Here is a 115,343-nt window from a genome sequence, read left to right on the forward strand (position 1 = left end):
AAAAATACAAATTAATTAAGAATTTGTTAACAAATAATTTGGATATATAAATTAAAGTGTGCACTTTTGTTGTAATGAAAAAATTTAATTTGATATGAAGAAACTAACAACAAGCGTTTTAGCTGTAGTTTTGACTGCTTCATTTGCTTTGGTAAATGCACAGACAAGAGATACAATTAAAACACAGGATATCGAAGGCGTCGTAGTTACGGCTTTAGGTATTAAAAGAGAGAAAAAATCACTGGGTTACTCTTCTCAGGAGGTTAAAGCAGACGCTTTAACAGAAGGAACAACCAACACAGGAAACATTGCTTCTCAACTTTCCGGGAAAGTTGCAGGTCTTAATGTTACTACAACCAGTAACTTTGGGGGTTCTGCCAACTTGGTAATTAGAGGGGTTAAGTCTGTAGACGGTGCTGCTCCTTTGGTGGTAATTGACGGGTCGCCTGTTAACAACACCTCTTCACTCTACGGTAATACAGATTACGGTAACGCGCTTTCTGACATCAACCAGGAAGATATCGCTTCAATCAACGTCTTGAAAGGTGCGGCAGCATCTGCTCTTTACGGTGAAAGAGGTTTGAATGGTGTAATTTTGATTACTACCAAAAACGGTAGAGGAAATGATGACGGATCTTGGGGTGTAACCTGGTCAACAGGTGTTCAAGCAGGATTTGTTGATAAAAGCACCTTTGCTGAATACCAAGACAAATACGGCGCTGGATACGATCCTAGCTTCTATACCGAAAATCCTGCACCAGACGGAAATTTCTATGCAAACTTTGCAGAAGATGCTTCTTGGGGACCAAGATTCAACCCGAATCAGTTGGTTTACCAATGGGAATCTTTGGATCCGACTTCACCAACATATGGTAAAGCGACTCCTTGGGTAGCTGGTAAAAACGCTCCAATCGAATTTTTCGAAACACCTTTCACTTTCTCGAATACTGTTTCATTGCAAAAAGGCAATCAAAACTCAAACATCTTGTTTTCTTATGATAACATGACGCAAAGTGGAATAATGCCGAACTCTAAACTTTCCAAAAACACCTTCTCTTTAAAAGCAAATTACGATTTTACAGAAAAGCTTCACGCATCATTCTACACAACATTAACTTTACAAGACACAAAAGGTAGAGCAATCGGAGCGTACAGTGACAATATTATGTCTGGTTTCAGACAATGGTGGCAAACCAACGTAGATGTATTATCGCTAAGAGATGCTTATTTCAGAAACATTGCGAATCCGGTAGAAGCTAACAATTACGGTAACGTAACCTGGAACCCTTACGACTCCAGCAATACGCGACCAATTTTCTGGAACAACCCTTACTTCCAGGCGTATGAGAATGCACCTAGAGACCAAAGAAACAGAAACTTTAATGTTGCGAGCATAACCTATGATTTTACTAAGGATATCAGTGTAATGGGTAGAGTTTCTTATGACAGAAGTGATCTGCGCGTTGAGCAAAAAATGGCAGTTGGTACGCTTGCAAGTGGTTTTGGTGCTTCTGGTAACGATGTTGCATCAGGATACGCAAGAAGAGATGTTCGTCGAAACGAAACCAACTACGATTTGATCGGTAACTATAAATTTGATATTACAGATAATGTAAATGTTAGCGGTATCGTCGGTGGAACTATAAGAAGAAACTACAATAGCAGCCTTTACGCTTCTACAGAAGGAGGTTTGGTAATCAGAAATATCTATAGCCTTGGTAACAGTGCTGCACCTACGTTAGCACCTTCTGAAAGTGAAGTAACTTGGCAAACGAATTCGGGATATGCTTCAGCATCTTTCGATTTCTACAAAATCTTCTATTTAGATGGAACTTACCGTGTTGACCAGAGTTCAACGCTTCCGGGAGGAAACAACGTTTATGGTTACGGTTCTGTCACCGGTGCTTTGATCTTATCAGAATTGATAAAACCAAGCTGGATGAACTTCTGGAAATTAAGAGCAAACTATGCTGAAGTTGGTGGAACAGCAGATCCATATCAGTTAGCATACTACTATGCTCCAGCAGGATTCTTTGGTGATGTAGGTCTTTCCGGAACTCAAACAAGACAGCCAAACGCTGACTTGAAACCACAAAGAGCAAAAGAATTCGAGGTGGGTACTGAAGGTAGCTTCTTCAAAAACAGATTCACTTTTGATTTGGCATACTACAAAACAAAAACCATTAACCAGATCCTTCCTACTCTTCCAATTTCATCAGCGTCTGGGTTAAGCTCAGCTTCTGTAAATGCTGGACAGATTGACAACTGGGGTTATGAAGTTGCTTTAGGACTTGTTCCAATTAAAACTTCAAACTTTACCTGGAATATGGACATCAACTGGTCACAAAACAGAAACAAAGTTGTTGAACTTCTTCATAATGAAGTTTCTGATGTATCCAACGTATTACTTCAAGGATACCAAGGTGGTGTTTCACTTAACGCAAGAGAAGGTGAAGCTTGGGGTACTTTAGTAGGTAGTGATTATGTTTTCTTAAATGGTCAGCCAGTAGTTAATGCTACAACTGGTTATTACTTAAGAGAAAACAACAAGATTATTGGTAATGCAACACCAGACTGGATTGGTGGTGTAAGAAACAGCTTTGATTACAAAGGACTTTCTGTAAGTTTCTTGATCGATGTTAGACAAGGTGGTGATGTATTTTCTACCGATATGTATTACGGTTTGGCAACAGGTTTGTATCCTGAATCTGCCGTAGGTGATATCAGAGAAAAAGGAATTGTTTGGCCAGGTGTAAATCCAGATGGTAGCCCGAATACAACCAATACACGTAACCCTTCAGCATTTGGATCATTGGACGGGTATGCTAGAATGCCTGCAAGCCGTTTCGTATATGATGGTTCATATGTTAAACTAAGAGAAGCTGCTATTGGGTATACCCTTCCAAAAACCATTTTGGCTGGGACTTGGGTGAGAGACGCTAAAGTATCTTTAGTAGGTAGAAACTTATGGATTATCCACAAAAACTTGCCTTATGCAGACCCTGAAAACATGGTCGGCGGTGGCCTAAGTTCATACGGATGGTCAATCGGTTCTCTACCAACAACAAGAGATATCGGATTAAATGTTACTTTAAAATTCTAAGATTACAACAATGAAAAAAATACTTAATAAACTTATCATAGGTGCGTTGGCTGCAATCAGCCTTACGTCGTGCCAGAGAGATTTGCTTTCATTAAATGAAAACGTGAAAGCTCCCTCTGTATTGCCTTCTGAGACATTATTGGCAATGGGGCAAGAAAGGTTTTTCTACTCTACATTTACGGGTAGCGTAAACTTTAATAACTATCGTTTCTTCGTTCAACAGTGGACCGAAACCACCTATACAGACGAAACAAACTACGACTTGGTTACCCGTAACCAACCTCGTAACCACTGGAACAGAATGTATGTGAACTCATTGAACAATTATGAGCAAGCTAAAAAGAACCTTCCGGCCGAAGCTGCTCTTTCTGAAGCAGAAAGAACAAATAAGATGGCTACTTTGGAAATCTCACAAATTATAGTTTGGGAAAACTTGGTAGACACTTACGGTAACGTACCATATTTTGATGCGCTAGCAGCAGCAGAGGGTAATTTTGCGCCAAAATATGATGATGCAAAAGCAATTTATGCTGATCTTTTGAAAAGAATTGATGCCGTTGTTGCACAAATTGATGAAGGTGCAAATGGATACGGAAGTGGTGACTTAGTTTATGGTGGAGATATGACAAAATGGAAACATGTTGCAAACTCTGTAAAACTAAGAATGGCTCTTAACTTAGCTGACGTAGATCCTGCGACTTCAAAATCTGCTGCAGAAGCAGCGGTAGCTTCAGGTGTAATTGCTTCAGCAGATGAGTCTTATACTCTGGACTTCGCTGGTGGAACTTATAATAACCCAGTTTATGACGATTTAGTTGCTTCAGGTAGAAATGACTTTGTTCCAACAGAACTGGTTATTAACATGATGAACGCTAAAAATGATCCAAGAAGAGAAGTTTGGTTTACTACTGTTGACGGTAAATATGTTGGAGGTATATTTGGAGAATTAAATCCATTTAATGGTAAATCTCACATGAGTGATTTCTGGTTAGCGCCTGATGCACCAGCACCATACTTAAGCTACGAAGAAGTATTGTTTATGAAAGCTGAAGCAGCTGCAAGAGGATACAACGTAGGCGGAACTGCTGCTGAAATGTACAACAAAGCTGTACTAACTTCAATGGCCTTGAACGAGGTAAGCACTGCTGATGCTGCAGCTTATTTAGCTGCTCATCCATACGATGCTGCAAACTGGAAAAAATCAATTGGGGAAGAAGCTTACATTGCTTTATTCAACCAGCCTTTCGGTGCTTGGTTATTCTCAAGAAGATTAGATTATCCTAAGTTTGAAAACCCTAAAAACAATAAACTTGAAGGGGTACCGGTAAGAATGCCTTACTCTGATCAGGAATATGTGTTGAACAAAACAAATGTAACTGCTGCTGCGACCGCAATAGGTGGTGACAAAGCAACTACAAAACTGTTCTGGGACAAATTCTAAGGTTTAACCTTCAGTAATTAATTCAGCCACTCCTCGGAGTGGCTTTTTTATTTCTGTATATTTGTATATCAAAAATCTACCATGAACATTAAAGATATTATTCAGGACAAATTAAAAGAAATTATCGCCACGGTTTTTCAAATAGATGGTCTAAACATAACCGATACAGTCACCCTGGAGGTACAGCAAAATAAAACCGACTTCGAAGGAGATTTCACTATCGTAACTTTTCCGCTCGTCAAATTTTTAAAGAAAAGCCCCGACTACATCGCGATGGAACTCGGCGACGCTTTTATGACGCAGTCAGATTTTGTTGAAAGTTATCACGTCGTAAAGGGCTTCCTGAACTTAAAAGTCAAAAACAAATTTTTCCTCAACAATTTCCAGCACACCAAAGAAACTTTTGACCAGATTGAAAGCCGCAACGCGACGGTAATGGTCGAATTTTCCTCGCCAAATACCAACAAACCTTTACACCTCGGCCATATCCGAAATAATCTTTTGGGCTACTCTGTTTCCAAAATTTTAAAACAGGACGGCTATAACGTCATCAAAACTCAGATCATCAACGACCGCGGAATCCATATCTGCAAATCAATGCTCGCCTGGCAAAAATCCGGCGCTAAGGAAACTCCGGAAAATACCGGCTTAAAAGGCGATAAATTGGTGGGAAACTATTATGTCGCTTTTGACCAAAACTACAAAAAGCAAATCGCCGAACTCGTTGCTGAAGGAACCGACGAAAACACCGCTAAAAAACAGGCACCTGTCATGCTCGAAGCACAGAAAATGCTTCTCGACTGGGAAAAAGGCGACGAAACTGTGCGCAACCTTTGGTCTGAAATGAACTCTTGGGTGTACGCCGGCTTCGCCGAAACTTACAAACGTTTGGGTGTGGATTTCGACCAAATCCAGTACGAAAGCAACACCTATCTTTTAGGTAAAGATCTTATTCAGCACGGCTTGGTTACGGGTGTTCTCTACCAAAAAGAAGACGGCTCCGTTTGGTGTGACCTTTCCGATGAAGGTCTGGACCACAAACTGCTCTTGCGCGGCGACGGAACTTCCGTGTATATGACCCAAGATTTGGGTACAGCAGTTCAGCGTTTTCAGGAGAACGATATTCAGAAACTCATCTACACCGTTGGGAACGAGCAGGATTACCACTTCGATGTGCTCTTCAAAATTCTGAAAAAATTAGGCTATTCTTGGGCAGAAAATCTCTACCATCTTTCTTATGGAATGGTAGAACTTCCGGAAGGCAAAATGAAATCGCGCGAAGGAACCGTCGTTGATGCCGACGATTTGATGCAGGAAATGTGCATCACAGCAAAAGAAAAAGCACAGGAACTAGGTAAACTCGAAAATCTATCCGACGAAGAAAAAGAAAAATCTTACGAAACCGTCGGAATTGGCGCACTAAAATATTTCATGCTGAAAGTAGATCCGAAAAAGAAAATGCTTTTCAATCCGGCAGAAAGTATCGATTTTGCTGGGAATACAGGCCCGTTCATCCAGTACACGTACGCGCGAATCCAGTCGTTGCTCGCGAAAGCCAACTACCAGCCAACCACGCTTTCCGAGTACGAACTCACAAGTTCAGAAAAAGATTTGGTAATGCATCTTTCCAACTTTAGAGACACCGTTTCGCGCGCTGCAGAAACACTTTCGCCCGCGCTCGTGGCCAACTATATCTACGACGTCGTAAAATCCTACAACTCCTTCTACCAGAACAATCCGATCCTGAGTCAGGACGATGAAAATACCAAAAGTTTCCGTCTTGAACTGTCAGATTTAACCGGAAAAACCATCAAAAAAGGGCTTGAATTATTAGGAATCGGCACCGTAAACCGCATGTAAATTTTTTGGGCGTGCCCCGATTACCAGCGCATTGGCAGCCGCATCGGGTCGGTCTCCGGCTGCAATCTTTTTTTACGGCGCTTACGCGTCGTAAAAAAAGGATTTCCGCCTCCGCCCTCACGCGTTTGGTCGCTACGTCAAAACCATTTCAAAATATGAAAATCGATTTTTCTCAAAACTCCTGGCAAAAACTCACGCCGGAAACCGATTTTGAAAAAAAAGTGCTCGCTTTTATCAGCGAGTGGTTTTCAGCATCCGAAACGGTAAAAGTTCAGACTTCGGGTTCCACAGGCACACCGAAAATTTTCGATATTGAGAAAGAAAAAATGCGCTATTCCGCGAAAATGACCGGCGACATTTTAGGACTTCAAAAAGGCGATTCGGCACTACTCTGTCTTCCGGTAGAATACATTTCGGGAAAGATGATGGTTGTTCGCGCACTTGAAAGAAACTTGATTTTAACCGTAAAAACACCATCCGCCGCGCCGCTGGAAGATGTGAGCGAAGAAATTGACTTCTGTGCGCTGTCGCCACTTCAGGTAGAAAATTCCCTGCAAAAACTGCATTTTTTTCAAAATATTATTATTGGCGGTGCCGCGGTTTCTGAAACTTTGAAAAATAAAATTCACAGCGCTTTAAAATTCAGCGAAGGCCATATAATACCGAAAATTTTCGAAACGTACGGCATGTCGGAGACTTTATCTCACATCGCGCTCAAAGAAATTTTCCCCGTTCCGGAGGCATTTTTTTCTGTTTTGCCTGGCGTGGAAATATCTACCGATGACAGAAACTGTCTCCAGATTTTCGCGCCCAATTTAAATTCGGAACTGCTTACAACGAACGATTTAGTTGAGATAAAAAACGAAAACCAGTTTCGTTTTTTAGGCAGAATAGATCACGTCATCAATTCCGGTGGATTGAAAATTTATCCGGAAGAATTGGAAGCATTGGTGAAAAAAATCCTGCCTCAGGAGCTTGTTTTTCTCGGAATTCCGGACGAAACTTTAGGCCAAAAATTGGTTTTGGTTATTGAAGGTGAAATTACCGAAACGCAAAAATCGGCGTTAAATACTCTGAATTTTCCGACGAAAAATCACAAGCCCAAAGAAGTTATTTTCCTCCAAGAATTTCCGCGCATCCCGAACGGAAAAATCGACCGCCAAAAGTTGCTTCAAACCGTTTCCAAAAAATAAGCCGCTAAAACGGCATTTTTTTTCGTTTTACAATATTCTTTATCTTTGTTTCCATGAGAGATTTCACCAAAGAACTGACGTATAAAACCTCGCGCAGCAGCGGCGCGGGCGGACAAAACGTGAACAAGGTGGAAACTTCCGTCACCGTCATGTGGAATGTTGCCGCCAGCGATTTTTTTTCAATTGAAGCGAAAGAAATGATTTCTGAAAAACTGAAAAATCGTATCAATTCAGACGGAATTTTGCAGCTCACCGTTTCGGAAAGCCGCACGCAGTTGCAGAACAAAAAAATCGCGACGGAAAGGATTTTAGAGCTGGTGAAAAAATCGCTTTTCATTCCGAAAGCGCGGAAAGCTACAAAACCTTCGAAATCCAAAATTGAAAAACGCCTGAAAGCGAAGAAGGAACTTTCCGCAAAAAAGGAAAACCGGCGATTCCGGGGAGAATAATTTTTGGAAAAATTTGCTGTTTTAAGGGTGAATTTTTGGTTTTTAGCTCCCGCAGATTTTGATAATTTCGCAGATGTAAAAAATTAGCTGCTGAAAGGGCATTTTTTTTAATTCGCGTGGATTTTCCTGATTTTCGCAGATGTAAAAAAATTGACTGCTAAAACGTATTTTTTTGCGTTTTGCTTTTAAAAGAAGAAACCAAAGCTCCCCTAGCCCCGATTGCAGTGGCATCCCCCGGCGAGGTTGCAACCGAAGCCGGGGATAAAACGGAAAGCGGGTTGTAATCTTCGGACGGAGCGAAAACCGTCTTGCTCCTAAAAGAATTCTTTTTAATTATTATCTTTGCTAAAACGAAAAAATTATGAGTAAGCCGATTACGGAATTTATAGAAAAATATTATCTGCATTTTAATGCCGCCGCTTTGGTAGACGCTTCCAAAGGTTATGTGGCGCACCTGAAAGACGGCGGAAAAATGATGATTACCCTCGCCGGCGCGATGTCTACTGCGGAAATCGGGAAAATTCTGGCCGAAATGATCCGTCAGGATAAAGTGGATATTATTTCGTGTACGGGCGCGAATCTGGAGGAAGATTTGATGAACCTCGTGGCGCATTCGCATTACGAAAGAGTGCCGCATTACCGCGACCTGACTGCGCAGGACGAATGGAATTTGCTGGAAAAAGGGTTAAACCGTGTGACTGATACTTGTATTCCGGAAGAGGAAGCATTCCGACGTTTGCAGAAACATATTGTGGAAATTTGGAAAGATGCAGAAGCAAAAGGCGAGCGTTATTTCCCGCATGAATATATGTATAAAATGCTTTTATCAGGCGTTTTGGAGCAATATTATGAAATCCCGAAAGAGAATTCCTGGATGTTGGCCGCGGCGGAGAAAAACCTGCCGATTGTAGTGCCAGGCTGGGAAGATTCTACCATGGGAAATATTTTCTCCAGCTATTGTATTAAAGGTGAACTAAAGCCTTCGACCATGAAATCGGGGATTGAATATATGATGTATTTGGCTGATTGGTATCCGAAAAATTCGGGTGGAAAAGGCGTTGGTTTCTTCCAGGTTGGCGGTGGAATCGCGGGTGATTTCCCAATCTGCGTAGTTCCGATGCTGTATCAGGATATGGAAATGACCGACATACCTTTCTGGTCGTATTTCTGCCAGATCTCTGATTCTACAACGTCTTACGGTTCGTACTCCGGTGCGGTGCCGAACGAAAAAATTACTTGGGGAAAACTGGATATCACGACACCGAAATTTATCGTTGAAAGTGACGCCACGATTTGTGCGCCGCTGATGTTCTCTTATATTTTGGAAAACTCGTAAAGTTAGAAGCTAGATATTAGAAGCTAGAAGTTAGATATCTAAAATCGTCTCAGAAATGGGGCGGTTTTTTTTACGCAAAATATTTCTGATAATTTCTAACTTTAAACTATGAATGATTTATTCAACAAGCAGGTTTTTGAAATCATTAACCTTATTCCGAAAGGTCGTGTGACAAGTTACGGCGCGATTGCAAAAGCGGTGGGTTATCCGAATCACGCGCGGCATGTAGGAAATGCGCTGCGAAATTACGACGATGATTTTCCGGCGCACCGCGTGTGTAATGCTTCGGGAAGAATTACTGCGAGCTGTAAACGCGATTTTATAGGAAAGCTAAAAGCAGAAAATATCGAGGTAAAAGAAGGAAAAATCCAGAATTTTAAAAATGTGTTTTGGAATCCGCTGGAGGAATTATAACTACGAATGCAGAAATAAAAAAACCTCGTAAAAGTTTGAAACTCGTACGAGGTTATATCAGTAAAGTTCTTTTCGCTTTACTTGGCTCTTTTCAATTACTTACTCAACTGCTGATAACTTCTTTGAATAAAATCTGTCAAATCTTTTCCTTTCAAGAGATTCTGAGAAAGTTTCGCCAAATCTAAAGCATATTTAATTTTGGTATTTTTCTCTTCAGCATTTTCATTTTTCAGAATTTCCGACGCCAGTTCGCTGTTCGAATTCACCACCAAATTATACATTTCCGGGAAACCGCCCATGCCGAACATTCCACCGCCGCCGGTCGCCTGCATATCTTTCATACGGCGCATAAATTCCGGCTGTGTGATCATAAACGGCGCTTCGGTGCTTTCTAAATCCTCGATTTGAACGGAAAATTTAGTGTCGTTCACTGCTTCTTCAATATTTTTCTTCAAAGATTCTTTTTCCTCTTCATTCAATTTAGAAATCGCAGAATCTTCTTTTTTAATTAAATTATTCAGGTGATCAGCATCAACACGAGCAAAGGAAATTTTTTCCTTCGAAGTTTCTAATTTCTGAATCAAATGCGGAACTATTGGTGAATCAAGTAACAAAACTTCATAACCTTTGTCATTCGCAGCCTGTACATAACTGTGCTGATCGTGTTCGTTTGTCGCGTAAAGCAGCACCAAATTTCCGTCTTTGTCAGTCTGCATCGGCTTCAGTTTTTCCTCAAGTTCAGACCATAAATAATATTTTCCGTCGGTGGTTGGATACAGTGCAAACTTGTCCGATTTATCAAAGAACTTATCTTCGGAAATCATTCCGTATTCGATGACGATTTTGATGTCATTCCATTTTTTCTCGTAATCTTCACGGTTTTCATTGAATAATGAAACCATTTTGTCCGCCACTTTTTTGGTGATATAAGACGATATTTTTTTCACCGCGCCGTCCGCCTGAAGATATGAACGGGAAACGTTCAGCGGAATGTCCGGCGAATCGATGACACCGCGCAGCAACATAAGGAAATCCGGCACAATTCCTTTTACCTCATCGGTCACGTAAACCTGATTTTGGTACAGCTGAATTTTATCTTTTTCAATGTTTAAACCGTTGGTCAGTTTCGGGAAATACAAAATTCCGGTTAAATTGAACGGATAATCCACGTTCAAATGAATATTGAACAAAGGCTCTTCAAACTGCATCGGATACAGCTCGTGGTAGAACTGCTTGTAATCCGCATCGGTCAGCTCACTTGGCGCTTTTGTCCACGCCGGAGTCGGATTATTAATGATATTGTCTACTTCCACCGTTTCCGCTTTTGCGTCTTCGGCAGCATCTTCAGGCAATGGTAAAGATTCCGTTTTGGTGCCGAATTTAATCGGAACCGGCATAAATTTATTGTATTTCAAAAGCAGCTCGCGAATTCTGGATTCTTCCAAAAACTCCGTAGAATCTTCAGCGATGTGCAGGATAATATCCGTTCCACGCTTGGTTTTGTCGGCTTCTTCCAAAGTATAAACCGGACTTCCGTCGCAAATCCAACGCACAGCAGGTTCGTCTTTGTAAGATTTTGTAACGATTTCCACTTTTTCCGCCACCATAAACGCAGAGTAAAATCCAAGTCCAAAATGACCGATAATTCCGGAATCTTTCGAAGTATCTTTATATTTTTCCAAGAATTCTTCAGCGCCTGAAAATGCAATTTGGTTGATGTATTTTTCAACTTCAGCACCCGTCATCCCGATTCCTTGGTCAGAAATCGTAAGCGTTTTCGCGTCTTTATCGATCGCAACTTCAATTTTCGGTGTACCGTAGTCGGTTTTTATTTCACCGATGCTGGTCAGGTGTTTCAGCTTCAAAGTCGCGTCTGTCGCGTTAGAAATCAGCTCACGCAAAAATATTTCGTGGTCGCTGTAGAGAAACTTTTTGATTAAGGGGAAAATATTTTCCACCGAGACATTAATATTTCCTTGTGTCATTTTAAGTGATTTTTATGTTATGCGAGGGAAATCTCAAATAGAACACCAATCTGCAGAAAGTGACATTTTGTCAAGAATTTGGGCAATTCCCTTGGCCGGCACCTGCGGCGCCGGCCAAGGGGACCGGGCTATTCACTGCAACTCCTCCCCGCGCGGCGGGTCCGGGGTTTCCGTTGCTATCCCTATTGCGGCTTGCGTGCTAATTTTCCTTTTTGTTTAGAATTTTTTAGCCGCTATTTCACCCAAATTTTTCGATTTCCATTTTCAACAAATTCAAAAAAAACACTGAATTAACCAATAAAATTTTGCTGCTATTTAACCAAAGTTCAGCTTAAGCAAAACCGTAAAAAAAAGGTAAAATAACCGGCAGATTTTAGCTGCTATTTAACCGAAAATTGTGTTTAAGCAAAAAACAAAAAAAACACCCATTTAACGCCGAATTTTTTCATTCAAAAAATTAAAACATCCGGGTGAAAAACAAAAAAAACGGCAAAAAATGCCGTTTTTTTTATTATTAAAATAGTTGGGATTAAGCTTCTTTTTTGTTTTTAATCTCTTCGCGGATTTTTCCTTCAAGCTCATCAGACAAATCCGGATTGTCTTTCAACATATCACGAACCGCATCGCGACCTTGACCCAGTTTCGTGTCCGCATAGCTGAACCAGGAACCGCTTTTTTTCACAATTCCCATATCTACGGCAGCGTCCAGGATTTCACCAGTTTTCGAAATGCCTTCACCGTACATGATGTCGAATTCTGCCATTTTGAAAGGTGGAGCTACTTTATTTTTCACAATCTTCACTTTCACGCGGCTTCCTACGGCCTCATCACCTGTTTTAATCGGCGCGCTGGCTTTTCTTATATCAATCCTTACCGAAGCGTAAAACTTCAGCGCATTTCCGCCCGTTGTCGTTTCCGGGTTTCCGAACATCACCCCGATTTTTTCTCTCAGCTGGTTGATGAAAATCACGGTACATTTGGTTTTAGAAATGGTTCCGGTTAATTTTCTCAATGCCTGTGACATCAATCTCGCGTGAAGTCCCATTTTGGAATCTCCCATTTCACCTTCAATTTCTGCTTTTGGCGTTAAAGCCGCCACAGAGTCAATCACCACGATATCCACAGCACCGGAACGGATTAAATTATCAGCGATTTCCAAAGCCTGTTCACCGTTGTCTGGTTGAGAAATAATAAGATCATCTAGGTTAATTCCGAGTTTTCTCGCATAACTTCTGTCGAAAGCGTGCTCTGCATCGATAAAAGCAGCAATTCCGCCCAATTTTTGCGCTTCAGCAATAGCGTGTAAAGTCAAAGTCGTTTTTCCGGATGATTCCGGTCCATAAATTTCGATGACGCGGCCGCGCGGATAACCGCCAACGCCCAAAGCCAAATCTACCCCAAGCGACCCCGATGGAATCACCTCGATATCGGTGTCCACAGATGCGTCACCCAAAGTCATTACGGTACCTTTACCGTAAGTTTTATCTAATTTATCAAGCACTAAAGCCAGTGCTTTTTTCTTATCGTCAATACTGCTCATTTGTAAATTTATTTTGTCAAAAATACGGAATTTTCACGTGAAATAAAACTAAAAAAAGGCATAATTTCGGGTTTTAAAAAATAATTTTGAAAATAATTTTTTAATTAAAAATATTTGTTTTAGATTTGCACCACCAAAATAATGACAGACCCATGGTGTAACGGTAGCACTTCGGTTTTTGGTACCGCCAGTTGGGGTTCGAATCCCTGTGGGTCTACAAATTTTTGCAAAACGCTTTGAATTGTCAAAGCGTTTTTTTTGCTTAAATAGTAGAAGTTTTAAGATTACAAAAGTCCAAAAAAACCATAAAAGAACCCGATATTTTTAGATACCGGGTTTTGTTTTTAATTGGATTTTTTTGCTTTAATCATCGCTTCCATCATATCCCACATTTCCTGCGGAATTTCGTCCAGCATATTGAACTCGCCGGCGCCTTGCAGCCATTCTCCACCATCGATGGTTACGACTTCGCCGTTCATGTACGCGGAGTAGTCTGAAACCAGATAAGCGGCTAAATTGGCCAGTTCCTGATGTTCACCCACTCTGCGCAGTGGGACTTTTTTCCGCATATCGAATTTTTCTGCCAAATCTCCCGGTAATAATCTTTCCCACGCACCTTTTGTTGGAAACGGTCCGGGCGCAATCGCATTGAAACGGATTTGGTATTTCGCCCACTCGACCGCTAAACTTCGCGTCATTGCCAAAACACCGGCTTTTGCACAGGCAGACGGTACAACGTACGCAGAACCCGTCCAGGCGTAAGTGGTAACAATATTCAGCACGGTGCCCGGAATTTTATTTTCAATCCAGTATTTACCGACCGAAAGTGTGCAGTTTTTCGTGCCTTTCAAAACGATATCCAAAACCGAATCGAATGCCGAATGCGTTAATCTTTCTGTTGGTGCAATAAAATTTCCTGCTGCATTATTGAGCAAAATATCGATCTGTCCAAACTCTTTTATCGCAGCGTCTTTCATAGCTTCCACTTCATCCCAGTTTCTTACGTCGCACTGTACGCACAGCACTTTTCCGCTGGTTTCTTCCTCGAGCTCTTTGGCAGTATTCTGCAGTTTTTCCAGATTGCGTGAGGTAATCACGACTTTAGCGCCAAGCTGCAGAAAATATTTGGTCATCGCTTTGCCAAGTCCGCTTCCGCCGCCCGTAACGATTGCGACTTTATCTTTGAGAGCATCTTCTTTGAGCATCGGTTGTGTATAGAGATTCATGGTGTATGGTTTTTGTAAATTTAGTGGAAATATCCTGTAGAAAGTTACGAACAATTATGCGGGGAATAAAAATTGGGCGCTAAAAGCGGTAATTTTTGGATTTTTTATAGAAGTGAAGATTTGGATTTGAAAAAGAGTTTTTAAATAAACGGTCACCGCGCCCCGACTTGAACGGAGCTCTTTTTGCGGAGCGCAGCGGAGCAAAAAAGCGGGAGTGGAAGGCGGAGATGGCGCCCAAAAAAACAATAACTCCATCGTTGAGAAATAGTCCAGATACAGCAAGATTGCTTCGTTCCTCGCAAGACACAAAAAAACTGCTCCAAAGCTGGAGCAGTTTCTATAGAAAATTGAAAAAATTTGCCGTTCTAGTAGCCAAAAAGTTCTTCGAGAGAAATCTTTTTAACCTCACCAAGTTTCTGCATATCTTTCATCGGAATGTTTTTCTCGGATGCAACAATTGCGTAAGTGTAAGGTTTTCCGGAGAAATTCGCCTGGTGGAAATTCTTCAGATCCTTCATCGAAATATTGTCCACCGCGGTGTAAATATTTTTTCTTGGATCATCGGTCAAACCTAAATCTTTCGCTGCCAAATAATTATAGATGATGTTATCCTGAGTAATTCGCTCGGTCTGGATGTCTTTTTTCACCTGTGTTTTGGCAAGATTTAAGTTTTCACCTAAATCCGGCATTGTGGTTAAAAGCTCAGTCATCGCCGTGGTAGCATCGTTGAATTTGTCTGCCTGGCTGCCGACATAGCTCATCAGATAATATTGATCTGTCTTTTTCTGCGGCTGCACGTAAACTCCGTAAGTGCTGTACGCCAAAGCTTTACTCTCGCGAATCGTCTGGAAAACGATGGAACCCATGCCACCACCGAAATAGTTGTTGAAAACTTTTACAAGCGTATTTTTAGCCGGGTCGTAGCTTTCGGTGTTTCGGATCCAGCGCGTTTCTGCCTGTACCATGTCGTAATCTGCAAAAAGAACCTGGTTTTTGCTTTGCGGAACCTGTTTGAAAACTTTTGCAGGCGCAGCAACAGCAAATTTTGCCGGCACCGGGTGCACATTTTTCAGTTTGCTTTCCACTTCTTTTATTGAAATCGGACCGTAATAAATAACGGTCTGCTCGTAATTGTTCAGGTTTTTGATTCGGTCCACCAATTCTGCCGCGGTGGTTGATTGCAATTCTGCATTGCTCATTACGTTGTTGAATTTATTATTCGCCCCGTACATTGCATAGCTCGTAAGTCCCTGTAAAATTGCGCCTTTGTTGGCTTTTACGTCTTTTCGGGATTTTGCCATTCTTTCTTTCAGGCCTTTTAAAGCAGCGTCGTCTGCCTTTACATTTAGAACTAAATCTTCGTATAGTTTTACTGCTTTATCGAAATTTTCCTGTAACCCTTCGATGGAAACCGTGGTGTATTCTTCGCCAGTGGAAACATTGAAGCTGCTCGCGATTTTATAAAACGCTTTCGAAATTTCTTCAGCAGACATTTTATCAGTTCCTAAAAATTGCAAATACTGCGAAGCCAAAGGCTGTTTCAAATCATTTAAAGAACCGATTTTGTAACGGTATCTTAAACGGAAAATCTGGTTGTCTTTGTTCGGAACATAAAGAATTTCAGCTTTTCCTAAATTCGATTTCTGGATATCTTTTTTATAATCAAGGAAAACCGGCGCTGATGGAGTGTTCGGCATATTTCCCACCATTCTTACAAACGGAGACTGTTTGTCGGCATTGGTTTCTACCGGTGTAATCTGTGGTTTTTCAATTTTTGTTGATTTTACAGATTCTCCTTTTCTTTTTAAAATCGCAACGTAGTTGTCACCAAGATATTTATTCGCAAATGAAACGATATCAGCTTTGGTGATTTTGGACAAATCATTAACATACGCCACCTGATCTCTCCAGTTCAGTTCGGAAGTAAACGCGTCCATCAAAGCGCCGGCGCGGTTGTCATATTTTTCTGATTCGTAAATCTTCGATTTTTTGATGTTGTTGATGATTGAAGTAATGAGATCATCATCGAAATTTCCTTTTTTAAGATTATCAATTTCACCTAAAACCAAAGTTTTCACCTCGTCCAGACTTTGTCCGTTTGTAGGTGCAGCGCTTAGGAAAAGCACTCCATAATCGATCAAGGTGAAAGTAGACGCAGAAGCGCGAAGTAATTTTTGTTTTTTAACCAAATTAAGGTCTAACAGTCCGGCTTTTCCGTTGGTAAGAATCTGGCCGACAAGATCTGCAATTAAAACATCTTTGTCTTTATTTCCCGGAAGTCTGTAGCCAATTGTTAAATTTTCGGCGTCCGGACCGGTAATTTCTTTGATGATCGGTGCGGTAATCGGTTTTTCCGGTGCAAAAGTATATTTTTCCACAGGTTTCATTTTCATCTGCGAAAACGATTTGTCGATTTTTGCAATCACTTCATCCGGATTGAAATCTCCCGAAAGAATTACGCCCATATTATTGGGAACATAATAATTATTGAAATATTTTCGGATTTCGACCAACGATGGATTTTTTAAATGTTCCACCGTTCCGATGGTTGTTTGCTGACCGTAGTTATGATTTTTGAATAACTGCGCGAAAAGCTCTTCGAAAACTTTGCTTCCGTCGCTATCCAAACTTCTGTTTTTTTCTTCGTAAACGGCTTCAAGCTCCGTGTGGAAAATCCTTAAAACCGGATTTCTAAATCTTTCGCCCTGTACAGCCAAATATTTATCTAATGATGAGCTCGGTACATCGTCGGTATAAACCGTTTGTTCAAAGCTTGTAAAAGCATTCGTTCCCTGCGCTCCCATCGAAGCCATCATTTTGTCATATTCGTTTGCGATTGCAAATTTGCTCGCAACACCAGAAACTGAATCGATTTTTTTGTAAATCGCTTTTCTTTGTGCAGCATCGCTGGTTTTGTTGTACTGTTCATACAATGCATCGATTTTGTCAAGCTCCACCTTTTCTTTAGACCAGTCCAGCGAACCGTATTTATCGGTTCCCTTGAAAAGCATGTGCTCCAAGTAGTGCGCAAGACCCGTGTTCGTGCGCGGGTCGGTCTTGCTTCCTGCTTTTATAGCCACATAAGCCTGAACTCTTGGATCGGTTTTTGTGGGGCTTAGAACGACGGTTAAGCCGTTTTTCAGCGTGTAGAAGCGGGCATTCATGGGATCGTTAGAGACATACTTGTAGGTATATCCGTTCCCGGTCGCTTCTTTCCATTCAAACTGTTTCTGCGCAAACGTCAGTACAGCAATGAACAAAGCGGTAAGTGTGAAAGAAAGTTTTTTAAACATAGATTATATTTTATAAAGAATTAGACGAATTTATTTTCGAAATGTTTCACCGTAGACAATTATTTTTAAAGATTTCTGTCGAAGAGCAATCTTTCACCATGCTTTTCTTCGGAAATTTGGCCGTTTTCGAAGGCTAAAAATCCATTTACGAAAGTATGCGTGATTTTTGAATGAAAAGTTGTTCCTTCCAGCGGGCTCCAGCCACATTTGTACAGAATGTTTTCTTTAGAAACTGTGTAACTGTCATTTAAATCCACCAAAACCAGATCAGCTTTATAACCTTCACGGATGAAACCGCGCTTTTCAATTTCAAAAAGAATGGCCGGATTGTGACACATTTTTTCCACCAGCTTTTCGAGGGAAATTTTGCCGTTTTTAAAATTTTCCAGCATGATGTTTAAAGAATGCTGCACAAGCGGACCGCCCGACGGCGCTTTCGTATACACATTCTTCTTTTCTTCCCAGGAGTGTGGCGCGTGATCGGTTGCGATGACATCAATTCGGTCATCAAGCAGCGCTTCCCAAAGTCCGGCGCGGTCTTCGGCGGTTTTTACGGCGGGATTCCATTTAATTAAAGTTCCCTTTTCCGCATAATCTTCGTTGGTAAAAGTTAGGTGATGCACACAAACTTCGGCAGTAATTTTTTTCTCTTTTAAAGGAATATCGTTCCGGAAAAGTTCGGTTTCTTTCGCTGTTGAAATATGGAATAAATGCAGTCGTGCACCGGTTTTTTTTGCTAATTCCACCGCTTTTGATGAGGAAATATAGCAGGCTTCTTCGCTTCTGATAAGATGATGAAATTCCATCGGAATATCATCACCAAATTTTTCCTGGTAAAAGGCGGTATTTTTCCGAATTGTCGCTTCATCTTCGCAATGCGCCGCGATCAGCATTTTCGTTTTCGAGAAAATCTCCTCTAAAGTTTCCGGATTATCCACGAGCATATTTCCCGTGGAAGAACCCAAAAATAATTTTATGCCAGCCACATTTCGCGGATTTGTTTTCAGAACTTCTTCCAGATTGTCATTTGTTCCGCCCATCATAAATGAATAATTGGCGAAAGATTTTTTAGCCGCTATTTCGTACTTTTTTTCCAAAAGTTCTTGTGTTACAGCATTAGGCACTGTGTTCGGCTGTTCCATAAAACTCGTGATTCCACCTGCGATAGCCGCGCGCGATTCACTTTCAATGTCGCCTTTCCAGGTTAAACCCGGTTCGCGAAAATGCACCTGATCATCAATAATTCCGGGTAAAAGATATTTTCCCGCAGCGTCGATGATTTGATCGACATTTTCTGCAGAAATATTTTTTTCAATTTTTGAAATTAAATCGTTTTCAATAAGCAAATCGCTTTCGAAAATCTGGTTTTCATTAACAATTGTGGCGTTTTTCAGGAGAATTTTCATTAGGGAAAAATGGTAAAAATTTGCTGTTTTAGCGGCATATTTTTCAGCGCGCCTTTTCACAAATTTAATATTTAAAAACCAATAAAACCCGAAATTGAAACCGTTTCATCTCTGCACAAATTATTTATCTTTGCGCAAATTGAATTTGTTTTGAAAAAACTTCTGAACGAAACCATCATTTACGGGATCGGCGCCATTTTACCACGGATCATTATTTTCCTGCTGAATCCGCTGTACATCAACCAAATCAATAAAGATGAGTTTGCACAGTTTACCAATCTTTATGCAATTATTTCTTTTGTGAACATCGTTCTGACTTTCGGTTTTGAAACTGCTTATTTCCGTTTTTCCTCCGAAGGCGAAAATAAATCGAAGACCTTCAACACTTCGTTCTGGTTTTTAGCCGCTATTTCGGCATTTTTTCTCCTAATTTGTTTGCTGTTCAACCAACCGATTGCTGATGTTTTGGGCTACAGCGAAAATCCGGAATACATCCGATGGTTCGGCTGGATTGCTTTTTTTGATACTTTGTGCGTGATTCCGTTCGCGTGGCTGCGTTACCACAACAAACCAATTGCATATTCGATGATCCGCGTTGTGCAGTCATTAATTCAAACGGTGATCGTAATTGCGCTTTTCCTTTATATTCCCTTTGAAATTTCGCGAAAATTCGGCATGAATGAAAAAGTTTCGTTTCCGTTTTACAGCAATCTTTTGGGGAGTTTTGCCGGTGTAATTCTGCTTCTACCGATTATTTTTAAGGTTAAATTCGAGTTCGCAAAAGATTTATTTGTCCGGATGATTAAATATTCCTGGCCGATTATGGTTGCAGGTTTTGCTTTTATGATTAATGAAAATTTCGACAAGGCCATCCAGTATTTTTTCATTGATGAAGGTGATGCCGGTGCGTACGGCGGTTGTTACAAGCTTGCGGTCTTGATGACTTTGTTTGTAACAGCGTACCGAATGGGGATTGAACCGTTTTTCTTTAAACAAATGCAGAATGAAAACGCAAAACTTACCTACGCGAAAGTCACCGAATATTTTACCTTTTTCGCCTCGGTTGTCGCTATGGGAATTATCGCAAATATTTCCTGGTTAAAGACGCTTTTTATTCCAAATCAATCGTACTGGACAGCGATTGACATCATTCCGATTATCGTAATCGCCAATCTTTTCTTCGGAATCTATTACAACCTTTCAACGTGGTATAAAGTTACAGACCGTACTAAAATGGGAACGGTAATTTCCTGGACCGGCGGAATTATCACCATTGTTTTAAACCTTGTCTTACTAAAAAAATACGGCTTTATGGTTTCCGCGTGGACAACTTTGGCAGCGTATTTCGTCATGATGGTGATGTCTTATTTTCTGGGTCAGAAATATTATCCGATTCCGTACAGAATTAAAAAAATAAGTTTGTGCCTGGTTTTGCTCGTAGTTTTCAGTTTCATTTCGTATCAGGTTTTTGACGCGAATTTCTGGATCGGAAATTTATTTTTCCTTACGTTTGCGGGCATCATCCTTTATTTCGAAAAAGATTTTGTACTGAAAAAATTGAATAAAAAAGCTTAAAATGAAAATAAAAATCATCAATAAATCCAAAAATCCTTTACCGAAATATCAAACCGAACTATCGGCAGGAATGGATATCTCAGCAAATTTAACGGAAAACATTACCTTAAAACCGCTTGAAAGAAAATTAATTCCAACCGGATTATTTCTGGAACTTCCCGAAGGTTTTGAAGCACAAATCCGACCACGCAGCGGCCTTGCTATAAAGAACGGAATCACCGTGCTGAATGCGCCCGGTACGATTGATGCTGATTATCGGGGCGAAATTGGGGTTATTTTAGTAAATTTGTCCGCTGAAGATTTTACCGTAAATAGTGGCGACCGCATTGCACAAATGATTATCGCGAAATACGAAACCGCAGAATGGCAGAATGCTGATGCTCTGAACGAAACCGCACGCGGCGCTGGCGGTTTTGGAAGCACAAAATCTTAAAAATTAAATGATGAGGTTAATGCGAAACCGGTTTTCCGACGACGCTATTAGCTAAATAAAACCAATATATAAAATGAAAATAATAGTTCCAATGGCTGGGCGAGGTTCCAGATTACGCCCACATACACTTACTGTTCCGAAACCTTTAATCCCGATTGCAGGAAAACCAATTGTGCAAAGATTGGTAGAAGATATCGCTAAAGTTGCCGGTGAAGAAATCGATGAAATTGCTTTTATTATCGGAGATTTCGGTGATGATGTTAAGGAATCACTGATTAAAATTGCTGAGAATTTAGGCGCAAAAGGAAGCGTTTACACACAAGACGAACCGCTTGGAACCGCGCACGCGATTAAATGCGCTGAAAACTCCATGCAGGGCGATGTTGTTGTGGCTTTTGCGGATACTTTATTTAAAGCAGATTTCAAGCTCGATAAAAATTCCGATGGTGTTATCTGGGTAAAAAAAGTAGAAGATCCTTCGGCTTTTGGTGTGGTAAAACTGGACGATTACGGTTTCATTACCGACTTTGTTGAAAAACCTCAAACTTTCGTCTCAGATTTAGCGATTATTGGAATTTATTATTTCAGTTCTTCGGAAAAACTAATGAGCGAAATTAATTATATCATGGAAAATGATATTAAGCAAGGCGGTGAATATCAGCTGACAACAGCTCTGGAAAATTTGCGGCAAAAAGGGGCAAAATTTTCTTTAGGAAAAGTTGACGACTGGATGGATTGTGGAAATAAAAATGCTACGGTAGAAACCAACGGAAAAGTTTTAGGTTACGAGCGCGAAAATGTTGCGGATTATCCGGCTTCTTCCAGCATCGTGAACTGTTTGATTATTCCCCCGTGTTTTATTGGTGAAAACGTAAAAATCTCGAATTCTAAAATTGGCCCGCGTGTTTCCATCGGGAACAATACTGTTGTCATTAATTCCAATATCGACAATTCATTAATTCAGGAAAATACGGTGATTGACCACGGAAATTTAAGCAATTCCATGATCGGAAATTCTGCACAATATTTTGGTGTCGCGCGTGAAATTTCCCTGGGTGATTATTCCGTTCTGGATTTTCTGTCAAAAGGTGACAAACATTTAATCTAAAAGAATTTTCCGCAAACGATTTGCGGAAAATTTACGTTCTTTAAGGAATGTTTTAAACCGAATTCTGTATGAAAAAGTTTATTTTCCCTCTTTTAATATTGCTTTTAGCAGTTTCCTGTAAAACCCGGAATGTTGCTGAAAAACCCATCAGCGCAACAACTCCGCTTGAATCGCCGGCTGTTTTTTTTAATAAAATTAAAGAAAAAACTGCCTTTGAGCAGCTAAAAATTAATTCAAAAATAACGGTAGAAACGGGTGCTTTTATTCCGCCTTTGGACGCTACAATTTATATTGAAAAAGACCAGAAAGTCTGGATTAATATGATTGCGATTTTCCTGAATGTGGGACGCGGAATTGCAACGCCGGAAGGAATTAAAGGTTATGAAAAATGGAACAAAACGTACATCGAATCTGATTTCACTTATCTGAACAATCTGTTGAATGTAAATTTCATCGATTATAACTCTTTTCAGGATTTGCTGTTGGGAAGAACTTTTATTCCGGTTAATTCCACTGATTTTCAGGTAACGAAAAATGCGCAGGGTTTTACCGTTAAAAGCATTAAAAACCTTCAGTTTAAAACCGACGGAAAAGTTTCCGCGTATATGGCTACACTAGATTACAACGAAAATGCGGATTTAGCAAAAGTTGCTTTGCAAAAAGCAGACGCGCCGGATTATCTGGAAGTAAGCTATGGAAACTGGGAAAATTTCAACAATATAAGATTGCCAAAAAATGTTAAAATTGTAATAAAAGGAAGCAAAAACAGTCAAATTTTAATAGAAAACACGAAATTCGACGATTCTAAAATGCAAACCCCTTATTCCGTACCGGAAAATTATACGAAAACTGAGATCAAATGATTAAAAAAGTAAGCTTTTTTGTAGCAATTTTTCTGTTCAGTTTTTTTTCTGCCCAGAAAAAAGAACAACTTCAAAAGCAGAACGCCGACCTTAAAAAACAAATTGCGGCAATCAATTCGAACTTAGCAAAAACGCAGCAGCAATCGAAACTTTCCATTTCTTACTTAACGGAAGTGCAGAAGAAAATACAGCTCCGCGAAAAAGTATATACCAATACCCAGAAAGAAAAGCGCCTGATAGAGGATGAAATTTATCTTCGTCAACTCGAAATAAACCGTCAGAACCGCGAACTTGCTGTACTCCGTAAAAACTATGCGGAAGTATTGGTAAAAGCGTATAAAAATAAAGGTGTACAAAATAAAGTGACTTTTATTTTATCCTCGAAAAATCTTGGTGAAGCTTTGCGCCGGGTTCAGTATTTAAAAGATTATTCTGATTATCAGGATAAAAAAGCAGCTGAAATCTCGAACGCAGCTAAAGTTTTGGAGCAGAATATTACATTGAAACAGAGATCGGTAAAGGATAAAGAAACCATCCTTTCTAACCAGCAAAAAGATCTTTTGACCATTGCAGCAGAAAAAAAGGCAAAAGAAACTTTGCTTGCTGAATTTAAGAAAAATGAAAGCCAGCTGACCGCAGAACTGAAACAAAAAAAGTCGGAATCCAAAGCGCTGGAAGGACAAATCCGTTCGATTATTGCTGAAGAAATCCGGATTGCAAGAGCACAGGCGGAACAGCGAAAAAAAGAAGAAGCAGAAAAAATTCGTCTCGCAAAAATAGCCGCAGAACGCGAAAAAGCAAAAATTGAAGCTGAAAACCGCGCAAAAATGGAAGCTTTAGCTTTAGAAAAGAAAAAAGCCGATGACGAAGCGCGCCGTTTAAAAGAAATTTCTGATAAAAAAGCAGAAGAAGAAGCAAACAGGGCCAGAATTGCAGCCGCTGCAGATGCGAAAAAAACGGACGATGCGCGAACGACAGCTGATGCTGAAAAAGCTGAAGCACGACGTTTAGCAGCCGCAAAAGATGCTGCTGCCGCTGCCGCAAATGCAAAAGCCGCAGCTGATAAGGCCGCCAACGCCAGAGCAGCGGAAGCCAACATGGCGAAAAAGAACGAAGACGAAAAGAAAGCTGCAGAGACAAAGGCCATGACCAATTATGGAGTCTCCTCAGCAGTTGGAAATAATTTCGCGAGCAACCGCGGAAAAATGGGCATGCCGGCGTACGGTACAATTACGCACCGTTTCGGTCGTCAGCCACACCCGGTTTTTAAAAATATCGTAGAAGAAAATAACGGAATTAAAATTTCCGTAAGTAAAGGCACCGTAGCAAAATGCGTAGCACCAGGAACAGTATCGCGCGTAGTAGCTTCTGCAGACGGCTCGAAAACCGTGATTGTGAAGCATGGCGATTACTTTACCATTTATGCTAACCTCGGAAGTACGATGGTTTCCGCAAATCAGCAGGTTTCTGCGGGCAGCCCAATGGGTGTCGTAGGTGCTGATTTCGACGGAACGTATACGCTTGATTTCCAGATCTGGAACGGCAGCAGCCCAGTAGATCCTTTAGGATGGGTTAATTAAAAAAATAATATAACTTTGTTTAAAATTATACAATGAATACACTAACAATACTTGCGCTTTCATGGCAACACCTGCTTATCGTGGGCATCATTATTCTGATATTTTTCGGTGGACGTAAAATCCCTGAAATGATGCGTGGCTTAGGTTCGGGAATTAAGGAATTTAAGGATGCGGTAAAAGAAGACGATCCGAAAAAGCCGGAAGAACCAAGAAGTAATTCCAGCACGACTCCTTAATACAGCGCACATGAATTTTACAGATACTGCATGGAAAATCTTCAACCAGTCGATTGATGACTATCACGTAGCAGACAATGTAGAAACTCCAGCAAAAAATCCTTACTCAGGAAATAGTTTGGAACAGCTTTTGTATGCGAAGAACTGGATTGACACCGTTCAATGGCATTTGGAAGATATTATTCGCGATGAAAATATAAATCCCACGGAAGCATTACAACTTAAACGAACGATTGACTCATCGAATCAGAAAAGAACTGATTTGGTTGAGTTTATCGACGGTTGGTTTTTAGACAGATATAAAAACATCACGCCCGCACCCAACGCGAAAATTAACACGGAAACGCCAGCCTGGGCAGTTGACCGTCTTTCCATTTTGGCATTAAAAGTATATCATATGAATTTGGAGGCGACCAGAAAATCCGCCACCGACGAACATAGAAAAACTTGTACAGCAAAGCTGAATGTTTTACTGGAACAAAAAAAAGATCTCAGCGAAGCTATAGAAAATTTGCTTTTTGATATCGAGAATGGCGCCATTAAGATGAAGGTTTATAAACAAATGAAGATGTATAACGATGAAAGTCTTAATCCGATCCTTTATCAAAAAACGGAAAAATGATTAAATTAAGCTTCAGCTATATTTTAATTTTTTGCTTATTACTTTCCTGTACAGCAGATAAAATAAACTTATCTCCCGTCGGGAATTCTTTGGAATCCAGGGATTCCAGCGGTTATTCTTTCAGCGACCGCAAAAATCTTATCGTTTATTCTTCCGAAATTACCAATTTAGTTTCCTCCTTTCCTAAGTTCCGCAATGATGCGGTAAATGCGGAGGTAAAAGTCCTAAAATATCATATTAAAGATTACATCGGTGCGATGGAAGCTTATAACATCAATGGTTTAAATATCGCCGAACGAAATTTCGAAAAATCTTATAAAAAACTCCAAAAATTGCGGAAATTTTTAAACGCCGATGAAGATCAGGTTTTAAACCGCTATTTGGTTCGCCTCAAAACCAATATGACTTTGCTCGCAAGTGATATTTCGAAGGACTCCACTTCTATTTCTCCTAAAAACTAAAACTTTCCATGTTAAAAATCCAAGCAGAATCCAATGTGCCAACAGCGTACGGGGAATTCCGTATGATCGCATTTGCCGAGGTTGAAACCGACTGGATGCCACAAATGGCCATTGTTGCAAAAAACACCGACTTTTCTAAGCCTGTCAACGTAAGGTTTCATTCCGAATGCATTACCGGTGAAGTTTTTCATTCCAGAAAATGTGAGTGCGGACAGCAACTGGATGCCGCAATGAAATTTATATATGAAAACGGTGGAATTATCGTGTATCTGCGACAGGAAGGCCGAAACATAGGCATCATCAATAAACTTCGCGCATACGCACTTCAGGAACAGGGATTGGATACCGTTGAAGCAAATTTACAGTTAGGTTTGCCGGCGGATGACCGCAATTTCAGCAGCGCAATTGAAATTCTGAACATTTTAAACGTAAAAGAAGTAAATCTTTTAACGAACAATCCGGAGAAAATAAAAATGGTGGAAGAAAGCAATATCAAGCTGAATAAAAGAATTCCACTTCAGATGGATTCCACCAAAGAAAGCGCGAGTTACCTCAAAGTAAAAAAAGATTATTTCGGGCATCTTCTGGATGATGAAGATACCATTAATCCTTCTTAAATATTAATTGCAGCTTCCAAAGCCAGCTCAATCATTGGTTTCAATGCGCTTTCGCGTTGATCTGCGGAAATAAATTCACCTGTCGGAATTACATCTGAGACTGTAAGAAGTGTTGCTGCATTTTTGTCTAAATACTGGGCATTAGCAAACAAAGCAAATGCTTCCATTTCAACCGCAGAACAGTTATATTTCTTAGCAATTTCCGGAATTCCCGTGTTTTTACGGTAAAAAATATCGCTGGTGTGAATTGCAGTCGGTATTAAATTTAATCCTACAGTTTCTGCAGTTTCATTTAAAAGTGAAAAAATGTGCCCCGGAGGCGGTAAAATTTCTTCCTCAATTTCCCAGGCGTATTTTGCGTAGGTAGATTCGCTTGCGGCGTTGTTGACGTTCAGCACATCGAAAACTTTTAGATCTTCAGTATATGCGCCACATGTGCCGATTCTGATAATTGTGTCCACATCAAACTCGGTGAAAAGTTCGTAGGAATAAATTCCGATGCTTGGCACGCCCATTCCGCTCGCACCAACGGAAATTTCTTTTCCTTTATAAAGTCCGGTGAAATATAAAATACTTCTGGTTTCGCTAACAAGTTTTACATCTTCCAGAAAATTTTCTGCTATATATCTTGCGCGGCGCGGATCGCCGGGTTGCAATACGGTTTTCGCAATTTCACCTTTTTTAGCTGCAATATGAACACTCATGTTTATAAATTAAATTAAAGGCTAAAGATAGTAATTCCCGAAGAAACGAATTTTCAAAAACAAAAAAACCACCGTTTTGCGGTGGTTTTTAGAGAAATTGGTTGGTTACAAAGTTTTTACTTTGGAGTCATCAATATTATAAAATTTGATAACGCTATGGTAATCGTTGTAGTTTACACCTGCGTTTTTCATCCCGGACGAAGTTGGTACAAGTACAACACGGAAAGTCTGATTGTTCAGATATTCCGGAGTTGTGCTTACGTCATAATTTCCGTCCGCATAAATCTGAATATCATTTTTGGTAAAATCAAAGTCATAATCTAATTCCCGGCCGTTGCTTAAATAAATCGTACGCGGAATTAGCTGCCAAACTGGTGAACCATCTGTTCCAGTTCCCGCTTTTCTATAAATTAAAACAACATCTGTATTATACAAAGGCGATGTAAAATTTCTCGAAATAGTATATTGGTTATTGGCGTCTTTAACAAAATTGGTGGAATTGATGTCGAGAACAACGCTGTAAGTATCGTTATCCTGTACAAGTACGTCATCATTTCTATCCGTACAGCTGGTAAGCGCTCCGAAACTGAAAATTCCCAAAAGCGCAACTAAAAAATATTTTTTCATCGTAGGTCGGTTTTAAATTTGTGAAACGAACAAGACAAGATGTATGCCAAGAAAAGATGAAGTTTAAAAATTAAAATATCGTATTTTTGTTCAACATATTTCTTCGAATGAAAAATTTTCCCTGCTGTTTCCCTGTTTTTTTTCTTTTTTTCTCCTGTTTCAGTATCACCGGTTTTGCACAGTATCAACCAAAAAATCTGTCCGCCGCAGATTTAAAAAAAGCAAATGCCTGGGTTGAAAACTCGTACAACTCATTAAATCAGGATGAAAAATTAGGTCAGCTTTTCATCGTGGCGCTTTACACCAATAAAGACGAAAACCATATTGAAGGCGTCAGAAATTTGGTAAAAAACGAGCAGATAGGCGGATTAATTTTAATGCAGGACGATGCAGCGCGGGAAATTAATTTGGTTAATGAATTTCAGGCAAAATCCAAAATACCTCTGATGATCGGTATGGACGCTGAATGGGGACTTTTTCAAAGAATCCCGGCAGCGCACAAATTTCCGTGGGCCATGACTTTAGGCGCTATTCAGGACAAAAGTTTAATTACCGAAATGTCCGCAAAAATCGCGGAAGACAGCAAACGCATGGGCATCAACTGGGATTTCGCGCCTGTAGTTGATGTGAATACGAATCCAAATAACCCAATTATCGGTAACCGAAGTTTCGGTTCAGAAGTTCCGAATGTCGTCGCTTCGGCGCTTGCTTATGCCAATGGTTTACAAAACAACAATATTTTAGCCGCAATCAAGCATTTTCCGGGACACGGCGATACCGACAAAGATTCGCACCTGGATTTGCCTGTGGTTTCGCACTCTTTGAAAAGATTGAATGAAATTGAAATTGCACCGTTTAAAGCCCTGATGGACAAAGGAATTGGTGGCGTAATGGTCGCGCATCTTTACGTGCCGGCTTTGGAACCAACCAAAGGAATTCCGGCTTCAATTTCCAAAAATATCATCACTGGAATTTTAAAAGAACAGTTGGGCTACAAAGGTTTGATCATCACGGATGCGCTGAATATGGGCGCTGTCGCGAATAAATTTAAAGCCGGTGAACTGGATGCATTAGCATTTAAAGCCGGGAATGATATTATGCTTTTTTCGCAGGATGTTGCCACCGGAAAAAAACTCATTCAGCAGGCGATTGACAGTAAAGAAATTTCACAAAAAAGAGTCGAAGAAAGCGTTAAAAAAATACTTTTAACCAAATATTTTTTAGGTTTAAATAAATACGAACCGCGAAATCCGGAAAACATTAATGAAGATTTGAATAACGAATCTCACCAGAAAATCGTGCAGAAAATGTACGCGAACGCCTTAACTTTGCTGAAAGATGACAAAAAACTTTTACCGCTGAACTGCAAGGAAACTTATTATTACGTTCCGCTGGAAGAAGCGCCGTATCAAACTTTTCTGGATGAACTGAATTTAAGCACAACGGTAATTCTTAAAAAAGCCTCAGAAATTGGTGAAATTCCGGCAAATTCAAAAGTGATTGTCGGTTTTCACAAAGACAATTCTACCGCGTATAAACCTTATAAAATTTCTGCTGAAAGCAAAAAAATCCTTGCGGAATTAAGCAAAAAAACCGCCGTAATACTCGATATTTTTGGTTCACCTTACGCCTTGAGCGATGTTGATATTTCCGGAGTTTCCACCGTTTTGGTTTCCTACGAAAATAATGATGATTCCATGAAAGCGACAGCAAAAGCACTTTCCGGCGAAACCAGAATTTGGGGAAAATTACCCGTTTTAGTGACCAATAAATTAAAAGCCGGCGACGGCATTGAACTTAATCCCGCTGTACGAACCATCTTCCCGCGCGCAGAAAAACAAAACTAAAAATTTAGGTGATTTCAAAAACAAAACTATGAAAATCGGAATTCTATGTTATCCCACCTACGGTGGAAGTGGTATTGTTGCTACAGAACTGGGCATGTCGCTCGCCAACAAGGGCTACGAAGTGCACTTTATAAGTTCTGCTTTGCCCACGCGTCTGGACATTACCAACCCGAATATTTTCTTTCATAAAGTGAATGTTCAAACGTATCCGCTTTTCCAGTATCAGCCGTATGATATCGCGCTTTCATCGATGATTTACCGCGTGGTAAATCTTTACAAACTCGATCTTCTGCACGCGCATTACGCAATTCCGTACGCTTACGCGGCTTTCACCGCAAAACAGATGCTGAAAGAAGAAGGCAAAGACGTTCCACTTGTCACCACTTTGCACGGAACCGATATCACTTTGGTTGGTCAGCATCCGAGCTACAAACATGCGGTGGAATTCTCTATCAATCAATCCGATACAATTACTTCGGTTTCCGAAAGTTTGAAGAAAGATACACTTCAGTTTTTTAAAATTACCAAAGAAATCCAGGTCATCACCAATTTTATCGATAACAGCGATTTTATCGGCAGCTCGAGTTGCCAGCGCAAACAATTCGCCGAGGAAGATGAAAAAATCCTGATTCACGTTTCCAATTTACGTCCGGTGAAACGCGTGGAGGAAGTCATGCAGATTTTCAAAAATGTTAATGCGAAGGTAAAATCAAAACTCATAATTATTGGCGAAGGTCCGGACATGGAAAAAATTAACCAATTTCTGGAGGAAAATCCGAGCTTGATTGGTAAAGTCCGTCTTCTCGGAAAAGTAAACGATCTGTATAAAGTCTTGCAACTTTCAGATGTTTTTTTACTTCCGTCCGAGCAGGAAAGTTTTGGTCTCGCTGCGCTCGAAGCGATGGCCGCGGAAACGCCGGTAATCAGCTCAAACGCAGGCGGAATTCCGGAAGTTAATATCCAAGGCGAAACCGGTTTTCTCGCTGAAATTGGGAATGTTGAAGCGATGAGCAATTATACCATCAAACTTCTCAGCAATGATGAACTTTTGGCCACAATGAAAAAAAATGCCAAAGAACAGGCATTAAAATTCGATTTGCGGAATATTTTGCCGCTCTACGAAAAAATGTATCAGGAAACGCTGGACAATTTCAAAAAATAGTTATTTCACCTTTTCTGCTCACGTTTCCTTTTGTTACTTTGTAAGAAAGCGGGTTCAACATGAATGAAAAATTGCTGCAATATTTATGGAATTTTAAAATTTTCAACGATTTTAATTTCAAAGATGTTGATGGCAATGCGCTGGAAATTCTCGATTTCGGTAAATGGAATTTCAATTCCGGACCGGATTTTCTCTTCGCAAAAATTAAGCAAAAAAACCTCGTTTTAGCAGGAAATATTGAGCTTCATGTAAAATCTTCGGACTGGATTTTTCACCAGCATTCCGGCAATGCGGAGTTTGAAAATATCATCGCGCATGTTGTTTTCATTCACGATATCGAAATTGAAGAATTCACCACGAAAAAAATACCGACTCTGGAGCTGAAAAATTACATCGATGAAAATGTAATCGCGAAATACCAGGTTTTACTTCAGGAAACGCATTTTATTCCGTGTGAAAAAATTTTTAATCCGGCTTTAGTTCCGTTTTATTTTTACGAAGAAAACCTGCTGAAAAAGCTCGATGAAAAATCGGAAGAGCACTCGGAAGCTTTACAGCTTTGCAAAAATAATTTTGAAGAAGTGCTTTTTCAGCAGCTTGCATATGCTTTTGGTTTAAAGGTAAATGCACACATTTTCAAGCAAATTGCTGAAAGTATCGATTTTTCAATCATCAATAAAATCCGGCAAAACCATGTGCAACTGGAAGGATTATTTTTTGGAATTTGTGGTTGGCTCGAAAAGCCGCAGGACGATCAAATGCAAATCTGGAAACGAGAGTTCGATTTTATTCAAAATAAATTTTCCAAAAAATTTGCCGTTATAACGCCTAAATTTTCCCGTTTGCGTCCGCCGAATTTTCCTACACTCAGGTCATCGCAACTTGCGGCGCTGTACGCGCAACATCAAAACTTATTTTCGAAACTGATGGAGGCAAAAAACACCGAGCAATTAAGGCAAATTTTTTCGAAAGTTAAAGCCAGCGACTATTGGGATGAGCGTTTTAATTTTGGTAAAATTTCGGCCGTTAAAGGGGAAAAATTTCTGACTCAGGATTTCATTGATTTGATTTTAATAAATGCAGTTTTACCTTTAAAATATACGTATCTCAAAAATACGAATTACGCGATTGCAGAGGAAATTTTAGAATTTTACGCCAAAATATCGCCTGAGAACAATACAATTACCGTAGGTTGGAAATCTTTAGATCTAAAAGCGGAAAACGCACTTCAAAGTCAGGCTATGATTTATCATCATAAAAACTTTTGCCGGAAAAAAAACTGCTTAAATTGCGAAATCGGCCTTCAAATCCTAAAAAAAAGGACATCGAAAACGTCCTAATTTCCTGTGATATAACTCAGCGGACAAAGATTGTTTTAAGAACTTTATAATCTTAATTTTACCTAAAATAATTTCCATGTTCGATTGGCTCAACACCCTTTTTCTCCCCGCGGAAAATCCTACTGTCACTCAATCAATCGTGGTTTTAATGCTTGCAATTGGCACCGGCGTTTTTTTTGGCCGCCTGAAGCTAGGGAAAATTTCTTTCGGGGTTTCTGCGGTGATGTTTATTGGATTGATTTTGGGACATTTCGGCTATCGGATTCAGGGTGAAATTCTTGATTTCATCCGGGATTTTGGACTTATTCTTTTCGTCTATGGAATTGGTTTGCAAGTGGGACCATCCTTTTTTTCCTCCTTTAGGAATGAAGGTTTAAAATTTAATATTCTTGCGGTTTCTACTGTTCTTTTTGGCGGTTTAATTACCATTATTTTATTCAAATTTACCGGACTGAAAATTGAAAATTTAGTAGGCATAATGAGCGGTTCCGTGACCAATACTCCCGGATTAGGCGCTGGGAAGAGCACCATTGAAGAGATTAAAAATACTTTTCCCAACAAAGTTTTTGATGATCCCACAATTGGTTATGCGATTACCTATCCACTGGGAGTTTTCGGAATTATCGGGACGATTATTTTTTCTAAATTTTTATTAAAAATTGATCCTGATCAGGAAATGCGAAAATTCCGTTTGTCTAAGATAAACTCAGAACTCCCTTTAGTTCACAAAAAATTGCGCGTTACCAATCCTGAATTTTTTGGAAAAACGCTGCGGGAAGTTTTGAAAGAATTCGAGAATGAGATTGTAGTTTCCCGCCTGAAACACAGCGGAGATGTAACGGTGAAATCGCCAACTTCAGATATGGAATTGCGTGACAGAGACGTACTGATGGTTGTTGGATTAGAAAAAAAATTAGACGAATTTATCGCAAAGGTGGGTCGGCTCTCCACCGATATATTCATAGAATCCGACAGTGAAATTCTGAAAAAATATATTTTCGTCACGAAACCTTCTGTGATCCACAAAAATTTGTCCCAACTCGATCTTTTTAACACCTACGATTTAAAGGTCACGCGTGTTTTTCGCGCCGGTCGGGAAATTTTACCCAGACCTTCGTTAGAACTTTTTTATGGAGATAAACTTCGCGTAATTGGTTCCAAAGAAGCCATTAAAGAAGTGGAAGAAATGATGGGGAACTCTGAGAAAAAATTATTAGAGCCCGATTTTCTCTCCTTATTTGGCGGATTATTATTGGGGGTTATTTTGGGTTCCATCCCAATTTTTATTCCATCTTTACCTGTTCCTATAAAACTGGGATTCGCAGCAGGACCGCTAATTGTGGCGCTCTTAATTTCACGATATGGTGGAATTTCGTTTATCCATTCTTACGTGAATAACGGTGCGATTTATTTTATGAAGGATTTTGGGATCTGTCTGTTTTTCGCAGCGGTGGGCATTCATGCAGGAGATGGATTTTACGAAAATTTTGTAAAATATAATGGCTGGATCTGGTTGCTCTACGGTTCTGCAATTACCTTTATACCGCTAATTACCATGGTAATTGTAGGAAGGTTTTTCATGAAAATCAATTACCTGCAACTCGCTGGAATTATGAGCGGAAGTTACACCGATCCCGCTGCATTATCTTTCAGCACGAATTTTTTGGACTCCGATATTCCGATCCAAAGTTATGCGCAAGTTTATCCCCTGGTGACGATTTTCAGGATATTTGTGGCGAGTTTGCTCATCTTGATTTTTAGCTAAAAAAAAGCAATCTCTTTCGGGATTGCTTTAAATATTTTGAACAAAATATTTATTTCGCTTCTGCGGAATTATCCGGAAAACGCTGTTGCGTAAAATCGCGTGAAATAGCAGCTTTTTCAAACTTTAATTTCCCGCTTAATGTCTCGATAATCACGCCATCTTCCAAAATCTGCGCTATTCTGCCGTGCATTCCAGAAGTGGTTACGATTCTGCTCCCAACTTTAAGCTCTGCCTGGAAGTTTTTTTCCTGCTTTGCTTTTTTCATCTGCGGGCGGATCATCAGGAAATAAAATCCTACGAACATCAGCCCCATCATTACCATTGTTGGCATCATGGAACCTTCGCCGCCGGCCACTTGTAAAAAAATCGTTATCATAGTTTTTGTTTTTTATGGTTGAATATCTGCGGTAAATGTAAGCACAATCGGTGCTTTTTCTACGTTTGCATACACTTCTGCCTGTTTGTTCACCAAACCGTCGAAGCTTGAAGAATCAAATTTCAAAGTGATTTTTCCTTTCTGTCCAGGTAAAATCGGTTCTTTTGTATAATCGGGCACAGTACAGCCGCATGCAGGTTTTACCTGAGAAATGATAAGCGGGTTTTCGCCGGTATTGGTCACTTCATATACGTGCTCTTTCTGATCACCTTTTTTAATTTTACCAAAATCAAACTGCGATTCAGACAGCGCGATATTTGTTAAAGGTTGCGCTGGAGCCGTTTCAGACGTTACTGTTTGTGCATCTACAACCGGTGCTTCCATAGTTGCAGCATCCTGATCGATGACGAGTTGATCAGCTTTTTGATCTTTTGTGCAGCTGCTAAGGGTTAAAACCAAGGCAACAGGCAATACTTTTAAAAAATTTTTCATTTTATTTTCTGTTAGTTTCTATTGATATCTTTGGTGTATTTGTCTAAAATACCATTGATGAAAATATTGGAACGGTCGGTAGAAAACACTTTGGAAATCTCAATATATTCATTGATGATCACGCGTGCAGGCGTGAGCGGGAAATAATCAATCTCCGACATTGCGGTGATCAGGATTATTTTATCCAATAATGAAATTCTTTCCAAATCCCAGTTTTCAAGCTTTGTTTCGAGCTTTTTTTCGGTTTCTTCCCAATGATTCAAAGTTTCTTTCAAAAGTCTTCGGGCAAAATTGCGGTCCTCTTCATCTTTAATCATTTTAATTAAAGTGTGGCTCGGCTCATTTTCCTTGAAAAAACCAATGGTTTTCTGAATCATGGAATTGGAAATGTGGAAATCATCAGCCCAACTCATTTCTTTTTCTTCCAAATGTTCGTGGAAATCCTCATTTTCCGCGATATAGCGCAAAAACAGTTTCCCGATGAACTTTTGGTCTTCTTCGAACGACGAAGATTCTTCTTTCATAAAATCCTGATAACGTTTTCCGGCGGTCATTCGCTGAAAGGTTTTTACGAGCAATTCATCATAAATATCCCATTTCAGATCCTGGTGCTTCGAGGTGAAAGACAGACGTTCGTCATTTTCTTCCAGCTTCAGGAGAACTTTATTGGTAATGAATTTCTGATTCGGATTGGTATCGTTTTCGGATTTAATGTATTTCTTTTTCCCGATTTCAATTTGTCTTTCCGCTAAATCTTTCAGTGCAACTAAAAAATTAAGCTGATAAATATACAAATGGTAGATTTTGTCGATTTCCGAGAACATATTTTTCTCCAGAACATCGAATTTTATGGGATTTTGGTGGTAAGAATACAACGATTCTATAACTTTTTCACGAATTTGTCTTCTTCCTAACATTTCAAAGAGCTTTTATGCGTGCAAAGATAATAAATTATAGGAACTTCGCGTCGCAAGTTTTGCTTACGAGGACAAACTTTGAGACATTTTGGAAATATGCCAAATTTCATTTTCTTATTTTTGCAAAGGTTCTTGAAAGTAGAAAATTGCTGAAAACCGCCGTGAATTTATGAACGCACTAAAAACCCTTAACGTTTATTTCTGGAAACACAGAGTCCTTTTATTTTGGGGATTTTTGTTCATTATAGCAAGTAATTTCTTCAATATTTACAAGGTGCAGTTTGTGGGAAAATCTGTGGACGAAATTTCCAATACCACCAACCTTGGTTTTAACCGTCAGGTTTTAATTTATGTCGGCATCATTGTCGGCTCCTCGCTTCTCACGGGATTTTTCACTTTTATGATGCGCCAAACCATCATTGTCGCCTCGCGCCGGATTGAATATGAACTGAAAAATAAAATTTACCGTCATTACCAAGAACTCTCCTTAACCGATTTCAAAAAAACAACTATAGGTGATTTGATGAATCGTTTGAGTGAAGACGTCGTCGCGGTTCGGATGTATCTTGGTCCCGGCGTGATGTATGTTGCAAACCTGCTGATTTTGCTGATCATCACGGCGATTTATATGCTGAATACGAATGTTCAAATGACGCTGTGGTCGCTTTTACCGCTACCGATTTTATCGTTTGTAATTTATAAAGTAAGCTCGATTATCAACCAGAAATCGAAAATTATGCAGAAAAGCCAGTCTGCAATTTCTACGTTTGTACAGGACAGTTTTTCCGGGATCCGCGTGGTGAAATTTTTTGCGAAAGAAAGCTACATCGAAAAAAATTACGGCACCAAAGTAAAAGATTATCAGGATAAATCGCTGGATCTTGCCAAAACCGAAGCCTATTTTTTCACCATAATTTTGCTTGTCGTCGGTTTGCTGAACGTCATTATTCTCTGGATTGGCGGTGAAAAATATATGAACAACGAATTATCTGTGGGTAAAATCGCTGATTTTTTCCTTTACATCAATATCCTGATTTTTCCGTTCTCAATGGTGGGCTGGGTTACTTCGGTGAATCAAAGAGCTGCAGCTTCTATGGCCAGAATTAATGAATTTCTGGATATGAAAACTGATATTATCAGCACAACTTCGGACAAAATTGCACTTAACGGCGATATTGAATTCCGAAACGTGTCTTACGTTTATCCAAATACCGGAATTAAAGCTTTGGATAAATTAAGTTTTAAAGTAAAAGCCGGAAAATCCCTCGCAATTATGGGCAAAACCGGCAGCGGAAAATCTACGATTGCTTTACTACTTTGCCGGCTTATCGATCCTACAGAAGGTGAAATTTTGGTTGACGGAAAAAATTTGAAAGACATTAACCTGAAAAATTACCGCGAACATGTCGGTTTTATTCCGCAGGAAAGTTTTCTTTTTTCAGACACCATTGAAAATAATATTGGTTTTTCCATCGATAATCCGTCACATGAAAAAGTGGTGGAATATGCTAAAAAAGCAGATGTCCATAAAAATATCATCGGTTTTAAAGAGCAGTACAAAACCATGGTTGGTGAACGTGGCGTAATGCTTTCGGGCGGGCAGAAACAGCGCATCTGTATCGCCAGAGCTTTAATTAAAGAACCAAAGATTCTTATTTTTGATGACTCACTTTCCGCTTTGGACACGGAAACTGAAGAGAATATTCTTCAAAACATTGAAAATGAGATTCAGAGCTGTACTTCAATCATCATTACACATCGCGAAAGCAGCGCAAAACGTGCGGACCAGATTTTAAATCTCACACCGCTCGATAACGTTTCTTTGAACTAAAATACAATTTCGTTAACGATAATGCATTATTTGCTAAATAATTAAAAATATATTTTGCAATCAAAAGAAATCTTTTATATTTGTTTTAATAAGATATGCAAAAACATCTACAAATGAATGATTACAAGGAAAGGCACGAGAACGAAATCTTTACCAAGGTTCTAAAGGCGGGACGGAGAACTTATTTCTTCGATGTGCGTGAGACAAAAGCGGGCGATTATTACCTGACCATTACCGAAAGTAAAAAGAACTTCAGCGAAAATGGTGAAGCGAGCTTCGAAAAACATAAAATTTATCTCTACAAAGAAGATTTTAAAAGTTTCGAAGAAATGTTTAAAGATTCTACAGATTTCATCATCAGCAATAAAGGTGAAGACGTAATTTCGGAAAGACACGATAAAGATTTTAAAACCCGTACCTACACGATTGAATCTGAAGAAGAGATTTAAAAAAATAAGCATTCGGACTGAATGCTTATTTTTTTGTTTAAATTTTGAAAAAAGAAAAAACGCATTGAAAATCAATGCGTTTAATTTGGGTGGATGATGGGTCTCGAACCCACGACCTTCGGTACCACAAACCGACGTTCTAACCAACTGAACTACAACCACCGTTTGAGAGTGCAAATATAAGATTTTTCGATATACTACAAAATAATTCCATCGAAATTTTTGAAGGCCAGAAGCTTTTCTGTCGTAAAGCCTTCCGCGAAGTCTACGCCGGACAATCTTCCCAAATCCTGCGCGCGGTACGTAAGACTTTCCAGGAAATCTTTTGTGGCAATGGGCGTTACAGGTTCGGTAGATTTTGGGTCGTAAAATTGGGTTTTATAGGCCAGACAAGCCTCGATTTTTTTCTCCATATAAGCTGAAATATCCACGACAAAATCCGGCTCTATATTTTTCCACTGAATGTAATGGAAAACATGTTTTGGCCGCCACTGAGTCTGCTTTTCACCTCCAGATTCTGTTTCTATTTTTACCAAACCAGCTAAAAAACACGCGTCGGAAACCAGTTTCGCAGCTTTTGCGTGATCGGGATGACGGTCTTCTATTGCGTTGGCGAAAACAATTTCTGGCTGGTGTTTGCGTATTTTTTTCACAATTTCCAGTTGATATTCCTGCGTGTTCAAAATAAAGCCGTCCGGAAATTTTAAATTTTCCCGCGTCGAAAGGCCTAAAATTTTGCTCGCTTCCGCTGCTTCTGCAGCACGTGTAATATTGGTGCCCCTTGTGCCGAGTTCGCCCTGCGTAAGATCTACCACGGCGACCGTTTTACCTTCTGCAATTAATTTTGCTAAAGTTCCGCCGCAACCCAATTCAACATCGTCCGGATGCGCGCCAATGGCTAAAATATCTACTTTCATCTTAAATTTTATTTCTGAAAAAACTGGTAAATAGTGGTTAAAAATTGTGCGTACGATTTTTCGAGCTTCATAATGTCGCCGGATTTAAAGTTAATTCCAGCGCCTTGATTTGCATTCACCGAAAATCCGGAAAACTGAAAATATTGCACCGGCTGATCGTCCTGGGCTGATAATTTAATGCTGGAACCTAATAATTTTCGGGTGGAAACGGTATAAATTTCACCCGGAATTAATTGAAGCGTTGTATAAGTGCGCGGTTCAAAAACCACGTCTTTGTTATTAAAAGCGATGGTTTGCTTTTTATACGGCGAAGCGATGAAATAAACCAGGTTTTTTTCCTCCGGAAAATCTTTCGGTTCCACGTAATAGAGTTCGATTTTATAATGCGTAGGATCAAATTTAGAAACCGTTTCATCGATTTGAACTAAAGGTTTCCAGGCAAAAGCATTGGCCCCGATTTCTTTCGCTTTTTTATAAATCTGACCGAAAACTTTCGCATCATCATCAGAAAATCCCTGAACTTCAACTTCACCCAAATAAATTTTGGCGGTTGAATCGGCATTTATTTTATAAAAAACTTTGTCGGTGTTTTTATGGGTTTGCGCGACTTTGCTTAAAGTTACCTTTTGAGCAAAAGTGAAAACTGAAAAGCAAAAGCTTAGAAAGAAAAAGAACTTTTTCATTCCGCCGGTATTTTTAAAATATTGATGCATTCCTCCAAAGAATTTTCCCAATGTTCTAGTTCTACGCCGTAAAATTTTTCAATTTTATCCAAAGCCATCGTGCTCCGGTGCGGACGTTTTGCTAAAGTGGGAAAATCTGCCGTTGTAATGGCATTTAATTTAATTTTAGATTCAGAAAATTCGGCGATTTTACGGGCAAAATCGTACCAGGAAGTTTCAGGGTAATTTGAGAAATGGAAAATTCCAAAAATTTGCCTGTTTGACCCGATAATTTTCATTACCGCCTGTGCGAGATCATTTGCATTAGTCGGCTGACCGAACTGATCAGCAACAATTCCCAACTCTTCTTTTTGGCTGAAAAGCTGCAACATTGTTTTCAAAAAATTTTTGTTGAATTCTGAATACAACCACGAAGTTCGGATGACGATGGTTTTCGGATTATTTTCGAGCGCAAGCTCTTCCCCGGCACGCTTCGATTCCCCGTAAACACCTTGAGGATTGGTGAAATTATCTTCGGAATAGGAAATATTCGTCTCACCATCGAAAACGTAGTCCGTAGAAATATGAATTAAAACGGTGTTTGATTTTTTACATGCTTCCGCGATATAACCCACGGCATCTGCGTTTACAGCAAAAGCTTTTTCCCGCTGGTTTTCCGCTAAATCTACCGCGGTATACGCTGCAGCATTTACGCAAAAATCCGGCTTTAAATCATCAAAAAAATCCGAAACGGCAGACTGGTTTGTAATGTCTAATTCATCGGAACCTACGAAATGGAAATCGTACTGGCTGCTGTAATCAAAAGCAAGTTTTCGAAAGCAGTTGCCGAGTTGGCCATTTCCGCCTAAAATGAGTATTTTTTTCATGCTCTTAAAGCAATTTTATTTTGTTTTCTAAAGTATGCTACGCGGCTTTTAAAATCGGGTTCTTCCAAATTTACCAAAAACTTCATAAAAAGATTTTTGGTGTCGTCGGGATGAACGTCAGATTTGCGAGTTTTCATGTTGAAATAAATGACTGAAAGCCACAAAACGCTGTGAATTGTTTTGCCGTCTTCACTTTTCATAAGAATTTCAACCTTTGAAAGGCGATCACCAACTTCAATGGTTTTGCTGGAAATCTGGACTCTTGCATTGTAGCGAACTTCTTTTAAGTAGGCAATTTCATTTTGAATGGTAATCCAGGTACAGCCGGTTTTGCGCGTATATTCTTCGTAAGTAAAGCCGTAACCCGCTTCCACGTGGTCTTCACGCGCATTGAGCATGTATTCCAGATATTTCACATTGTTCAGGTGACCGATGGGGTCGCAATCGCTGAAGCGGATTCGCACAAGACTGGAGATTTCTTTTTGCATGGTACAAAATTAAAAAAACCATCCCGGATAATCGGGATGGTTAGATTGATCAAGGTGATTAATTAAAGTCCGAGTTCTTTTTTCACTGCTGGTGTAGCATCTGGTCCACCTTTGTAGATTAATGCGCTACCGTCAATAATAAAATCGTAACCGTTGGCTTTTGCCACTTTTTCTACGGCTTTGTTTAATTTGTCGATGATTGGTTTTACAGCGGCATCTCTTCTTTGAGCTAAATCATTCTGAGCAGTTTGCTGAATTTGTTGCAGGTTTTGTTGTTTTTTCTGAAGATCAGTTTCTTTTGCTGTTCTTTGAGCTTCAGTTAATTTCGCACCTTCTGCCTGATATTGCTGAACTTCTTTTTGAAAAGCTTCAGCTTGTTTTTGTAATTCGTCACCTTTAGTTTTGCTGAAAACATCCAAATCGTTGGTCATTTTTTTAGTTTCCGGCATTGCAGCTAATACAGATTCGTAGTCCATCATCGCCATTTTTTGGGCTTTTGCAACTCCTACAGTTAGAAACATCATTACTGCTGCAAATAATACACTTAATTTTTTCATAATTGGGGTTAAATTTATCGTTCGTTTTTGTTGTTTAAAAATTATTTTATTTCTTCTTTTTTTCTGCCGCTTTTTCGGGGGAATTTTTCAGCAGCAAATCTAAGACTTTATCGGTATAATCGTACTTTTTATCGAGAAAAATCACACTGATGTTGTTGCTTTTATCAAGAACTATGCCCAAGGTGTTTTTCTCTGATACTGTGCGTATTGCATTCCAGATTTGGTCCTGAAAAGGTTTGGTTAGATTGGACCTCACATTGTTGATTTCACCCATGGCACCGAAACGGTTATTAATCATGGTTTTAATCTTTTTATCCAGATCATCCACTTCTTTCTGACGAAGTTTCAGTTGGTCACCAACGAGTAGAACTCTTTCGTTTTCCAGGGCTTCTTTTTTCTTGTCAAATTCTGTCTGAAGCGTTTGAATTTCATTTTGCCAGTTCGTGATCTGCTCGGTGAGCCGTGCTTCAGCATCTTTGTACTGAGGCAGTTTGTTCAGGATATAATTGGTATCTACGACACCTATTTTCTGTGCGCTTACCGTAAGTGTAAAGGCAAAGAGAAAAATTAACAGCTTAAACTTTTTCATCACTAAAATGATTTAGAGCGATTGATTCATCAGGAAGTGAGTTTTCCAGCCGGAAGGTTCAGAACCTGAAAGTGTTTTATCAAAACCGTAGGCAAAATCAAATCCAATCAATCCAAAAGCGCCCATATACACGCGGATACCAAGTCCGGCAGAGCGTTTTAGCTGGAACGGATTATAGCTTCCGAAGGAATTATAAGCGTTTCCACCTTCAAGGAAAGATAAAGCGTAGATTTTCGCGGTTTGGTTCATTGAGATTGGATATCTTAACTCTAACGCGAATCTGTTATAAATTGTTGCACCACCATATGGCGTTACATCATCTACTGATCCACCGGAAGAGGAAGCGTTTTCATATCCACGAAGGGGAACGAGCTCGCGACCGTCATATCTGCCACCCATAAGTCCTGTACCACCAACATAAAATCTTTCAAAAGGCGGTGCTCCCAACTCTTTGTTATAACCGTTCAGGAAGCCCATTTCTGCAGTACTTCTTAATACCAGTTTACCTGCAACCGTGTTGTAAGCATCAGCTTTAAATTTTACTTTATAAAACTCCAGCCATTTGTATTTTTCAATCGGCTCCATGGTAGAATAATCTTTATCGCTGAAAAGACTGTATGGCGGCGTGAATTTCACCGAAGCTTCGATGTTGGAACCCATGGTCGGGAAAATCGGGTCTAAACCAGCAGAATTTCTGCTTAAACCAATATTAAAACTGAAGTTTTTCGCTGATCCATAATATTCCGTGGTGTTCCCAAACTGGAACGGATAATTTTGGAAATCGTAGCTCTGGTACTGGATTCCGGTATATAAAGAGAAATAATCATCCGGCCATCTTAAAAGTCTGTTCAGACCTGCGCTGGCGGAGAAGATATTTAGTTTTTGGGTCAAGCCAAACTGGTCGCTATATCTTACCAAAGACTGGTTAACACCAATTGAAAGCGCTGTTGGACGTGTTCCGAATAACCATGGTTCTGTAAACGAAATACCATAGTTCTGGAAATATTGTCCCGCCTGCGCCTGAATTGAAAGCGTTTGCCCGTCTCCTTGCGGAACAGGTTTGAAATCCTTTAATTTCAAGAAATTTCTCAAAGAGAAGTTGTTAAATGTAAGTCCCAGCGTACCGATAAATGAGCCGCCACCGTAACCAGCCTGAAGCTGCACTTGTGAGGAACCTTTTTCAACCAATGTCCAGTGAACATCAACAGTATTGTCCTGCGGATTTGGGTTAATCTGTTGCCCAACTTGCTGCGGATCAAAAAACTGCATTCCGGCTAAATCGAAGTACGTTCTTTTGATATCGCTTTTTGAGAATAAACTTCCCGGTTTTGTACGTAAGGAACGCAGGATTACGTGGTCATGCGTTGTAGTGTTTCCACTCCAGGTTACACGGTTCCAGGTCGCTTTTTCACCTTCATTAATACGGATTTCCAGATTGATTGAATCTCCTACCACCGATTTTTCAATTGGCGTTACGTTGGAGAAAAGATAACCGTTGTTCATGTACAGCGACTTGATGTCTGAATCGTCTTCTTTACCGCCGTCTTCACCAACTTTTTTATTAAATCCTACAGCATCATAAATATCACCGGATTTATAGCCTAAAACTTTCTGCAGATAATCTGTGGAATAAGCCGTATTTCCAAGAAAATTTATATCTCCGATATAATATTTTTTACCTTCGTTTAATTTGACATTAATTTCAAATTGGTTTTGCTGGTTGCGCCACACCGAATCGGAAACGATTTTAGCATCGCGGAAACCTAAGGAACGGTAATAGTTGATCAAGTTATCTTTATCAGCTTCATACTTTTCCTCGATGAATCTGGAAGGTTTTAAAATACCTTTTATGCTGAAACTTTTCTGCTTTGTATCTTTAAAGGCTTTATTACGCAGTTTTCGGTCGGAAACGCTTTCGTTTCCTTCAAACTCAATATGGCTGATTTTGATTTTTTTACCTTTATCAACCTCAATGGTCCAGTCTACCAAATCAGGATCACCCGCGTTTACTTTATCCTGAATGGAAATTTTCGCGTCAGCATAGCCTTTTTTAATATATTCCTGCGGAATATTGGTTTTTAGGGTCGAAATTAAATTCTGTGTGATTTTTGTACCCGGTTTTAGATTGTTGTCTTTCGCCAGTTTCTCACTTTTTGATTTTCCAATGCCTTTTCCGGTGAATTTTACTTCACCTAATTCTTTAAGATCCTGAAGGTTAAAACGCAGAACTACCTGATCGCCTTCAATGCTTTGAACATAAACTTCAACTACGGAAAAAGATTGTTGATCCCAAAGCTTTTTAATCGCATTACTGATCTTTTGTCCCGGGATTTCCACGCTCTCATTTTTATTAAGACCCGTAAATCTTAAAATCTGAGCAGCGCTGTATTTTTTTACGCCATCTACGACAATGTCTTTCAGGATATAGGTGCCAGCTTCGTTTTGAGCGTAGACAGGATTGTTTTCCTGAGGCTGTTCGGGGGTAACCTGACCATAGAAATGTGCCGATGCCACAAACATGATGATGGGTAGGAATTTAAACTTCATTTTTATCTTGCTATCTTTCTTTATAATTATATTTCGTCCAGCTGCTCGCTGATTTTGCCGAATCTTCGCTCTTTACACTGATAATTGTAAACGCAGCGGTAAAAATCTTCCGCAGTAAAATCTGGCCATAAAATGTCTAAAAACTGCAATTCTGCATAAGCGATTTGCCAAAGCAGGAAATTGCTGATTCTAACTTCACCACTGGTTCTGATAAGAAGATCCACCGGTGGAAGGTCCTTGGTGTAAAGATGGTTTTCGAACAGTTCTTCATTGATGTCCTCTTCAGAAATTTCCCCTTCTTTTAGCTTTTTTCCTATTTTTTTTACCGCGTCCAAAATCTCCTTCTGCGAACCGTAGCTCAATGCCAAAACAAGGTTTCCCTTGTCGTTATTTTTGGTCATATCTACCAGCTGCATCATCTGTTCTTGAACGAGTGGCGGTAACTTTTTAATATCACCAATCACATGCATGCGCAAACCTTTGCTGAAAATTTCTTCACCTTCCAGCAGAAGCGTTTCGGAGATTAAACTCATCAGCGTGTTTACCTCATCATCCGGTCTCTTCCAGTTTTCAGATGAAAAAGTGTAAAGGGTAAGATATGGAATGTGGAGTTCGTTACAGGCACTTACGGCATTCCGCACTGCCTGGATTGCGTGTTTATGCCCAAAAGTGCGTTCTTTACCTCGGGATTTTGCCCAACGCCCATTACCATCCATAATAATGGCGACATGTTTCGGTAAGTGGTCAGGATTTATTTTTTCTTTGATGGATTCCATTATTTAATCGCAAAAACAAGGTGGTCTGCCGAATGAATAACTAAGGCCTAAAGTAATAGAATTCACCCAATCTTTCGAATTCGGATTTCCAATTTGTCGGTCTCTTTTAATTTCAGCTACCTGCTGATCAGTAAGTGTACTTTTGGTTATACTTATATTTTTATCCTCTACAGTGCTGTAATCAACAGAGTCGGAAAAAGTGGGACGGAACATTAATTCTCCAAAAAGTGCCCAGTTATAGTTAAATTTATATTTCAGCCCAGCACCGAAGGGAACTGCTAAAGTAACGTCGGTAACATATTCCGCGGCGTTTACTATATTGTCTTTTATAACTAATTGCGGCGTCTTATAAAGCATTCCTCCAACACCACCGAATATATAAGGACTCAGCAAACTCTCCTGCTCCTCGTTCACCTGAAAGAAATTGTATTCAAACAAAACATCAGCTTCGTAAATAGAGTTGCTGCCTTCAAGATATCTGTTGCGGCGGTAAAATTCTTTCGCGTGCGCATCTGAAAACTGAATGTGGCTGTAGCCAAGATTTACACGTATTGATTGATAAGGACTGATGTTCCGGCGGTACAGGATGCCACCGTAAAACGGAATACCAAGTTCGCGGTAATTGCCAAGTGGTTTCTGTAAAATATAGTTGGTTCTGCCAATGTCACCCACCAAATTGCTCATTCCCAATTGGACACCGATTTCATGCCGCTGCCCTTTTACGGAAAACGAAATGAAAAAGAGCACAATAAAAAAGTATATAATTTTCTTTTGCATGAAAATTGGGAATCAAAATTTATAAATTGCTGCAAATATAAAACAATTTTACCTGAATGAAATTCTTAATATTTAGTTAAATAACCTCAAAAAAGCATAATTTTTAACGGCTATTTAAGGCAATTTTTTCGTTTTTTAATATTTAGTTTTAAATTCTGTAATCTCGGTAAAACGCTAATTTCTGCCAAAAATACTCCGAATTTTATTTCGGATTTTAATAATAGTAGGTTCTTCATACGTTGCATCTTCTTCAAAATAGCCGTAACCGTACCCGTAACCGTAGCCGTAGCCATAACCCTGCTTGCCGCCCTGGTAATCGTTATACACCAAACCAAGATTCTGCACCTCATTATTATGATACTTTTCGGTGATCATTTTCAGCATGTGCTTTTCAGTATATTCATGGCGAACCACGTAAATACTCGCGTCTGCGTATTTCATCAGTTCGTAGGCATCGGCAACCAAACCAACAGGCGGCGAATCAATGATGACAAAATCATAATGATTGCGCAATTCCTTGATAAAATTAATGCTTTTTTCACTCATCAGCAATTCCGAAGGATTCGGCGGTATTGGGCCCGAAGTCGCAACATGCAGATTTGGTATAGATGTTTGATTGATGATCTGGTCCATTTCCACTTCACCGGTCAGGTAATTGGAAATCCCGAATTTATTATTGATTTTAAAATCACCAAAAATTTTCGGTTTGCGCAAATCCATTCCAAGAAGAATGGTCTTTTTTCCACTAAGACCTAATACCGAAGCGATATTGATGGAAACATAAGTTTTTCCTTCCCCACCAATTGATGAGGTAAGCAGGATAACTTTTGAGGTATCATCTTCTTTGTGCAAAAAGCGCAGATTTGCACGAATTCCGCGGAAGGCTTCAGAAATTGAAGAGCGCGGCTGTTCCAGAACCGTAAGATTATTGTCGTGCGAATTTCTGCCGATAACACCCAAAAGTGGAATTTTTGTTACCTGCAAGAGTTCTTTGATGTTTCGGATACGGCTGTCGAGAAGTTGGCCAATCGCCAAAAGCAGTAACGGCAAAAGCACAAGCCCACCGATGATGATGTATTTTGCCTTTGCAATATTCGGTGCGATTGGTTCCTGACCTAAGTTTTTAGCAGGATCGATCACCGTGATGTCCGATTTATTGGTCGCTACGCGAATTTGTGTTTCGTTCTGTTTGGTTAAAAGCGTGTTATACGTCGCTTCAATCATATTATAGCCGCGTTCCGCATCCAGATATTTTCGCTCTTTCGCCGGATAAGACACCAATCCTGAAGTCACCCGTGCAAGCTGGCGATCGATTTTTGCCAGTTCTCCGAGGTAAGTATTGTAATACGTGCGTAAGGAGCCGTTCGAGTTTGTGCGTGCTTCATTAATTAAACGATTAATTTCGCGCATCGGTTCGGAATTCGGTGTATAAATCAGCGCAAGTTCGCGGCGTTTTGCATAGAGGTTTTTCAGTTCCGCAACGGTTGCATCGAAAATACCATCCTGTATTCCGGCCGCGTTCATATTGATTAAACGGTCCAGATTCTGCGAAGCGAGGGAATTTTTGATGCTGTTCAGGGAATTGATTCTGGTAATTAATTCGGCTTTTTTTGTGTCCAGCGCTTTAATTTCATCCAAAGATTTTTCATCACGCTTTTCTACATCATATAAACCCTCGGACACTTTCATATGATTGAGCACCGTCGCGCTGGAATCTAATTTTTTCCGGATATTATTGAGGTTTTCTACCAAATATTTTTCGGTGTTTTTATCAACGGTATTCCGGTCTATTAAGCGCTTTTTTTGCAATTCATCTACCGAGGTATTCAGGAAATTTACCGTTCCGTTCAAGTTATAACCTTTTTTGGTAATGATCATGATGGAATTGATTTCCTTATCAAAATCAACCGTAATCGTGTTGAATAAATTATTAACGGTAGAATTTACCGTCGATAAGTTGACAATAATATTCTCAAACTGAATTGGGCTTGGCTGCTCATTTTTTACCAAACGGAAGCGGAGATTCGGTGCCACATACCATTCATTCAGACCAATGACTTTATTTTCAGGTCTCTTAAAAGGAGAAATAGTGCGGAAACTTTCGGTTTCGTAGGAATAAAGGTTCGTAGATTCACCTTCCGAAGGTAAAACCACTTCATAGCGGTTGCCGCCTTTGGGAATCAGGGTAATCGGATAATCAACCTGCTGCGGATAAGATTTATCGATTTCGAAAAAAACTGGTGAATCGTATTTGTCCAGATACGTTTGTTTAATAAGACCTTTTGTAGAATAATTGATGTAAAGATCAAGCTGCTGAACCAAATATTCGTTGTGCGAACGTGAAAGCAGCATTTTCTTTAAATAAATTCCGTCCTGATTGCCGTTTTGCCCCCAAATAAAGTTGATGGACTGGTTCGGCGTAAAATAACTCGCGGTATTGTTTGATACGCTTAGAGAAAGATTAGATGCGTAAACACGCTGCGCGTAATATTTGCTGTATACCCAGGAAATCCCCAGACCAAGAGCGATCATCAGCACGAACCAATACCAGTTGCGCACAACCCGGCGGATGTAATGTTCTACATCGAAAATTGCGAAAGAGCCAATTTTGCTTGCGGACTGTGCAGTTTCTTTTTCCGGAATCATCTTACAGTCTGGTTAAAATTAGGTAAATAGACATTGCCGTGGTAATTACAGATACACCTGTGGTAAGCGTCTGAATTGGATCTTTACCAAAACCATTCAGGTTTTTCGAGCGTGTGTTCAGAAATATTTCATCACCATTTTGCACCCAATAATACGGTGAATTCATGACGTCTTCGCGTGTGAGGTCAACTCTCGCGATTTTTATACCTTCCGGAAGTTTGCGGTGAATAACAATATTAGTACGATCCACGGTTCGGTTTAAACCTCCGTTTATAGCAAGTGCTTCGGTTAAAGTCAAGGTATTTTTATGCGCTTTTTTCTCGCCACTGACCTCAATAGTTTCCACATCACCGAGAATATAATACGTAATTCCGTCGGTATTCAGCCGGACTTCAGATTTTCCCTGCACGAAATTTTCGTCCACGCGGTTCTGAATTTCCTGCGAAATCTCTTCTAAAGTTCTGCCTTCAGCTTTAATGTATCCGATTCCGAAAACATTAATATCACCTTTGGAATCTACCTTTAAACCATTAAAATAGAAATTGATATTTCCGCCGTTGTCTTTTGATTGCTGGTTGGAAACCGACATATTTGTCGGCGATTGCGCATTGGTCCTTCCTGTTCCGTCGCTAACCGTGGCGTTCAAGCTGGAATAAAACTGCGCGGCATCACCTTTTGGTGTGGTAACAATGTTCAGGTTCAGCATATCATTTTTGGTGATACGGTAAACCGGAATATTATACGGCACCAAACCTTCTTCGTTGATTACCAAACTCTCGTTTGGCTGCATATACCGTACATCTTTGGAAGAAATGCAGGATTGTAAAAAAAGGGCGAAAAAGAGGATAAAAAACAGTTTAAATATTTTCATCAGCGTAAAAAGTGTTTGCAAAAATAACAAATTAATTAGTTTTCTGTCTGCTTATTAATATTATACGGGGAATACATGCTCCAATGAAACCTAAAGTTACCACAATCAACATTAAAATATTAACATTGATGTGGCGGAAATAATAAGCAATTCCCACTATGAATAAATAATAAAGCAAAATATAAAAGCAGGATCTGCGGTGTGTAAGTCCCAGTTCCACCATTTTGTGGTGAATATGGTTTTTATCAGCCACAAAAATCGATTGTTTGTTCCTAATCCGGATAACGATTACGTGAAGTGTATCGACGATTGGTAAAATTAAAATTGCAACAGCAATCGCGGGCGCCGTCTGCAAATAATATCGCGGAACGTCGGGAAGTTCTTTATCAATGAAAATATCCAGGAAGCAAATAGCGGTAAATGCCAGGAGAAATCCCATAATCATTGAGCCCGTGTCGCCCATGAAGACTTTGTTGTTCCGGTAATTTGACAAATTATAATAAAGAAATCCAATGACCGAGCCGATAATTACTCCGGACAAAACCACCAGCGGATAATTAAATTCGCCCAAACGGAAATAGCTTATACCGAATAAGGCGCTGCAAATCACCGAATAACCTCCGGAAAGCCCGTCGATTCCGTCAATTAAATTAAAAGCATTGATAAGCAGAATAAAGGTCAGCATGCTGAAAATCACGCTTACCGTATAACTCAGTTCATAGATCGCAAAAACACCGAAAAAGCTTCGGATTCTAACATCAGAGCCTAAAACCATTAACCCTGTGACTATTACCTGTGCCAAAAGTTTTTTATAGGCACGCATCACCACAATATCATCCATCACACCGATGTAAAGCAAAATAACAAGCGAAGCAAACAGAAATTTATACAGTTCGAAAAGTTCAAACGCAAAAATAGACGCGCAAACGGCAAGAGAATAAAAAATAGCAATTCCGCCTAGGTTCGGGATTTTCCGCAAATGCGAACTTCGGGTTCCAGGTTCATCCATCAGATTTTTCCGGCGTGAAATCTTCACGATGGTCGGTATGCTGAAAAACGTCAGCAAAAATGAAAGAACCGACCCCAGCACGAGCTTTGCCGCGAAGAGAGAAACACCCATCGATGCCAGAAGATCTTTTATCAGTTCATTCATCCTACCAGAGTACGTTTGTATATTTATCTAATGTAAAAGAACCTTTGTCGCCGTTTCCTTTACCAAAGTAAAAAAACATTGCGATAAGGTAGGTCATAAATCCAAGATACAGAATTTGCCGGGTTCTGCCGCGCACCGCGTATACAATGCTCGTCATGCAGAACATCGTTACAAAAAACATATACGCACCCGGAAGTCTTACCGCAAAAATCTCATTGGACCGGAAAAAATAAAACAGAACCAAGCCAAAAACCGCGAGATTCCGCATATATTCATACCACAAAACCTCATCGCAGGCACGTTTATCAAATCTAATTAAAATCGCGATAAAAATAAGTTTTACAATATCATTTAAGCCGGTTTCTACTTCTGTGCCGTAATATCGGTCGTCGAGATAACCCGTATAAGCGCCGGAAAGATCGTCCGGAGCGATGGAGCTGAATAATCCGCCACCCAAACGGTACAATTCCAGTGGTGAAACCAAAAGCGCAATAATCAAAACCCAAAAAATTCGTTTGCTGTTCATCGGGATTTTTACAATCCAGTAAGCAGGAATAAACACCACCGAAGTTTTGTGAAAACCCAAAGCAATATACATGCAGACCAGAAACATCAACAAATTTCGGTCTTTAATAAATTTAAATGAAGCAATACACACCGCGATGCCAAGTCCCTGGCGCATTTGCCCGGAATCTTCGAAAAACATAATGGGCATAAAATAGAAAAGCAGCGCCAGAGCCGGAAACGCTACATTTTTGTAAATGGCGGTAAACTTCAGCGTTACCGCAATTAAGGCACAAATAAAAGTGACCACGAAAAACGGCAAACCAAAATCAAAAACAAGTTTATTGATCAGTACGTAAATCCATTCAATTTCTTCAGCGTTTGGGCGGAAAAGTGCTTTGTCAAAAACGTCGTTATACGATGTGTAGAGGGAAAAACCCGCGAAAAGCGTGCGGTAAACCGGATAATCTGCGCCGGCATTCAAACGGAGACCTACAGCAACAATGATTAAAACACCCGCAATCCAGATAAAAACGCTTTGTTTTTTCTCCAGCCGGAAAATCTCCCAGTAACTCGCAAAGGCAAGAAAGGCAAAGATTATCGCAAAAATAGGGTGTAGAATTGGCATCAAATAAAACAGCGGTTTATTATATTATTTTTTTTATTATCAGATAAAAGCCGGTGAAACAAAGGAAATAGTAGATTTTTTTCTTCAGCGGTAAAGATAGCAGATAATTTCTTCCAAATCTTTTGTAGCGCAAAATTTCTAAAAGCGAAATTTCATGCTTTTTTCTGAAGTTTTTCAACTCAATTTCCAATTGCTTAAAAACCGCGGAATCCTTCACAAAAGCCGTGTACGCCAGGAAAGTATAAACACCTTCTAAAATCTGAAAATTTTTAAGTTCAGCTTTCTTCGAAGCATATTTTGAGGTTTTGAAATATTCCGAAACATCTTCTACCGCGCGTAAAATATCAATTCCGTTTGCTGAATGGCTTTTAGAAATCGATCCTTTGCGTTCTAAATATTGATAATGAAACTTCTGCGTTTGGGCAATCACCGAACATTCCAAAAGAAGCTGCGGAATGAGCTGAATATCTTCGAAATGAATTCCTTTTTTAAAGCGTTTTTCCGCAAAAAGTTCAAGCTTATAAATTTTATTACAGGCAAAATAAGACAAATCGGAAAACACAGAAAAATGCTGTTCTAGCTCGATATTTTCCGGCAGATGCGGAATCTGAATCAGATTTTGAAGAACTTTCCCGTTTTCATCGACTTTTTGCAAATTACAAATCACCATTTCGGCGACGTGCTTTTTTGCTAAACTGTACATTTCTTCAAACATCGTGGGCGAAACTTCATCATCGCTGTCCACAAAACCGATAAATTCTCCGGTCGCACGATCTAAACCAAAATTTCGCGCGTCGCTTAAACCGCCATTTTCTTTTTGAAAAGCTTTAATTAAAAGCGGGAATTTTTGCTCAAATTCCTCGATAATTTTTTGCGAACCATCGCTACTTCCATCATTAATAACCAAAATTTCGATGTTTTCTAAAGTTTGGTTGACCAAAGAATTCAGGCATTTGTGCAGATATTTTTCCACCTGATAAACCGGAACAATTATCGAAACAGCCGGCCTCATCATTGGTTTTGATTTTTTCGGTAGAGAAAATAATCCTTGCCAATCGGCCGGATTTTGTAAATCCATCTCAACATCGCCGGCGCTTCTTCATGAATTTTTTTAATCGGATAGATTTTTTCCAGATGATAATTCTGGTTGAAATTTGCGGAATCTTCCGGCTTTAAAGTATAAAAACGCGCCCCAACTTCCGGTTTTCCGGCGATTGTCAAAATATAATCGGGTTTAAAACGCTTCACCGAATTGATCCACCAAAATTTTTCATCTTTCAGCATTTCATCGTTAATTTTCGAATTCACCAAACCAACCTCATCGTACGTGTAAAGTCTGGTATAGAAAGGAATTATTCCCGCAGGTTCCAGAAAAATTGACTGCTCCGCGGCTGTTTTTTCCCGATTTATATCCGCTGCGATTTGCATTCTTTGGCGCTCTTCCATATATCCGATGGTGTACGACTGAATAAACTGGAAAAAATACAAACCGAAAAAAAATGCCGTTAAAAGGCCAAATTTTAGCGTTTTCCTTTTTGTTTCTAAATGCAGAAAAAAGTACAGAATAATGGCGAATAAAAAGACGCGCGGCAACCAGTAATACCAATCGAAATACGCTTTGAAACCTGAAAAAATCGTGATTTTAATTAAAGCAAAAGCAGTGATGAAAAACAATATAGCTTTAATTAAAGGAGATATTTTTTTGTCACGTTTAATTTTAAACAAAATAAACGCGAGAAAAACCAGAAAAGCGAGGAAAATTAAAAATGTTAGGTAGCTGTATTTTTTAATTAAACCGCCGTAATACGCCCACTGCAGCATCAAAAATTCAAAGCTGTTGTTTTGCAGCAGGTTTTTATAAGCGATTTTTTTCGCCGTAATGGTGTGGTTGACAATTTCGCCGAAATAAAAATAATTAAATCCAACCACGCTGAAAACGCCAAAAATTCCGCCTAAAAGCAGGTAAAAATTGAATTTTTTCTTTAAATAAATATCCGCCAAAAAGAAAAGCCCGAGGAAAATTACGGTGTCAATTCTCGTCCATAAAAGCAGAATTGGAAAAACGAAATACGCCCATTTTTTGCCCCGAAAAAGGCCAAAATAAATAAGTCCGTTGTACAGGAAAAACAAAATTCCATACTCCATTCCCAACAGCGACGCGGTGAGCGCGGGCGGCGTCATGTTAAGAAAAATCACAAACAACACACGAAAAATTGGCTGCTTACGGAACAAAATTTTTGAAAGCCACCAGGAACCGATTGCAAACAAAATACTGCTGAAAATCAGCAACGGATAAACAAAATTTTCACCAAAAATGATGTTGAAAAGCGCCGAGATAAAAACGTAAAAATGGGTCGTAGAGGCCGATATTTTTTCGTGCCCATTAAAGCCGATAACGCCGTAATTCACCAAATTTTTCGCGACGCGCCACGTGATAAAAGAATCTTCCTGAATATGGTTTGTAAAGAACATCGGCAGCTTTAAAATTACCGTAAGTAAAATCAGCCAAAAGGGATTTTCGGAAATTTTTGCTAAAATTCTTTTCATATTGGTGTGTTGCGGCAAAAGTAGGAATTTAAAATCATCAATTCTTTAAAGCGTTTTCGCTTATATTTTCAGCAATCTTGGATTAATGAAACCATTTTTCGCCATTTCGTAATCGGTTTGCGCGCACGGTTTTAAGTATCCGGCGTTTTCTTCAGTTCCGAAATACCACAGATCTGAAAAAGTTTCGCGCTGAAAAGCAAATTTTTCTTCGCCAATCATCACCCAAAAAGTTTCAAAAGCTTTTTCAGTCGGATGCGATTTTTGAATGTTAATTCCTTCGATCAAATGCCAGATCATCTGCGCCAAAAGCTGGTGATTCAGCTGGTTTCGCGAGCTGATATTGGCATTCAAAATACCGGCAGCTTTTAAATTCTGGCTCAGACCAATTTCTTTCATATAAGCACAAATTTCACGGCGGTTCAAGCCGTTCACCTGCGGATTCACCGAGAAACCATCGCCTATACTTTCTACGGCGTCGCAGTTTACGGTCACGAGATCAGCCTGGCGAAAAAACGGTTCGGTACGTTCACTGCTTCCCATCATTTCAGCAAGCCGAATGACATCAAAATCAACTTCGCGCATCAGTTTCACCGAATCGTTCGCATTCAAATGTTTTTGATAACCTAAATGGTGATAATTTTTCAGACTGAAATTTTTGGAACTTAAAATTCGGGACAGAAAGTTGGTTTCGGTTAAATTTTCACCGTCGTTATTTAGCGAAACTACATTTGAAATTTGCGTATAAGTAAGATGTTGCTGAAGTGAATTTAAAGTTGAAAAAAGCACGTAAGAAAGTTCGTTGCTGCCACCAACAACGACCGGAACTGCGTTTTTCTGCCGGCACATCGTGATAATTTCACCAAGTACGAAATGCGTGTCTTGCTGCGTGCGCCCGGAAACCAAATCGCCCAAATCACAAACCGGAAGTTCAAAATCTAGTTTTGAAAGCTTATACAATTCACTTCTGATATTCCTGAAGTCTGCCATTTCCGCCTCACCGTCGCTGATGCCGCGATAATCTGAGCAGAAAATCAGCACGATGCTGTTTTCTTTTATTTCAGACGAAATTATGCTGCCAAGTTGCCACGGTTCGGCACTGATTTTTTCGGCGGGAAGGAAAATATCTTCAAGATTCATAGAAGTTTTTTTGAATGAAAAACAAAAATATAAAAAAAGCACCACCAAAGGCGATGCTTTTCATTATAAAAAAATTTAACTAACGTTTGATGATCTTTTTGGTAATCACGGAATTGTCTTTCATAACGATTTTCACAATGTATAATCCCGGAAGCAAATTACTTGCATTAACTTTATTGTCTTGAACGGAATTTTTCAAAACCAGTTTTCCGGTCATATCGTAAATTTCTACCATTTGGCTGTCTTTATTTTTGATCGAAAATTCTGTGGTAAAAGGGTTTGGATAAATTTGAACATCCGTTGTGGTGATTGTTTGTGGCGGCGTTTCCACTTTCGGCACAGTTACTCGAATTACTTTTGGATCGCGCTTTGCGCCCAATAGACGCGTCACATCTTTCGCGCAGCGCACAGACATTGCTGCTTGCGGATAAACGCCGGTCGCAGTCTGCATTTTATCGTTCTGAAACTGCATCGCCAAAGCAAAACCGGAATTAAAATCCGCCATAGAAGCCGTCCAAACGCCGGAACGTTCAAAATTCAGCTGATTTTCACCAATTTCACCACGGATACCGTCCGCCGGGAAATCACCGATGTTAAATACTGAATTTGCAAATTTCCAACCTTTGGTACCGTCCACTTTTCCGGAATAATTTTTGGCAATATCCTGCCACTGATCCTGGATTACACCTGGTTTTCCGTAGGTGTCATTCTGATAACCGTTGTACCACGGCGAGTTTCCTTTGGAACCGGAGTACAGATTGGTAAAAGTTACATCCGGCACACGCCAGCCTTCCGGACACGGATCGAACGGTGATTTTACATCTGCGTGACCCCATCTTTCAGCAGCTTGCGCACGGCCATCAGCCACCCAGTCACGAACTTCATTTAGATCATTATCATAATGGTTTCCGCCGTTGTAGATTTTACCGGTATTTTTTTGAAACAGAAAAATCAGCGGGTTTTGCACCGAAAATTTTAAATTTTCACTTACCTTTTTATTTTGCACGGAATTTTTGGAACCGTAATCTTGATATGCACTTGAAAAACGGTTTGCATAATCTGCGCTGCTTACTTTAATAAAATTTGCCTCTTCAGCAGCATTTTTTTGCGACGCAACCAAAACCTGGCTTCCATTTGCGAAAGACGGAAGCGGATCTTTTCTTCCCCACTGGTAGTGCAGACCGTTGGCTTTTCCAGACGAGAGATCGCTGCTTAGCGCACCTAAATTCCGGTCCATAAATTCGGTCGTCATTGATGGCAATTTTGTTGTACCTGTATTTTGGATGTTAAATTTAGCTGGAATCTGACTTTCGGTCGTGTATTTCACTGTGTTTTCCGTCGGGTTGTCTTTTGTCACCCAAATATGCCAGCTCCAGTAAACCGGTCCATCTACATCTCCGTTGTGAAGTGAAACTACTGCGTTACCTTCGGTATTTGCATTTGTGGTAACTTCAATAACTGAATTTCGAGCATCTGCTGCGTCGGGACGGATATTTACTTTCGAGATCAGGTTTTCGTTTGTTGTCCAAAGAACTTTTGCAACCAATTTATCAGAAGGTAACATTTCGCGTTGCGTCAATAGCTGGTTATAAACGGAAAACGCTTTGTTTACGGGAATTTCCAGTTTTTGGTTTCCGGTAAGGATGTAGGAATTTGGATTATCTAAACCAACTCGGTAATTTTCTTTTTTATCTGAAAAATATTGCGTCGCAAAATTGCCGATGGCTGCCATATTGGGGTCGCGCATGCATCTCACGGCGTTTCCTGTTTTTGTTGGGTTGGTTTCATTGTTATAAATCGCATGCAAACCAACACTGGTGGAAGTTCGGTACGGATCCGAAAGTATGGAGAACAATCTTGCACCGTCATACGCGAAAGTTGCGCTCCACAAGCCACCGTTCGATTGATTATCCTGGAAAGTTACACCAACCGGTGCTGTCGGTGCGTTTGCATTTGGATAATACACGTACGCTCCCGGAACCGGCATGATGCCGATGTTTCTTGCACCTTCTTGCGCATTTGTGAAATCCATTCCCAAACCGGGATATACTTTTATGCCTTTTAAGCTGGTATTTTCAGCATCCGGGAAAATCTGGCGGTATTGCACATTAGAATCGTCATTTACGCCGCTGTTTTTTCGGCCGAAAAAGGAGAGATTATTATTTTGAGTTTCGCGCCCATAATATGAAGGCACGCGCCAGCCGCTTGGGCACGGATCGAGTTCGGATTTCAGCTCGTAGGAAGCGCTTTCTTTTTTTAAAGTTGTGCTGGAACTGCTGGCGTTGCTGTTCTGTCCTTTCGCGTTATCGGACCATAAATCCCAGGTGACATAATCCGGGCTTGCACCTGCAACTTTATAACGGCTGCTGGAAAACCAGTTTCCGGTGTTATCGGTATTTACGATGTAGGTTAAAGGATTTTTGACGGCATATTCAATGTTTTTCTCAATTTCATCGAAAGGCCGCACTTTTACAGGAATAGAATTTTTCGAATCAATCTGCTTGTGTTTCAAAACACCCACTTCCCCACTGATTTCATAGAAGAAAGAATCTTTGTAAACCAAGGGCGGGAAAGGATCTTTTCTTCCCCACTGATACATTAATCCGCCACTTTTCTGCCATTGATCACCCAGAAAGCTGCTGCTTGCGGCGCCCAGGTTGCGGTCCATATATTGAATTTCGACGGGATTTCCTTTTATATCAGTTTCGAAACCTTGGGTATACTTCACGCCGTTTTCGGGATTGTCTGTTACCCAAATATGCCAGCTCCAGTAAATGGTTCCGTTCACTTTAAACGCGATAACCGCATTGCCTTTTCCGCGGGCGTTATCAATAGAAACTTTGATTTTTGAAGAAGACGGCTCGCCTTGTGAAATTATCGAAACATTTTGCACCAAACCCGGTACATCTTCCCAGTATAGAGAAGCGCTTTGTGTACCTTCGGGAATTGGTGTGGAAGTACTGTTAGCTTTTAAAAATTCGTAATCGGACCACATATCGTAGGCCTTTTTCACGGGGATTTCTATACCGCTAAAACCTTGCTGCTGTGCAAGATCAATATCGTAAATGTAGCTGTTCGGGCCTTTCGCGGCGCTGGAAGTCTGAGCTGTTAGAACATGAGCAAAAAAACAAAATATTATTAAGGGATATTTTATCATTGTTAAAATAATTATTACAATTTAATTGTGATAATTTTTTAACATCGTTTGTGTGTTTTAAAAGAACATTTTGCTTTTTTTCATCTTTTGTGCGGGTCAAATATATAAATATTGGTAAAACATTAACACTATAAAAAAGAAGAAAAATGTTGTTTGAAGTTTGCTGTAAAAAGCAAATGATCGATAGCTCCGATATAAGGTCTACAGCGCAAGAAATAGTCTGTTAAAGAAAAATTAAAAAAAGTTTTTGTTTAAATTTATTTATCCGAAATTAAACAAGCATTTGTGAATAAAGCCTAATTTTCACCAGCTAATAATCTAAAAAATAACGAGTTAAAAGCATGAAATTTTTAATTTCAAAAAAAATCTTCTGAAACTTTCGCTTCAGAAGATTAAATTTTCGGCCTTAAAAGTACATTTTATTTCTTTTTAGCTGCGGGCTTTTTAGCAGCAGGTTTTTTAGCCGCGGGCTTTTTTGCGGGCGCTTTTTTAGCTTTGGTTTTGAAAGCGTTTTTATCCTGTGCGGTGATCCATTTTTTCACTTCTTCCAAAGGAATTTCTGCTAATTCTTCGGCAGTATATTTTTCGTCTTTTTTGGTTTTCGGGATTTTAAACATGGCTTTCCCGAATTTGATGAAAGGTCCCCATCTTCCGTTTTCCAGGGAAATTTTTTCTTCCGGCCATTGCTGAATGTAGCGGTTTGCTTCTTTTTCCAGCTTGGCTTCAATCAGCTCATTAATATCGTTTTGCGAAAGATTTTCGAAATCATAACGTTTCGGAACGTTAATGAAAATCGACTGGTATTTGATGAACGGACCAAATCTTCCCGTTCCTTTCGTTACCGGTTCGCCTTTATAACTCGCAATCGGCGCATCGGCAATTTTCTTTTCTTCGATGATTCCCTCAGCTCTTTCCTGCGTGATAGAAAGCGGATCTTCACCACGCGGAATGCTGATAAAAGTTTCGCCCCATTTCACATACGGACCAAATCTTCCAACACCAATCGTCACGGTTTGTCCGTCGTATTCCTTTAAATCAAATGGAATTTTGAAAAGTTCCAGCGCTTCTTCCAAAGTGATGGTCGCGATATTCTGGTTGGCCATCAAGCTGGCAAAAATCGGTTTTTCTTCATCGTCCTGTTCCCCGATCTGAACCATCGGACCAAATCTGCCAATTCTGGTAAGCACATTTTTGCCGGTTTTCGGGTCTTTCCCTAAAATTCTTTCGCCGGTTGCGCGGTCGGCATTTTCTTCTACATCTTCTATTTTCGGATGGAAATCTTTATAGAAACCCTGCAAAACTTCTTTCCATTTTTCTTCGCCGTTTGCGATAAGGTCGAAATCTTGCTCCACTTTTGCGGTAAAACCATAATCCAGGATTTCAGCAAAGTTTTGGGTTAAAAATTCATTAACGACTTCACCAATATCTGTGGGTACAAATTTATTTTTATCACCTCCAAATTTTTCTGTTAAAATTTCCTTTTTCAGCTCGGTTTTTTCTAAAGTCATTTTTAGAATTTCCCGCTCCTGAGGCAAAATTTCGCGTTTATCTACGTACTCGCGATTCTGAATGGTTTGGATGGTCGGCGCGTAAGTTGAAGGTCGGCCAATGCCTAATTCCTCAAGCTTTTTCACCAAACCGGCTTCCGTATATCGCGCTGCCGGACGCGTAAACTTTTCTGTAGCCTCTATTTTCCGGAAATTCAGGGTTTCGCCAACGGAAACTTTTGGTAATAGTTTTTCGTTGTTTTCCTCATCATCTTCCTCGGTTTTTACAATGCCATACGCTTTAAGGAAACCATCGAAAATAATGACTTCACCCTGCGCTTCAAAATGATGCGGCAGTTTTTGGTCGCCAATTTCGATAACGGTTTTTTCAATTTTGGCATTGGTCATCTGCGACGCTAAAGTTCTTCTATAAATAAGCTGATACAATTTATTCAGCTGAACATCACCTATAGATTTTACGGAAAAATCGGTAGGGCGAATCGCTTCGTGTGCTTCCTGCGCTGATGATGATTTCGTGGTATAATTTCTCGGGTTCGAATATTTTTCGCCATATTCCGAGAGAATTTGTGCTTTTGCCCCGTTGATTGCTTCCTGAGAAAGATTCACGGAATCGGTTCTCATATAAGTAATGTATCCTTCTTCGTACAGTCTTTGCGCAACGCGCATGGTCGCCGTAACGCCGTAACCCAGTCTGTTGCTGGCTTCCTGCTGTAAAGTGGATGTCGTAAACGGTGCTGATGCGGTGCGCGTTCCCGGTTTTGTTTCCACATTCAGAACTTTAAAAACGGTCTGCTGACATTGCTTTAAAAATTCTTCAGCGTCGCCTTCTTTAGCAAAATCTTTTTTCAGCTTGGCTGCGATTTCCTGCTTTTCAGCATTCAGGAAAATTCCGTCAAATTTAAAGGTAGATTTTGGGGTAAAACCACGGATTTCCAGTTCGCGCTCCACAACCAAACGTACAGCTACAGATTGTACACGCCCTGCAGAAAGTCCGGTTTTTACTTTTTTCCAGAGGACCGGCGACATTTCAAAACCTACAATACGGTCTAAAATTCTTCTCGCCTGTTGCGCATTTACCAAATTTTGGTCAATATTTCGGGGATTTTCTATCGCTTTTAGAATGGCGTTTTTCGTAATTTCGTGGAAAACAATTCTTCGGGTATTGTCGTCTTTTAATTTCAGTTCCTGTGCAAGATGCCACGCGATGGCTTCACCTTCGCGGTCCTCATCGGAGGCTAACCAAACGATATCTGCTTTTTTCACGGCAGCTTTCAATTCAGCAACGAGCTTCTTTTTATCAGCAGAAACTTCATAATCCGGTGTAAAAGTTTCCAGATTAATTCCCATGCCTTTTTTAGGCAAATCGCGGATGTGGCCGAAACTGGATTTCACCTCAAAATCCTTCCCCAAATATTTTTGAATCGTTTTAGCTTTCGCCGGTGATTCTACAATCACTAAATTTTTTGACATCCTCGAAATTTTTGCAAAAGTAGAAGTTTTTTTTTAATGACAATTTTTCCGACACAGTTTCAGACCAATGAAAACCAAAGTGGAAGTCCGAAAACCCTTACATTTGTTTCGAAGTTCGAGTTCTAATTGAAAAAATTCATCCAAAATACCATTCAAAGCCAGAAAATATTTTACCGGTATTTCCGGCGAAAAGGCCTAAAACGCTTTCTAAAAGAAAACGTTCTGGAAACCGATGGAACAAATGAAGTTAAAGCCAAATCTGTGGCACTGGGCATTTTTATTGGTCTTTCACCGTTTTGGGGTTTGCATTCATTTCTAGCGATTTCGCTGTCAGTTTATTTTAAAATGAATAAAATGCTGACTTTCATGTCATCACAGATTACTTTTCCACCGCTTATTCCTTTAATTATTTTCGCTTCGATGATGGTTGGCGCGCCTTTCGTAGAAAACGGTACTTCGCTGGAAAACCAGACTTTTGACATGGATTTCATTAAAAATAATCTGGTGCAATACCTTATTGGAAGTTTCATCCTCGCGATTTGCTGTTCATTAATATTAGGATTTCTCTCCTATATATTTCTTCAAAAATTTAAACCACAGAAGAAATAAAACCGCAATTATGTAAAACGAAAAAATTTGCCCTTAAAGCAGCGAGTTTTTTCGGCTTTCAAGCTCAAAATTTTAGTTTTCTCATCTACGGAAAATTTCCGCGAAAATCCTTATATTCGCAGACTTAATTAATGAGCTTCCAACGCTTTGAATAGACTGAAAATGAAGAAGTTTACCGAATATAAAAATTTAGATTTAACAGCTGTTGCCGGGAATATTACAAAATTCTGGTCCGAAAATCAAACTTTTAAAAAATCCGTTGAGATTCGTGAAGGACAGCCGGAATACGTTTTTTATGAAGGTCCGCCTTCGGCGAACGGGATGCCGGGAATTCACCACGTGATGGCGCGGGCGCTGAAAGATATTTTTTGCCGTTACCAAACCCAAAACGGAAAACAGGTTTTCCGGAAAGCAGGTTGGGACACGCACGGTTTGCCAATTGAGCTGGGCGTAGAAAAAGAACTCGGAATTACCAAGGAAGATATCGGCAAAACCATCTCTGTGGAAGCTTACAATCAGGCGTGTAGAAATGCCGTGATGCGCTACACCGATGTTTGGAATGATTTGACAGAAAAAATCGGCTATTGGGTGGATCTGGAAAATCCCTACATCACCTACGAACCGAAATATATGGAAACGGTTTGGTGGCTTTTGAAGCAGCTTTACGACAAAAATCTTTTGTACAAAGGTTACACCATTCAGCCCTATTCGCCGGCTGCCGGCACGGGACTTTCTTCGCACGAACTGAATCAGCCCGGAACATACCGCGATGTTTCCGACACGACTGTAGTGGCGCAATTCAAAGTGAAAAAATTTGCCGATAAAGCGGCTAAAAAAGTTCCTTTCCTGAAAGCGGAAAGTGCAATCGATACAGAAGAAATTGCAGGAGCTTCCTGTGGCGGCGCTTTGCACTGGGCGGAATTTGACACTAAAAAAACTTTAGTCGACACCTACTTTCTTGCCTGGACGACAACTCCATGGACTTTACCTTCGAATACTGCTTTAGCGGTCGGAAGAGATATTGAATATGTTTTGGTGAAAACCTTTAACCAATATACTTTCGAGCCGATCAACATCGTTTTGGCAAAAGTGCTTTTGCAGAAAAATTTTGGTAAAAAATATGCAGAAGGAAGCGAAGAACATTTAAAAAATTACACCTCGGAAGCGAAAGTAATTCCGTACCAGATTTTAGCTGAATTTACCGGAGAAGAATTGGTAGGCTCGGAATATGAGCAGCTTATTCCGTGGTTTTTACCGGCTGAAAATCCGGAAGATGCTTTCCGCGTGATTTTGGGAGATTTTGTCACCACCGAAGACGGAACGGGAATTGTGCATATTTCGCCCACTTTTGGTGCTGATGACGCGCGCGTTGCGAAAGAAAGCGGCATTCCGCCAATGTTGGTAAAAGATGAAAATGACAATTTAGTTCCTTTGGTAGATCTTCAGGGCAGATTTCTAAAAGGTGGAAAAACACCGGAATTATTTGCCGGAAAATTCATTAAAAATGAATATTATGACAGCGGTTCCGCGCCGGAAAAATCCTGGGATGTAGAACTTGCAATTCTTTTAAAAACAGAAAATAAGGCCTTTAAGGTCGAAAAATATGTGCACAGTTATCCGCACTGCTGGCGAACTGACAAGCCGGTTTTATATTATCCGCTCGATTCCTGGTTCGTGAAAATGACCGCGGTGAAAAACCGTTTGGTGGAACTGAATGAAACCATCAATTGGAAACCCAAATCTACCGGTGAAGGACGCTTTGCAAACTGGCTGGAAAATGTGAACGACTGGAATCTTTCGCGCTCCCGATATTGGGGAATTCCTTTGCCGATATGGCGTACCGATGATTTGAAAGAGGAAATCATCATCGGTTCTGTGGAAGAACTGATGGCGGAAATAGAAAAAGCAAAAAAAGCCGGTTTTATGGCCGAAAATCCTTTTAAGGATTTTGAAGTTGGAAATATGTCCGAGGAAAATTATGCGCAAATCGATTTGCACAAGAATATTGTGGATCAAATTATTCTGGTTTCACCGTCCGGAAAACCGATGAAAAGAGAATCGGACCTCATCGACGTTTGGTTCGATTCGGGTTCGATGCCGTACGCACAACTGCATTATCCTTTTGAAAATAAAGAACTGATTGACGCTAGAAAAGCCTTTCCGGCAGATTTCATCGCTGAAGGTGTAGATCAAACGCGCGGCTGGTTTTATACACTACACGCCATTGCGACTGCAGTTTTCGATTCGGTAGCGTACAAAAATGTGATGTCGAACGGTTTGGTTTTGGATAAAAACGGCCAGAAAATGTCGAAAAGACTTGGCAATGCAGTAGATCCGTTCACGACTTTAGAAAAATACGGTCCTGACGCGACGCGCTGGTACATGATTTCAAACGCGAATCCGTGGGAAAATCTAAAATTTGATTTGGAAGGAATTGATGAAGTTCGCCGGAAATTTTTCGGAACTTTATATAATACCTACTCCTTTTTTGCGCTTTATGCGAATGTAGACGGTTTTAAATATTCCGAAAAAAACATCGAATTGCGCCCAGAAATTGACCGCTGGATTTTATCCGAACTCAACTTATTGGTGAAAGAAGTTACGGCATTTTACGAAGATTATGAACCAACAAAAGTGGCGCGCGCCATCAATAATTTCGTCAACGACAACTTAAGCAACTGGTACGTACGACTTTGCCGACGCAGATTCTGGAAAGGCGACTATTCTGATGACAAAATTTCGGCATACCAAACTTTATATACTTGCCTGGAAACGGTGGCGAAAATTTCGGCGCCAATTGCACCATTTTTTATGGATCAACTTTACCAGGATCTGAATAAAATCACCGGAAAAGAAGAAGCTGCCTCGGTACATTTAACCGATTTCCCGAAAGCTGATGAACGTTTAATCGATCAGGATTTGGTGGAAAAAACGCATCTGGCACAACAGATAACTTCGATGGTTTTCTCGCTACGGAAAAAAGAAAATATCAAAGTTCGCCAGCCGCTGCAAAAAGTGATGATTCCGGTTTTGGATAAAAAAACAGAAACGCAGATTCTAGCGGTTTCAGATTTGGTAAAACAGGAAGTGAACGTGAAAGAACTTCAACTTATTAATGCTGATGACGCGGCGGAGCTTATTGTAAAGCAAATCAAGCCGAACTTTAAAACACTCGGTGCAAGACTTGGAAAAGACATGAAAACGGTCGCTGCTGAAATTACCAAGTTTTCGGCGGAAGATATTTCAGCTTTAGAAAAAACCGGAAAAATTGCCGTTTTAGGCCATGAAATTTCTCTTGATGATGTAGAAATTTTCACCAAGGATATTCCGGGTTGGACGGTGGCAAGCGAAGGAAAACTTACGGTTGCGCTGGATTTAACTTTAACCGAAGAATTAAAAGCGGAAGGAATTGCGCGCGAATTTATTAACCGCGTGCAGAATTTAAGAAAAGATAAAAATTTCGAGTTAACAGACAGAATTTCAATTGAATTGCAAGACGATTGCCCGTTTAAGCAGGAAATAATAAACAATAAAGCATATATTTCTTCTGAAGTATTGTCAGATAGAATAGAAATTGTAAATTCACTTTCAAATTTTGACGAAATAGAGATTGACGAGGTCACTTTCAAGGTTCAGGTTCAAAAAATTTAATATTTTTTACGGTGAAAACTTCAAATTCACATAAACACAAATAAAAATAAAGCTATGACTGAGGACAGACAAAGATATAACGACGCTGATTTACAGGAATTTAAAGTATTAATTCAGGGGAAAATCGATAAAGCAGAAAAAGATTTAATGCTGATTCGAGAAAGTTTCATCAACGACCAGAACAACGGTACCGATGATACTTCGCCAACTTTTAAAGCTTTTGAAGAAGGCGCTGAAACTTTAAGCAAAGAACAGAATGCGATTCTTGCCGGAAGACAGGAAAAATTTGTGCGCGACCTGAAAAACGCCCTCATCCGCATTGAAAATAAAACCTACGGAATCTGCAGAGTTACCGGAAAATTAATTCCGAAAGAAAGGCTGCTTGCCGTACCGCATGCGACCCTCAGCATCGAAGCTAAAAATATGCAACGGTAAAATTTATCATTTATAAAAAATGATGTACAAAGTACAATGTGTTTCTATGCATAAAACTTTGTACATTTTTATTTTAAAATCATGGACACGGTTTTTATTTTGCTCGCTGTAGCGGTAATTTTTCTTTATTTCTTCCGCAAAAAAATCAAGGAAAAGTTCATTCCGAACAAAGAAAAATATTACACCATTGATGACCGTTATAACGCAGAGAAAAAGCAGAGACAAGACGAAATTGATGCGATACTTAGCAAAATCGGTAAAAATGGTTTAGATGATTTGTCTGCCGCTGACAAAAACCGTCTCGACGAACTTTCAAAAAAAATAAATTAAAAATGGAATCTCTGATTGTACATCCGAAAAACCAAATGGAGCTGAATGCGCTGAAAAGCGTGATGAAGGAAATGGGAATTAAATTTGAAAAATTCCACACCAGAAATCTGAAAAATTTGCCCGAAAAGCCGGTAAAAAATTCGGTTCCGAAAAAAGAAAACAGCCCAACTTCCGCCAGAAAATATCCTAAGAAAGACTAATGAAGAAGATTGCTTTAATAACCATCATCATTTTATTAATAGACCAAATTTCTAAGTTTTATATAAAAACCAACTTCAGTTTAGGCGAAAGTGTAAGCGTTTTGCCCGGCTTTAAGCTGACTTTTGTTGAAAATCCGGGCATGGCGTACGGTTTTCATTTCGGCGGACTTCTGGGTAAATATATTCTTGTCATCATTCGCATTTTTCTTATCGGCGGCATGGTTTATCTTTTCAGCAAATGGCTGAAAGAAGGCACCAACAACTATTTGCTTATTCCGATGTCGATGATTTTTGCGGGCGCAATCGGAAATTTAATTGACGGAATGTTCTACGGAATGATCTTCGACAGCGGAACTTTTTATGATGAAAGCATCGGGCGCTGGATTGAATACGGCGGTGTTTCCAAGGTCGTACCTTTTGGTCAAGGCTATTCCACTTTCATGAAAGGCTGCGTGGTAGACATGCTGCATTTCCCGTTGGTGGACTGGAACGTGCCGGAAAGTTGGCCATTGATTGGCGGAAAACACATTGAATTTTTCAAATATATTTTTAATGTTGCAGATTCTGCAATTACTGCCGGCGCTGCATTATTACTTATCTTCCGCAAAAAAGCGCTACCAAACGGTTTGGATTTTTAGCGGCTAAATTGCCCAAAATTTCCGTTTTAGCTATTTTTGTTTTTACCATTTTAAACTTATTTCATGTCCAGAATATTAACCGGAATACAGGCCACGGGAACTCCACATTTGGGGAATTTACTTGGCGCCATTATTCCAGCCATCGAATTATCGAAAAAGAAAGAGAATGAATCTTTCCTGTTTATTGCAAATCTGCATTCTTTGACCCAAATAAAAGATGCAGCAGAACTGAAAAGAAATACTTACGAAATCGCTGCAGCTTGGCTTGCCTGCGGACTTGATACTGATAAAACATTTTTCTACCGTCAAAGCGACATTGCTGAAGTTTGCGAACTTTCCTGGTATCTGTCCTGCTTTTTTCCGTATCAAAGACTGACTTTAGCACATTCCTTTAAAGATAAAGCAGACCGTGTAGAAGACGTTAACGCAGGACTTTTCACGTATCCGGTTCTGATGGCTGCTGATATTTTGCTTTATAATGCTGAAGTTGTTCCGGTAGGGAAAGATCAGCTTCAACATCTGGAAATGGCGCGCGACATGGGCTCAAGATTTAACCATCAGATGGGTGAAGTTTTTGTTTTACCAAAAGCGGAGTTGCAGGAAGACACGAAGTATGTTCCGGGAACCGACGGTAATAAAATGTCGAAATCCCGCGGAAACATCATTAATGTATTTTTACCCGAAAAAGAGCTGAAAAAACAGATTATGGGAATTGAAACTGATTCCAAATGTCTTGAAGAACCGAAAGATCCGGAAACCGACAAGGTTTTTGCTTTGTTCGAACTTATTGCAAAACCGGAAGAAACCGCCGTTTTACGGGAAAAATATCTAGCCGGAAACTTTGGTTATGGTCACGCTAAAAACGAATTGTTGCTGTTAATTTTAAAACGTTTTGAGCGCGAGCGCGAACTCTTCAATTATTATATGAATAATTTGCCGGAACTGGAAGAAAAACTGCAGGAAGGCGCGGCAAAAACGAAAGTGATCGCTGCTGAAACATTGCGGAAAGTCCGGATAAGTTTGGGCGTTTAGCAGCAAAAAAAATCCTTTCCAAAAGCGGAAAGGATTTTTTTTATAAAATTGATTTAATTTCGTGCAGTTTGCGTATCGTTTTTACGCCTTCGGCGGTGTATTTATCATCGAATACATCGAAGTAAATCACTTTTAAGCCGAAAGATTTTCCACCTTCAATATCGGCAATCCAGTCATCACCAATCATTATGGATTCCTCGATTTGCGCATTCGCTTTCTTCAGCGCATATTTATAAATTTCCGGTTTTGGTTTCCGTATATTGATTTCATCGGCGCTTGTGATGGTTTTAAAATAGTTTTTAATACCCGAAAGCTCACATTTTTTTGCGGTTACTTCCTGAAAGCCGTTGGATAAAATATGCAGCGTATATCCTTTGTCATACAGATATTCCAAAAGATCAAAAGCGCCTTCTACCAGATCGTTGTAGTTGAGGATTTCATCTAAAAAATTATTTTCAAAAGTCTGTGCTAATGGAAAATCATCAATTCCAAAGAAAAGAAAAGAATCAAAAAAACGGTGCTTTCGCAGGTAATTTTTGTCGATTTCACCGTCGCGAATCTGTGCCCATAATCTTTCATTAATGGTAAAATATTCGCGGTGAAAGTCCTCAAAATTAAGATTATATTTTTCCTGAACCTCTTCTTTCTTAAATATCGCTTTCAGGGTAAGATAAGCGTTTGCGCGGTGATCCCAAAGTGTATTATCGAGATCAAAAAAAATGTGCTGAATTTTCATACAGCACAAATTTAAGGAAAATAGGTTAGTTTTTGGATACGATATGAATTTTAGAGACCGTTTTTAAAACCTGAAGGTTTTTAGAATATCTCAGTAAAAATTCAACGGTCATCTGTTTTGGTTTCAAAAGTTTTCCGTTTAAAGTGTAATCTTTTTTCATAGGCTAAAGTTTCACTAAAAACGCAGATTATTTCACTTTATTATCTGGTCAAACTTATTTGGTGTTCTTCCATTATTTTTCGCAGGTTGATGAGTGCGTAACGCACCCGGCCTAAAGTGGTATTGATGCTGGTATCAGTTTGTTCCGCTATTTCTTTGAAGGAAAGCGAATCGAAAAAGCGGAGTTTTACCACTTCCTGCTGATTTGGCGGGAGAAAGTCCAGAATTTTACGCAAATCATCCTGAATCTGACGAGAAATCAGCTGCTCTTCAATATTTTCTTCGTCAATGCTGATGAGATCGAAAATTGAATATTCTTCATTTTCGAAAGACGTTTCGGAAACTTTGTTGTGTTTGGCTTTCAGGCGGTAATGATCGATGATGAGGTTGTGTGCAATCCGCTTTGCCCAAAGCACAAATTTTCCCTCTTCATTGTACCGGCCTTCTTTCAGCGTTACAATAATTTTCATGAAAGTATCCTGGAAAACGTCGTTTGCCACGGTGTCATCCATTACTTTGTAGAAAATATAGGAGAAAATATCTTTCTGGTGGCGATCAATGAGAACCGCCAGGGCCTTTTCATTGCCATTTTTATATGCAGAAATCAGCCAACTGTCTGTATGTGTATTCATAACTCGTAACTAAAAATTTATGAATGATCGCAAACCTAAAAATATCAGGTTGGCTTTCTTCGTTATTAAAAAATCAGTAGAGTTATTTTACCATACATTATGTGTTAAAGTGAAAAGCTAATTTAAGCAAAAAGTTAATACTTTGTTAAAAAATTAAAAAAAATTTATTTTAACAGATCGTGAATCATTACAATCGGCACATTTACCGTAAAATTAATGTTTAAACCTTCTAATTCTTTACCGTTAATTCCGTCTTTATCGAACGGAAAAGCATAACCTCCGGTTAAATCAATCAAACCAAACAGCGTAACACCAACTTTCGGTGCAATGTATTTGGTGGTTGCTTCAGCACCTGCTAAAAAATAATAAGCATGGTAAAGATCTACATTCCGCTCAAAATTGAGCAAAATATCACCCTGGATTTTCGGCAGCGCGACAAATTTTCCATTGGCAACTCCGAACATTCCGGCTGCGCCAAGGCGAAAAATCATGTCATCGTTCTCCAAAAACAGCAGCCGTCCACCGAGTTCCGCAAAGCTCGTATTCTGGTAAACATAACCGGCGTGAACCATTTTATGTACCGTAAGCTGTGCTTTAACACTGCCCGCAAAAGCTGCTAACAAAAAAAAAGGGAGCAAAAATCTCTTCAACATTGGTTATGATTTTATATTGTGCATAAAGTTAAAAAAAATGCCTTAACATTTTTGTTAAAGCATTTTATATGATTTTATAAATTGAATTCCTTCTTTATTTCTTCTACTTTATCCAGTTTTTCCCAGGTAAAAAACTCCAGATCTTTTACGATTAAATCTTCACCGTTGGCACGTTTAAAAATTTTATCAGCAATATAATGCTCGCGTCCCATGTGGCCGTAGGAAGCGGTTTCCTGATAAATTGGATTTCTGAGTTTCAAATTCTGTTCGATTGCATAAGGTCTTAAATCGAAAATTTTCTGGATTTTCTCGGCAATTTCTCCGTCATGCAAATCAACTTTTGAAGTTCCATAGGTATTTACATAAAGTCCACAAGGTTCTGCAACACCAATTGCGTAGGAAACCTGTACCAAAATTTCATCAGCAACACCTGCCGCCACAAGATTTTTAGCAATGTGTCGCACGGCATAAGCCGCACTTCTATCAACTTTTGACGGATCTTTTCCGGAAAAAGCACCACCACCGTGCGCACCTTTACCACCGTAAGTATCTACAATAATTTTTCGGCCGGTTAAACCCGTATCACCGTGTGGTCCACCGATTACGAATTTTCCGGTCGGATTGATGTGATAGGTAATCTGATCATTAAAAAGCTCCTGAATAGCTCTAGGCTGCATGGCTTTAACCTTCGGAATAAGAATTTCGATAATATCTTTTCGGATTTTAGCAAGCATTGCTTCTTCGCTGCCAAAATCATCGTGCTGTGTAGAAACTACTATAGAATCAATTCTGATTGGTTTGTCATCATCCGAATATTCAATGGTAACCTGCGATTTCGCATCAGGACGCAGATATTTTATCGCGTTGTTTTCTCGCCGCAAATTCGCCAGTTCTTTTAATATTACATGCGCTAAATCCAGCGCAAGCGGCATATAATTTTCGGTTTCATTGGTAGCGTAACCGAACATCATTCCTTGGTCCCCTGCTCCCTGCGAATTTGCACGGCTTTCGAAATCGTCGTTTTCAGAAACACGGTCCACACCTTGGTTGATATCGGGAGATTGTTCATGAATAGCGGAAATCACACCACACGAATCACCATTAAACATATATTCCCCTTTCGTATAGCCGATTTTGTTGATGACTTTACGCGCGATATCTTGCACGTCAAGGTATGCTGATGATTTCACCTCACCCGCCAAAACTACCTGGCCCGTAGTTACCAAGGTTTCACAGGCTACTTTCGAGGTTGGATCGTTTGCGAGAAAATTATCGATTAATGCGTCGGAAATCTGGTCGGCCACTTTATCCGGATGCCCTTCGGAAACCGATTCAGACGTAAATAAATAAGACATATTTCTTTTGTATTTTTAATTAAAAAGTACGGGAAAAATACTTGGAATGATTGCAAAAGAAACTAAAAGAAAATCGGTTTTAGCATTTTTTACTGAGGTTGCAATCAATACAAATTTTTCCTCCTAATTGTGGCGCAAATTTACTCACTATTTACCGAAGCGCAAAATTTATCCGGATGTTAAAAATCATTGTGGCTTGATGACGGTAAACTCTTCAGGATTTTCATTGAAGCTCAGTTTTGACTTCAGAGATTCGGCGATGAACTGAATCATTTCATCTAAAATTTTCTGCTTATACGTCGGTTTATAATAAATCATCGAAATTTCGCGGTACGGAAAAGGCTTGCGGAAACGTTTTACTTTTTCTTTTTGCTTGTCGGAAAGCTGCTCTACAGCAAGTTCGGGTAAAATGCTGATCCCGCCTAATTTATCAACAAGTTGTACCAAAGTCGTAATATTTGAGGCTACAAACTCCAGATTTTTGGGTGTCACCGTATTTTCCCGCAATTCACAAATATTTTCAAACTGCGTCCGCAGGCAGTTTCCTTCTTCCAAGAGCCAAACTTTGTGCACATCTATTTTTTCCGGAATTACAAAACTGTCTTCTTTCTGTTCTTCACTTATTTCGGCGGAATAAAGCATCAGTTCTTCATTGAAAAGAAAATCGTGGTAAAATTCGTCAGCTGCGGAGTACGGCGTTGAAATAATTCCCGCGTCCAGTTCTCCGGATTTCAAAGCTTTAATAATATTGTCCGTCGTCATTTCTTTTACCGTGAGCTGAATCTTCGGATGATTTTTCAAAAAATCGAAGATTTCAGACGGTAAAATCGAACCCGAAACTGTTGGAATAATGCCGAGGTTTAACTTTCCTGCCAGCACATTATTAAGGTCGTTCGCTTTGGTTTTTAGTTCATTAATGGCATCTACCACTTTTTTCGCTTCGATGATAAGCTGCGCACCAACATCTGTGGTACGGATTGGATGCGTGGTACGGTCGAATATTTTCACATCCAGCTCTTCTTCGAATTTCTGAATCATCGCACTCAAAGTCGGCTGCGTAATAAAACACGCCTGCGCCGCATTTCCAAAGTGCTTAAATTTATCTACAGCGATAAGATATTCCAATTGCTGAATGTTCATACCATTAATTTTATCTATGCCAAATATACTGAGTTTTTGCCGGAATCCCATTAATTTTAGATAAATTTGAAGGCTACAATATTGCAAATTATGAGTATCAAGAAAATGGGCAATATAGCCCAGAATCCTTTCTACGACACCATCAACAGCTCACGGAATATTCAGGACAATCCGATGAATGCTGCATCTAGTTTCCAAGAGCAGGACTTTCTGCAAATCTTACGCGGAACTATTCCGGAACGTGCACTTTTTACAAAAGGTACCGGCGCCTACGGAACTTTCACGGTAACCAACGATATCACTCAGTTTACCAATGCCAATTTATTTTCCTCGGTTGGAAAAATTTGCCGTTGTTTTGCCCGATTTTCTGATTTTACTAGTGAAAAAGGCAGCGCGGACACCAACAGGGATTCAAGAGGTTTTGCGCTGAAATTTTATACCGAAGACGGAATCTGGGATTTGGTCGGCAGCAACAGCCCGGTTTTTTTCATCAAAGAGCCCGCAAAATTTCCGGAATTTGTGCGAACGCAGCGGCGCTCACCAAAAACGAATTTAAAAAGCACCACCGACATGTGGAATTTCTGCTGTGCAAATCCCGAAACGCTGCACCAGCTGCTGATGTATTTTTCGGGTCGCGGAACGCCGAAAGGTTTTCGCCATTTGAACGGGTATGGTTCGCACACCTATTCGATGATTAATGCTGAAAACGAGCGCGTCTGGGTGAAATATCATATTAAAACCAACCAAGGCATTAAAAATCTCGTTCCAACACAAGCTGCTCAGCTAAAAAGCACGAACCCGGATTTTGCGCAGGAAGATTTCATCAATGCTCTGCAAAACGGTGATTTCCCGAAATGGACACTTTATATTCAGGTAATGACGGAAGATCAGGCGAAAAACTTCCGCTGGAATCCGTTCGATGTTACGAAGGTTTGGTTTCACGATGAATTTCCGCTGATTGAAGTTGGTGAAATCGAGCTTAATGAAATTCCGTCCGATTATCAGTCGAATGTTGAAGAAGTTGCCTTTTCGCCGGCAAATTTCGTTCAGGGTTTAGGACTTTCGCCTGACCCAATTTTACAGGCCAGAATTGCTACTTACGGTGAAGCGCAACAGCACAGACTCGGCAGACACGCCAATTTGCTTGAAGTGAACCGCTGCCCGTTTTCACCGGAAAAAGACAAATCAGAAAAAAACGGCCAAACAGCCCGGAATTTTTCTGAATTCGAAAAGGAAGATGCTTTTCCCGAAAGCTTTTACAGCGAAAATGAAGATGATCACTTTACGCAGCCCGGTTTATTTTACACAAAAGCACTTCAGGATTATGACCGAATAGAACTTGTTCGAAACATTATCGAATCAATGAACGAAATCTCCGGCCCAGAACGCGAAGAAGTAATAAACCGACAAATTTGCCATTTTTTCCGCGCAAATATTGAACTTGGAATGAAAATCGCAATGGGGTTGCAGATCAACATCGATGCTAATATGATGAACCACGCTGGAAGTTAAAAAAATTAACACAAATTGTCATTTCGGTAATGATAACGCCTTCATTAAATACACTTTATTAAAAAATATTGTTTAATTTGCGAAAAACTCTTAATAACGCCATGTCCTACCAAAATATTAATGTAGAAACGGATCAAAAAACCGCCGTAATCACCATTAACAGACCGCAGAGCTTAAATGCGCTGAACGCCTTAACAATCACAGAATTAAGCAAAGCTTTAGACGAAATTGAACAGGATTCGCAGTTCAGAGCGGTAATTATCACCGGAAGTGGTGAAAAATCCTTTGTTGCGGGCGCTGATATTAAAGAATTTTCGGATTTCGGAACAAGCGCAGCTGAAGATTTAGCAAGAAACGGCCAGAACATTTTATTCAATAAAATTGAAAACCTCAGCAAACCCGTAATTGCCGCTGTTAACGGCTTTGCATTAGGTGGAGGTTTAGAGCTTGCCATGGCGTGTCACATTCGCTATGCCTCAGAAAACGCGAAACTTGGCTTGCCGGAAGTAACTTTAGGTTTAATTCCAGGTTATGGAGGAACGCAAAGATTGCCGAAACTGGTCGGAAAAGGGCTGGCCAACGAAATGATATTTTCGGCGAAAATGATTCCGGCGCAACGCGCAAAAGAAATTGGGCTTGTAAACGATGTTTTTTCTTTAGACGAACTTCTACCGAAAGCAAAAGAATTAGCAAACCAAATCGCACAGAATTCACCTATGGGAATTGCAAAAGCAATTGAAGCGGTAAATAAATCAGATGGTGAAAACGGCTTCGAAACCGAGATTAAATTTTTCGGTGAACTGTTTGAAATGGCCGATAAAAAAGAAGGTGTTGCTGCGTTTTTAGAAAAGAGAAAACCTTCATTTTAAGTAAAAAATTTAAAAGTTATAGGTTTGGACGTAACAAAATTTGATTTAGCATATCTGGAAATGGCCGCGGTATGGTCTAGACTTTCCTACTGCAAACGAAAGCAGGTAGGCGCACTGATTGTGAAAGACCGAATGATTATTTCCGATGGTTATAACGGAACACCTTCGGGATTCGAAAACTGTTGCGAAGACGAAAACGGAAAGACCCAATGGTTTGTACTTCATGCAGAAGCCAATGCGATATTGAAACTCGCCGGCTCTACGCAGTCGGCAAAAGGCGCCACATTATATCTTACGCTATCGCCTTGTAAAGAATGCAGCAAACTTATTTTACAGGCCGGAATACGAAAAGTGGTATATATTGACGAATATTCCGACGAAGACGGTATAGAATTTTTAAAAAATCATGGAATCGAGCTTTTAAGAGTGTCACATGATATTTTAAAGCAAAAAACACAAAAAAATGATTACTTGGGATGACAAAATCAAAGATTTCGAAACATTTTTAAAATTTGAACGAAATTTTTCAGAGAATACTGTAGATGCGTATTTGCGCGACCTGCGCAAGCTTCAGAATTATGCAGAATTTGACCTTGAAGGTGTTGGACCACTGCAGATTAGTTACGAAAACATTCAGGAATACCTTTACCAGTTTTCCAAAAAGAAATTCAGCGAAAGAACGCAGGCGCGTTGGGTTTCATCCATAAAAGCTTTCTTTAAATATCTTCTTGATGATGAAGTGCGTGCGGATAATCCCGCAACACTGATTGAAGGTCCAAAATTAGGACTTTATTTACCCGACACTTTAAGTTTTGTTGATGTTGAGCGAATTATAAAAGCCATCGACGTTACTACAGAACTCGGCAAACGAAACCAGTGTATGATCGAAGTTTTATACGGCTGCGGTTTGCGCGTTTCCGAGCTTATCGATCTTAAAATTTCAAACATCAACTTTAAAGAATTATATCTGAAGGTTGAAGGCAAAGGAAACAAAACCCGTTTTGTGCCACTTGCGCGTTACACCGCCGACCTCATCAAAGATTATCACGAAAATGTGCGGTCGAAGTATAAGGTCAATAAAAAATGCGAGGACATTCTCTTCCTGAACAGTCGCGGTTCCTCGATGTCACGCGTTATCGTTTTCATCATTATTAAAGAATTAACCGAAAAAGCGGGCATCAGCAAGAAAATTTCGCCACACACTTTCCGCCATTCTTTTGCCACACATCTTTTACAAAATGGCGCTGATTTGCGCTATATCCAGGAAATGCTCGGCCATTCCAGCATTACAACCACCGAAATTTACACGCATCTGAAAAACGAAGAACTGCGTGAAGTTATCCTTAATTACCATCCGCGAAATATTTCCTGATGCAAACGCTGAATTTTTGCCCAAAATGCGGCGGAAAAACTTTGCTTTGGGACGGCGAAAAAAAATGGAGCTGCTCTAACTGCGATTATATGCTCTATCACAATGTTGCGGGCGCTGTTGCGGTAATCGTTTCACACAAAGACGAAATTCTTTTTACCCGGCGAAATCAGGAACCTAAAAAAGGCAAGCTCGATTTGGCGGGCGGTTTCGTGGATCCAAAAGAAAGTGCCGAAGAAACCTGTGTTCGCGAGCTTTTCGAAGAAATGAAAATTAAAGTCAATATTGCTGACCTGAAATATGTCGGAAGTTTGCCCAATGTTTACCATTACAAAAATATTGATTACAATACTTTGGACCTTTTTTTCGAATATGAGGTTGCGGAAAAATTCCAGGTTCAGCTTGAAGAATCAGAAATTTCTGAGGTTATCTGGCTGAAAAAAGCCGATTTGGATTTAAATGAAATCGCATTTGATTCGCAACGCGCATTTCTTGAAAAGTATTTTTTTACCGCCTAAAACGGCATTTTTTTTCCTTGTTGGTTTAGCGTAAATTTGAAAATTCTAAATGTTCATTTTTATGCAGGACCAAATCGTTTTTGAAGATAACCATCTTTTAGTCATCAACAAGAAAACCGGACAGCTCGTTCAGGGCGATAAAACCGGAGATCTTTCGTTGCTGGATCTGCTTAAAAATTTCCTGAAAAAAAGAGACCAAAAACCGGGAAATGTTTTTCTCGGCTTGGTTCATCGCATCGACCGCCCAACTTCGGGTTTGGTGATTTACGCAAAAACTTCGAAAGCACTTTCCCGATTAACCCAGATGGTGAAAAATCGCGAAATCAAAAAAACGTATTGGGCGGTTGTACCGAAAGTTGAAATTCCGAAGGCACAAAGACTCGTGCATTACCTACAGAAAAACGAAAAAAACAACAAGGCAACGGTTTTCCCGAAGGTTACGCAAGGCGCGAAAGAAGCGATTTTGAACTACGAAATCATCAAAGTTTTAGATAATTTTCAGCTTTTGGAAATCGATTTAGAGACCGGCCGTCATCATCAGATCCGCGCGCAGCTGGCGAAAATAGGTGCGCCGATAAAAGGTGATTTAAAATACGGTTCACCACGCTCCAATCCAGACGGCGGAATTCATCTGCACGCTCGAAAACTGGAATTTCACCATCCCGTAACCAAAGAAAATATTACGATTACCGCGCCGGTTCCGGACAACGATGCCGTTTGGAAAGCTTGCGAAGAAACTAAAAATTTGCCGTTTTAGCGGCAAATTTTTCAGAATTAATTAATCGTATTGGGCTGCTAAAACCATGAGATCGCGGTAAAGCGGCTCCGAAGAATCGTAAAACAAACGGATCAGTTTTCGCATATGGTCCGCGCTAGGGCTTGGTGTTAAAAACACTTTTGCATACTGCGTATCTTTTTTTGTAAGCTCGTCGTGGTCTGCCTGATAACCTTCAATATACTCACCATCTTTGTCATAATACAGCGTGAAATTATCAGGAATATAGCCGCTGTCTCCCTTAAGGATTCTTGCAGTTTCCGCAGCTTTTACGTTTACTACCAAATTATCGCTGTCCTTTGCTTTATCATACGTGAATTTGGCATCAAACTCCGCGATTTTGTAGGTAACGCCACCATCCATCGAGTAACGCACGCGAACCAGCGCTGCCACATCGGTACGCATTGCAACTAATTTTTCCGATAACAAAACAAACTGGTAGTGCGTTCCGCTATTGGAAGTCCAGTTGTAAAAATCGGCGATATCAACCTTTTTCAGTTGCGCTGGAAATAAAGAAAAAGTCAGAAATAAGAGACCGAAGAGTAAAGTTTTCATCATATAATTATTAATTGCACCAAATGTATAAAAAATGCAAATTACTGTGTAAATAAATTAAAATTAATTTTAATTCTGAATTTGAAAAAATTCGGCCCTTTAATGGCAAATTTTTTCGCTTTATTATTTCGAAAAGCTTGCTTTCCGAATACAATATTTCAGAAAAATTCGGTGTTTTAAGGGCAAATATTTTTAAAATCAAGACAAAAAAACCGCCCAATTTCTTAGGCGGTTTTTCAATATTTAAATAGTAATTTAAGCTTGTCTTGCAGCTTCTGCAGCAATCAGATTTAAAGCGGAACCTGCGCGGAACCAGTCAATCTGCTGAGCATTGTAAGTGTGGTTCGTGACGATGAGGTCTTTAGAACCATCCGCGTGTAAGAATTCCAACGTTAAAGTTTTGCCTGGCGCAAACTGATCCAAATCAAGGAAATTAACGGTGTCATCTTCCTGAATTTTGTCGTAGTCCGCTTCATTTGCGAAAGTAAGACCAAGCATACCCTGTTTTTTCAAATTCGTTTCATGGATTCTGGCGAAAGATTTCACCAAAACGGCTTTCACACCAAGATGTCTCGGCTCCATCGCTGCGTGTTCTCTGGAAGAACCTTCACCGTAGTTTTGGTCACCAACCACGATCGTCGGAATTCCGGCAGCTTTGTAAGCGCGCGCTACAGCAGGAACCTCTCCGTAAGTGCCATTCAACGCATTTTTCACCGTATTGGTCTCCATGTTATACGCGTTGATCGCACCGATTAACATGTTATTCGAAATATTATCAAGGTGTCCGCGGTATTTTAACCACGGTCCAGCCATTGAAATATGATCAGTTGTACATTTTCCGAAAGCCTTAATTAAAACTTTAGCACCGGAAATGTTTTCACCATCCCAAGGTTCAAACGGAGTTAAAAGCTGTAGCCTTCCGGAGTCTGGACTAACCGCAATTTGAACGGAAGAACCGTCATCGGACGGCGCCTGATAACCGTTGTCACCAACATCAAAACCTTTTGCAGGCAATTCAAATCCTTTCGGTTCATCTAATTTAATCTGCTCGCCGGCGGCGTTTGTTAAAGTATCTGTAATCGGGTTGAAATCAAGTCTTCCCGCGATTGCAACGGCGGCAACCATTTCCGGTGAGGCAACAAATGCGTGCGTATTAGGATTTCCGTCAGCTCTTTTCGCGAAGTTTCGGTTGAATGAGTGAATGATGGAGTTTTTCTCGCCTTTTTCTGAACCTTCTCTGTCCCACTGACCGATACATGGTCCGCAGGCGTTGGTGAAAATTCTGGCTGATTCAAACTTTCGGAAAGAATCTAAAAATCCGTCTCTTTCAGCGGTAAATTTCACCTGCTCGGAACCCGGATTAATTCCTAAAATTGCGCGTGGTTTTACCCCTTTAGCAAAAGCATCTTCTACAATTGATGCTGCACGCGATAAATCTTCGTAAGATGAGTTGGTACATGAACCGATCAATGCCCATTCTACTTCAATTGGCCAACCGTTTGCCACGGCTTTTTCGTGGAAATCTGCAACAGGCGTTGCCAAATCCGGCGTGAAAGGACCGTTTAAATGTGGCGAAAGCACATCAAGATTGATTTCGATAACCTGATCGAAATACTGTTCAGGATTTGCATAAACTTCAGCATCACCAGTCAGGTGATCTGCGATTTGATCTGCAGCATCCACAATATCCTTTCTTCCGGTTGCGGATAAATATCTGCGCATGGAATCATCATACCCAAAGGTTGAAGTTGTAGCACCAATTTCGGCACCCATATTACAGATCGTGCCTTTTCCGGTTGCAGAAAGGGATTGAGCGCCTTCACCAAAATATTCAACGATACATCCGGTTCCACCTTTTACGGTAAGAATTCCGGCAACTTTCAAAATTATATCTTTAGCAGACGTCCAGCCGCTTAATTTTCCGGTTAATTTAATACCGATTAATTTCGGCATTTTCAATTCCCACGGCATTCCGGCCATTACGTCTACCGCATCAGCACCACCAACACCAATAGCGACCATACCAAGTCCGCCGGCGTTTACGGTGTGCGAATCTGTTCCGATCATCATTCCGCCAGGAAATGCATAATTTTCTAAAACTACCTGGTGAATAATTCCCGCGCCCGGTTTCCAAAAACCAATTCCGTATTTGTCGCAAACAGAACTTAAGAAATTAAAAACTTCCGAGTTTTTATTGATACCTTCCTGCAAATCCGCTTCTGCTCCAACTCTCGCCTGGATCAAGTGATCTGCGTGAACGGTTGAAGGAACTGCAACTTTCGGTTTTCCGGCCTGCATAAACTGCAATAGCGCCATTTGCGCGGTCGCATCCTGCATGGCTACACGGTCCGGAGCGAAATCCACGTAGGAATTTCCTCTTTCGAAACTTTGTGTAGCGTCGCCTTCCCAAAGGTGTGTATAAAGAATTTTTTCAGCAAGTGTTAATGGTTTTCCCACCGCTTTTCTCGCAGCTTCGACCCGTGACGGATACCGCTCGTACACTTTCTTGATCATATCAATGTCGAAAGTCATATTGTATATTTTTATTGTAAAATTTTGAAGCTCAAATTTACAAAATTTTTAGTGTATGGCGGCGCAAAGTCATTTAGAATAAGTATAAATAAAATCTTTCTTTTCTATCTTTAAATTTTTAGCGAAATTTATTCACTTAAAAAAATCAAAAAAAATGGCCTTTTTGCTCCAAAAAAATTTAAAACTGATCTTTATGCTCGTCGGCATTTTGCTGATAAGTACGGTTTTCTATTTTTTTGCGCCTTCGGAAAACAGTTTTTATCCAAGCTGTATTTTCAAAAATATTACCGGCTTAAGTTGTCCTGGTTGTGGCTCGCAGCGCGCTTTTCACGAACTTTTGCATCTTAAGTTTAAAGTAGCTTTCACTTCTAATCCGCTTTTTGTATTGGCAATTCCCTATGGTTTGGCGCTTTTAATTTCAGCAAAAATCGAAAACGAAAATGCAAGAAAAATTTTTAAAATTTTAACGGGTAAAAGGGCATTTTTTTTAATTTCGACAGTAATAATAGCTTATTTCATCTGGAGAAATTTATAATTGATTATTTTTGGTCGCCTATTTGCAAAAGCACAGCGATGACAAAATATTTTCTTTTCCTTTTTCTCACTTTTTCCGTGGCTTTTTCAGCACAGAAAAATGTTATTCAAAGCAAAAAAATTGCCCCAAAAAGCACCGAAAAAATAAATGCTGACAGCGATCTTGCAAAAATTAATGATTCGGTGGCGGCTTTAATTCCATATAAAAAAGATGGGAAGTTTGGCTTTATTTCTCAATCCGGAAAAGTAATTATTGCGCCGGTTTACAGCAACGTGGGATTTTTTACTGAAGATTGTAACCTACTGAATTCGCCAAATGAAAAAATCAGAAAATATGGTTCATCGGAATACGCTTCAGTTCGGTTTAACGATAAGGATTACCGGATAAATAAGCACGGAAAACGCGTTTATTTTTTCAAAGATGAGGATTTAGGGAAATGTCAGGCGGAATACAAGAAACAGCTTTTCCACGCTTTTATCATGAATTACGCGTACGGCATCATCGAAGATTCAAGGTTTCGAAATCCAGGCAATTACAACGATTTTACAATTTATCCGCAGTATGATTACCTCCACATTTTGGAAGGTGATGATCTGAAAAATCCGATGATCATTGCCTCACGCAACAATAAATTCGGCATTATCGATGTTAATAACAACATCATCGTTCCGTTTCAGTACAGTGACATCAAGAGAAATTACAGCTGGAAACTCGCGCGCCTTTTCGAAGTCACGAAAGACGGCAAAAACTATTTCTATATCGATATTAACCAAAAGGAATATTGATTTTATTTCGTAGTTTTGCAGGAGAAATTTAAGGGGTGCTGTAAAAAGCTGAGATTATACCCAATGAACCTGGAACAGGTAATGCTGTTTAGGGAAATTACATGAGCTAATTTGGAAATTTGAAAATGTGGTAATTACCATTTTCAAAATCAAAAATATTCAAATTAACACATTTTTTAATCGCCCCTTTTATTCCATTTAATCTTCAAAAAATTAATAGAATGAAAGGATTTATTTTTTTAGGACTTCTCACAAGTTCCTTTTACTCCGCACAAACCACCGTGCAGGATTCGCTGAAAACACACGACATTGAAAGCATTAACTTTCTGAAACGTCTGCCAGTCACCAAAGAAATCATCAACGTTGAAAAAGATTTAGCCACAAAAAATCTGGGGCAGGATTTGCCGATTTTGTTGAAAAATCAAATGTCGGTTATTTCCACTTCCGATGCCGGAAACGGCGTTGGTTACACGGGTTTTAGGATTCGGGGGGTTGGCGGAACAGCAATTAATGTGATGATGAACGGCGTGCCATACAACGATTCTGAAAGTCAGGGAACATTTTTCGTCGACGTGCCGGATTTGGCGAGTTCGGCGTCGCAGATTATTATTCAGCGTGGCGTCGGAACTTCGTCGAATGGAGTTTCAGCTTTCGGCGCAAGCGTGAATGTGATTTCGAAAAATCCGGAGGAAAAATTTTATGTGAAATCTGATAATTCTTACGGCTCTTTCAATACTTACAAATATTCCGCGGAAGTTGGCAGCGGCAAATTCTGGAAAAACCGCCTTTCGGTGATGGGCCGTTATACCAAAATCCATTCAGACGGTTATATCGACCGTGCTTTTTCTAATTTAGATTCCTATAATTTTTCGGGGTTATTTGAGCAAAATAAAACGAAAATTCGATTGCTGGCTTTCGGCGGAAAAGAAAAAACGTATCAGGCATGGAACGGAATCGACAAAAATACCTGGGAAACGACTCCGAAATTTAATTATTCCGGCGCTATTTACGATGAAAACTGGGAAAACATCGTTGGTTTTTACGACAATGAAACCGACAATTACCGCCAAAATCATTACCAGCTTTTGTGGCAGCAAAACTTTAATGAAAACTGGAATTTAGAAACCACTTTCCATTACACTAAAGGCAAAGGATATTATGAAAACTACAAGCAGGACGCGAAGTTTTCAAAATACAATTTACCGAATTTAACTACTGATAATCAAACCGTTAAAAGAACCGATTTCATACGTAAAAAATGGCTTGACAATAATTTTTACGGTGCAGTTTCTACGCTTTACGGAAAGTTCGATAATTTGGATCTGAATTTTGGACTTGTGGGAAATCAATACGACGGCAGACATTTTGGCAATGTTACCGGCGTTTATTTTCCGGAAATTAAGGAGCACGAATATTACCGAAATTCTTCGGTGAAAAACGAAGTTGCAGGTTTTGCTAAAGGAATTTTGAAACTGAACCGAGTAGAATTGTACGGCGATTTGCAGCTTAGAAACATAAATTATGACACGAAAATCATACAGCAAGGTGATGATGAAGGCGCGGATTTAGATAAAAATTGGCTGTTTTTTAACCCAAAATTTGGAATTAATTATAAGCTCAATTCCGGGAAAATATTCTTTTCCTATGCTCACGCGCACCGCGAACCGAACCGCGATGATCTTTTTGCAAACCCGGAAATTCAGGCGGAAAAACTGCACGATTTCGAGGCGGGATTAGAAAAATCTTTCGGCGCGCTGTCTTTCACCACGAATCTCTATTATATGAATTACGAAAATCAGCTGGTTTTGAATGGTGAAATTAATGACATCGGCGAATTCATCCGCGTGAATTCTGGGAAAAGTTACCGAATGGGAATTGAAATCGGCGCGCTGGCAAAGCTTTCGGATAAATGGAATCTCGCCGGGAATTTGACGCTAAGCAGAAATGAAAACATCGATTTTAAAAATGAAACGGTAAGCGGATTTGAAAATCTCGGAAACACTCCACTTTCCTTTTCACCAAACTTTATGGGAAATGTTTTGCTAAATTATTCACCAGGAAAAATGTTCAGCTTATCACTTCAAAATCAATATGTTGGCAAACAATTTCTGGACAACACAAATAATAAAAATTACCGGCTAAACAGCTATTTTTTGACAGATTTTAATGCGAAATATTCTTTGGATCTAAAACGTACAGAAGTTGATTTTAAACTTTTGGTGAATAATATTTTCAACCAGAAATATGTGAACAACGGCTTTGTGTATGACGGAGCGCCGTATTATTTCGCGCAAGCGGGCACGAATTTCATGTTCGGTATGTCCTTCAAGTTAAAGTAAATACCAAAACGCAATTGCTGAAAGATAATTTTTTCGGTGCTAAAGACCGCCTTTTTCGCGGTTTTTTTTATTTGCATTACATTGTTCAAAAAACATAAATTTGCCCGATATGAATTTTTCCCAGCTTCTTCTCGAATTTTTAAAGAAAAACGGCAGCGTTTCTCTTGCGGGTTTCGGTACGTTTTTTCTGCAAACAATCAATGCAGCTCTCGATGAAGAGGGAAAAAACCTTTTGCCACCAGGAACTGAAATTGGCTTTGATGCTTCAAAAAACGAAAATCCGGAAAAATTCATCCGTTTTTTAGCAGCTGAAAAAAACAGCAGTGAAAGTGCTGCGGAAGAAGAAATTTCGAAGCAAGTTGTCTATTGGAATTCTGCATTGGAAAAAAATGAAACGCTGCAAATTGAAAACATCGGAACATTTTATCTCGCAGACAGCAAATTGATTTTTTACGGAAACCGGCTGGAAAATCTTTCACCGGCTTTTTTCGGTTTGGAAGAAATCAATATTTATGAAATAAAAAAAGGCTTCAGAAGCGGCAAGAAACCATACGCGTTCGTGAGAACAATTGCGTGGCTTTTACCTTTAATACTGATCGTTTCGGGACTTACATATATGGGAATTCAAAAACCCGACATGATTTTCGGTAAAAAATCTGATCTCACCAATCCGCCAAAAAAGGACGTTTTAACCGTTAAAAAAAATACACCGAAAGTCGATTCGCTTGCACCGGTTTTGGTACAAGATTCAACTTTAGCAGATTCCACAAACACAATTGTTGCGCCCGTAAAACCGGCAAAAAAGTGGACTTCGAAATCAAACAAAAACTCTAAATGGAAAAAATCAAAAAAGCGTCAGAATCGTTAACGGTCATGACCAATATCGTTTTGCCGAATGAAACCAACTCTTTAAGAAATTTATTCGGTGGTGAACTTCTGGCAAAAATGGACCGTTGCGCGTCGATCTCCGCCGCGCGACACTGCGAAAGACGCGTGGTTACGGCTTCTGTAAATCACGTTTCTTTTGATTATCCGATTCCCGAAGGCGGAATCGTGGTGTTAGAATCCAAGGTTTCGCGTGCTTTTTCCACTTCCATGGAGATTTATGTGGATGTTTGGTTGGATGATCCGATTAATCAGAAAAAGATTCATACCAATTCCGGTATTTATACTTTTGTTGCGGTAGACGAATTTAACCGTCCGATTCCGATCCCAAAGATGGAGCCGGAAACTGAAATTGAAGTGGAAAGATTTAATGCTGCATTGCGTAGAAAAGAACTTTCCCTGATTCTCTCCGGCCGAATGAAGGCTGCTGATTCAATAGAATTAAAAAAACTTTTCGCTTCAAATTAAAATCTCCGCATGAAAATCCTGCTTTTAGATAAAAACCATCCACTGATTACCGAACAGCTTTTCAAAAATGGTTTTGTTCTGGAAGAAGATTTTACCTCAACTTACGACGAAGTTCGAGCAAAAATTTCGGGCTACGACGGCATTATTATCCGCAGCAGAATTCCGCTGGACGCCAATATTTTAAAGCACGCGACCAAACTCAAATTTATTGCGAGAGTTGGCGCCGGAATGGAAAATATTGACGTTGATTTTGCCCAAAAAAATAATATTGCACTAATCAGTTCACCCGAAGGAAACCGCGACGCCGTTGCTGAACAGGTTCTGGGAATGCTGCTGGTTTTAATGAACCGATTATTTATCGCTTCAGAAGAGGTAAAAAACGGAATCTGGAAGCGCGAAGAAAACCGTGGTGAAGAATTACTTGGCAAAACCGTAGGCCTTCTGGGTTACGGCAACATGGGAAAAGCTGTAGCCCAAAGACTTTCGGGTTTTGGTTGCAAGGTGATTTTTTATGATATATTGCCAAATATCGGCGATGAATTTGCAACGCAGGTAAGTTTGGAAGAATTACAAAATGAAGCGGACATCATCAGCCTTCACCTACCGATTACAGAAAAGACGCATTATATAATTGATGAAAATTTTATTAAAAAAGTCCGAAAAAATTTCTACCTCGTCAATACCGCGCGCGGGAAAAATGTAAAAACTAAAGATTTAGTTTCGGCTATAAAATCAGGGAAGATAAAAGGCGCCGCGCTGGATGTTCTGGAATTTGAAAAGTCATCATTTGAAAATCTGGAATCTCAAAATCCGGACTTAGAATTCGTGCTTCACTCCGAAAAAGTTTTGCTTACACCGCATATTGCCGGCTGGACCATAGAAAGCAAAGAAAAACTTGCGCAGGTAATTGTTGACAAAATCTTAGCGCAGTTTCCGCGACCTTAACAAATGTTTATGATTTCGGTCTTAAGCAATTTTGGTAAAATCTCTTATCTTGCGGTGATTTTTTAAAGCAAAATCCTTTTTTAATGAAATTTTTCCGCCTTTTTTTCTGTTTTTTTCTTTTTTCTACCGTCGTAATTTCCTGTAATAAAGAAGGTTCAGATTCTCAAACTCAAGAAACTTCCCTGCCGAACTTCGGAAACGTAGAGCTGGACAACATTTTCGAAGGAAAAGACAATAAGCTTGCGAATAAAGATTCTGTCGTCGCGGTTCTGGACCTATACTACAAAAAAGTGTGGGAAGACGGTGATTTATGGGGCGGTTTTTTGGTGGCAAAAGGCGATGAAATTCTGTACGAAGGTTACCGCGGATTTGCACAGGCCAATAATACAGAACCAATTAATGATACAGTTGCCCTGCACGTTGCTTCGGTTTCTAAAACATTGACCGCAATGGCGGCGCTGAAGTTGGTGGAAGCCGGAAAAATTAAGCTGCAGGATCCACTAACCAAATTCTTCCCGGGTTTTCCCTATCCAAAAGTAACGGTTTTCACTTTGCTGAGCCAGCGCAGTGGACTCCCGAAATACGAGTATTTCATTGACAAAATTCAGCCTGCGCCAGCGGAAATGTCGAAAGAATATCTTACAAATCAGGATATTTTAAATATGTTGGTGAAGTATAAACCGGAGCTCGCGCGCGATACCGATACCGGTTTCATGTATTGTAACACCAATTTCGCACTGCTCGCGCTTCTGATTGAAAAAGTCACCCAAACTCCGTTTCCGCAGGCAATGGACGAAATGATTTTTGAACCGTTAAAAATGGATCATTCCTATGTTTTAAAGGAAAAGTATATGGATAAAGCGGCCAAATCTTTCTACCAACGCGGCCCGAGAGTATATCCCTATGACCGGCTTGATTTGATCTACGGTGATAAAAATGTGTACACCACGCCGCGCGACTTGCTAAATTTCTCAAAAGCCTTATTTGCGAAAAATTTCCTTCGACCGGATTTAAAAGATCTGATTTTTGAGCCGTACAGCAACGAAAGACCTGGCGTAAACAATTACGGTTTGGGATTCCGCATGAAAGTTTTCAATGAAGACGAAAAACTTACTTACCATAACGGTTGGTGGCACGGTACGAACTCGGTTTTCGGACATTTATTGAAGTCCCAGGTTACGATTATCGCCATTGGTAATAAATATTCGAGCAAAGTTTATACAGCGTTGGCGCTTTCAGGACTTTTTGAAAATTTCCCGTTTGAAAAGGCAAAAATTCAAAAAGAAATAAATGAGACCGACACTACCGCGGAAAAACTGAGCAACGCGGTGTACAGTGAATAAATTTAGTAATTTTGCAGAAATCCGTTACATGAAAAGATTTCTCTTTCTCTTACTTTTTGGTTTTCTTTTCACGTCGTGTGCCCGCGTGGGTTCGCCCGTTGGTGGTTCTCGGGACAGCATTCCGCCACAGGTAATCGGGAGTAATATTGACAGTCCGCGCACCAATGTATCGCGCAACATCAAAGAACTGCGCATTGATTTCGATGAATACATCAATTTAAAAGAAATCAGCCGCCAGCTTATTATTTCTCCACCGATTAAAAAAATTAGCAAAATTTTACCTTCCGGTATCGCGAATAAATTTCTGCTGATTAAATGGGACGATACTTTACAGGAAAATACCACGTATAATTTCAATTTCGGAAATGCTATTGTAGATAATAACGAGGGAAACGCGCTCGGATATTACAATTTTGCCTTTTCTACCGGCGAAAAAATCGACAGTTTGTTCATCAGCGGAGATGTAAAAAAACTTTTAACCGACACCGAAAAAGGTGGTGAATCGAAAAATATTGTGGTCGGATTGTATCAGCAAAAAGATTCGATGGATTTCCGCCAAAAACCCTATTACATCACAATGGCGGATCCGGACGGCTATTTTGAACTGAATTATCTGGCACCAGGAAAATATAGAGTTTTAACCTTCGAAGACAGCAACGCGAATTCCGTGTACGATCCGGGGAAAGAGCAGGTCGGTTTTTTGGCTGAGAATGTTAATCTGGACAAAAGCATTTCCGGGCTGCAGCTGAGTTTGGTTCCTTCCCAGAAAAGCAACAAATATTTGGAAATGAATGAAGTTCCGGGCGGAATTTTGATGACTTTTGAAGGAAATCCGGAAAAAGTGGAAGTTTTATCTCTCGATGAAAAGCTGAAAGATTATAAAATAACGCACGCGCCAAAATCCGATTCGGTTTTTGTCTGGTTTAATGCAAAACAGCAAAATATCGGAATTGAAAGCAATGAAAATTTAAAATTCAGCTACGACAACGGAATTAAGCAGGACACCGTTTCAGTTTTTTACCGGTACAACACGAAAAATGAAATGTTGCTGACCAACGCGCGCGGAAATCTTTTACCGCCGCAAAAAGATTTCGTCATCCGCAGCAATTATTATATCGATAAAATTTCTCCTGAAAAATGGACTTTATCTTCGGACAGCATTCAGCAAAATTTTACCGCTGAAATAGCGAAAGAAAATCCGTTTGAAATTCATGTAAAATCAGATTTCAGCGAAGGAAAAAAATATTCGCTCACCATTCCGAAAGAAACCGTTTCGTCGTTTTACGAAAGCGTAGCAAAATCATATCGTTTTGATTTTGAATCGGATAAAACCGAAAACTACGGTTCATTTTCATTAACGCTCGTAAATATGCCGGTGAAAAAATTCTGGACACAACTTATAAGTGCAAATGGCGAAGTAGCTTATTCAAAATACGGAACAGATTCAAATATCAATTTTTCGGGCTTAAAACCGGAAAAATATCAGCTTCGGATTTTGGTTGACGAAAATGAAAACGGCGTTTGGGACAGAGCAAATTTTGCTGAAAATATTTTCGCAGAACCTGTTTATACTTTCGAAAAAGCTGTAGAAATCCGGCCACTTTGGGAAATAAAAGAAACCTGGACGTTGCCGACAAACAGCGAAACATCAACTTCAGAAATTCCGGAAAAAATGCCCGAAAAGCCGGTAATAAATAAACCATGAAAGTTTTCCTCAACATTATTTATTGGTTTTTAATTGTAATCGCGCTGATACAGTTTATTCCGGTAAACCGCGTAAATAAACCTGTAGATGCGAAAGCTGATTTTGTTAAAATTTACAATACGCCAAAAAACGTGACGCAAATCTTAAAAAAAGCTTGCTACAACTGTCATTCCAACGAAACGGTTTATCCGGATTACGCGTACGTCGCGCCAATTTCGTGGTCGATTAAACATCACGTAAACGAAGGCCGCGAACATTTAAACCTTTCAGAATGGGGAAACATCAATAAAGATTTGAAAAAAGATATGCTTGAAAATTCGGTTCATTCGGTGAAAGGTTACACCATGCCGATGCCGGGATACATTTCAAAACATCCGGAAGCCAACCTTACAAAAGCTGAGCGCACTTTGGTTGCAAACTATTTTGAGCAGATTTTAAAAACAAAAAACTATTAATCTTTAAAAGAAAAATAGTTTTTAAGTAAATTTATTTGCCGCTAAAAGCGGCAAATTTTTCGTTTTTATTAAACTGAATTATCCGCGTGTTATTTTCGGTCTTGAGAAGATCGACATTAAAACACCGCCAAATAATCCGATGGTTTTAATAACCGCAACCTGAGAATCCGGACGCATAAAAGCGCCTACAATACAAAGTCCCGCGGCGATATACATCGGATAAATTAAATTTTTATTGGTTAAAGTGGGCGCCTGAAGGACAAAACTTGCCCCGATCAGCACGTAAAATAGCCGGTGGTACAGAAAATCATTGACGTTCTGCGGAAAAAGGTTGAAAAACCCAATGACGATACAGATTAACGCACCGATTGATAAAATACCCTGCAGGGTTGTAGTGTTCATGTTCATTAGTAACTTTCGTTTTGGTTAGGGAAATCTCCGGTTTTCACATCTTTTACAAAGCTGGAGACTGCGCCTGTAATTTCGGTATATAAATCGAGATATCGGCGGAGGAATTTGGGTGAAAAACCTTTGTTCATGCCGACCATATCGTGGTAAACGAGAACCTGACCGTCGCAGCCCGCGCCAGCGCCAATTCCGATGGTTGGAATTGAAATGCTGTCTGAAACTTTTTGGGCCAAATCAGCCGGAATTTTTTCCAAAACCAAGGCGAAGCAACCCAATTCTTCAAGCAATTTCGCATCATTGATGAGCTTTTCTGCTTCTTCATCTTCTTTCGCGCGAACTTTGTAAGTCCCGAATTGGTAAATGGATTGCGGCGTTAAACCGAGATGTCCCATCACGGGAATTCCAGCGTTTACGATTTTTGAAATTTCCTGTTCGATTTCTTTGCCGCCTTCAATTTTGACGGCGTGTGCGCCACCTTCTTTCATCATTCTTACGGCAGATTCCAACGCTTTTTCGGGATTACTTTGATAACTTCCAAAAGGTAAATCAGCAACAATTAAAGCGCGCTCAATTCCGCGCGTAACACATTGCGTATGATAAATCATTTGGTCCAGCGTAATGGGCAAAGTGGTTTCGTGACCTGCCATTACATTGGCTGCGGAATCACCAATCAAAACCGCATCTACGCCACCCGCGTCCACCATTTTCGCGGTGGTAAAATCGTACGCGGTAAGCATGCTGATTTTTTCTTTGTCGAATTTCATTTTTCGCAAAGTTTCAGTGGTGATTTTTCTTATTTCTGAGTGTACAGACATAATTTTCGTAATTGCAGGTTGAGTAACTTGCTGTAGTTTTTATAAAGTAACGTGACCAAGACGAACCAGTTTTTCGTGGTTCAAAATTTTAATATTCCGGCCTTCAACTTCGATTAATTTATCCTGTTTAAACTCCGAAATCAAACGGATGGCACTTTCTGTCGCCGTTCCGATGATGTTCGCAATTTCTTCGCGCGTCAATGAAATTTTAATAAAACCTTCCGGATCTGTGCCCAGTTTCTGTTCTAATAAAAGCAGAATTTCGGCAAGTCTTTCACGAACGGTTTTCTGTGCTAAAAAAGTCACGGTATTCGAAGATTCTCCAAGCTCAAAGGCTATTTTTTGCAACATTACAAAAGACAGCGCGGGCATTACTTCCAACAAATGAAGAAACAGATCCGAAGGTAAAAAAGTGGCTTCGATGTCGGTCATCGCTTCGGCGGCAGCCTGGAAATTTTCACCACAAAGAATGGCGCGGTAACCAATCATGTCGCCTTCTTTGATAAAGCGTAAAATCTGGTCCTTTCCGTAAACGCCCTGTTTAGATAATTTTGCGGTTCCTTTGTTCAGAAAATAAACGCCGTCCGGTATTTCGCCGTCTTCAAAAAGAATCCCGCCTTTATGGAAATTAAGGGTCTTTTTTTGGATTAAATAAGCGTTAAAATCTTCCGGTGATAAAGATTCTTTAAAGGTTTGATCATTAAAGACTTGCCGAAGCCGCTCCTCGATCATTGTATGTTTCTCTAAGGACATAGTTATATGACATTTATCAGCAAAAATAGGGTATTTAAGTGCCAGACCCAAATATAATTTTATAATTTTGCACCCCTAATAAAGATTACATTGTCAGAAAACTGTTTTCACTGCGGTCAAACGATTGACAGGGAGCGCATCACCTTCGATAACAAAGCCTTTTGCTGCAACGGGTGCAAATCGGTATTTGAAATTCTGAATATGAACGATTTAGGCAACTTTTATGAAATGAATAAAAGTTCCGGAATCCGGCCGAATGATGAAAATATCGCACAGTTTGATTATCTGGACACGCCCGAAGTTTTCACCAAAGTCACCGCTTTTTCTGAAGGCAACACCACGCTGGTAACTTTTAAAATTCCGGTTATCCATTGTTCATCGTGTATTTGGCTGCTGGAAAGTCTGCAAACTTTGAATGAAAACATTAACTATTCGCAGGTAAATTTTACCCGCAAAAACGTGCAAATTTCTTTTAATCACAACGAGCTGAAATTAAGCGAACTCGCAAAATTTCTTACCAATCTAGGTTATAAACCAGTTGTGAATTTAGAAACTGCAGAGAAAAAGGAGGAATTTTTAGATAAAACTTTGCTTGTAAAACTCGCGATTGCAGGTTTTGCTTTTGGAAACGGAATGTTCCTGAGTTATCCGGAATACGCCGAACAGGTCATGGGAACCACCGATTTCTGGATGGAAACGTACAAAGATCTTTTCCGCTTTATCATGTTTTTATTGGCAACACCGGTGGTTTTTTATTCCGCTTCGGATTATTTTAAATCTGCCTGGTTTGGCTTGAAAAATAAAATTGTAAACATTGATGTTCCGATTGTTTTGGGAATTTTAATGCTTTATGGCCGAAGTATTTACGAAGTTTTAACCGACTACGGACCGGGATATTTCGATACGCTTTGTGGTTTACTTTTTTTCATGCTTTTGGGCAAACTTTTTCAAAAACGCACGTACAGCGCTTTGTCCTACGATCGCGATTACAAATCTTTTTATCCCATTGCGGTTACGAAAATCGATTTTAATGGAGAACAGAAAAATATCCTGCTAAACGAGCTAAAAATTGGTGATCGCATCATGGTGCGAAATCAGGAAATTATCCCGGTGGACGTGATTCTTATTAAAGGTGAAGGAAACATCGATAACAGTTTTATTACCGGTGAAAGTGCCTCCATTCCTAAAGAACCAGGCGATAAAATTTTTGCCGGCGGAAAACAAATCGGTTCTGTGCTGGAACTTGAGGTAATAAAAACCGTAAACCAAAGTTACCTGACGCAGCTTTGGAACAAAGAAGCTTTCAAAAAATTTGAAACGGGTCTGGACACGATTACGAATGACATCAGCAAATATTTCACCTTCATCATTTTAGGAATTACGCTGATTGCAGGAATTTACTGGGCGCAGGTGGATTTCGAAAAAATGTTTCAGGTTGTTGCTGCGATTTTAATTGTGGCTTGTCCGTGTGCGCTTGCGCTTTCGGCGCCGTTTACTTTAGGCCATATTATGCGGATTTTAGGCCGGAATAAATTCTACGTAAAGGATACGCTGACTATTGAAAAACTGGCAAAAATCGACACGCTAGTTTTTGATAAAACCGGAACAATTACGCACAATAAAGAAGCGAATATTAGCTATGAAGGGGAAACGATTTCAGAATTTGATCTGATTAACCTGAAAAGTCTCTTGAAAAACTCAAACCATCCGCTTTCGAAAACTTTATACCAGCATCTGGAAGTGGGTGAAGAATATCTACCGGTTGAAAATTTTGTGGAAACAGCCGGAAAAGGTTATTCCGGAACTGTTCGCGGAGAAATTTATAAAGTTGGTTCGGCTTCGTTTAATAATCAACCTTCAAAAAACCTGGAAACAGCGGTGTATATTTCAAAAAAAGACCGTTTTATGGGGAAATTTATTTTCACCAATGAATACCGTGAAAATATGTCGGAAATGTTCGCGCAGCTGAAAAATTTCCCGATCCATGTTTTGAGTGGTGATAATGCTTCTGAAGAAAGTTCGTTAAAAAGTTTAGTTCCGGATATCGCGGGAATGAAATTTAACCAAAGCCCGGAAAACAAGCTGAATTATATTAAAGAACTTCAGGAAGAAAACCAAAAAGTGGCGATGCTGGGCGACGGTCTGAACGACGCCGGCGCGCTGAAACAAAGTAATGTAGGAATAGCTGTGGCAGACGATACGCATTCATTCACGCCGTCGTCGGACGTGATTATGGCTGGAGAAAAGATGCGCTTTTTAAAGGATTATTTTGATTTGTCCAAGGACGCAATAAAAATCGTAAAATTTACGTTTGGAATAAGCTTCTTTTACAATATCATCGGTTTGAGCTTCGCAGTAACGGGTCATCTTTCACCTTTGGTGGCAGCTATTCTGATGCCGATCAGTTCGATTACAGTGGTAATTTTCACCTCAGTTGCAACGTGGACGCGTTCCGGTAAATACTTTAAAACCAATAAATAACCCGGAAAAAAAGCAGTTATTTAGAAGGAATTTAAATTAACAAAACTTAACATCAGGTGAGGAATATCATAATTTTTAAGTAAATTTGACCGACATATTCCCTAAATTTGCAGGAAATGGAAATATTGTATTTAATGATTCTTTGCAGCGTTACACTGGCTGTAATTTTTCTAATCATTTTTATAGTAAGTGCAAGAAAAGGGCAGTTTGAGGATGATGAATCGCCGGCGGTACGGATACTGCTAGAGTCGGAAATCATAAAAGAAAACGGAGAAAAAGAGAAATCTCAGCCGGAAAAAGAAAATAAAAATATAGAAGAAAAAGAGATTAGTTAATATGGAGACACAAAAGTTTAGTTATGATAATAACATTGTGCGGGCCTTTCTTTATGCAACCGTAGTCTTCGGGATTATTGGTTTTTTGCTGGGACTTACCGCCGCTTTAATGTTATTTTACCCCGAACTTCCTGAATATTTCTTTGGGACAGATGATGCTACCATCGTCAGTTTACAAAGCGGTAATCTTCAGGGTTTAATTAATACCCATGGCGCTTTCGGTTTCGGCCGTATCAGAATGCTGCATACCAGTGCTGTAATTTTTGCCTTTGTTTGTAACGGTTTTTTCGCCGGTGCATATTACTCTTTGCAGAGATTGCTGAAAACTAGAATGTACAGCGACACTTTATCGTGGATTCACTTCTGGGGATGGCAGCTGATGATCGTAGCGGTGGTTATTACGTTCTTAATGGGCATCAACACTTCAAAAGAATATGCAGAGCACGAGTGGCCAATTGATATTTTAATCACGGTTATATGGGTTGTTTTCGGGATCAACATGTTCGGAACAATCATCAAGAGAAGAGTTAGACACTTATATGTTGCAATTTGGTTTTATTTAGGAACTTGGGTTGCAATTGCGATGCTTCACATTTTCAATAACCTCGAAGTTCCTTTATCTTTCGCAGGTTGGAAATCTTACTCGGCTTACGCAGGTGTTAAAGATGCTTTGGTTCAATGGTGGTACGGCCACAATGCGGTAGCGTTTGTATTGACTACGCCAATCCTTGGATTGATGTATTATTTCTTACCAAAAGCAGCAGACAGACCGGTATTTTCTTATAAATTATCGATTATCCATTTCTGGTCGCTGATTTTCGTCTATATCTGGGCAGGACCACACCACTTACAGTATACTGCGATTCCTGGCTGGGCTCAGGCTTTAGCAACCGGTTTCTCCATCATGCTTATTGCACCGTCTTGGGGTGGTATGCTTAACGGACTGCTTACATTGAGAGGTGCGTGGGATAAAGTGAGAGAAAATCCGGTATTAAAATTCTTCGTAGTAGCAATTACCTGTTATGGTATGGCAACTTTCGAAGGACCTTTATTGGCTACAAAAACATTAAATAAAATTGGTCACTATACCGATTGGGTTATTGGTCACGTTCATGTCGGAGCTTTAGGCTGGAACGGTTTCATGACTTTCGGGATGATTTATTATCTCCTGCCAATTATGTGGAGAACCAAACTGTGGTCTGTAAAATTGGCTAACTGGCATTTCTGGCTGGGTACTTTAGGAATCATTTTCTACGCCGTACCTTTATATATCGCTGGATTTACGCAAGGTTTAATGTGGAAACAGTTTAACCCAGACGGAACTTTAGTTTACAAAAACTGGTTAGATACTGTAACAGCGATTATCCCTTACTATCAAATGCGATTTGTGGGTGGTTTCCTTTACATTTCCGGAGCGATCCTGATGTGTGTGAACCTTGTTGCTACCGTAAGAAGCGGATCATTCCAGAAAGAAGTTCCTGCAGAAGCACCAGCTTTAGCAAAAATCAGCAATAAAAGAAAAGAAGGCGAAGGACTTCACCTTTGGATTGAAAGAATGCCGACTTTGCTTACAGTACTTTCATTTATTGCCGTTGCAATCGGAGGTTTCCTAGAAATTGTACCGACACTTACCATTAAAGAAAATGTACCGACTATAGCCGCGGTAAAACCTTATTCACCACTTGAACTGGAAGGTCGTGATTTATATATCCGCGAAGGCTGTAACTCTTGTCACTCGCAGATGATCAGACCATTCCGAGACGAGGTTGTCAGATTCAACGGTAAAAACGGGCAATATTCCAAAGCAGGAGAATTTGTTTATGACAGACCTTTCCTTTGGGGTTCTAAAAGAACAGGTCCGGATTTGCACCGTGAAGGTGGTAAAAACCCAAGTTCATGGCACTATAAGCACATGCTGAACCCGCGAGTAACTTCTGCAGGTTCCATCATGCCAAGATATCCATGGTTGATTTCTCGTGACCTTGACCGCAGCCAGATGGTAGCCAAAGTTGAGTTGATGAAGAATACATTTGATGTTCCGTACACACAGGCACAAATTGATTCCGCAGACTCTTGGGCTGATAACCAGGCAAGCGCTATTGTAAAAGAAATCTATTCTGAAGCAGCTGACGTTAAAAAAGCTTACGAAGATAAAAAAGCCGCTGAGGGAGCCAATTTTACTCCTTTGGAGAAGAAAGAAATCGTAGCCTTGATTGCTTATCTGCAAAGACTTGGTACGGATATTAAAACAACAGAGATTAAAACGGCTAGCACCAATTAATATCAATTAAACTGCATTGTCATGATACCGCAGAGTGTAAAAGATATATTAGCAAACGGCGATAATGTTGGTCTTTACCAGACCATCGCCATGATATTGTTTATCATATTTTTCTTAGGTATTGTGTTCTACGTTTTTTCCAGACCGAAGAAGTACTACGAAGAAGAAGAGAATGCACCTTTAAACGATGATATTGAAGATAAAGATCTTTAGAAAAACTAAACTATTATGAAACAAAGAACACCCGTATACATTACCATACTTGTAATTCTTGTGATTTTATTCATCATTTATTACATGTTTGTGCAGGACTCCTCTTTCCTTTCGTCACCATATTTTTGGGGAACGGTAGCGATTGCAATCATCTTATCCATGATTCACAACACCATTGGAGATTTGATAGAGAATGACATGTTCAAAAAGCTGACGCCGGATCAGAAGACGGAATATCTTTCAGTTAAGAAACAGCCATATTTTAAGACTTTATATCAAAGTGCTTTCAAAAAGCAATCCGCTACCCAGGAGCAGGACATCTTAATTGACCATGGTTTTGACGGAATTATGGAGTTGGACAATCAACTTCCAAAATGGTGGTTAGGATTATTTTATGCAGGTTGCATTTATTGTGTAATTTATATGGTTTCATACTGGACAACAGATTTTGCACATCAGGTGCCGGAATACGACAGAGAATACATTGCGCAAACTGCAAGTATTGAGGAGTACATGAAAAACACTCCACCGCCAACAATAGAAAATGCAGTTTTCTCTCCGGATAATATTGCAGCCGGTGAAGAAGTATATAAAACCAACTGTGTATCTTGTCACAGTGACGGTGGAAAAGGAGGAATTGGACCAAATTTAACCGATAACAACTGGATTAACCAACCGGAGAAAACTTTATTTAAAAATGTCTTCCACATGGTGGAAAATGGAAGTCCGAATAATCCAGCGATGCAGGCCTTCGGTAAAAACGGTGTACTTACAGGATTTGATATCCAGAATGTAGCCGCTTATGTTTATCATATTAACCAGGAGCAATCACCTATTACACCTGCACAAGGTGGCGCAGCTCCACAGGGAACTACCGCCAACTGGGAGAAATAAACATCAGACAAAAACAACACTACTATGAAAACATAATTTGTTATCTTATACAACGGGATAGCGGATTATGTTTTTTTTAATTTGAGAAAAAAAAATGTCAGAAGAAAAACACTATAGAGGTGGACAGGGGCAAGTTGTAGAAGCTGAAACTTTCAGAGATTCAGTAGGTACAATGGAGCAGTCTGGTAAGCGGAAATGGGTTTTCCCACGAAAACCTAAAGGCCGCTATACCGACTACCGAACCTTAGTAGCCGTAATTTTATTATCATTATTTTTCGCCATTCCTTTTATTAAAATTAATGGCAACCCTTTATTATTACTAAATATCTTAGATCGCCAGTTTTTTATCGCTGGTCAGCCATTTTATCCACAGGATTTTTTCATCCTGGCAATGGGTGCTATAACTTCTATCGTCTTTATCATACTTTTTACGGTGGTATTCGGGCGTATTTTTTGCGGATGGATCTGTCCGCAAACAATATTCTTGGAAATGATTTTCCGTAAGATAGATTATCTGATAGAAGGTGACAGAAACAAGCAGATGAAGCTGGACCGCCAGGAATGGAATGCGGAAAAAATAGGCAAAAGAGGCCTAAAATATTTTATTTTCGTAATCATCTCGCTGATCATTACACACTGGATGTTTATGTACATCGTAGGACATCAGGAAGTGCTGAACATTATGCAGCAGGGACCGTTCGCTAACTTTTCGAACTTTTTGGTAATGATTCTTTTCACCGGTGCGTTCTATTTTACATTTGCGTGGTTCCGCGAGCAGGTTTGTACTTTGGTTTGTCCTTACGGAAGACTTCAGGGTGTCTTGATAGACAAGCAGACCATCAATGTTTACTACGATTTTAAAAGAGGTGAAAACCGTTCAAAATGGAGAAAAGGTGAAGACCGGGCTGCGGAAGGTAAAGGCGACTGTATCGACTGTAACCAATGTGTAGTAGTTTGTCCTACCGGAATTGATATCCGCGACGGGCAACAGTTGGAATGTGTAAACTGTACCGCTTGTATCGACGCTTGCGACGAAGTAATGGTAAAAGTTGGTTTACCGAAAGGCCTTATCCGCTACGCAACCGAAGATGAAATTGAAAAGGAAGTGCCTTTCAAATTCACCAACAGAATGAAAGCCTACTCCGCTGTATTAATTTTAATGGTCGGATTCCTTGGTTTTCTTCTAAGTAACCGCGGCGAAATGGAAGCGAAATTCATTAAACCTGCCGGCTCATCTTATTTTGTGCGTGACGGAAACATCACCAATATTTATAACTATACTTTCCTGAATAAATCTACAAAAGATCAGATTGTAACCGTTAAAATTATTGAACCTGAACACGGAAAAGTTACCTTGAGTGGAGAAGACAAAATAATGCTCAAAAAGGACCAAATAACCAAAGGGACTGTAAACATCAGCTTCCCGGAAAAAGAAGTTCAAGTTTCAAAACAAAAAGTAAAAATTGGCGTTTATGATACGTCAGGCAAATTATTGGATTCTTTCGACACGTATTTCGAAGGTCCATTTAAAATTCAATTTTAAGCAAAAAAATGTTCAAAAAATTCAGCTGGGGTCACGGCATTGTCGTGGCATTAGCATCATTCATAGCGTTCATCTTATTTATGATTCTTATTTTTCCGGAAGGACAGCAAAATTCAGAGTTGGTTTCCGACGATTATTATCAGGATGAATTAAGTTATCAGACCGTCATCGATTCTAAAAAAAATGCCGATTTACTGGCAGAAAAACCAAGTTTTCAGCAATCGCCTGCGGGAATTAAAATTTTGTTTCCTGAAACGCTTACACCGGAAAACGGTAAAGTAAATTTTGAATTATACCGCACGGATGATTCCAACCTCGACGTGAAAAAAGAACTTTCCCTGGACGCAGCTCACGCCATTTTAATTCCTGCAAAAGTAATTTCGAAAGGTTCCTACACTTTAAAAATCAAATGGCAGCAGGATAAAAAACCGTATCAGGTAGATTACGACGTGTTATGGAACTAGCGCTAATACTTTCGGCATTGGGGCTGGGCTTCGCCTCGGGTTTTCACTGCATTGGTATGTGTGGCCCGATTGCGTTGTCGATGGGATTGACCAAAAAACAGTCTACCAATTTCTACCTTCAAAATCTTACGTATCAATTTGGCAGAATTACCACCTATTCTATTTTAGGTGGAGTTTTGGGAATAATCGGTGAAGGATTTGAAATGGTTGGCTTCCAGCAGTATCTCACCATCGCAGTCGGAATCCTTTTGATTGTGATGGCGGTTTTTTCATTTGGTGGAAAAGATTTTGCCTCTAAATTGCCCTTTTTATCAGCATTTTTATTTAAGGTGAAAATGAAGCTCTCTAAGCTGCTTCAAAAAGCAGATTACCGCTCACGCTACGCCACAGGTTTGCTGAACGGACTTTTACCCTGCGGAATGGTTTACATGGCGCTCACCGCAAGTTTAGCTGCCGGCGGAATTTTACAGAGCGCAAGTTTTATGGCCCTTTTCGGCCTTGGTACTTTGCCTTTTATGTTTTTGGTCGTTTTAGTCGGTAATTTAATGACATCCGCGTTGCGCCTGAAAATCTTAAAAATTATACCGGTGATGATGATTATTTTGGGGGGTTTGTTCATTCTTCGTGGCATGGAACTAGGCATTCCGTACGTTTCGCCACAAAAAGCTTCGATGCAGGTCATCCACAACAATTCTATTGAACATCAGCACGGCAACCACGAAAGTTGTCATTAAACTTCTGAATTTTAACCTGTTCCGTATTTTGGTATCTATTTTGAAGCTCAACGAAATAGATATAAAATCAAGATGATGAAAAAAATAGGGCTTTGGATTACTGCAGTTGGTCTAATCGCGCTTCAATCCTGCTCCGTTAACACAGAAACTACGTATTACAAAGATTCGGCATCTAGCATGGAGTCGAATATTCTTATGGATAAAGGCATGCTCTCAATGATGAATATGATGAGCGGCGAGCAGTCCAAACCTGCAGCTTTATCAAAGCTTTCCACAGACTGGAAAAGCCTTTACGATATACAAAAAGACAACCTTTTAACGCTGAATAAAGATTCCACCAAAGTTTTGCAGAAGATGTTTGTAAAACTTAACAAAGACAAAGGCGAAATCTACGGTGTTTCATTAAAATACGATAAACTTTTGCCACAGGAGGTGACATCGCTTTTAAGCCAAAGTAAAGAACTGAAAAGACTACCGCTCCAAAATATCGCAAAATGGAATGGCAACACATTAACCATTGACACCGATAAATTTAATTCTACTTCCTTTTTAGATGCTATTGAAGACAGCGCTGAAAAGAAAGAAATTAAAAATCCGAAAACAAAAAGCGATTCTATTGAAGCTTACGGCAGACAAATGGCGCAAAGCGTAATGGGGATGATGAAAATGTTTCCGGTAAATTTTTCCAGCACAATCAAATTTCAGAAACCGATAAAATCAATAGTTGGGAAGCACGATTTCGTTAAACAAATCGATAAGAAAACCATTCAGATCAACGTCCGCAGCGACGATTTGCTGGATGATGGCAAAAAACTCACCAACAAAGACAAAAAAATAATCGTCACAACAGAATAAAAAAAACCGCCTTATTAGGCGGTTTTTTTGATTTTATAAATTTTAGCTGATAAGGTCGAACCGCGCATATTCCGCGATTTTTGCTGGAATTTTTATTCCGCCGTCAACCTGATTATTTTCCAGAATTGCTGCCATAATTCTCGGCAATGCCAATGCAGAACCATTTAATGTGTGTACCAACTGCGTTTTTCCGTCGCTTTTAAACCTGCATTTCAGGCGGTTTGCCTGAAAGTTTTCGAAATTCGAAACCGAAGAAACTTCAAGCCATTTTTCCTGAGCTGCGCTCCAAACTTCAAAATCGTAAGTCATCGCTGAAGTGAAGCCCATATCGCCGCCACACAGTCTTAAAATACGGTACGGAAGCTCTAAATCTTCCAAAAGCGACTGCACATGTTTCACCATTTCTCCCAGGGCTGCATAGGAATTTTCCGGTTTTTCCAAACGTACGATTTCTACTTTTTCAAACTGATGAAGACGATTCAAACCACGGACGTGCGCGCCATAACTTCCGGCTTCACGGCGGTAACATTGTGAAAATGCCGTGTTTTTTACCGGTAAATCTTTTTCCTCCAGAATTACATCGCGGTATATATTGGTCACCGGAACTTCCGCGGTCGGAATCAAATACAAATTATCTTCAGCCGCAAAGTACATCTGGCCTTCTTTATCAGGCAATTGTCCGGTTCCATAAGCGGATGCTTCATTCACCACATGTGGCGGATTTACTTCCATATAACCGGCGTCCACGTTTTTATCTAAAAAATACTGGACCAAAGCTCTTTGCAAGCGTGCACCTTTACCCAAATAAACAGGAAAACCGGCACCCGCTATTTTTACACCGAGTTCAAAATCTATTAAATTATATTTTTTTGCCAACTCCCAGTGCGGAATGGCGCCTTCGCCCAAACCTTCAACTTCGTGAGATTGGTAAATAGTTTCGTTGTCATCCGCAGAAGTTCCGGCTTTCACCTTTTCATACGGGATATTCGGAATTAAATATAAAATTTCCAGCAGCTGATTTTCTACATCTTTCAGTTTTTGCTGTAATTCCTGCGAATTTTCTTTGTATGCCGCGGTTTTAGATTTCGCGTTTTCAGCTTCCTCTTTTTTACCTTCTTTCATCAAAATCCCGATTTCTTTCGAAATTTTTTTCATTTCCGCTAAATTTTGGTCAAGTTCAAACTGAATTTTTTTCCGCTGATCATCCGCAGCAATTGCTTCATCTACCAATTCAGTTTGTTTGAAATTTCGTTTTTGCAAACCGGCAAGAACGCGGTCTTTATTTTCGCGTAAAAAATTTACTTGTAACATAAGCTAAAAAAAATTGAGTTCTAAAACGGAAAAAAACCGTCAGTTAGCGGCAAATTTACGGATTATTTGGAGATTTTTACCACATTCAGCGCCTGATCGGTTTTGGTAAATTTCAGCACGTTGTTATACCAGATTTTTGAAACCTGAAAAATTTCCTGCCGCGATTCATATTGAATTTTCAGGGTGTCGTTGGTAACGAATCTCGTGGAATCATTGATTTTTTTCGTGAGTTCCAGCGCCAGCTTCGATTCATAAATTTGAAATGCTGCAGTTGAATCGATGGTGATGCGTTTTGCATCAGCAACATATTCCAGGTAAGTTACCGTGTCTGCGTCTTTCTTCAATGAAACAATAACCGGCGCGGTGTCGGTAACGCCGTAAACATCGTTTATTTTGATTTCGGTATAGGAACCGGGAATTTTCGAATTCAGCATGTCCTGTCCCGACGAATCAATATAAAGCTGAATAATCTGATCAATTCGCCGGATATTTTCGTCCTCGTTTCGGCACGATAATACAGCAAAACCGCCGGTCATCAGAATAAAAAAAAGATTTTTCATTACTACAAAGATAATTTATTTTAAATCCTTCCAGTAAAGATAAAAGCTAAAAATAAGCAGAAATCCGCCGATCAGCATGCTTAAAGTTAAGCTTACAGCCATTCCCATCACGCCAAATTTTCCAACCAGAAAGAATGAAAAGATCAGCAGCAAAAGCAGCGTAAAAAAGGAAATTAAAGTATTGGTTTTCATTAAACCAACCGCCGACAAAAGGTTTCCGTACAAATTCCGGAAAAGTAAATTCAGACAAAAGCCTGTAAGCAAAATGAAAAAAACAGGCGAATTAGCAACATATTTTTCATTAAAAAATAAATTTAAAATTTCTTGTCGAAAAATATATCCAACCAATAAAATTCCCGCACTAAGCGGAATAAAAATTTTATAATAATTGGTGATATAATTTTGTAGAAAACTTTTATTCTTAAAGTTTTTTGCAAGAAGCGGAAAATCACTCTGCATAAAAGCGAGCGCTAAAAATGTAATGTTTGCCGGAATTAAAATCGCAACTTTATAACTCGCGACTGAAACAGCATTCATCAGAAAACTTAAAAGCAAAACATCAGCGGAAAAAAGCGTATCCGAAAGCAGCGCCGTGCCCGCAGAAAACAGGCCGTATTTGCTCATTTCCTTATTTTTAAATTTTGCCGAAGGCAATTTTAGCGAAACAAAATTTTCACGCCGAAAATAAAAAAGTGCCACAAATGGCGTAAGAGCTATGGCAAAAAGATAACCGCGAATTCCAAAAAAATAGGTAAAAAGCAGCAAAAAAATCAGTCCGGCGATATTTACGGTATTTGTAAGTTGTGCAAAGCGCATATTATTTCCGAAAATCCGCGCTTCCGACTGCAGATGATTTAGAAAATAAAACCCAATAAACCGAATGGAGAAAAACAGAAAAAACACCAAAATATCGCCGTATTTTTCAATGTAAATAAAAGCAACACCAAGAAAAATTACGCTCAGGAAAAGCTGCCGGTAAAAACCTTCTTTCAGTAAAAACGTCGAAAGCTGCTTTTTATCGAAGTCATTTTCCTGCAAAGCGCCGTAACGGAGAAGACTTTGCTGGCTGCCAAAACCGCTGAAAGGTAAAAAAATAGCGAAAACCGAAGCCACAATGCTGATCATTCCGAATACGTTTTCGGGTAATAATTTGATGATCAAAAGCGAGCCGGCAAAAGCGCAAATTTTTGTAACCAAAAGCGATAAAAAAACGTGCTGTCCTTTATTTTTAAAAAAATCGCTGATAAAGAGTTGCAGACTTTCCACTTAAAAAAAGAGTTTGAAAATGGCCAGAATATTTACAGCTTGTGATTTTGACAAAAAATCGCGCTGCGCGAAAAGTTCGGTAACATCCTTTTCCAGCTCCGAAAAACCGCTTAAACGGTGAATATTACTTTGAAAATATTCCGCATAATAACGCTGAATTTCCGGCTGCGAATCATAATAAAACTGATACGGATACATGCTGGATTTTGCTGGTGTCTTGAGCACTTTTTCATTTAAAATTTTAAAGCCGCGCTTTACAAAACGGTCGCCAAATTTCGTTTTCCAACGCGCATCGGGTTTTAGCAAAGTTCTCTCCCAGCGGTACTTTGCGGCTTCGGGACAATATTTATTCAGCCATTCGAGATAGAAATTCTGATTATATTTCCATTTTTCCGGCAGCGAAATAGCAGTTTCCAGAAAATCTTTGGTCATAAACGGCGAAGTTTGATAGGCTTTTTGTTGGAAAACGTGCGCGCCAAAAATTGTTCGGTTAAAAGCTATGTTGCGGATCAAAAAAAGTTCTTCAGTTTCATAATTTTTCAGCGTTTCATGAAGCGAATTTTTGATTTTTGGCAGAAATTTTCGGTTTACCACCAATTTAAAATCCGAAGGTTTTTTGCGGAACGGAGCGGAATTAAAACCGCCCACGATACCATCTCCAATTTGGCCGCTGTGAAAAAGACCAAAATCGCCAAATTTTAAATTTTTTACCGCATGCTGCACATGAATGGAGCCCGTGTACAGCACCATCCCCTCGGACAGTGCCACCATCTCATCAATCGTCTTTAAAAAATCACCGCCATCCAGCGGGATAAATTCGTAATTTATTTGTTGCTCTTTTGCTATTTTTTCCGAAATCGTATGATCGAAATACCTGGACTGTGAAAAGCACAGCGCGATGTCCGGTTTCTGGTGATTTTTCATCGCATAAAACATCGCGATTCGGCTGTCCAGTCCGCCGCTTAAAAGACACAGGTGATTTTTACCAAGCTCGCAGTCTTTTTCATATTCCAAGCGAACGGATTCTGAGAAAACCTCGTGAATCCTTTCCAGCGCTTGTTCTTTGCTGCCGCTGAAAGTCGGAATTTTGGCTAAACTGAAATATTCGCGTTCGAGCAGTGAAGTTTCGGAAATATCGATGTCCAGAAAACGACCGTCCAAAAGTTTTTTTACCTGCTTTACGGGTGTTTTTTCTTCAGGTAAACTGGTGAAACACACCAGCTGATAAAGCGACTCTACATCGGGTTCAACTTTAAAATCTGCATTTTTTAATGATACTGTCAGCCGTTTTAAATCGGTATCGATGAAAGTGGAATTATTAAAAACCGAATAAAAAACGCGTTGCGTGGATGTGATGTTGGTAAAAACCAAAAGTCTTTTACGCTGTTTGTCGAAAAGAAAACCACGGAATTCGCCTTCAAAAAGTGAAAAAAAATGCCCGTTTTGCCTGGAATAAATTTTTCTGATTAAAGCTTCAAAATCTTTGGCCGCAAATTGCTGAAGAAGTTTTTGTCTATTCAGCAAAACACCTTCAAACATAAAATCAAAATTATCGGATTTAAGGTAAAAGTCATCGTATTCATCAGCTAAAAAAGAGCTGATTTCGATGTTTTGCGGAGTTATAGAAATGGAAAAACCTTTCGCCATGAAACTTTTTGAAAGTTAAATTTAATGCAATTTTTTTTGTTTCAGCGTCAGTGCAGAATTTTCCGGTAAACTTCATCGAATTTGCGCGAAATGGTTTCCATCGAGAAACAATGTTCGATGTATTGGTGTAAAATTTCCGGTTTATCAAAGTCAATTTTCGTCAGTAAAACGGTTTTCATGGCGTCGTACAGTTCATCTTCCGAATTTCTAATCAGAATTCCATTTCTTCCATTTACAATTTCTTTAATTCCGCCGACATTAGTAGCTATTACAGGCGTTCCGGAAGATAAAGATTCCAAAAGTACGCACGGGAAATTTTCGTAATCGCTGAAAAGTACAAAGCAACTGCTTTCGCGCATTTTCTCCGCAACTTCTTCAATTTTTAAAGTAGAAAAAGTTTTTACAAAGTCTCCGGCTTTATGCCTTGAAATAATTCTGTTTAAATTTTCCACCTCTCCGTCACCACCGATGTGCATTTCAAAATTGGTAAATTCTTTGCGAAGCCTTAACGCTGCAGCCAGAATTTTTTCCGGGTTTTTCAGCTGGATTAAATTGGAAATATGAAGAAAGATAAATTTTTGCGGCTGATGTCTTTTCGGTGGAAACACATTCATATTTACCACGTTTTCCACCACATGGAAGCAACCCGTAAATCCCAAAATTTTCATATCATTCTGCAAACTTTTGCTTACCGGCAAGATTGCTGAGGCATTTTTTGCAATTTGGTGTGCCAGAAAAACTTTTAATTTCGACCTTTTAGCACGGTTAATTTCTAAAAATCCGGACCAGTGTTCGCTAACAACGAAAGGAATATGATGTTTCCGTTTAAGATAAACGGCAAAAAGCACGGAATTAAAAAGGATATTGGCATGCACCAGATCCGGTTTTTGCATTTGGGAAAAACCTCTTTGGTAAGCTTTCATGCGCCGGAAAAAATTCCGGGCTGGATTGATGGATTTTTTGTAATAAACAATCAGCGTACGGATGCCGTTAATCTCCTGATCATCAACAATATAAAGTTCTTTTTGCGCTGGGTCGCCAATGGCGTGCAAAACTTCCACGTCATGCCGAAGCGCAACTGCTTCCGCATGTCTTTGCACAAAATTTCCATTTGTAGGTTCCAGTTTATTGGGAAACCAGGACGAAATAAATAGAATTTTATAGCGCATAGCACAACTTCTAATGTAAATTTAAGCAATTAATTGCACAAAAAAAACCCTTGGACAACTTTATGTCAAAGGGTTTCAGCTTTATTTTTTTATATGTTTAATCTACATAAATTCCGGCCCAACTTCTTTTCAGCGGCAAAAGAAAATCGCTTAAAAATGCCACATAGGTATTTTTGGAAAAATCGAAAACCTGAATGTCCTGAGAAATTGTACCGGTTTTTAAACCTGTTCTAAAATCCTGGAGTTTCAGGGTCTTAATTTCACCATTCTCCACAAAACTTGCTTTCATTCGGTCGAATAAGCCGAGGTTAAATTCCGCATCGATTTCGCGCATTACACCGCCCAATTCGTCGATAGAACAGCCGGAAGCAGCTTCTTTTTCTTCATCTACAGAAACAACGATAAATTGATTTTTTTCAATTTTAAATGACGCGGCCAAAGGTTTTCCGTGCGCCGCCCATGTTGCAAGAAAATCAAAAAGTTTTTCTGTAATTAGTTTGCTTTCTTTTGCGGTCAGCTGTCGTGACGCAGGATAAATTATAATTCGGTAATCGTTGGTTTCAACGATATTAGATTCTTCTATTTTCATTTCTTTTGATTTAAAAAATTAGCCGTTATAACGCCCGATTTTTTACAAATCTTCAGCTTCAGCTAAAAGTTCGGCGATGTCTTTAACCTGAACTTCGGTATTGTTAAAGTGCTTTACACCGTCGGTAATCATGGTGTTGCAGAACGGGCAGCCAGTCGCAATGATATTCGGTTTTTCAGCTAAAGCTTCTTCGGTTCTTTCCACATTGATGTCTTTATCGCCTTTTTCGGGCTCTTTAAACATTTGCGCACCGCCGGCGCCACAGCACAATCCATTGGATTTGCATCTTTTCATTTCCACCAACTCCGAATCGAGTTTTTGCAGCAACTGACGCGGTGCTTCGTATTCACCATTTGCGCGACCAAGATAACATGGATCGTGAAAGGTAATTTTCTTACCTGTGAAAGTTCCACCTTCAATTTTTAGACGACCTTCTTCCATCAGTTTACGAAGAAACTGCGTGTGGTGCATCACTTCGTAATTTCCGCCAAGACCAGGATATTCGTTTTTGATGATGTTAAAACAATGCGGACAAGCGGTAACAATTTTTTTTACGCCGTAACCGTTCATAATTTCGATGTTGGTTAAAGCCATCATCTGGAATATAAATTCGTTGCCGGCACGTTTTGCAGGATCGCCGTTGCAGGACTCCTCCTGACCGAGAACTGCAAATTCTACCCCTACTTTGTGCAAAATTTTGCATAATGCCTTGGTTACTTTTTTCGCGCGGTCATCAAAGCTTCCCATGCAGCCCACGAAAAATAAGACTTCCGGAGCTTTACCTTCGGCAGCATATTCTGCCATTGTTTTTATTGTGAAATCCATGTTATAGTTTACCAGTTTTCAGCACCGGAAAGCGAGGATTTTTTCGGTGCTATTTGCTAAGATTTTTGTTAATTATCATTTGCCCAGTTCAGGCGGTCGGCTTGATTATACTGCCACGGCGCGGCATTATTTTCCACATTGGTCATCATTAAATTAAGCTCCTGCGGCGCGGCGGACTGCTCCATGACCAAAAAGCGGCGCAATTCCACGATAATTGATAACGGGTCGATAAGCACCGGACAAGCTTCAACGCACGCATTGCAGGTTGTACAGGCCCAGATTTCTTCGCGCTGAATATGATCGTCTAATAATTTTTTACCGTCCTCTACAAATTTCCCGTTTTTATTGATGTTTTTTCCAACTTCTTCAATACGGTCGCGCGTATCCATCATAATTTTTCGCGGTGAGAGTTTTTTTCCGGTAATATTTGCCGGACAAACCGCGGTGCATCTGCCACATTCCGTGCAGGAATAAGCGTTGAGAAGCTGAACTTTATGTAAATCAAAAATATCGCTGGCTCCAAATTTTTCCGGAACTGCATTCGCGTCTTCTTCTGGCGGCGCCGCGTATGGATCGGCATTCGGATCCATCATTAATTTAATTTCCTTGGTTACGGAATCTAAATTATTGAATCTTCCAAGCGGGCCGAGTTTCGCGTACCAGGTATTCGGGAAAGCCAAAAGGATATGTAAATGCTTGGAATAATACAGATAATTCATAAAGAAAAGAATCCCGATGAAGTGAAACCACCAGGCGCCACGTTCTAAAAACATCAAAGTAGAATCGCTAAAATTTGCCAAAAGAGGGGCGAAAAAAGATGAAGAAACGGGGAAGCTTCCGTGTGCGGCATAAGCACTGCGCTGCTGTAAAAGCCAATCAGAAGAATTCATGGTGAAAAATGCCATCATCAAAGCAAATTCAATAATTAGAATCCAGTTGGCGTCGTTTTTCGGCCAGCCGAAAAGTTCTTTCATTGTTAATCTTCTTACGCCGTAGAAATTTCTTCTGATGAAAAATATAACCACGGCAATAATCACCAAAATTGCTAAAATTTCTAAAGTTGCCGTAAAAGCAGAATAGAAAGAATTGCCCATTATACCGGCTAAAAAACGGTGTGTACCGAAAATACCGTCGATAATGATTTCGAGAAGTTCAATATTAATAATGACAAAACCTACATATACGATAACATGCAGGATTCCCGCGATCGGGCGTTTGGTCATTTTGCTTTGTCCGAGGGCAACGCGCGCCATGGTTTCCCAACGTCTCGGCTTTTGGTCGTTGCGGTCTATTTCCCTGCCTAACTGAATATTTCGATAAATTTCTTTTAAACTTTTAAAGAAAAGTCCGAAGCCCACAACAAGGGCGACAAAAAAAAGAATATTGTCAATATATTCCATAGGAAGGGTTTTAGTCTTTTGTATTCTTACCAAACACTGAGAAGTTCAAATATCTTTTCGGATTTGCTTTTAAGTCTTCCACCAAAAGATTAAGGTTTTCAGCAGTTTTATTTAAGTTCTGGTAAAGTTGCTCATCTTTTGCCAATTTACCAAGACTTCCTTCACCATTTTGTATGCCGCTAATAACACCGTTTAATTTATCAGCCGTTGTGCTGAGTTTATCAATGGTGTTGTTTAGTTTTTGAACATCTACTTCGTCTGCAACCTGACCGTATTTATCAATTGCGGTTTTCGCACTGATAGTCGCTAAATTCGCGTTATCCAACATTTTTTGGATGCGTGGATCGTTATTCGCTAAAAGTGCATTGGTCTGCTGCGAAGTTCTTTCAAAAGCCGTCACCGTTCTATTAAGATTGGTTAAAAGTGCATTAATTTGCTGACGGTTTTGATCATCAACGAGTTGGTTAGCATTTGTGACTAAAGAATCTACTCTTTTCAACACGACCTGCACCTGATCTTTCACCGGACCTACCTGTGAGGAAATGCTGTTCAGCATAGAAAGTTTGAATTCGCCGGCTAAAGTATCACCATCTTTTGCCATCTCTCCGCCGTAAGCTAAATTCACGCGCATTTGCTTGCCAGACATTAATCCAGGTTCGAAAATTTCCAATTTAGATTTTTTCGAAAATTCGAAACTGTCATCAATGAGGACCTCAACTACGAAGTGTATTTTCCCGTCGGTTTCCGTAATGGGAATGATGTTATCCACTTGCCCAACTTTCAAACCGTTAATAGAAACGGGGTTTGAGGCTTCTAAACCTTCGACATTATCAAATTTTGCGTAGAAAATATTATCGGTGGTAAAAAGACTTTTACCTTTCATAAACTGGAACAAAAAGACAAAGCCAACAATGGCTAGAAGTGCTATAAGTCCTGCTTTTATTTCTTTTGTGAATTTCACTTTTGTGTATTTTTTATGCGACAAATATAGCATATTTTAAATAAAGTGCTGTGAAAACCTTAGGTTCTAAAAACACAAAAAGCGACCGTAAAGTCGCTTCCTATGTATGTTACAAAGTTTTACTGTTGAGCTGAACGGTTGTACAATTCAATTCTGTAATCTTTAATCTTCGCATTGTCCTGTAGGCTTTTCAGGAAAAACTGTCCAAATTGCTGGGAATTTTGTCCTGCGATCGCTTCAGCCATTTGCTTCACGTCGCCCGGTTGTTTGTTGATGCTTTCACCTTTTTTCAAAACTACATAAACTCCGGTTAAACCTTCAACTGGTTTGGATAATTTATTTTTAGCTACACCAAACGCGGCTCCGGCAACTTTCGGCTCCATTGCACCGTTCACCTGTGGATTTAGCATATTTACCTGTGCAGACTGTTTGCTGGCTCCGAAAAGTTTTGCGATCTGGTCTAAATTTGAAGCATTAGCGCCGTTAATTTTTTCGGTAATTTTCTTAGCCAATAACTGGTTTCTGATAATTGGTTCCACCTGGTCGCGCACTGCTTCCGGATCTGCAGAACCTGCGTCCTGAATTCCATTTACATAAGCTACAACTCTATCTCCTGTTCCTTCTACAGTGAAAATATCAGTGTCACCTTTTTTGGTGTTTTTGTTAAATGCCCACGCGATGATATCTTCGTCCTTGTCCGTTCCAAGTCCCGGCAAAGTTCCCTGGAATCTGCCAACCTCTTTTGGATTGGTGAACATATAATTATTTTTCTTCGCTAAATTGGCGAATTCATTAAAGCTTTTACCCTGAACCTGCTGAATGAATTTCGTGGCTTTGGTATATACTTCGTTTTCCGTTTTATCCGATGGTTTGATGGCCTTAACAAGGTTTGCCACTTTATAACCCATGGCACCACTTTTCTTATCTTCGATATTGATGATGTGGTAACCGTATTGTGTTTCTACAACTGCTGTTGCACCCTTACCGTTTGTTGCTAAAAAGTTCAGATATTCCGGTACGAATGGCGTTTCCGGAGTTGTCCAGCCCACGCTTCCACCTTGAGCGGCAGAACCCGGATCAGCTGAATATTTCAGGAACTGTGCAAATTTTGACGGATCAGCTTTTACTGCATTTCCAATAGAATCCGCTAATTTTTTCGCTTCTTCTTTTGAACGTGTTTCTGCACCGCCCGCCTGGTTTCCTTTATAAGTCACCAAAATATGTCTTGAAAGTGTAGAATCCGAAGGCTTTTTATCTAAAAGCTTAGATACTACATAAAAATTCTGCTCTTTATAAGGACCAAATGTTGTCCCGATCGCTGCGGTTGCAACTTTGTCTTTAATTGCTGCCGGTAATTGTTCCGCAGGGAAATATTGTGGGTTGAAAGGCAAATCTGAATTCAAAGCAATAAACATTGAATCGTTTTTCGTGTTCACGAAATTTTCATTTCCTTCGCTTGTAGGGCTTCCAACGGTCATCAATTTGTTCATTTCTGCCTGCATTGCAGCGTCATCTGCTGCGCTTGGCGCTGCCGGGAAATATACTACACCGATGTTTCTGCTGACGTCTCTTTTAAATACAGTCGGGTGAAGTTTAATATAATCCGAAATATCTTTAGAGGTTACTTTAACAGGATTTTTCTGCGCGAAAGCTTCATAATCCACTTTTACAAAATCAATATCAGCAAGCTGATCCCTTTCTTTCATAATCTGCTCTGCTTCTTTTTTGCTTACGGTAATTCCGCTGCTTACATTAGCAAAAAGCTGACGCGCCATCATTCTGTATTCGATGGATTTTCTGGTTTTTAACCAGTTATTGTATAATTCTACATTGCTGGATTTCAGCTGCGTAACTTGATTTTTAATTTCCTGAATTTTGAAGTTTCCTTTTTCGTCAAAATTCTCTTTATTCTGGGCAAATAAAGGATCGAACTGAAGCTGGTTCCAGAACATATCTTCAGTAAGGGTAAGACCCATTTTTTTGAATTGCTGCTCGATCAGTTTAGACTGAACCAACATTTGCCAAGCCTGCTCTTCCAAACCTTTGGTAGGCTGACCTTGCTGCTGTGCCTGCTGCTGAAGCATGAAAAGCTGATCATCAAAATCTTCTTTAGAAATCTCCTGGCCGTTTACTTTACCATAAATTCCGGGTTGTGCACCGAATAATTTTTCCAGACTGTCTGGGTTCACCACGAAAGCCAACATTGCTACCGCTATAATCCCCATTAAAAGCCAAGGTCTATTTCTAATTTCTCCTAAAATTGCCATCTTTTTTTGTATAATTTTATCAGTGTGCGAAAATACACATTTTTAGCAGATTAGAAAAAAAAATAAACTATTTATTTAAAAGCCCCAATCTTTCCTGTGCCAAATTTGTCTGCGTTTTTACGTGGCATAAACCTTGTCAAAATAAGGAAACCTTTTCGAAGGCCGAATTTTCTACCTGGAAGGTAGAATAAACGCCCTATTAATCTATTAAAAATGACAATTTGTCATTCAACCATATGACAGACTTTGAAGAAATGAAACTTGACGAAATTTTAGAAGACGGCTTCAGCATTGTAACTGAGGAAATAAATATAGCAGACATCGCCACCACCGAAGAAGA

103 protein-coding genes and 2 tRNA genes (1 of these 105 running past the window's edge) are annotated in these 115,343 nt (G+C 39.7%); 55 read left to right on the top strand and 50 right to left on the bottom strand.

All coding sequences use genetic code 11. The features are described from left to right. The first annotated feature begins 94 nt into the window (after positions 1–94). From OA84_RS02325 to OA84_RS02360, 7 genes are all read left to right on the top strand, one after another. Entirely contained in the window at positions 95–3,103 is a 3,009-nt protein-coding gene (locus tag OA84_RS02325) for a SusC/RagA family TonB-linked outer membrane protein (RefSeq protein WP_039341768.1), read from the top strand. 10 nt (positions 3,104–3,113) lie between these two features. Beyond that, complete coding sequence (locus OA84_RS02330) at positions 3,114–4,544, top strand: SusD/RagB family nutrient-binding outer membrane lipoprotein (RefSeq protein ID WP_039341771.1); 1,431 nt, start codon at positions 3,114–3,116, stop codon at positions 4,542–4,544. 81 nt (positions 4,545–4,625) lie between these two features. Beyond that, entirely contained in the window at positions 4,626–6,404 is a 1,779-nt protein-coding gene (gene argS / locus OA84_RS02335; RefSeq protein ID WP_039341773.1) for an arginine--tRNA ligase, read from the top strand. 155 nt (positions 6,405–6,559) lie between these two features. Beyond that, positions 6,560–7,597 carry an AMP-binding protein gene (locus tag OA84_RS02340; RefSeq protein WP_039341776.1) on the top strand — a complete coding sequence of 346 codons (1,038 nt, stop codon included), beginning with the start codon at positions 6,560–6,562 and terminating at the stop codon, positions 7,595–7,597. 53 nt (positions 7,598–7,650) lie between these two features. Next, positions 7,651–8,046 carry an alternative ribosome rescue aminoacyl-tRNA hydrolase ArfB gene (gene arfB, locus OA84_RS02345; RefSeq protein WP_039341780.1) on the top strand — a complete coding sequence of 132 codons (396 nt, stop codon included), beginning with the start codon at positions 7,651–7,653 and terminating at the stop codon, positions 8,044–8,046. Between the two features lie 361 nt (positions 8,047–8,407). After that, a complete protein-coding gene (locus OA84_RS02355) occupies positions 8,408–9,382 on the top strand; it encodes a deoxyhypusine synthase family protein (protein ID WP_039341785.1) in 975 nt (324 codons plus the stop codon). Positions 9,383–9,490: 108 nt separating this feature from the next. Next, the gene (locus OA84_RS02360) at positions 9,491–9,796 is read left to right on the top strand and encodes an MGMT family protein (protein WP_039341788.1); all 306 of its coding nucleotides are present in this window, start codon (positions 9,491–9,493) and stop codon (positions 9,794–9,796) included. 95 nt (positions 9,797–9,891) lie between these two features. On the opposite strand, the gene htpG is transcribed toward OA84_RS02360, so the two are convergent. Both htpG and recA read right to left on the bottom strand, forming a co-directional pair. Then, entirely contained in the window at positions 9,892–11,781 is a 1,890-nt protein-coding gene (htpG, locus tag OA84_RS02365) for a molecular chaperone HtpG (RefSeq protein WP_039341791.1), read from the bottom strand. Positions 11,782–12,310: 529 nt separating this feature from the next. Then, positions 12,311–13,321, bottom strand: coding sequence for a recombinase RecA (gene recA / locus OA84_RS02370; RefSeq protein ID WP_039341793.1), 1,011 nt, complete (start codon positions 13,319–13,321; stop codon positions 12,311–12,313). Positions 13,322–13,467: 146 nt separating this feature from the next. On the opposite strand from recA, the gene OA84_RS02375 reads away from it, so the two are divergent. Further along, positions 13,468–13,538 (top strand) — tRNA-Gln (locus OA84_RS02375). A gap of 127 nt (positions 13,539–13,665) precedes the next feature. Here OA84_RS02375 and OA84_RS02380 read toward each other — a convergent pair. The 3 genes from OA84_RS02380 to OA84_RS02395 all read right to left on the bottom strand — a co-directional run bounded on the left by OA84_RS02380 (position 13,666) and on the right by OA84_RS02395 (position 19,246). Further along, complete coding sequence (locus OA84_RS02380) at positions 13,666–14,547, bottom strand: SDR family oxidoreductase (protein WP_039341796.1); 882 nt, start codon at positions 14,545–14,547, stop codon at positions 13,666–13,668. A 365-nt stretch (positions 14,548–14,912) separates the two neighbouring features. Next, complete coding sequence (locus tag OA84_RS02390) at positions 14,913–17,840, bottom strand: M16 family metallopeptidase (RefSeq protein ID WP_039341802.1); 2,928 nt, start codon at positions 17,838–17,840, stop codon at positions 14,913–14,915. Positions 17,841–17,905: 65 nt separating this feature from the next. After that, positions 17,906–19,246, bottom strand: coding sequence for a dihydroorotase (locus tag OA84_RS02395; RefSeq protein WP_039342671.1), 1,341 nt, complete (start codon positions 19,244–19,246; stop codon positions 17,906–17,908). Between the two features lie 150 nt (positions 19,247–19,396). Between OA84_RS02395 and OA84_RS02400 the strand changes: the two genes are divergently transcribed. The 9 genes from OA84_RS02400 to ribA all read left to right on the top strand — a co-directional run bounded on the left by OA84_RS02400 (position 19,397) and on the right by ribA (position 26,741). Continuing rightward, positions 19,397–20,821 (top strand): lipopolysaccharide biosynthesis protein, encoded by a 1,425-nt coding sequence (locus OA84_RS02400; RefSeq protein WP_039341804.1) that lies wholly within the window; start codon positions 19,397–19,399, stop codon positions 20,819–20,821. A 1-nt stretch (position 20,822) separates the two neighbouring features. Further along, complete coding sequence (dut, locus tag OA84_RS02405; protein WP_039341806.1) at positions 20,823–21,254, top strand: dUTP diphosphatase; 432 nt, start codon at positions 20,823–20,825, stop codon at positions 21,252–21,254. A gap of 73 nt (positions 21,255–21,327) precedes the next feature. Continuing rightward, entirely contained in the window at positions 21,328–22,362 is a 1,035-nt protein-coding gene (locus tag OA84_RS02410) for a sugar phosphate nucleotidyltransferase (protein WP_039341809.1), read from the top strand. A 68-nt stretch (positions 22,363–22,430) separates the two neighbouring features. Next, entirely contained in the window at positions 22,431–23,225 is a 795-nt protein-coding gene (locus OA84_RS02415; protein WP_039341812.1) for a DUF4292 domain-containing protein, read from the top strand. Further along, positions 23,222–24,805: a peptidoglycan DD-metalloendopeptidase family protein gene (locus tag OA84_RS02420; RefSeq protein WP_039341814.1), complete on the top strand. Its 1,584-nt coding sequence runs from the start codon at positions 23,222–23,224 to the stop codon at positions 24,803–24,805. The genes OA84_RS02415 and OA84_RS02420 overlap by 4 nt, the downstream gene beginning before the upstream one ends. Positions 24,806–24,837: 32 nt before the next feature. After that, positions 24,838–25,041: a twin-arginine translocase TatA/TatE family subunit gene (locus OA84_RS02425; protein WP_039341817.1), complete on the top strand. Its 204-nt coding sequence runs from the start codon at positions 24,838–24,840 to the stop codon at positions 25,039–25,041. Between the two features lie 10 nt (positions 25,042–25,051). After that, entirely contained in the window at positions 25,052–25,663 is a 612-nt protein-coding gene (locus tag OA84_RS02430) for a DUF4254 domain-containing protein (RefSeq protein ID WP_039341820.1), read from the top strand. Continuing rightward, positions 25,660–26,124, top strand: a complete 465-nt coding sequence (locus tag OA84_RS02435; RefSeq protein WP_052252071.1) for a hypothetical protein — start codon at positions 25,660–25,662, stop codon at positions 26,122–26,124. Before OA84_RS02430 ends, OA84_RS02435 begins: the two co-directional genes overlap by 4 nt. Before the next feature lie 8 nt (positions 26,125–26,132). Continuing rightward, positions 26,133–26,741: a GTP cyclohydrolase II gene (ribA, locus tag OA84_RS02440; RefSeq protein ID WP_039341823.1), complete on the top strand. Its 609-nt coding sequence runs from the start codon at positions 26,133–26,135 to the stop codon at positions 26,739–26,741. Here ribA and deoD read toward each other — a convergent pair. Together deoD and OA84_RS02450 are read right to left on the bottom strand one after the other, a co-directional pair. Then, entirely contained in the window at positions 26,738–27,445 is a 708-nt protein-coding gene (gene deoD, locus OA84_RS02445) for a purine-nucleoside phosphorylase (protein WP_039341826.1), read from the bottom strand. The two genes, ribA and deoD, sit on opposite strands and share 4 nt — an antisense overlap. A 105-nt stretch (positions 27,446–27,550) precedes the next feature. Continuing rightward, a complete protein-coding gene (locus OA84_RS02450; protein ID WP_052252072.1) occupies positions 27,551–28,072 on the bottom strand; it encodes a hypothetical protein in 522 nt (173 codons plus the stop codon). 107 nt (positions 28,073–28,179) lie between these two features. Between OA84_RS02450 and OA84_RS02455 the strand changes: the two genes are divergently transcribed. The 4 genes from OA84_RS02455 (at position 28,180) to OA84_RS02470 (ending at position 34,186) form a co-directional block, all read left to right on the top strand. Further along, the gene (locus OA84_RS02455; protein ID WP_039341829.1) at positions 28,180–29,919 is read left to right on the top strand and encodes a glycoside hydrolase family 3 protein; all 1,740 of its coding nucleotides are present in this window, start codon (positions 28,180–28,182) and stop codon (positions 29,917–29,919) included. 28 nt (positions 29,920–29,947) lie between these two features. Continuing rightward, positions 29,948–31,081 (top strand): N-acetyl-alpha-D-glucosaminyl L-malate synthase BshA, encoded by a 1,134-nt coding sequence (gene bshA / locus OA84_RS02460; protein WP_039342678.1) that lies wholly within the window; start codon positions 29,948–29,950, stop codon positions 31,079–31,081. Between the two features lie 59 nt (positions 31,082–31,140). Further along, the gene (locus OA84_RS02465) at positions 31,141–32,421 is read left to right on the top strand and encodes a DUF2851 family protein (RefSeq protein WP_039341832.1); all 1,281 of its coding nucleotides are present in this window, start codon (positions 31,141–31,143) and stop codon (positions 32,419–32,421) included. Positions 32,422–32,497: 76 nt separating this feature from the next. Then, positions 32,498–34,186: a putative transporter gene (locus OA84_RS02470; protein WP_039341834.1), complete on the top strand. Its 1,689-nt coding sequence runs from the start codon at positions 32,498–32,500 to the stop codon at positions 34,184–34,186. 49 nt (positions 34,187–34,235) lie between these two features. Here OA84_RS02470 and yajC read toward each other — a convergent pair whose 3' ends face one another. Genes yajC through nusB form a run of 3 tightly spaced genes read right to left on the bottom strand, consistent with a single transcriptional unit; the run spans position 34,236 to position 35,971 of the window. Beyond that, positions 34,236–34,562, bottom strand: coding sequence for a preprotein translocase subunit YajC (gene yajC, locus OA84_RS02475; protein ID WP_039341837.1), 327 nt, complete (start codon positions 34,560–34,562; stop codon positions 34,236–34,238). 12 nt (positions 34,563–34,574) lie between these two features. After that, on the bottom strand, positions 34,575–35,054 hold the full coding sequence (locus OA84_RS02480; protein ID WP_039341840.1) for a DUF1573 domain-containing protein: 480 nt from the start codon (positions 35,052–35,054) through the stop codon (positions 34,575–34,577). Between the two features lie 11 nt (positions 35,055–35,065). Beyond that, positions 35,066–35,971, bottom strand: a complete 906-nt coding sequence (gene nusB, locus OA84_RS02485) for a transcription antitermination factor NusB (RefSeq protein WP_039341843.1) — start codon at positions 35,969–35,971, stop codon at positions 35,066–35,068. Between the two features lie 169 nt (positions 35,972–36,140). On the opposite strand from nusB, the gene OA84_RS02490 reads away from it, so the two are divergent. Then, positions 36,141–37,802 carry an ABC transporter ATP-binding protein gene (locus tag OA84_RS02490; protein ID WP_039341846.1) on the top strand — a complete coding sequence of 554 codons (1,662 nt, stop codon included), beginning with the start codon at positions 36,141–36,143 and terminating at the stop codon, positions 37,800–37,802. 113 nt (positions 37,803–37,915) lie between these two features. After that, positions 37,916–38,251, top strand: coding sequence for a DUF3276 family protein (locus OA84_RS02495; RefSeq protein ID WP_039341849.1), 336 nt, complete (start codon positions 37,916–37,918; stop codon positions 38,249–38,251). A gap of 88 nt (positions 38,252–38,339) precedes the next feature. On the opposite strand, the gene OA84_RS02500 is transcribed toward OA84_RS02495, so the two are convergent. From OA84_RS02500 to topA, 19 genes are all read right to left on the bottom strand, one after another. After that, positions 38,340–38,413 (bottom strand) — tRNA-His (locus OA84_RS02500). A 35-nt stretch (positions 38,414–38,448) separates the two neighbouring features. After that, a complete protein-coding gene (gene bshB1, locus OA84_RS02505) occupies positions 38,449–39,168 on the bottom strand; it encodes a bacillithiol biosynthesis deacetylase BshB1 (protein ID WP_039341850.1) in 720 nt (239 codons plus the stop codon). A gap of 8 nt (positions 39,169–39,176) precedes the next feature. Continuing rightward, on the bottom strand, positions 39,177–39,851 hold the full coding sequence (locus OA84_RS02510; RefSeq protein WP_039342681.1) for a hypothetical protein: 675 nt from the start codon (positions 39,849–39,851) through the stop codon (positions 39,177–39,179). After that, positions 39,848–40,717, bottom strand: coding sequence for a dTDP-4-dehydrorhamnose reductase (gene rfbD, locus OA84_RS02515; protein ID WP_039341853.1), 870 nt, complete (start codon positions 40,715–40,717; stop codon positions 39,848–39,850). Before rfbD ends, OA84_RS02510 begins: the two co-directional genes overlap by 4 nt. Then, positions 40,714–41,205 carry an acyl-CoA thioesterase gene (locus OA84_RS02520; RefSeq protein WP_039341855.1) on the bottom strand — a complete coding sequence of 164 codons (492 nt, stop codon included), beginning with the start codon at positions 41,203–41,205 and terminating at the stop codon, positions 40,714–40,716. Before OA84_RS02520 ends, rfbD begins: the two co-directional genes overlap by 4 nt. Positions 41,206–41,267: 62 nt before the next feature. Beyond that, positions 41,268–41,762, bottom strand: coding sequence for an OmpH family outer membrane protein (locus OA84_RS02525; protein ID WP_039341858.1), 495 nt, complete (start codon positions 41,760–41,762; stop codon positions 41,268–41,270). 46 nt (positions 41,763–41,808) lie between these two features. Beyond that, positions 41,809–42,351 carry an OmpH family outer membrane protein gene (locus OA84_RS02530; protein ID WP_039341861.1) on the bottom strand — a complete coding sequence of 181 codons (543 nt, stop codon included), beginning with the start codon at positions 42,349–42,351 and terminating at the stop codon, positions 41,809–41,811. A 12-nt stretch (positions 42,352–42,363) separates the two neighbouring features. Next, entirely contained in the window at positions 42,364–44,898 is a 2,535-nt protein-coding gene (locus OA84_RS02535; RefSeq protein WP_039341864.1) for a BamA/OMP85 family outer membrane protein, read from the bottom strand. Positions 44,899–44,924: 26 nt separating this feature from the next. Beyond that, positions 44,925–45,674 carry an isoprenyl transferase gene (locus OA84_RS02540; protein ID WP_039341867.1) on the bottom strand — a complete coding sequence of 250 codons (750 nt, stop codon included), beginning with the start codon at positions 45,672–45,674 and terminating at the stop codon, positions 44,925–44,927. 3 nt (positions 45,675–45,677) lie between these two features. Then, positions 45,678–46,451 carry a type IX secretion system protein PorG gene (gene porG, locus OA84_RS02545; protein ID WP_039341870.1) on the bottom strand — a complete coding sequence of 258 codons (774 nt, stop codon included), beginning with the start codon at positions 46,449–46,451 and terminating at the stop codon, positions 45,678–45,680. Positions 46,452–46,625: 174 nt separating this feature from the next. Next, positions 46,626–49,097, bottom strand: a complete 2,472-nt coding sequence (locus OA84_RS02550) for an exopolysaccharide transport family protein (RefSeq protein WP_039341874.1) — start codon at positions 49,095–49,097, stop codon at positions 46,626–46,628. 1 nt (position 49,098) lies between these two features. Next, positions 49,099–49,968, bottom strand: coding sequence for a polysaccharide biosynthesis/export family protein (locus OA84_RS02555; RefSeq protein WP_039341877.1), 870 nt, complete (start codon positions 49,966–49,968; stop codon positions 49,099–49,101). A 31-nt stretch (positions 49,969–49,999) separates the two neighbouring features. Continuing rightward, a complete protein-coding gene (locus OA84_RS02560; protein ID WP_039341880.1) occupies positions 50,000–51,121 on the bottom strand; it encodes a glycosyltransferase family 4 protein in 1,122 nt (373 codons plus the stop codon). A 1-nt stretch (position 51,122) separates the two neighbouring features. Then, positions 51,123–52,253 carry an EpsG family protein gene (locus tag OA84_RS02565; RefSeq protein WP_039341883.1) on the bottom strand — a complete coding sequence of 377 codons (1,131 nt, stop codon included), beginning with the start codon at positions 52,251–52,253 and terminating at the stop codon, positions 51,123–51,125. Between the two features lie 19 nt (positions 52,254–52,272). Further along, positions 52,273–53,268, bottom strand: a complete 996-nt coding sequence (locus OA84_RS02570) for a glycosyltransferase family 2 protein (RefSeq protein WP_233701813.1) — start codon at positions 53,266–53,268, stop codon at positions 52,273–52,275. Further along, positions 53,265–54,800 carry a glycosyltransferase family protein gene (locus OA84_RS02575; protein ID WP_039341888.1) on the bottom strand — a complete coding sequence of 512 codons (1,536 nt, stop codon included), beginning with the start codon at positions 54,798–54,800 and terminating at the stop codon, positions 53,265–53,267. The genes OA84_RS02570 and OA84_RS02575 overlap by 4 nt, the downstream gene beginning before the upstream one ends. A gap of 60 nt (positions 54,801–54,860) precedes the next feature. Next, on the bottom strand, positions 54,861–55,937 hold the full coding sequence (locus OA84_RS02580) for an arginase family protein (RefSeq protein WP_039342683.1): 1,077 nt from the start codon (positions 55,935–55,937) through the stop codon (positions 54,861–54,863). A 79-nt stretch (positions 55,938–56,016) separates the two neighbouring features. Next, positions 56,017–59,094: a T9SS type A sorting domain-containing protein gene (locus OA84_RS02585; protein ID WP_039341890.1), complete on the bottom strand. Its 3,078-nt coding sequence runs from the start codon at positions 59,092–59,094 to the stop codon at positions 56,017–56,019. 419 nt (positions 59,095–59,513) lie between these two features. Beyond that, a complete protein-coding gene (gene topA, locus OA84_RS02590; RefSeq protein ID WP_039341893.1) occupies positions 59,514–62,072 on the bottom strand; it encodes a type I DNA topoisomerase in 2,559 nt (852 codons plus the stop codon). A gap of 126 nt (positions 62,073–62,198) precedes the next feature. On the opposite strand from topA, the gene OA84_RS02595 reads away from it, so the two are divergent. From OA84_RS02595 to trpS, 7 genes are all read left to right on the top strand, one after another. Next, the gene (locus OA84_RS02595; protein WP_052252073.1) at positions 62,199–62,681 is read left to right on the top strand and encodes a DUF2062 domain-containing protein; all 483 of its coding nucleotides are present in this window, start codon (positions 62,199–62,201) and stop codon (positions 62,679–62,681) included. Between the two features lie 162 nt (positions 62,682–62,843). Further along, positions 62,844–66,332 carry an isoleucine--tRNA ligase gene (gene ileS, locus OA84_RS02600; protein WP_039341895.1) on the top strand — a complete coding sequence of 1,163 codons (3,489 nt, stop codon included), beginning with the start codon at positions 62,844–62,846 and terminating at the stop codon, positions 66,330–66,332. A 54-nt stretch (positions 66,333–66,386) separates the two neighbouring features. Further along, positions 66,387–66,767, top strand: coding sequence for a TraR/DksA family transcriptional regulator (locus tag OA84_RS02605; protein ID WP_039341897.1), 381 nt, complete (start codon positions 66,387–66,389; stop codon positions 66,765–66,767). Between the two features lie 81 nt (positions 66,768–66,848). Then, positions 66,849–67,097 (top strand): DUF6576 domain-containing protein, encoded by a 249-nt coding sequence (locus OA84_RS02610; protein WP_039341900.1) that lies wholly within the window; start codon positions 66,849–66,851, stop codon positions 67,095–67,097. Positions 67,098–67,099: 2 nt separating this feature from the next. Then, a complete protein-coding gene (locus OA84_RS02615; RefSeq protein ID WP_039341903.1) occupies positions 67,100–67,297 on the top strand; it encodes a DUF2683 family protein in 198 nt (65 codons plus the stop codon). Next, positions 67,297–67,935 (top strand): lipoprotein signal peptidase, encoded by a 639-nt coding sequence (locus OA84_RS02620; RefSeq protein ID WP_039341906.1) that lies wholly within the window; start codon positions 67,297–67,299, stop codon positions 67,933–67,935. Before OA84_RS02615 ends, OA84_RS02620 begins: the two co-directional genes overlap by 1 nt. Before the next feature lie 63 nt (positions 67,936–67,998). Continuing rightward, entirely contained in the window at positions 67,999–68,967 is a 969-nt protein-coding gene (gene trpS, locus OA84_RS02625) for a tryptophan--tRNA ligase (RefSeq protein ID WP_039341908.1), read from the top strand. 40 nt (positions 68,968–69,007) lie between these two features. Here trpS and OA84_RS02630 read toward each other — a convergent pair whose 3' ends face one another. From OA84_RS02630 to OA84_RS02650, 6 genes are all read right to left on the bottom strand, one after another. After that, positions 69,008–69,703, bottom strand: a complete 696-nt coding sequence (locus OA84_RS02630; RefSeq protein ID WP_039341910.1) for a YjjG family noncanonical pyrimidine nucleotidase — start codon at positions 69,701–69,703, stop codon at positions 69,008–69,010. Between the two features lie 25 nt (positions 69,704–69,728). Continuing rightward, on the bottom strand, positions 69,729–69,863 hold the full coding sequence (locus OA84_RS11590; RefSeq protein ID WP_262493299.1) for a hypothetical protein: 135 nt from the start codon (positions 69,861–69,863) through the stop codon (positions 69,729–69,731). Between the two features lie 40 nt (positions 69,864–69,903). Further along, positions 69,904–70,494: an RNA polymerase sigma factor gene (locus tag OA84_RS02635; protein WP_039341912.1), complete on the bottom strand. Its 591-nt coding sequence runs from the start codon at positions 70,492–70,494 to the stop codon at positions 69,904–69,906. 164 nt (positions 70,495–70,658) lie between these two features. Then, positions 70,659–71,147, bottom strand: coding sequence for a hypothetical protein (locus OA84_RS02640; RefSeq protein WP_039341913.1), 489 nt, complete (start codon positions 71,145–71,147; stop codon positions 70,659–70,661). Positions 71,148–71,221: 74 nt separating this feature from the next. Then, positions 71,222–72,502, bottom strand: coding sequence for a methionine adenosyltransferase (gene metK / locus OA84_RS02645; RefSeq protein WP_039341914.1), 1,281 nt, complete (start codon positions 72,500–72,502; stop codon positions 71,222–71,224). A 186-nt stretch (positions 72,503–72,688) separates the two neighbouring features. Further along, the gene (locus OA84_RS02650) at positions 72,689–73,642 is read right to left on the bottom strand and encodes a hydrogen peroxide-inducible genes activator (RefSeq protein ID WP_039342687.1); all 954 of its coding nucleotides are present in this window, start codon (positions 73,640–73,642) and stop codon (positions 72,689–72,691) included. 90 nt (positions 73,643–73,732) lie between these two features. Between OA84_RS02650 and OA84_RS02655 the strand changes: the two genes are divergently transcribed. The 6 genes from OA84_RS02655 to OA84_RS02680 all read left to right on the top strand — a co-directional run bounded on the left by OA84_RS02655 (position 73,733) and on the right by OA84_RS02680 (position 78,667). After that, positions 73,733–75,154: a catalase gene (locus OA84_RS02655; RefSeq protein WP_039341915.1), complete on the top strand. Its 1,422-nt coding sequence runs from the start codon at positions 73,733–73,735 to the stop codon at positions 75,152–75,154. Positions 75,155–75,255: 101 nt separating this feature from the next. Further along, positions 75,256–76,023, top strand: a complete 768-nt coding sequence (locus OA84_RS02660; protein WP_039341916.1) for an enoyl-CoA hydratase-related protein — start codon at positions 75,256–75,258, stop codon at positions 76,021–76,023. 18 nt (positions 76,024–76,041) lie between these two features. Beyond that, the gene (locus OA84_RS02665; RefSeq protein ID WP_156965021.1) at positions 76,042–76,503 is read left to right on the top strand and encodes a deoxycytidylate deaminase; all 462 of its coding nucleotides are present in this window, start codon (positions 76,042–76,044) and stop codon (positions 76,501–76,503) included. Beyond that, positions 76,490–77,395 (top strand): site-specific tyrosine recombinase XerD, encoded by a 906-nt coding sequence (xerD, locus tag OA84_RS02670; RefSeq protein ID WP_039342689.1) that lies wholly within the window; start codon positions 76,490–76,492, stop codon positions 77,393–77,395. Before OA84_RS02665 ends, xerD begins: the two co-directional genes overlap by 14 nt. Beyond that, a complete protein-coding gene (locus OA84_RS02675; protein ID WP_039341921.1) occupies positions 77,395–77,910 on the top strand; it encodes an NUDIX domain-containing protein in 516 nt (171 codons plus the stop codon). The genes xerD and OA84_RS02675 overlap by 1 nt, the downstream gene beginning before the upstream one ends. A 61-nt stretch (positions 77,911–77,971) precedes the next feature. Next, a complete protein-coding gene (locus OA84_RS02680; protein WP_039342692.1) occupies positions 77,972–78,667 on the top strand; it encodes an RluA family pseudouridine synthase in 696 nt (231 codons plus the stop codon). 21 nt (positions 78,668–78,688) lie between these two features. Here OA84_RS02680 and OA84_RS02685 read toward each other — a convergent pair whose 3' ends face one another. Next, positions 78,689–79,243, bottom strand: coding sequence for a hypothetical protein (locus OA84_RS02685; RefSeq protein WP_039341923.1), 555 nt, complete (start codon positions 79,241–79,243; stop codon positions 78,689–78,691). 252 nt (positions 79,244–79,495) lie between these two features. Next, positions 79,496–81,772 (bottom strand): aconitate hydratase, encoded by a 2,277-nt coding sequence (locus OA84_RS02695; protein ID WP_039341926.1) that lies wholly within the window; start codon positions 81,770–81,772, stop codon positions 79,496–79,498. A gap of 193 nt (positions 81,773–81,965) precedes the next feature. On the opposite strand from OA84_RS02695, the gene OA84_RS02700 reads away from it, so the two are divergent. The 9 genes from OA84_RS02700 (at position 81,966) to OA84_RS02740 (ending at position 91,232) form a co-directional block, all read left to right on the top strand. Continuing rightward, complete coding sequence (locus OA84_RS02700; protein WP_169743473.1) at positions 81,966–82,307, top strand: DUF2752 domain-containing protein; 342 nt, start codon at positions 81,966–81,968, stop codon at positions 82,305–82,307. Positions 82,308–82,345: 38 nt separating this feature from the next. Next, complete coding sequence (locus OA84_RS02705) at positions 82,346–83,092, top strand: WG repeat-containing protein (RefSeq protein ID WP_039341930.1); 747 nt, start codon at positions 82,346–82,348, stop codon at positions 83,090–83,092. A 221-nt stretch (positions 83,093–83,313) separates the two neighbouring features. Next, positions 83,314–85,431, top strand: coding sequence for a TonB-dependent receptor (locus OA84_RS02710; protein WP_039341934.1), 2,118 nt, complete (start codon positions 83,314–83,316; stop codon positions 85,429–85,431). A gap of 109 nt (positions 85,432–85,540) precedes the next feature. Continuing rightward, the gene (locus OA84_RS02715; protein WP_039341937.1) at positions 85,541–86,299 is read left to right on the top strand and encodes a hypothetical protein; all 759 of its coding nucleotides are present in this window, start codon (positions 85,541–85,543) and stop codon (positions 86,297–86,299) included. After that, complete coding sequence (locus OA84_RS02720; RefSeq protein ID WP_039341941.1) at positions 86,266–86,784, top strand: acyl-CoA thioesterase; 519 nt, start codon at positions 86,266–86,268, stop codon at positions 86,782–86,784. Before OA84_RS02715 ends, OA84_RS02720 begins: the two co-directional genes overlap by 34 nt. Positions 86,785–86,793: 9 nt before the next feature. After that, positions 86,794–87,729, top strand: a complete 936-nt coding sequence (locus OA84_RS02725) for a 2-hydroxyacid dehydrogenase (RefSeq protein ID WP_039341943.1) — start codon at positions 86,794–86,796, stop codon at positions 87,727–87,729. A gap of 83 nt (positions 87,730–87,812) precedes the next feature. Further along, positions 87,813–89,072 (top strand): serine hydrolase domain-containing protein, encoded by a 1,260-nt coding sequence (locus tag OA84_RS02730; protein WP_039341946.1) that lies wholly within the window; start codon positions 87,813–87,815, stop codon positions 89,070–89,072. Between the two features lie 28 nt (positions 89,073–89,100). Continuing rightward, positions 89,101–90,777, top strand: a complete 1,677-nt coding sequence (locus OA84_RS02735; RefSeq protein WP_052252074.1) for an Ig-like domain-containing protein — start codon at positions 89,101–89,103, stop codon at positions 90,775–90,777. After that, positions 90,774–91,232: a heme-binding domain-containing protein gene (locus OA84_RS02740; protein ID WP_039341949.1), complete on the top strand. Its 459-nt coding sequence runs from the start codon at positions 90,774–90,776 to the stop codon at positions 91,230–91,232. The genes OA84_RS02735 and OA84_RS02740 overlap by 4 nt, the downstream gene beginning before the upstream one ends. 78 nt (positions 91,233–91,310) lie before the next feature. Here the strand turns inward: OA84_RS02740 and OA84_RS02745 are convergent, their stop codons facing one another. From OA84_RS02745 to OA84_RS02755, 3 genes are read right to left on the bottom strand one after another with little or no spacing between them, the layout of a single operon-like run. Next, positions 91,311–91,634: a hypothetical protein gene (locus tag OA84_RS02745; RefSeq protein ID WP_039342697.1), complete on the bottom strand. Its 324-nt coding sequence runs from the start codon at positions 91,632–91,634 to the stop codon at positions 91,311–91,313. Between the two features lie 5 nt (positions 91,635–91,639). Continuing rightward, positions 91,640–92,455 carry a 3-methyl-2-oxobutanoate hydroxymethyltransferase gene (gene panB, locus OA84_RS02750; RefSeq protein ID WP_039341952.1) on the bottom strand — a complete coding sequence of 272 codons (816 nt, stop codon included), beginning with the start codon at positions 92,453–92,455 and terminating at the stop codon, positions 91,640–91,642. A gap of 39 nt (positions 92,456–92,494) precedes the next feature. Beyond that, a complete protein-coding gene (locus OA84_RS02755; protein WP_039341955.1) occupies positions 92,495–93,208 on the bottom strand; it encodes a Crp/Fnr family transcriptional regulator in 714 nt (237 codons plus the stop codon). A gap of 90 nt (positions 93,209–93,298) precedes the next feature. Between OA84_RS02755 and OA84_RS02760 the strand changes: the two genes are divergently transcribed. The 9 genes from OA84_RS02760 to OA84_RS02800 all read left to right on the top strand — a co-directional run bounded on the left by OA84_RS02760 (position 93,299) and on the right by OA84_RS02800 (position 103,008). Beyond that, positions 93,299–95,689: a heavy metal translocating P-type ATPase gene (locus tag OA84_RS02760; RefSeq protein WP_039341958.1), complete on the top strand. Its 2,391-nt coding sequence runs from the start codon at positions 93,299–93,301 to the stop codon at positions 95,687–95,689. A gap of 116 nt (positions 95,690–95,805) precedes the next feature. After that, entirely contained in the window at positions 95,806–96,024 is a 219-nt protein-coding gene (gene ccoS, locus OA84_RS02765; protein ID WP_039341973.1) for a cbb3-type cytochrome oxidase assembly protein CcoS, read from the top strand. 1 nt (position 96,025) lies between these two features. Continuing rightward, positions 96,026–98,305, top strand: a complete 2,280-nt coding sequence (ccoN, locus tag OA84_RS02770) for a cytochrome-c oxidase, cbb3-type subunit I (protein ID WP_039341976.1) — start codon at positions 96,026–96,028, stop codon at positions 98,303–98,305. A gap of 21 nt (positions 98,306–98,326) precedes the next feature. Beyond that, the gene (locus OA84_RS02775; protein ID WP_039341979.1) at positions 98,327–98,518 is read left to right on the top strand and encodes a cbb3-type cytochrome oxidase subunit 3; all 192 of its coding nucleotides are present in this window, start codon (positions 98,327–98,329) and stop codon (positions 98,516–98,518) included. A gap of 15 nt (positions 98,519–98,533) precedes the next feature. Next, the gene (locus OA84_RS02780) at positions 98,534–99,412 is read left to right on the top strand and encodes a cbb3-type cytochrome c oxidase N-terminal domain-containing protein (RefSeq protein WP_039341982.1); all 879 of its coding nucleotides are present in this window, start codon (positions 98,534–98,536) and stop codon (positions 99,410–99,412) included. Between the two features lie 94 nt (positions 99,413–99,506). Further along, complete coding sequence (gene ccoG / locus OA84_RS02785; protein WP_039341986.1) at positions 99,507–100,955, top strand: cytochrome c oxidase accessory protein CcoG; 1,449 nt, start codon at positions 99,507–99,509, stop codon at positions 100,953–100,955. A gap of 8 nt (positions 100,956–100,963) precedes the next feature. Continuing rightward, on the top strand, positions 100,964–101,419 hold the full coding sequence (locus tag OA84_RS02790) for a FixH family protein (protein WP_039341989.1): 456 nt from the start codon (positions 100,964–100,966) through the stop codon (positions 101,417–101,419). Further along, positions 101,410–102,153, top strand: a complete 744-nt coding sequence (locus OA84_RS02795; RefSeq protein ID WP_039341992.1) for a sulfite exporter TauE/SafE family protein — start codon at positions 101,410–101,412, stop codon at positions 102,151–102,153. Before OA84_RS02790 ends, OA84_RS02795 begins: the two co-directional genes overlap by 10 nt. Before the next feature lie 72 nt (positions 102,154–102,225). Beyond that, on the top strand, positions 102,226–103,008 hold the full coding sequence (locus OA84_RS02800; protein ID WP_039341995.1) for a hypothetical protein: 783 nt from the start codon (positions 102,226–102,228) through the stop codon (positions 103,006–103,008). Between the two features lie 42 nt (positions 103,009–103,050). Here OA84_RS02800 and serS read toward each other — a convergent pair whose 3' ends face one another. The 10 genes from serS to OA84_RS02850 form a co-directional block, all read right to left on the bottom strand. Then, positions 103,051–104,319, bottom strand: coding sequence for a serine--tRNA ligase (gene serS, locus OA84_RS02805; protein WP_039341998.1), 1,269 nt, complete (start codon positions 104,317–104,319; stop codon positions 103,051–103,053). 62 nt (positions 104,320–104,381) lie between these two features. After that, the gene (locus OA84_RS02810) at positions 104,382–104,879 is read right to left on the bottom strand and encodes a hypothetical protein (protein WP_039342001.1); all 498 of its coding nucleotides are present in this window, start codon (positions 104,877–104,879) and stop codon (positions 104,382–104,384) included. Between the two features lie 15 nt (positions 104,880–104,894). Continuing rightward, positions 104,895–106,145, bottom strand: coding sequence for an oligosaccharide flippase family protein (locus tag OA84_RS02815; protein WP_052252076.1), 1,251 nt, complete (start codon positions 106,143–106,145; stop codon positions 104,895–104,897). Then, the gene (locus OA84_RS02820) at positions 106,146–107,792 is read right to left on the bottom strand and encodes an asparagine synthase-related protein (RefSeq protein WP_039342004.1); all 1,647 of its coding nucleotides are present in this window, start codon (positions 107,790–107,792) and stop codon (positions 106,146–106,148) included. A gap of 47 nt (positions 107,793–107,839) precedes the next feature. After that, a complete protein-coding gene (locus tag OA84_RS02825; RefSeq protein ID WP_039342007.1) occupies positions 107,840–108,961 on the bottom strand; it encodes a glycosyltransferase in 1,122 nt (373 codons plus the stop codon). A gap of 97 nt (positions 108,962–109,058) precedes the next feature. Then, on the bottom strand, positions 109,059–109,550 hold the full coding sequence (locus tag OA84_RS02830) for a hypothetical protein (RefSeq protein ID WP_039342009.1): 492 nt from the start codon (positions 109,548–109,550) through the stop codon (positions 109,059–109,061). Between the two features lie 42 nt (positions 109,551–109,592). Continuing rightward, positions 109,593–110,375, bottom strand: coding sequence for a (Fe-S)-binding protein (locus tag OA84_RS02835; protein WP_039342013.1), 783 nt, complete (start codon positions 110,373–110,375; stop codon positions 109,593–109,595). A gap of 68 nt (positions 110,376–110,443) precedes the next feature. Then, positions 110,444–111,775: a 4Fe-4S dicluster domain-containing protein gene (locus tag OA84_RS02840; RefSeq protein WP_039342014.1), complete on the bottom strand. Its 1,332-nt coding sequence runs from the start codon at positions 111,773–111,775 to the stop codon at positions 110,444–110,446. A 10-nt stretch (positions 111,776–111,785) separates the two neighbouring features. After that, a complete protein-coding gene (locus OA84_RS02845) occupies positions 111,786–112,736 on the bottom strand; it encodes an MlaD family protein (RefSeq protein ID WP_039342703.1) in 951 nt (316 codons plus the stop codon). A gap of 119 nt (positions 112,737–112,855) precedes the next feature. After that, on the bottom strand, positions 112,856–115,003 hold the full coding sequence (locus tag OA84_RS02850; protein ID WP_039342017.1) for a peptidylprolyl isomerase: 2,148 nt from the start codon (positions 115,001–115,003) through the stop codon (positions 112,856–112,858). 236 nt (positions 115,004–115,239) lie between these two features. On the opposite strand from OA84_RS02850, the gene lon reads away from it, so the two are divergent. Continuing rightward, a protein-coding gene (gene lon, locus OA84_RS02855) for an endopeptidase La (protein WP_039342020.1) crosses the window boundary here: on the top strand, positions 115,240–115,343 show its beginning. The gene runs 2,299 nt beyond the window's last position; only the first 104 of its 2,403 coding nucleotides appear in the window; the start codon lies at positions 115,240–115,242; its stop codon lies off the right edge, out of view.

The organism is Kaistella solincola, from assembly GCF_000812875.1.
In the GTDB taxonomy this organism is placed as follows: Bacteria; Bacteroidota; Bacteroidia; order Flavobacteriales; family Weeksellaceae; genus Kaistella; species Kaistella solincola.

What these genes read in the sequence shown, in the direction of transcription:
- OA84_RS02325 (WP_039341768.1), top strand. Translation starts at nt 95, where the DNA reads ATGAAGAAACTAACAACAAGCGTTTTAGCTGTAGTTTTGACTGCTTCA.
- OA84_RS02330 (WP_039341771.1), top strand. Translation starts at nt 3,114, where the DNA reads ATGAAAAAAATACTTAATAAACTTATCATAGGTGCGTTGGCTGCAATC.
- argS (WP_039341773.1), top strand. Translation starts at nt 4,626, where the DNA reads ATGAACATTAAAGATATTATTCAGGACAAATTAAAAGAAATTATCGCC.
- OA84_RS02340 (WP_039341776.1), top strand. Translation starts at nt 6,560, where the DNA reads ATGAAAATCGATTTTTCTCAAAACTCCTGGCAAAAACTCACGCCGGAA.
- arfB (WP_039341780.1), top strand. Translation starts at nt 7,651, where the DNA reads ATGAGAGATTTCACCAAAGAACTGACGTATAAAACCTCGCGCAGCAGC.
- OA84_RS02355 (WP_039341785.1), top strand. Translation starts at nt 8,408, where the DNA reads ATGAGTAAGCCGATTACGGAATTTATAGAAAAATATTATCTGCATTTT.
- OA84_RS02360 (WP_039341788.1), top strand. Translation starts at nt 9,491, where the DNA reads ATGAATGATTTATTCAACAAGCAGGTTTTTGAAATCATTAACCTTATT.
- htpG (WP_039341791.1), bottom strand. Translation starts at nt 11,781, where the DNA reads ATGACACAAGGAAATATTAATGTCTCGGTGGAAAATATTTTCCCCTTA.
- recA (WP_039341793.1), bottom strand. Translation starts at nt 13,321, where the DNA reads ATGAGCAGTATTGACGATAAGAAAAAAGCACTGGCTTTAGTGCTTGAT.
- OA84_RS02380 (WP_039341796.1), bottom strand. Translation starts at nt 14,547, where the DNA reads ATGAATCTCTATACACAACCGATGCTCAAAGAAGATGCTCTCAAAGAT.
- OA84_RS02390 (WP_039341802.1), bottom strand. Translation starts at nt 17,840, where the DNA reads ATGTTTAAAAAACTTTCTTTCACACTTACCGCTTTGTTCATTGCTGTA.
- OA84_RS02395 (WP_039342671.1), bottom strand. Translation starts at nt 19,246, where the DNA reads ATGAAAATTCTCCTGAAAAACGCCACAATTGTTAATGAAAACCAGATT.
- dut (WP_039341806.1), top strand. Translation starts at nt 20,823, where the DNA reads ATGAAAATAAAAATCATCAATAAATCCAAAAATCCTTTACCGAAATAT.
- OA84_RS02410 (WP_039341809.1), top strand. Translation starts at nt 21,328, where the DNA reads ATGAAAATAATAGTTCCAATGGCTGGGCGAGGTTCCAGATTACGCCCA.
- OA84_RS02415 (WP_039341812.1), top strand. Translation starts at nt 22,431, where the DNA reads ATGAAAAAGTTTATTTTCCCTCTTTTAATATTGCTTTTAGCAGTTTCC.
- OA84_RS02420 (WP_039341814.1), top strand. Translation starts at nt 23,222, where the DNA reads ATGATTAAAAAAGTAAGCTTTTTTGTAGCAATTTTTCTGTTCAGTTTT.
- OA84_RS02425 (WP_039341817.1), top strand. Translation starts at nt 24,838, where the DNA reads ATGAATACACTAACAATACTTGCGCTTTCATGGCAACACCTGCTTATC.
- OA84_RS02430 (WP_039341820.1), top strand. Translation starts at nt 25,052, where the DNA reads ATGAATTTTACAGATACTGCATGGAAAATCTTCAACCAGTCGATTGAT.
- OA84_RS02435 (WP_052252071.1), top strand. Translation starts at nt 25,660, where the DNA reads ATGATTAAATTAAGCTTCAGCTATATTTTAATTTTTTGCTTATTACTT.
- ribA (WP_039341823.1), top strand. Translation starts at nt 26,133, where the DNA reads ATGTTAAAAATCCAAGCAGAATCCAATGTGCCAACAGCGTACGGGGAA.
- deoD (WP_039341826.1), bottom strand. Translation starts at nt 27,445, where the DNA reads ATGAGTGTTCATATTGCAGCTAAAAAAGGTGAAATTGCGAAAACCGTA.
- OA84_RS02450 (WP_052252072.1), bottom strand. Translation starts at nt 28,072, where the DNA reads ATGAAAAAATATTTTTTAGTTGCGCTTTTGGGAATTTTCAGTTTCGGA.
- OA84_RS02455 (WP_039341829.1), top strand. Translation starts at nt 28,180, where the DNA reads ATGAAAAATTTTCCCTGCTGTTTCCCTGTTTTTTTTCTTTTTTTCTCC.
- bshA (WP_039342678.1), top strand. Translation starts at nt 29,948, where the DNA reads ATGAAAATCGGAATTCTATGTTATCCCACCTACGGTGGAAGTGGTATT.
- OA84_RS02465 (WP_039341832.1), top strand. Translation starts at nt 31,141, where the DNA reads ATGAATGAAAAATTGCTGCAATATTTATGGAATTTTAAAATTTTCAAC.
- OA84_RS02470 (WP_039341834.1), top strand. Translation starts at nt 32,498, where the DNA reads ATGTTCGATTGGCTCAACACCCTTTTTCTCCCCGCGGAAAATCCTACT.
- yajC (WP_039341837.1), bottom strand. Translation starts at nt 34,562, where the DNA reads ATGATAACGATTTTTTTACAAGTGGCCGGCGGCGAAGGTTCCATGATG.
- OA84_RS02480 (WP_039341840.1), bottom strand. Translation starts at nt 35,054, where the DNA reads ATGAAAAATTTTTTAAAAGTATTGCCTGTTGCCTTGGTTTTAACCCTT.
- nusB (WP_039341843.1), bottom strand. Translation starts at nt 35,971, where the DNA reads ATGTTAGGAAGAAGACAAATTCGTGAAAAAGTTATAGAATCGTTGTAT.
- OA84_RS02490 (WP_039341846.1), top strand. Translation starts at nt 36,141, where the DNA reads ATGAACGCACTAAAAACCCTTAACGTTTATTTCTGGAAACACAGAGTC.
- OA84_RS02495 (WP_039341849.1), top strand. Translation starts at nt 37,916, where the DNA reads ATGAATGATTACAAGGAAAGGCACGAGAACGAAATCTTTACCAAGGTT.
- bshB1 (WP_039341850.1), bottom strand. Translation starts at nt 39,168, where the DNA reads ATGAAAGTAGATATTTTAGCCATTGGCGCGCATCCGGACGATGTTGAA.
- OA84_RS02510 (WP_039342681.1), bottom strand. Translation starts at nt 39,851, where the DNA reads ATGAAAAAGTTCTTTTTCTTTCTAAGCTTTTGCTTTTCAGTTTTCACT.
- rfbD (WP_039341853.1), bottom strand. Translation starts at nt 40,717, where the DNA reads ATGAAAAAAATACTCATTTTAGGCGGAAATGGCCAACTCGGCAACTGC.
- OA84_RS02520 (WP_039341855.1), bottom strand. Translation starts at nt 41,205, where the DNA reads ATGCAAAAAGAAATCTCCAGTCTTGTGCGAATCCGCTTCAGCGATTGC.
- OA84_RS02525 (WP_039341858.1), bottom strand. Translation starts at nt 41,762, where the DNA reads ATGAAAAAATTAAGTGTATTATTTGCAGCAGTAATGATGTTTCTAACT.
- OA84_RS02530 (WP_039341861.1), bottom strand. Translation starts at nt 42,351, where the DNA reads ATGAAAAAGTTTAAGCTGTTAATTTTTCTCTTTGCCTTTACACTTACG.
- OA84_RS02535 (WP_039341864.1), bottom strand. Translation starts at nt 44,898, where the DNA reads ATGAAGTTTAAATTCCTACCCATCATCATGTTTGTGGCATCGGCACAT.
- OA84_RS02540 (WP_039341867.1), bottom strand. Translation starts at nt 45,674, where the DNA reads ATGGAATCCATCAAAGAAAAAATAAATCCTGACCACTTACCGAAACAT.
- porG (WP_039341870.1), bottom strand. Translation starts at nt 46,451, where the DNA reads ATGCAAAAGAAAATTATATACTTTTTTATTGTGCTCTTTTTCATTTCG.
- OA84_RS02550 (WP_039341874.1), bottom strand. Translation starts at nt 49,097, where the DNA reads ATGATTCCGGAAAAAGAAACTGCACAGTCCGCAAGCAAAATTGGCTCT.
- OA84_RS02555 (WP_039341877.1), bottom strand. Translation starts at nt 49,968, where the DNA reads ATGAAAATATTTAAACTGTTTTTTATCCTCTTTTTCGCCCTTTTTTTA.
- OA84_RS02560 (WP_039341880.1), bottom strand. Translation starts at nt 51,121, where the DNA reads ATGAATGAACTGATAAAAGATCTTCTGGCATCGATGGGTGTTTCTCTC.
- OA84_RS02565 (WP_039341883.1), bottom strand. Translation starts at nt 52,253, where the DNA reads ATGCCAATTCTACACCCTATTTTTGCGATAATCTTTGCCTTTCTTGCC.
- OA84_RS02570 (WP_233701813.1), bottom strand. Translation starts at nt 53,268, where the DNA reads ATGATGAGGCCGGCTGTTTCGATAATTGTTCCGGTTTATCAGGTGGAA.
- OA84_RS02575 (WP_039341888.1), bottom strand. Translation starts at nt 54,800, where the DNA reads ATGAAAAGAATTTTAGCAAAAATTTCCGAAAATCCCTTTTGGCTGATT.
- OA84_RS02580 (WP_039342683.1), bottom strand. Translation starts at nt 55,937, where the DNA reads ATGAATCTTGAAGATATTTTCCTTCCCGCCGAAAAAATCAGTGCCGAA.
- OA84_RS02585 (WP_039341890.1), bottom strand. Translation starts at nt 59,094, where the DNA reads ATGATAAAATATCCCTTAATAATATTTTGTTTTTTTGCTCATGTTCTA.
- topA (WP_039341893.1), bottom strand. Translation starts at nt 62,072, where the DNA reads ATGTCAAAAAATTTAGTGATTGTAGAATCACCGGCGAAAGCTAAAACG.
- ileS (WP_039341895.1), top strand. Translation starts at nt 62,844, where the DNA reads ATGAAGAAGTTTACCGAATATAAAAATTTAGATTTAACAGCTGTTGCC.
- OA84_RS02605 (WP_039341897.1), top strand. Translation starts at nt 66,387, where the DNA reads ATGACTGAGGACAGACAAAGATATAACGACGCTGATTTACAGGAATTT.
- OA84_RS02610 (WP_039341900.1), top strand. Translation starts at nt 66,849, where the DNA reads ATGGACACGGTTTTTATTTTGCTCGCTGTAGCGGTAATTTTTCTTTAT.
- OA84_RS02615 (WP_039341903.1), top strand. Translation starts at nt 67,100, where the DNA reads ATGGAATCTCTGATTGTACATCCGAAAAACCAAATGGAGCTGAATGCG.
- OA84_RS02620 (WP_039341906.1), top strand. Translation starts at nt 67,297, where the DNA reads ATGAAGAAGATTGCTTTAATAACCATCATCATTTTATTAATAGACCAA.
- trpS (WP_039341908.1), top strand. Translation starts at nt 67,999, where the DNA reads ATGTCCAGAATATTAACCGGAATACAGGCCACGGGAACTCCACATTTG.
- OA84_RS02630 (WP_039341910.1), bottom strand. Translation starts at nt 69,703, where the DNA reads ATGAAAATTCAGCACATTTTTTTTGATCTCGATAATACACTTTGGGAT.
- OA84_RS11590 (WP_262493299.1), bottom strand. Translation starts at nt 69,863, where the DNA reads ATGAAAAAAGATTACACTTTAAACGGAAAACTTTTGAAACCAAAACAG.
- OA84_RS02635 (WP_039341912.1), bottom strand. Translation starts at nt 70,494, where the DNA reads ATGAATACACATACAGACAGTTGGCTGATTTCTGCATATAAAAATGGC.
- OA84_RS02640 (WP_039341913.1), bottom strand. Translation starts at nt 71,147, where the DNA reads ATGTTGAAGAGATTTTTGCTCCCTTTTTTTTTGTTAGCAGCTTTTGCG.
- metK (WP_039341914.1), bottom strand. Translation starts at nt 72,502, where the DNA reads ATGTCTTATTTATTTACGTCTGAATCGGTTTCCGAAGGGCATCCGGAT.
- OA84_RS02650 (WP_039342687.1), bottom strand. Translation starts at nt 73,642, where the DNA reads ATGAACATTCAGCAATTGGAATATCTTATCGCTGTAGATAAATTTAAG.
- OA84_RS02655 (WP_039341915.1), top strand. Translation starts at nt 73,733, where the DNA reads ATGAGTATCAAGAAAATGGGCAATATAGCCCAGAATCCTTTCTACGAC.
- OA84_RS02660 (WP_039341916.1), top strand. Translation starts at nt 75,256, where the DNA reads ATGTCCTACCAAAATATTAATGTAGAAACGGATCAAAAAACCGCCGTA.
- OA84_RS02675 (WP_039341921.1), top strand. Translation starts at nt 77,395, where the DNA reads ATGCAAACGCTGAATTTTTGCCCAAAATGCGGCGGAAAAACTTTGCTT.
- OA84_RS02680 (WP_039342692.1), top strand. Translation starts at nt 77,972, where the DNA reads ATGCAGGACCAAATCGTTTTTGAAGATAACCATCTTTTAGTCATCAAC.
- OA84_RS02685 (WP_039341923.1), bottom strand. Translation starts at nt 79,243, where the DNA reads ATGATGAAAACTTTACTCTTCGGTCTCTTATTTCTGACTTTTTCTTTA.
- OA84_RS02695 (WP_039341926.1), bottom strand. Translation starts at nt 81,772, where the DNA reads ATGACTTTCGACATTGATATGATCAAGAAAGTGTACGAGCGGTATCCG.
- OA84_RS02700 (WP_169743473.1), top strand. Translation starts at nt 81,966, where the DNA reads ATGCTCGTCGGCATTTTGCTGATAAGTACGGTTTTCTATTTTTTTGCG.
- OA84_RS02705 (WP_039341930.1), top strand. Translation starts at nt 82,346, where the DNA reads ATGACAAAATATTTTCTTTTCCTTTTTCTCACTTTTTCCGTGGCTTTT.
- OA84_RS02710 (WP_039341934.1), top strand. Translation starts at nt 83,314, where the DNA reads ATGAAAGGATTTATTTTTTTAGGACTTCTCACAAGTTCCTTTTACTCC.
- OA84_RS02715 (WP_039341937.1), top strand. Translation starts at nt 85,541, where the DNA reads ATGAATTTTTCCCAGCTTCTTCTCGAATTTTTAAAGAAAAACGGCAGC.
- OA84_RS02720 (WP_039341941.1), top strand. Translation starts at nt 86,266, where the DNA reads ATGGAAAAAATCAAAAAAGCGTCAGAATCGTTAACGGTCATGACCAAT.
- OA84_RS02725 (WP_039341943.1), top strand. Translation starts at nt 86,794, where the DNA reads ATGAAAATCCTGCTTTTAGATAAAAACCATCCACTGATTACCGAACAG.
- OA84_RS02730 (WP_039341946.1), top strand. Translation starts at nt 87,813, where the DNA reads ATGAAATTTTTCCGCCTTTTTTTCTGTTTTTTTCTTTTTTCTACCGTC.
- OA84_RS02735 (WP_052252074.1), top strand. Translation starts at nt 89,101, where the DNA reads ATGAAAAGATTTCTCTTTCTCTTACTTTTTGGTTTTCTTTTCACGTCG.
- OA84_RS02740 (WP_039341949.1), top strand. Translation starts at nt 90,774, where the DNA reads ATGAAAGTTTTCCTCAACATTATTTATTGGTTTTTAATTGTAATCGCG.
- OA84_RS02745 (WP_039342697.1), bottom strand. Translation starts at nt 91,634, where the DNA reads ATGAACACTACAACCCTGCAGGGTATTTTATCAATCGGTGCGTTAATC.
- panB (WP_039341952.1), bottom strand. Translation starts at nt 92,455, where the DNA reads ATGTCTGTACACTCAGAAATAAGAAAAATCACCACTGAAACTTTGCGA.
- OA84_RS02755 (WP_039341955.1), bottom strand. Translation starts at nt 93,208, where the DNA reads ATGTCCTTAGAGAAACATACAATGATCGAGGAGCGGCTTCGGCAAGTC.
- ccoS (WP_039341973.1), top strand. Translation starts at nt 95,806, where the DNA reads ATGGAAATATTGTATTTAATGATTCTTTGCAGCGTTACACTGGCTGTA.
- ccoN (WP_039341976.1), top strand. Translation starts at nt 96,026, where the DNA reads ATGGAGACACAAAAGTTTAGTTATGATAATAACATTGTGCGGGCCTTT.
- OA84_RS02775 (WP_039341979.1), top strand. Translation starts at nt 98,327, where the DNA reads ATGATACCGCAGAGTGTAAAAGATATATTAGCAAACGGCGATAATGTT.
- OA84_RS02780 (WP_039341982.1), top strand. Translation starts at nt 98,534, where the DNA reads ATGAAACAAAGAACACCCGTATACATTACCATACTTGTAATTCTTGTG.
- ccoG (WP_039341986.1), top strand. Translation starts at nt 99,507, where the DNA reads ATGTCAGAAGAAAAACACTATAGAGGTGGACAGGGGCAAGTTGTAGAA.
- OA84_RS02790 (WP_039341989.1), top strand. Translation starts at nt 100,964, where the DNA reads ATGTTCAAAAAATTCAGCTGGGGTCACGGCATTGTCGTGGCATTAGCA.
- OA84_RS02795 (WP_039341992.1), top strand. Translation starts at nt 101,410, where the DNA reads ATGGAACTAGCGCTAATACTTTCGGCATTGGGGCTGGGCTTCGCCTCG.
- OA84_RS02800 (WP_039341995.1), top strand. Translation starts at nt 102,226, where the DNA reads ATGATGAAAAAAATAGGGCTTTGGATTACTGCAGTTGGTCTAATCGCG.
- serS (WP_039341998.1), bottom strand. Translation starts at nt 104,319, where the DNA reads ATGTTACAAGTAAATTTTTTACGCGAAAATAAAGACCGCGTTCTTGCC.
- OA84_RS02810 (WP_039342001.1), bottom strand. Translation starts at nt 104,879, where the DNA reads ATGAAAAATCTTTTTTTTATTCTGATGACCGGCGGTTTTGCTGTATTA.
- OA84_RS02820 (WP_039342004.1), bottom strand. Translation starts at nt 107,792, where the DNA reads ATGGCGAAAGGTTTTTCCATTTCTATAACTCCGCAAAACATCGAAATC.
- OA84_RS02825 (WP_039342007.1), bottom strand. Translation starts at nt 108,961, where the DNA reads ATGCGCTATAAAATTCTATTTATTTCGTCCTGGTTTCCCAATAAACTG.
- OA84_RS02830 (WP_039342009.1), bottom strand. Translation starts at nt 109,550, where the DNA reads ATGAAAATAGAAGAATCTAATATCGTTGAAACCAACGATTACCGAATT.
- OA84_RS02835 (WP_039342013.1), bottom strand. Translation starts at nt 110,375, where the DNA reads ATGGATTTCACAATAAAAACAATGGCAGAATATGCTGCCGAAGGTAAA.
- OA84_RS02840 (WP_039342014.1), bottom strand. Translation starts at nt 111,775, where the DNA reads ATGGAATATATTGACAATATTCTTTTTTTTGTCGCCCTTGTTGTGGGC.
- OA84_RS02850 (WP_039342017.1), bottom strand. Translation starts at nt 115,003, where the DNA reads ATGGCAATTTTAGGAGAAATTAGAAATAGACCTTGGCTTTTAATGGGG.